Source organism: Candidatus Planktophila lacus, assembly GCF_002288325.1.
GTDB classification, from domain to species: domain Bacteria; phylum Actinomycetota; class Actinomycetes; order Nanopelagicales; family Nanopelagicaceae; genus Planktophila; species Planktophila lacus.
Map to the genome: position 1 here is coordinate 172077 of NZ_CP016780.1, position 113153 is coordinate 285229.

Here is a 113153-nt window from a genome sequence, read left to right on the forward strand (position 1 = left end):
TCCACGACTCATTCGTGATTGTTGACGAAGCCCAGTCGCTCGAACGCGGCGTCTTGCTCACCGTCCTGTCCCGAATCGGCCAATCCTCACGAGTTGTGCTGACCCACGACGTCGCCCAGCGCGACAACCTGCGCGTTGGTCGCCATGATGGCGTTGTCGCCGTCGTTGAAACCCTCAAAGGCCATCCGCTCTTCGCCCACGTGACCCTGACCCGAAGCGAGCGCTCGCCGATCGCAGCGCTTGTGACCGAGATGCTCGAAGGGCCTATCGCCTAACCCCCTTATTTAAATCTCACAGTCACAATTCGGACATTACGGACTTCGCCCTAACTGAGCAGGACTTTTACTCATCCACAGCCAGCGACTTTCCTGAGAATTTCCGCCACACGCATACTTTAATTTGCGACATCTCACCCACCTTGCCACCCTTAACTCATTCCCCGCAGGTCATCAACCTATTTTTAGGTCGATGCGCCACGGGCACAGGAAGCAAACTCGAGAGAGAAAGGCAGGGACAGAGATGGCAGCGTTAACGGCAAAACTTTTCGGCAACTTCAAATCCCGCGCCCTTTGGACTCTGGTCGCCACTTTCATTCTGACGACCGCCGCCCAACCAACGGCTAACGGTCTCGACTTCCCAACGACTACAAGTCTTGCTTTGCCGACTTCGGCGAAGTTGATGAAATCAGTCAGCCTTAGCTTTGAGGTAGATCTTTCAGAGGGCGCCGCTCTTTACACCCAACTCGATGAAAAGGCCGATCTCTTTGCTTCGCAGATGGCGCTCGCCGCCGCAGTGAGCCAGCAAGTTGAAGCAGCTCGCACAATCATCGGCGCCAAGAAGGTTGCCAAGGCGATCGCGCTAACTGAATATGCCTGGGGCGAAGATCAGTACCTCTGCCTAAACCGTCTTTGGACTAAAGAGAGCCACTGGAATTACAAGGCTCGCAACAGGGTCTCTGGCGCACATGGAATTCCGCAAGCTCTGCCGGCATCACGTATGGATGTTGTTTCAACCGATTGGCGCACCAACCCAGTAACGCAGATTCGTTGGGGACTTCGCTATATCGAGGCGCGCTATGACAACCCATGTAAGGCATGGGCAAAGTTCAAGCGCAGCAATTACTACTAAAAATTAAATCTCTGGTTTTTTCCCTATGGAGACCATTTTCAAAGACTCCGCAAAAAAGTCATTTCCCTTATCGTCGACAACGATAAATGCTGGGAAGTCCACGACATCGATCTTCCAAACCGCTTCCATCCCTAAATCTTCGAAATCCAAGACTTCAACTTTCTTGATGCAATCTTGAGCAAGGCGTGCTGCTGGTCCGCCGATTGATCCAAGATAAAAACCACCGTGTGATTTACATGCATCGGTTACAGCCTTTGAACGATTTCCTTTAGCGAGCATTACAAATGAACCGCCGGCTGCTTGGAATTGATCAACGTATGAATCCATACGACCTGCAGTTGTTGGACCAAATGAACCTGATGCAAAACCTGTTGGCGTCTTGGCCGGACCTGCGTAGTAAACGGCGTAATCCTTCATGTACTGAGGCAAACCCTTGCCTGCATCTAAGCCTTCTTTAATGCGTGCATGTGCCAAGTCGCGGGCGACAACGATTGTGCCGGTTAGCGAAACGCGTGTCTTAACCGGGTGCTTAGAAAGTTCGGCGCGCACCGCATCCATTGGTTGATTTAAATCAATCTTTACAACGTTATCGTCCAAGTGAGAATCGGTTGTTTCAGGTAAGAAATGCGCTGGATCGCGTTCTAACTCTTCAAGGAAGATGCCATCTTTGGTGATCTTCGCCTTTGCTTGGCGGTCAGCCGAACAAGAAACAGCGATAGCAATCGGCAGAGATGCCCCGTGACGAGGCAGGCGAACAACGCGAACATCGTGGCAGAAGTACTTGCCACCGAACTGCGCACCAATTCCTAGTGTGCGAGTTAGTTCTAGAACCTCTTTTTCAAGTTCAATATCGCGGAAACCATGGCCAGTTGCGGCATCTCCTGATGTTGGAAGTGAATCTAAATACTTAGTGCTGGCTAACTTTGCCGTCTTTACTGTGTGCTCTGCACTTGTTCCGCCGATGACAATTGCCAAGTGATACGGCGGACATGCTGCAGTACCGATAGAACGGAGCTTTTCATCGAGCCAGGTCATAAATGACTTGGGATTCAAAACCGCTTTAGTCTCTTGATACAAGAATGATTTATTAGCGCTGCCGCCGCCTTTGGCGATAAACATGAAGTTGTATTCGTCCTGGTGATCTGAGTCCGCAAAAATCTCAATCTGTGCAGGCAAGTTATTGCCAGTGTTCTTCTCATCCCATGTGGTGACAGGAGCCATCTGCGAATAACGCAGGTTTAGCTTTGTGTAGGCGTCATAAATTCCCTGCGAGATCGCAACTTCATCTTTAGCGGTGGTCAATACATATTGACCCTTCTTGCCCATGACAAGTGCGGTGCCAGTGTCTTGGCACATTGGCAGAATTCCACCGGCTGAAATGTTGGCGTTCTTCAATAGATCCAGCGCCACAAAGCGATCGTTAGGTGAAGCCTCTGGATCCTTCAAAATATTTGCCAACTGCTGCAAGTGTTCTGCGCGCAGGTAATGTGAAATATCGTGGATCGCGGTTTCGGTAAGCAAAGTCAAAGCCTCTGGCGCAACTTGCAAGAATTCGCGATCACCAAGCTTGACAACGCTTACGCCATCTTTACCTATGTTGCGGTACTTAGTTTTATCTTCGCCAATTGGCAGCAAATCAGAGTATGAAAATTGTGGAGCCATTATTGCGCCGGCTTCTTTGCGGCATCTAACTTCTTCTTAGCTCCGTCCAACCATTCTTGGCAGATCTTGGCTAACTCTTCGCCGCGCTCCCAGAGCTTTAACGATTCTTCTAAAGTGGCGCTGCCATCTTCAAGTGATTCAACGATTTCAGCGAGTTCATCGCGAGCTTCTTCATATGAAGGTTTTCCATCTTTAGCGGCCATGGGTTAAATCTACTCTTTCATTCTGGTTTAAGTTCAAGAACGCTTGCGCGTGCTTCGCCCTTAGCGGCCCGGATACGCAGCACAGCGCCAGCCTTTAACTTTGTGGCATCGCGCACAATCTTTCCATCATCGCTTTGGACCACTGAATATCCGCGGTCCATCGTTGATTGCGGCGAAAGCGAACGCAGATGGGCAATCACGCCCTTGATCTCTTTCTTCTCAATATCAAGCAGCGCTTTGAATCCGCGATGGGAACGATCGCGCAAAGCGTTCAACTCTTCCACGCGAACTTTGACCATAACGCTCGGGTCTTTCATCACCGGGCGATTGCGCAGTTGAGATATCTGGTTTAACTCGTAATCAATCGTTGAAACCAAGCGGCGATAAATGCGATCGCGAATCTTATTTATATCGGCTATCTCTTGCTCGATATCGGGCACCACGCGCTTTGCCGCATCGGTGGGCGTTGATGCGCGATAGTCGGCGACTAAATCAAGGAGCGGTGAATCTTTCTCGTGGCCAATTGCGCTAACGATCGGGGTTTCACAACTTGCCGCCAAGCGAACCAGACTCTCATCGTTAAAGGGCAATAAGTCTTCGAATGATCCGCCACCACGAGTAATGATGATGACATCGACATCTTCGATACTTTCTAATTCGCGCAGCGCTTCAGAGACTTCAACGACAGCTGCGGCGCCTTGCACCGCAACTTCGCGGATCTCAAATTCAACTGCCGGCCAACGACGTCGTGCGTTTTCAACAACATCTTTCTCGGCATCGGTATTGCGACCACAGATCAGACCAACTTTGCGTGGCAAGAGTGGAAGAGCGACTTTGCGATCTGCGCTAAACAAACCTTCAGCCGCCAGCACGCCCTTAAGCGCTTCAAGCCTTGCAAGTAGTTCACCAACGCCAACTTGGCGGATCTCTTTTGCGGACATGGTGAGTGAACCATTTTTGGTAAACCAAGATGCTTTGGCATGAATTACTACGCGCGCATTTGCCGGCAGAGGTTGAACAGCAGCTAAAACGTTTTTGTAACACATCACCGAAAGGCTCATATCAACTGATGTATCGCGCAGGCGCATAAAGGCCATTCCACCGCTGCGTTCGTTGAGTTCTGAGATCTCGCCTTCAATCCATATTGGCCCGAGGCGTTCTACATATTCTTTGATCGCCTCAGAAACCACCCGAACTGGCGCGGGGGATTCACTTGAAGTTTCGAACATGGGGCGAGCCTAATAGACTCACCCACATGGCTAAGAGAGTTCTCCTTGCAGCGCCACGCGGATATTGCGCCGGCGTAGACCGTGCGGTCATTACCGTGGAAAAGTCGCTTGAACTCTATGGCGCTCCAATTTATGTCCGTAAAGAGATCGTCCACAACAAGCACGTGGTCTCTACCCTCGAAGCCCGCGGCGTTATCTTCGTTAACGAAACTGATGAAGTTCCGGAAGGTTCAACGGTTGTCTTCTCAGCTCACGGCGTTTCACCGGCAGTTCACGAACAAGCTGCAGCTCGAAATCTAAAGACTATTGATGCAACTTGTCCTTTGGTAACGAAAGTCCACCACGAGGTAAAACGTTTTGCCGATGATGAGACTGAAATTCTCTTAATTGGCCACAACGGCCACGAAGAAGTTGAAGGTACCGCTGGAGAAGCTCCAGGAAAGGTACGCATCGTTGATGGTCTTGATGAAGCGCGCACAATCGTGCCAACACCTGGCAAGAAATTAGTTTGGCTAACTCAAACAACTTTGAGCGTTGATGAAACTATGCAATCAGTTGCAATCCTTAAAGAGCGTTTCCCAGAGATTGCTAATCCACCATCAGATGACATTTGTTATGCAACACAGAACCGTCAAGAAGCGATTAAGCAGATCGCACCTCAAGCAGATCTAGTAATCGTCGTTGGTTCAACTAACTCTTCAAACTCAGTTCGCTTAGTTGAAGTTGCCAAAGAATATGGCGCAAAGAACGCCTATCTAATTGATTATGCTGAAGAAGCAATTGATGACTGGCTAGTTGGCGTTGAAACTATCGGTGTAACTAGTGGTGCATCAGTTCCTGAGATTTTGGTTCGCGATTTGCTTGCTTGGCTTGCAGAACGCGGCTTTGGCAGCGTTGAAGAAGTTACTGCAACGCAAGAATCGCTGCTCTTTGCTCTGCCACCTGAACTACGTAAAGATTTAAAGACCGCCGGTAAGTAAGGATCTAAAGTGAAAAAGATCGGATTATTGTTTTCGATCTTGGCGTTAGTTCTATCCTCAACACAAGCGATAGCGGCTGAAAACGTCTCAGTAAGTATTGGTGTAGATAATCAGAACGATAACGTTTATGAATCTGAGATAAAAAAAGTTAACTGGATTGGGGTTAATAACGGCCTGCCCTACATGTATGGTCTCCAAAAGTGTGAAAGTTTCAACGATTTAGATTGCCTTAATTCCAATCCGGTCGGAATCGTGGCTACAACTATTCTGCCGCTCTGCAATGCGGAGAATAAATCCAATTGCCTTCTACTTCTACGAATAGGCATCGCTGGTGGCGATAAAGTTGAAGCCAGTTATTTGGGCTCCGCTGACGGGAACAAGTTTCCTAGCGATGCTGCCAATGGAATTTCGGCAGGATCTACTTCGAGCATTTTTTTAGTAAAGGATAAAGACGGCGTCCAGCGATACTTTGCATTGACAGCACAGATACAACAATTAAAGTCTCGTAAATTACCTGTTGGGTATCGCGACGTACAGGTTCCATACTTTAGCGTTGACATTAAAGAGATTAATTTAAATTCACTAGGGCAATGCCTATTCTTGTTTAAAGATAAATGTGTAACTCATAAAACCACTGGAACATTTTCTGCAGAAGTTAAATTACGCCTCAGTAATGATCCACCAAAGTGGCTCGCGGGAAGAATGGCAGATCCAACAATTAAGTTCACCAAGTTAGCTCAGGGCAAGGAAGTAGTTATCTCCGGCGCAAGTGTTGCTGTGCCACTAATCGAAGGTAGCGTCCCTACATCATTATTCGCTAAATACCCAAGAGGCATAACTAGCCAAATGGTAAACACTGCCGCGCAAAATGGAACAAATGTAGAAATCGATTCAGGACTTGCAATTATGTATGCCACAGATGTGTTTACTGCGCTAAAAGAGAAATCAACTAAAGTTGTGAATTTCTGGAATATAAATGGATCTTCTCCGTTTACCGCTTTTTGTGCCGAGGATCTACAAGTTGACTGTCTTCAAGGTGGTAGCGGACCCTGCGTTGAGCAATCTAAAGACTTTGTTGGATTGCTTGCCACGAATGCCCTTATATTTAATAGAAACCCACCTCGTTTAATTGGCGATGAAATACAGTTTTTACTCGCATCCCCACACTTGTTGCCGAACTCCCAAGCCACAGTTGGAAACTTCAATTTAGAAGCGTCATCGAGCATGCTCCGATGTATTTATGGGCTGCCCGATCTACCGCTCTTTGCTGAAATCTCAGTGGTAAATGATGCAGGTATAGAGAAAATTGCCACTAAGTCGTTCTTGGAGAAAAAAGGAGTCTCATATATTTCCGTGAATAACTTTTCGTTTTCAGTGCCGAAAATTAAGATCAAGCTGTATCAATCAAAGAAGCGAGTAACAATTAACTGCGTTAAGGGAAAAGTTAAGAAGTCAGTTAGCGGAGTAAAGCCAACCTGCCCAAAGGGCTATAAAAAAGTTGCTTAACCGCGTGGCTTTGGTTTACGCGCTTTTGCTTTCTTGTTAAGAAATACAAACCAGCCGTAAAGTGCGCTAACAAGTAAGTACGGCGCGATGCTGGCAAGAGATGCGATGAAATCAATTCCTAAACGAGATGGCTTAAATCCAACAGAGAGAATTAGATAGAGCAAGACTGTTGCTGCATATGCCAAAGGCGGCGTAACAACAGAGACGTATGTTGTGCCTTTGCGCCCAAAGCGAAGACCTCCGTAGAGAACAAAGCAGATGATTAGGCCTGAGACGATGCCGGCGCCGCTGCGGATTAGAAGTTCAAGACCGGCAAAGAGCGCGATAAATAAAGTTTGCAGAACGACTACGCCTTCTTTCTTTAGGCCAGGGCCTTTGATCAAAGGTTTTGTATCTACATTTGTGCTCATTCTTCATCCTTTACTTCTTCTGCATCAATGAAATCTTCTTCGCCGCCGAGTTCGGCGTTCTTTAACTCACGCACTTCAGCAGGCGCATCTGGGTAAGTAAGTGAGAGTTTATCTTTATCTCCCGATACTCCAAAGCTAATGATCTTGGCTGCTGCGCGCTTAACTGTAGATTCGGCGGTTGGAATTAACTCACCATAAGCCTTTGAGAGTGAGTTAAGCGCTGTTCCAACCTTGATTATCTTGGTGTGTAGCAGCGTTAAATCTTTCATAAAGAGCCCAGCAGATTTCGCGATGTTTTCAGCGTTTAGAGCCACAGAGTTGCGTGAGTAAACGTTGCCGATAGTGCGCAGTAGAGCCATCATCGATGTTGGCGTTGCAATAGTGACGTTTTGCTTAAAGGCGGTGTCTAGGAAGAGCGGATCAACGCGTAGCGCCTCTGTGAGCAGTGATTCAAATGGAACAAAGAGAATTACAAAATCTGGTGAATCTTGTGACTCGTGATAACCGCGCTTGGCAAGGGCGGTAACGTGGCTAGCGAGATCTTTCTTATGTTCATGGAATAAACGCTCGCGTTCGGCGCCATCTTCAACTTCGTGGGCTTCAATGAAGCGATCGAATGGAAACTTGGAGTCGATAAATAATTTTGTACCGCCAGGCATGCGCACGGTTATATCTGGAATGCCGGATGAATCATCATCAGTTGTTGAACGCTGTGCGGTGTATTCGATGCCTTTATGTAAGCCCGCATCTTCCAGCATCAATTCAAGTTGTGCTTCACCGAATTTTCCGCGCTTCTGTGAATGTGAAAGTGCGCCTGCAATTGCTTTGGTCTGCGCAACAAGTGATTCGTTGTGGTTAGACATCGCCTTTACCTGTGTGCGGATATCGGATTCGGCTTCGATGCGACGACGGTCGGCATCAGATGCTTCCTTCTGCAATTTCTCCATCGCACTTTTCATCGCTTCAATTTCGGTTGCAAGTTTTGAGCCGGCCATCGCGTTATCGCGTTCGGATTTATATAAATCGCGTTCGGCGCGCACTGATGCAAACTCTGCAGCAGAGACGCCATCTTTCGAGGTGCGCCTGCTGGCGATGAAATAACCGAGAACGAGCCCGATAACGAGTGTAAGAATGGCCACTGCTGCGCTTGACATGGGCCTATCGTGGCAGGAAGCACTGACAATGGCGCGTAGGCTCTACTCCTTATGAGCCTGTCAATTGGAATCGTCGGACTGCCAAACGTTGGAAAGTCGACCCTTTTTAATGCGCTCACCAAAAATAACGTCCTCGCCGCTAACTATCCCTTCGCCACAATCGAGCCAAATGTCGGCGTCGTAGGCGTACCGGATGAGCGCTTAGCCAAACTGGCCACAATCTTTAGCTCTGAGAAGTTGCTCCCAGCGGCCCTATCTTTCGTAGATATCGCAGGCATTGTTAAGGGCGCATCTGAAGGTGCTGGCCTTGGAAATAAATTCTTAGCCAATATCCGCGAAACCGATGCGATCTGTCAGGTTATCCGCGTCTTCAACGACGGCGATGTTGTGCACGTTGATGGGCGCATCGATCCAGGTAGCGATATGGAAACAATTAATACAGAACTGGCGCTCGCTGATTTACAGACAATTGAGAAAGCGCTGCCCCGTCTTGAAAAAGAAGCACGTACCAATAAAGAGATTGTGCCAGTTGTAGAAGCAGTTAAGAAAGCTGAAGCGCACTTGCAGAGCGGAAAGCCACTTTCATCATCAGGTCTTGATCTCGACCTTCTGCGCGATCTTCACTTGTTAACTGCGAAGCCATTCTTATATGTATTTAACGTTGATGCCGCAGAACTTAACGATGGCGACCTACGTAAGAAGTTGGCTGATCTTGTTGCACCAGCTGAAGCGATTTTCCTCGATGCTAAAACCGAAGCAGAGCTTGCTGAACTAAGCGATGAAGACGCGCTCGAACTTCTGCAATCAATCGGAATGAAAGAGCCGGGACTTGCTACGCTGGCCCGTGTTGGATTTAGCGTTCTTGGACTACAGACTTATTTAACTGCTGGTCCAAAAGAAGCGCGCGCTTGGACAATTCATAAAGGTGACACTGCGCCAATGGCTGCCGGAGTTATCCATACCGATTTCCAAAAAGGATTTATCAAAGCCGAAATCGTTAGCTTTGAAGATCTAATTGCCGCAGGATCAATGGCTGAAGCGAAAGCTAAAGGCAAGGTCCGTATGGAAGGCAAGGAATATGTGATGGCCGATGGAGACGTTGTGGAGTTTAGATTTAACGTCTAAATTTTTTGAAGAACTTAAGCGCCGGTGTAGTGCTTCGCAATCTCACCAAGTGATTTATCAATAATCTCTAAACCAAGTTTCGCATCTGCTTCACTGATATTGCATGGTGGGCATAAGTGAATACGGTTGAAGTTATTAAATGGCATTAGCCCGTTCTTCTTACAGGCCGCTACTAATTCATTCATCGCAGGACTTGATGCGCCATAAGGTGCAAGTGGTGCACGGGTTGCGCGATCAGTAACAAGATCTACGCCCCAGAAAACACCCATGCCGCGAATATCGCCGATTAACTTATGTTTCTTCGCCATTTCGTGAAGCCCAGGGCCAAGAATCTTTTCACCGATAGTCGCTGCATTCTCGACCATCTTCTCTTCCTTCATTACTTGAATCGTTGCAACGGCAGTTGCAGTGGCAAGTGGGTGGCCCATATATGTCAGTCCACCTGGGAAAACGGTTTCATCAAAGGTCTTTGCAACATCGCCACTGATTACAACGCCACCAAGTGGGATGTAACCGGATGTAACGCCCTTCGCGAAGGTAATTAGATCTGGCGTAGCTGCTGAGTGCTGGAATCCAAACCATTTACCAGTGCGACCAAAGCCAGCCATAACTTCATCTGCAATCCAAAGAATCTTGTACTTATCGCAGAGCGCACGAACGCCTTCGAGATAACCCTTAGGTGGAACCAATACACCAGCAGTTCCAGGAATTGATTCGATCAAAATTGCGGCAATTGTGTTTGGACCTTCAAAGATAATGGTCTGCTCAAGATGTTCTAAAGCGCGTGCACATTCTTGCGCTTCATCAGTTGCCCAGAATGAAGTGCGGTAAAGGTAAGGGCCCCAGAAGTGAACATGTCCGAAGGCAAATTCATTTGGGAAGCGGCGTGGATCGCCAGTTGCATTAATCGCAGCACCGGTGTTGCCGTGATAAGAACGGTAGGTAGAGAGAACCTTATGTTTGCGAGTATGTAAACGCGCCATGCGAATTGCGTTTTCAATCGCGTCGGCACCGGCTGTTGTGAAAAATACTTTTGCGAAGTTATCGCCGGCTAGCTCAACGATGTCGCGCGCTGCTTGGTTACGAACTTCGCTGGCATGTTGTGGCGCCATAGTTGTAATAACAGCGGCCTGTTCTTGAATCGCTTTTACAACTTTAGGATGTTGGTGACCAATGTTGGTAAAGACAAGTTGTGAAGAGAAATCTAAGTATGTGTTGCCTTCGTAATCCCAGAAACGTGATCCAGCGCTACCTGAAATTGGAAGTGGCTTAATTGCGCCCTGCGCAGACCATGAGTGAAAGACAAATTCATGATCATCAGCTGAAATCGCTGCGCTCTTTGCTGGATCATTAACTGCTTGTGACATCTTCCAACCTCTTCATTATTGGGTTCGTACTTGAATCTTATTTGGATCCAATAGGCATTTAGTATGTAGTAAATCACTCAAATAATGAAGAATTCTCATCGCCTCTACGCGGGTAATTAGTCCTTATGCAGAGCCTTTAGTACGATCGCCTCTTGCCTGAATGAGATCTCCTTATTCCTAGTGATGCCTAACGAAAGTTGCTCCTTTGTCTAAGAAACAAGCCCACCTAAAAGATCTGCCAGTTAAAAAGCGCGAAGATTTGCGTAACGTAGCGATCATCGCTCACGTTGACCATGGCAAGACCACACTGGTCGATGCCATGCTTTGGCAATCCGGTGCATTTGCAGCACACAAGGTTCAGGGCGAAGGCCAAGATCGCATGATGGATTCAATGGATCTAGAACGCGAAAAGGGAATTACGATCCTTGCCAAGAACACTGCGGTAAAGCGCGGCAACACAATCGTTAACATTATTGATACTCCAGGCCACGCTGACTTCGGTGGCGAAGTAGAACGCGGACTTGAAATGGTCGACGGCGTAATTTTGCTAGTTGATGCTTCTGAAGGCCCACTTCCACAGACACGTTTCGTATTGCGTAAAGCGTTAGAAAAGAATTTGCCAGTGATCTTGTTGATCAACAAGGTTGACCGTCCCGATTCACGTATCGCTGAAGTTGTCGATGAAGCCTACGAACTCTTCCTTGATCTTGGCGCAACTGAAGAACAAATCGAATTCCCAGTTGTGTACGCATCTGCCAAAGCAGGTCGTGCATCACTAAAGCGTCCTGCTGATGGCGGAATGCCAGAAGAAGAGAACCTCGATGTTTTATTTGACACTATCTTCTCTGCAATTCCAGCACCTGAATATCACGAAGGTGCACCACTACAAGCGCACGTTACAAACCTTGACTCATCACCATTCTTAGGGCGCCTTGCACTATGTCGCGTCCGCGAAGGTGTAATTAAAAAGGGCCAGACCGTTACTTGGATTAAGACAGATGGAACTCAAGAGCGCGTAAAGATTTCAGAACTACTAATTACTGAAGCGCTAGAACGCGTTCCAGCACTTGAGGCTCACCCAGGTGACATCATCGCTGTTGCAGGTATCGAAACAATTACCTTGGGCGAAACTTTGGCCGATAACGAGAGCCCGCATGCGCTTCCACTGATCATCGTGGATGAACCATCTATCTCAATGACAATTGGTATCAATACTTCTCCACTTGCTGGCAAGAGTGGAAAAATGCTTACTGCGCGCCAAGTTAAGGGCCGCCTTGATGCAGAGCTCGTCGGTAACGTTTCACTTCGCGTTCTAAACACTGAACGTCCAGATACTTGGGAAGTACAGGGCCGCGGAGAACTTCAGCTTGCTGTTCTTGTTGAAATCATGAAGCGCGAAGGTTTCGAACTAACTGTTGGTAAGCCACAGGTAGTTATCAAGAAGATCGATGGAAAAATTCACGAACCGATGGAGCGTTTAACAATTGATGCACCTGAAGAATATCTCGGTGTACTTACTCAGTTGATGGCGCTTCGCAAGGGCCGCATGGAACAAATGGTTAACCACGGAACCGGTTGGATCCGTCTGGATTACAAAGTCCCATCACGTGGCTTGATCGGTTTCCGTACTGAGTTCTTAACTGAAACTCGCGGTACAGGTTTGCTCCACCACGTCTTCGATGGTTACGAGCCTTGGTACGGCGATATCCGCACACGTGCAACTGGATCACTTGTTTCAGACCGTATGGGAACAGTTACTTCTTACGCACTTTACGGAACACAAGATCGCGGAACAATATTTGTTGAGCCAGGCGATGAAGTTTACGAAGGCATGGTTATCGGTGAGAACTCTCGCAGTGATGACATGGACGTTAACTGTGTTCGCGAAAAGAAACTTACAAATATGCGCGCATCAGGAACTGATGAATCAGAGCGTTTGATTCCGCCAAAGAAGTTAAATATGGAAGGCGCTCTCGAATTCTGTCGCGAAGATGAATGCGTAGAAGTAACTCCTGCTGTAGTACGTATCCGTAAGGTGACTTTAAATGGTGACGAGCGCGCACGTGCGACTTCTCGCCAGAAGAAAGCCAACCTGGCCGCAGATAGTTAAGCCTGCGCGCTATAAAAGCGTGTAATTGGAATAAAAGTCAGTGGTGTGGGGTTCAATACCTCATATGACCACGCCATCCATAAAGCTCACTCGCGCACCCGCTGCGCCTGCGCTTTTGGAGCTAGATGCCACACAGGCAAAGGCGGTGGCACACCGCGGATCACCGCTCTTAATTGCAGGTGGCCCGGGCACAGGCAAAACATCTGTATTAATCGAATCTGCGTTATCTCGAATTTCGGCAGGACAAGATCCTGATTCAATTCTGCTGATTACTTACGGCCGCGAACGCGCATCCGAACTCCGCGATGCAATTGCACTTCGCACAACTGTGACGATGCACGAACCACTAGCGCGTACTTTCCACTCACTTGCTTACTCAATTTTGAAAATGGACTCTGGCGATAACTACCACGAACCAATTCTGTTATCTGGCCCCGAACAAGAAAACTTTATCGGCCAACTTCTCGAAGGTGATGTACAAGATGGTTATCGCAAATGGCCAACGGATTTACATGATGGTGAAGATAAGAAAGGCAATCCGCTTTTAACCCAGGGCTTTATCCGCGAACTCCGCGATTTAATTATGCGCGCCAACGAACGCGGCATCACACCTGAAGAACTTGCTACCCGCGGCGAACTAGTAAATGAAAAATACTGGGCGCCAGCTGCAGATTTCTGGAAGCGCTACAAAGAAGTTATGGCGATCCGTGAAGACACTGCCGGTGATTCCAAGATGCGTATCGATCCTTCAGAATTGATTAATGTGGCAATTGCTTATCTGCAGAAAAATGAAAAGCTGCGTGCACAGTTGCAGGCGCGTTTTGCCACGATCATGGTCGATGAATTCCAAGAAAGCGATCCTGCACAACGCAAACTCCTTGATCTTCTCTCGGGTCCCGACTTAGTTATTGCCTATGATGCTGATTCTTCTGTTGGTCGCTTCCGCGGTGCAGATCCCGATGGGCTAAAACAGGTTGTTGATTCATACCTTGAAAAGGGTGCAACCCAAATACTTTTGCAGAACTCTTATCGCTGCCGCCCCGAGATTTTTGAGATCGGCCAGAAAGTTACAGCGGCCTTCCGCGCACCGTCTAGTACTCGTTCTCGCACCTGCACATATAGCGCCAAACCAGCGCTAGATAACCCTTTCACCACTGCACGACTTAATTCACAATCTGAAGAAGCGCAATACATCGCCTACCTTTTCAAGCGCGCCCATTTAATGCACGGCATTCCATATTCGCAGATGGCAGTTATCTTGCGTTCTGCGGGCACGCAAGCAAGTGCACTACGACGCGCCTTTGCCCAAGTTTCAATTCCTGTTGCCGGAGACCTTGAAGCGCTCTCCACTAACCCTGCAATCGCGCCATTTATTCTTATTGCACGAGTTGCAACTGGTGATCAAACGCTAAACCTCGACACTTGCGAACGTTTACTGCTCGCCGAATTCGGGGGATCAGATTCAATTTCTCTTCGCCGAATTCGCACAGCGCTTTTAGCTGCGCGCGATGATGCCACCGACACCCGTGGTGGAACACAGCTCTTAATCGATGCCATTGATAAGGGCGAGATCAACATTGAAGAAAGTGCTGCACTCACCCGTGTTCACGAACTATTGCTGGCTGCTCGTAAAGTATTAACATCGATCGATGCTCGCCCCGAGGATTTACTTTGGGCAATTTGGGATAACGCAAAAACCAGTGACAATGAAAAGTTAAGCACCGCTTGGCGTAACACCGCACTACGTGGCGGCAATCGTGGCGCAGCAGCCGATCGCGATCTCGATGCGATGATCCAACTCTTTGATTCGGCACAGCGCTTCTCTGAGCGTTTCCCGTATTCCAAACCTTCAGCATTCCTTGACGAACTTTCTCGCGAATCCATAGTTGGTGACATCATCACCGCGCAAGGCGTTCGCCCTGATGTAGTTGAAATCCTTACCGTGCACTCTGCCAAGGGGCGCCAATGGGAAGTCGTTGCAGTTGCCGGTTTGCAAGAAGGCGTTTGGCCAAACTTGCGCCAACGCAGTTCGTTGCTCGGCAGCGAAAGACTTGTAGAACGCGAACGCCATGGTGACTTAGCGCGTTTGGAACTAGATCTAATCGCAGCTGGTGCACTGGCCGAAGATGAGCGTCGTTTGCTGCATGTGGCTGTAACCCGCGCCCGCCAGGCTTTAATCGTCACTGCAGTTCAACGCGAAGATGACGAACCATCTGCTTACTTTGAAGAACTCGATAACACCGGAGATCTCGATGCTCCCGTGATTACTAAAGTGCCACGTCCTCTTACAACGTCTGCACTTGTCGCAATGCTGCGCCAGAACTTAAGTGGAGATTCAGCAGATACCGCCGCATCGATTTTAAAGACCCTTTCCCAATCACAAATCACTTCAGCAGATCCAGCACACTGGACCGGCTCACTTCCAATCTCTTCAACGGACACCGTGGTTGCTGCTGATGATCTAGTACCGGTTTCACCATCAGGTGCCGAAAACTTCACCGAGTGCGGCGTTAAGTGGTTCCTCGAACGCAGTGGTGGAACAAATGGAGATTCAACGGCGCAGATATTAGGTTCGGCAATTCACGAATTCGCACGGATCAAAGTAGAAGATCCATCTATCTCTGAAACCGATTTGATTTCAAAACTCGAATCCTCTTGGTCTTTAATTGATCCAACAGAAGGCTGGATCAGCAACTCATCCCTTAAGCGCGCGGTAAAGATGCTCGAGCGCTTTAGCCGTTATCACGAAGCAACAACCCGCGATGTTGTCGGTGCCGAACTTAACTTTAAGATCCAAGTTGGTCGCGCCGAAATCCGCGGAAGCGTCGATCGCATTGAAGTCGATTCAGACGGCAACCACTATGTAATTGATTTCAAGACTGGCAAGACCCAGATCACAGCCGAAAAAGCGAAAGAGAATTTGCAACTTGCTTGCTACCAGTTAGCTGTTGCCCTTGATGGCTTTGAAAAGAAGTTATCTTCAACCTCTTCATCCGGTGCCGAACTCGTCTACCTTGCAAAAGATTCCGTAAAGGTCACAACTCGTCAGCAGTACAAGATCGACGAGGTCGCAGTAAAGGCGAAGATTGAAGAAATCGCTGAAGGTATGGGCGCTGAAAGCTTCCAGGCGCGGATCAACACTATGTGCGAAAACTGCGTAGTTAAGGCTTGTTGCCCGATCCAGAGCCAGGGCCGGACGGTGATCGAATGATCGAGAAATACTCACCGCAAGATATCGCTGCCGCGCTGCAGAAAGTTGGCGCCAAGGTTTACAAACCAACTGATGAACAAAGCGCAATCATTTCTATTACATCTAATCCGCTCGAACCTGCCGTTGTTATCGCGGGTGCTGGTTCAGGTAAAACTGAAACGATGGCAGCGCGCGTTATCTACTTAGTTGCCAATGGCTTTGCCCGCCCTGATCAAATTCTTGGCCTAACATTTACCCGCAAAGCCGCTGGCGAACTTGCGATCCGTATCCGCACCAGACTTCGCCAACTTCGCGCCGCCAAGTTAATCCCAGAGGACACTCCTCTTGAAGTCGCAGTTACTACTTATCACTCTTATGCCGCGCGCTTACTTTCCGAACATTCGATCCGTTTTGGTATTGATGCCGATATTCAACCGATGGGCGATGCGGCTATGTGGCAGCTTGCCAATGACATCGTCCGCAATTGGGAAGATGCTTCATATTCAAATGAATCAGCCGTTGGAACCGTTGTGGAAGATCTACTTGGTTTAACTAAGTTGATGTTAGAACACCAAGTCTCACCCGAAGAAATTGCGGCAGCAGATAACGAAGTCCTTGAACAATTGGCTCAGATGTCAGGTGGCGGAAATCCAGAAGTGCGCAAAGTAAAGAAAGTTCTTGAACAACGTATTGCTCTACTGCCACTGGTCGAACGCTTTATCCAACGCCGCCAAGAATCCGGTCAACTTTCATTCGATGATCAGATGTCACTTGCAGCAGATATCTCGGTTAAGTTTTCCGATATCGGCGAGCTAGAACGCGCAAAGTATTCGGTTGTCTTACTTGATGAATATCAAGATACGTCGCAATCACAGGTGCGAATGCTGTCATCGCTCTTTGGCGGGGGACATCCCGTTATGGCAGTCGGCGACCCTTGCCAGGCTATTTACACATGGCGCGGAGCCTCGGCCGGCACTATAAATTCCTTCGGAAAGTACTTCCCTAAGTCTGCTGGCCACACAGGCGCTGAGCGCTATTCACTTCTTACAACTTTCCGAAACGATAAGACCATTCTTGAACTGGCAAACGTTGTTTCAGAGAAGATTCGCCGTGAAAGTGGTGCCGATGTTCCACCACTTACACCACGTCCAGGTGCTGGCGATGGCGAGATAGTTTGCGGAGTCTTCGAAAATCTAGATCTGGAAGCAACTGCGATTGCTGAATACTTCACATCGCTCTGGTTTGATAAAGCACGGCTAGCAAAACCTGCCGAAAAGCGTTCTACCTTTGCAGTTCTCGTTCGTAAACGCTCGCAAATTGCAACTATCGAAGGTGCACTTCGCGCCGCTGATATTCCAGTTGAAGTACTTGGACTTGGTGGACTTATCCATGTTCCAGAAGTCGCCGACATTGTTTCGATGCTCCGCGTAATCGCAGATCCAGATTCCGGTGCAGCGTTGATGCGCCACTTAGTTGGACCACGAATTAACTTAGGCGCTAAAGATTTGGCAGCGCTCGGTGCATACTCACGTAACCGCGCTAAAGGCTCGCGCGCCGAAAGCAAATCGCTAATAAAGAAGATCGCTGCCGGTAACCCAGAACAAGCCGAAGCTGATGATCAATTTTTAGGCTCACTCATCGATACCCTTGATGAGATCGGCGGCGCAGATAAATCAACATTTACCGAGATCGGTTACGTGCGACTAGTTAACTTTGCATCCGACCTGCGACGTCTGCGCTCTCGCGCTGGCGGCACCATCACAGATTTGATTAACGAGATCGAAAGTTACTTGAGTCTAGAAACCGAAGTAATGCTTCGCGATGGCACAGGTTCTGGCCGCCGCCACATTGACCGCTTCTTAGATGAAGCTGGAAAGTTTGCACGAAGCGGCGGAACTTTAAATTCATTCCTGCAGTGGCTTGATATCGCCGGAAAGGAAGAAGGAGGCCTGAAATCAGCGGCCCCAGAGGTTCGCAGCGATGTCGTGCAGATCCTCACTGTTCACATGTCTAAGGGCGCCGAATGGGATGTTGTTGCAGTTCCAGGTCTTGCTGAAGGAACTTTCCCGGGTCTAAATAAGAACGATCCCGATAACTGGATCACCAATGAACGTCATATCCCATTTCATCTTCGCGGAGATCATCTTGAACTTCCACGTTTCTCATTTAACGGTGCAACTAAAAACTCTGATGCTGGAAAAGAGATCACCAATTATGCCGACATCTGTAAGGCCACAAAGACCCGTGAAGAAATTCGTTTAGGTTACGTCGCATTTACTCGCGCAAGAACCCATTTAATTGCAACCACCTCTTGGTATCGCGATGGTAAAGATTGGGTAGAACCGTCTACGATCTTTGAGCAAGTCGCTTTAGTCGCTCAAGAACACGGCAAGATCATTAGCGAAGTTCCACGTCCAGATAAAGGCGCTAAGAACCCAGCGCTTGAGAATCCGCTGACAGGTGTTTGGCCACGCGATCCACTTGGCGACACTCGTTCTGCATTTACCGCCAAGGTTGAACTTGTTAAGAACGCAGCGCCACTTGATCTCGCTACCGCACAATCTGTTGATATCGAAACTGCGTCATGGATTGAAGATGCTCGTGCGCTAATTCAAGAGCGCGCACTTGGCGTTAACGGAGTTCTAGAAATTCCAATGCCGCCACGCCTTTCTACTTCAACGCTGGTTGCGCTGCATAAGGATCCCGAAGAGTTAGCGCTTACGATTCGCCGCCCGATGCCGCGTCCACAAGATCAATACTCACGTCGCGGTACTGCATTCCACTTATGGATAGAACACCACTTCAACGCAGCAACCTTGTTTGACGATGAAGATTTAGATTTCCTTGATCCACTTGAACCAGATCAAACTCTCGAATCACTTAAGCAAACTTGGTTGGCCTCTGAATGGGGCAACCGTTCACCGGTTGCAGTAGAAGTTCCATTTGAGGCTGTTTTAGGCGGGGTTTTGATCCGCGGTCGCATCGATGCGGTTTACGAAATCAACGGTCGGTTTGAAGTTATCGATTGGAAAACTGGTGCAACAACGCTCGGAGAATCAGCGGCGGTGCAGCTGGCGGTCTATCGCTTAGCTTGGGCGAAGCTAAAGGGAATTGATCCAGCGCTAGTTTCAGCGGCTTTCCATTATGTGCCGATTAGCAAAACCGATCGTCCAGCAGATCTCTTGAGCGAAGCGCAGTTGATCGCGCTAATTACCGGCGCTAATTAATTTCTGCACGCAGCGGCAAGTGATCGCTGATGCCAGTTGCGATTGTTCCCAAATCTTTAACGCCATCAATTGCGCCATGAGTTAACAAGTAATCGAATTGAATCTTGGCGCCCCATGACGGATAAGTATTCTGCTGGATCAACGACTTCCAATCAGATCCTGCAACTGGCAGATTCTTCGGCAGGTTTAAATCGCCAAGAATTAAAGGTTTGGTATTTGTCTCTTGCGCAACATTGAGCGCCCAACGCTTTAACTTCTTAAGCTGAAATAAGTTAACGCCCGGAACAAATGAGAGATGAGTGTTAAAGATCGTCCAGCCATTTGCAAGTGTTGCACCGAGTGCTAAACGGGGCTCATCGTGAACATAGATCGCCCGGATCTTCGGTTTGCTACTTGTCTCACTTTCAGTCGGAACAACTAGCGGCATACCAAAAACTGAATTTCCGAGATCCAAACGATGCCATTTCACGACAGGGATAGTTGAAGCAATTGCGATTCCGTAGCTTCCTGCTAAATCCGATTTTTCATCGGTAATCAATCGCGAATCTGAATGGTTTAACTTCCGCCATTTCTCACCAGGTGTTCCGATGATGCTTGGTGCAAAGGCCCAATCTTTAGCGCCGATTACATCTGCGATATCTGAAACCTGATTGCGCATTTTTGATCGCGGTAATTTGTAATCAACTTCTTGAACTGCAATGACCTCGCTCTCAAGCTGGCGCACTGCGGCAGCAAGGCTTTCCTGGCTGGGTCCGGCCGAAAGTGGCGGGATAGGCTGGCCGTGGAGCAGGTTCCACGAGGTGATGCGCATATGGCCAAGGCTAGTAGCGTTCACCCTTATGAGCGCGGTCAACGGACAGGTATCGAAGATGGACCGCGCCGGCCACCTGCGCACAAACCAGACCACTCTCGATCAGATGTGGCAGCGCGCCAAGATTATTCACGTCGCGGATTCTCGTTTAGCCGTTGAAGCAGGCGGAACCAAACTCCGTTACTTAACTGCCGACCAAGTGCAATCCCTGATTGAAAGTGGCGAGTACAAGTTAGGCGAAAAGTATTTCCTAGGTTTAGACGAGATAGATCAAGAGCCATTTTTTGCCTGGAGCTCATCACCAGTTGCACCACAAGGTGAGAAAGCGCCAGATGGATATTTAACCCTTCGCGAAATCGGCGGGCTAATTTCGGAATTCGAAATGGAAGTTTCCCTTCATACCGTGGCCTTGGCTAACTGGCATAGGTCGCACACCCATTGTGCGCGATGCGGTGCACCAACTTCAGTTGCCCAAGGCGGCGCAATTCGTACCTGCGATAAAGATCAGAGCGAGCATTATCCGCGCACAGATTCAGCAGTTATCGTTTTAGTTCGCGATCATGATGATCGTATTTTGTTGGGCCACCAACCAGTTTGGCCCGAAGGTCGCTTCTCTTGCTTTGCCGGCTTTTTAGAGCCTGGTGAAACTTTTGAACAATGTGTACATCGCGAAGTTCTTGAAGAATCAGGCGTTGCCGTGCGCGAAATTAATTACCTAGGTTCACAACCTTGGCCATTCCCAGCATCAATCATGATCTCATTTGATGCTGTTACAGATTTCCCAGAAGTAGCGCGCCCTGATGGGCAAGAGATCACCGAAGTTAAATGGTTCTCGCGCGCTGAAGTAAAAGCGCAATCAGATGCCGGAACTTTATTGTTGCCACCGAATATGTCAGTTGCGCGCAAGATGATCGATCGTTGGTTTGCAAGTGGCGCAGAGGGTCAAGATAAAGAAGGAAATGGTGGCGCCAAACTTATCGGTGGTGAAACGTGGCGCTAGATAACTCTTCTGGGGATATAAGCAGTGGAGATATTCGAGCTGAAGAAATTCTCGCTGCTCTCGATAACGATCAACGCGCTGTAGCCCTTGCTACTCGCGGACCCGTCTGTGTAATCGCAGGCGCTGGCACCGGTAAAACTCGCGCGATCACACATCGCATTGCATACGCTGCAGCGATCGGAACGATGGATCCGCAGAAAGTATTGGCGCTAACATTTACCTCGCGTGCCGCAGGCGAAATGCGCACCCGCCTTCGCTCGCTAGGCGTTCCAACCGTTGCCGCACGCACGATTCACGCAGCAGCGCTTAAACAATTGATCTACTTCTGGCCCACCGTATTCGGTGGCCGCGTACCTGAACTCATGACCGCTAAGGCAGGTTTTATTGGCGAGGCAATTAATCGCGCAGGTTTATCGGGCGAACTTCGTGCCACATCGCGCGAGCTGATGCGCGACATTGCCAGTGAAATTGAATGGGCGAAGGTTTCACAAGTTGCACCAGAAGATTTTGTTTCTGAAATCGATAAGCGAACTCAGAAGCCGCGCATTAGCGCCGAGAAATTAGCCAAGGTCTACACCGCTTATGAAAGCGTAAAGAAGCAAGAACTGGCAATCGATTTTGAAGATGTACTTCTCTTGACCGCTGCAATGTTGGAAGAAGAGCGCACCGTGCGCGAACGTGTGCAAGATCAATACCGTTACTTCACTATCGATGAATATCAGGATATTTCACCGGTACAACAACGATTGATTAACGCTTGGCTGGGTACTCGCCAAGATATCTGTGTTGTTGGAGATCCGGCGCAAACCATTTACTCATTCGCGGGCGCAACGCCTGTTTTCCTAAATAGCTTTACCAATCGTTTTCCCGATGCCGAAGTAATTCGCTTAAGCACTGGCTATCGCTCGACCCCCGAGATAACCTTTGCTGCAAACTCTTTACTGCGCCATGGTTTGATGGGACAAGAGCTAGTTGCTCTTAACGATCATGGCACCAAGCCTTCTGTAGATGGCTATGCCAATGAAGATGCCGAGATTGCTGGAGTACTAGCCGAAATCACTGCGCTGCTACAGAGCGGAACTCAAGCCCAAGAGATCGCGATCTTGGCTCGCACCAATAACCAACTTAAGGGCGTTGAGAGATCGATGAATAAGTTGGGTCTTCCTTATCAAGTACGCAGCACCGAAAGATTCTTTGATCGCCAAGATGTTCGCGACTTTCTAAAGGAAGTACGTCGCGCATCTGTCTTGCCAACAGAAGGCGTTTCTTGGATTGATGAACTTCGCACAATTGCACAACCTTTTTTAACTGGTGAAAGTATCGATGGCATTGCCGCGCTTCTGCATTTAGCGCGCGAACTCGATGCCGATGCTGGATTTAGCCCAAAGACGCTGCGCAGTTATTTACGCGAGATCGAAGATCGTGTTCAGCAGAATAATCCGCCAACGATGCCGGTCGTAACGCTGGCAACTCTGCATGCGGCGAAAGGTTTGGAATGGGAACGCGTATTTTTGATCGGCGCATCTGAAGGAATTCTGCCGCTGGAAACTGGGGTTACTGGCCAGTCCGATGCGGTGATAGATGAAGAACGCCGCTTGTTCTACGTTGGAATGACGCGTGCGAAGGTGGATCTACACATCAGCCATCGCCAGAATCCAAGCCGTTTCCTGCGTGAAGCCGGCCTGCTCAGCTGATCAATTCTTTAGCTAGATTTAATTAGGTTGCGCAGATCACTATCTGTGGTTTACCCTTGCCTTTCACCAAGTTGGTGAAAAGCTCATTAGGCGAAGGAGAATGCAAGATGTTTACATCTAAGTCATTCACTACAGCACGCGTTACACGCGGTGCTGCTAATTCGCCTGCCAATTTCCATGCGACTACAAAGAAGCATACGAATTGGCCCGCAGCATCAAAGCCAGCGTTTTACGCCGCTTTTTATGCCGTGGATGAGGCCACAGGAGGTTCGATCGGATAAAGCCGATATACGAGCCCAACCTAAGGCCTCAACTCCACAAAGGAGTTGAAGGCCTTTTTTTATTACCCAAATCAATAAAAGGGAAATAAAAGGAAGTATCCAAACCAATCCAGAGAAAGAAAACGAGAGAGAAGAAAGTGGGTGAGAACGATGAGCGTTCTCTACAGCGAACTACAGGTACCAGGCTGGGCAGAAACAGGCGAGAAGATCGGTCTCTATGAAGTAACCGGTACGTATGACTCGGCGATCGCCTTTACCTTGCCATGCCATAACGCTGATCCCGAGCTCTTCTTCTCGGAAAGCGATGAGGGCATCGCGCAAGCCAAAGCGCTCTGCGGTGGATGCCCCGTGCGCAATAAGTGTTTAGACGGTGCTCTGTCACGCGAAGAACCATGTGGTGTTTGGGGCGGACAGCTAATCGAAGATGGCGTAATTATCGAACGCAAGCGTCGCGCGGGACGTCCGCCACGTATTGCAGCGTTCGTTTAATTCGTTATATCGAGAAGGATCCGTCAGGTGCAATGGTCATGCGAGAATTAGCGCATGGCCATTGCACATCTCGCATACACCGCACTTGATTGCGATAACCCCGTTGAGTTAGCGCACTTTTACTCGAAGATCACGGGATATAAAGTGCAGCCCTTCGATGAAGGAGAAACTGCAGAAACGTGCGAATGGCTAGAGCTGATTGATGAAGCAGACTTTACGGCGATGGCTTTTCAGAAGATTGAAAAATACCAAAGACCAACTTGGCCAACAGGCGGTCTGCCACAGCAGGCACATATGGATTTCCACGCAAAAGATTTAGATATTGCAGAAAAAGCTCTTCTAGAAATAGGGGCGGTCAAAGCGGAGTTTCAACCAAAACCACATCGCTTCCGTATTTATCTAGATCCGGCAGGACATCCATTTTGTATGGTGCAGAACGCACACGATTAATTTTTGAGATCAGGAGTACTCTTCACTTATGGCAACTACAGCTAAGAAGACAGCAGCTAAGAAAACTTCTGCAAAAAAGTCCGTGGTTAAGAAGAGCGCGGTTAAGGAAGAAGTTGCGCACCAAGGCGTTGATTGGCGTTCGCTCTACCTATACGCGGTTAGCCTAATAACTCTTCTTGTCTGTCTATTCACTGTAATTAGCCTTATCAATCGTGGGCTCGATCTGATCGTTCCTGATGCTGGTTATGTGGACCCATATGCAGCGCAGAACGATCCTAAAATTGATCCCGAAGTTATCAAACAAGCCAATATCGATCAGAATCGTCGTAACGCAATTAGGGGGATAACTAGTTCGCTAGTAACGCTTCTAGTAACTGTGCCGGTTTATTTGTACCACTGGAAGATGGTTCGCAAGCTCGCTCGCTAATTAGTAATTAAGCGTTGGCTGGTGCGATCTCGGGGAACCAAGAGAGCGCTTCATCACGGAAATTTCCTTCAGCTTCTAACTGGCAGAAGATTCCGGTTGTTCCCAAGGTAACGCGGTGGATCAAAACGTATTCAGCAGGCAAGTTAAGTTGGAAACCGATCTTCGCAGTTGGATTGCGCGGATCGCCAACGCGGGCGCTCTGATCACGCAACCATTCGCGAGAGTATTTAAAGGTTTCGGTGCGCAGTGGTTCGACAAGTGGAACCAAGAAATCTAGAACTAGGTTCGGATCTACATCTACCTCAGGCAAGATAAATCCATCTTTCTTGAATCCATCGTATAAAGCCTGCGCATCATCATCGAGTGCATGCTTCAAGAGATTCTTAAATGGTTCTGGGAAGCCATTTGGAAGACGGTTGCAGGCACCAAAGTCGAGAACACCAATGCGGCCATCTGTGAGCAAACGGAAATTTCCAGGGTGTGGATCTGCATGCAATAAACCTGCGCGCTCAGGTGCGGTGAAGTGGAAGCGCGCCAAACGCATTCCGGCGTTATTGCGCTGCTCTTGTGTGCCTTCAGCGATGATCTTGGAAAGTGGAGTTCCCTCTAACCATTCGGAAACTAAAACTTTATCTGATGACATAACGACCTTTGGAATCGCAACATCAGGATCGTTCTCATATGCGCGCCAGCAAGCCTCTTGTGCTTCTGCTTCATATTTGTAATCAACTTCTTCAATGATGCGCGCACGAAGCTCTTCAAGCAGCGGCTTCATATCCAGGCCTGGTAGAACTAATTGGAAGATCTTGGCAAAGCGTTGAATCTGATTTAAGTCAGAGATCAAAGCTTCGGCTGCCCCTGGATATTGAATCTTTACTGCAACCGGGCGGCCATCTTTCCAAACACCTTTATGCACTTGGCCGATAGATGCTGAAGCAGTTGGTTTATCTTCAAATGATGTGAAGTTATCGCGCCAATCTTCACCGAGCTCTTTCGCCAATACCTTATGAACAACGCGGGTTGGAAGCGGAGGAGCGGACTCTTGCAACTTAGTAAGAGTCTCGCGATAAGGCTTGGCAATATTTTCGGGAAGCGCGGCTTCAAATACTGAAAGCGCCTGTCCGAACTTCATCGCTCCACCCTTGAGTTCGCCAAGAACTTTAAAGAGTTGTTCTGCAGTCTTCTCTTGAATATCTGTGATGACTACAGAAGATGATTGGCCAACGAGTTGTTTGCCAAGACCTAGAACACCGCGACCTGCCAAACCGACGGGGATCGAAACCATCTTCGCTGAACGAGCAGCGGTGGATTTCGGAATCTCCGTTTCGATCTGATCCTTCTTGGCCATGCCCGTATTGTTCAGAAAAAGCGGTTGTCGCGCTATTCGAAAATGATTGGAATCGGCCTACCAGCTACAGCCACACATGGGATGGCGGGTAATTGTGATGTGTTCTGTATTACAGAGATCGGTTAGGTCGATCGCAATCGCATCGCGCGTTAAAACGGCGCTACCTGTGTCAATAATCGAGAGCAGTTGCGCTGCAATAATCGCAGATAGGTAATGCGCGCCAACTACTGGAATTTCATCACGTAGTTTCGGATATTCGATAACCTCGCAATTTCCTTGATCGTTAATAGTTAGCCCTAAACAGCGTGTACAAGGTGTTAAACCTGGCTTAACTAACTGCGAAATCGTTAGCCGCGCGCCACTAATTTCGCTAACCAAGATATGTTCTTGTCCCGCAGCCATCCAGAGCGCAAGAATTACCGGATCGATTTCTCCGAAGTGCACCTTGATCACATTCTCGGCGAAGTTATTGGGAACTTCTTCGGCGCTCTCTTGAAGAGCAGGAAAGAGCGAGAGACTTTTGGCAATAGCAGTGCTGCTCTTTACAAATACCTGTCCGTTATCTGTGGCTGATAGATATCCGCCAGTTACATCAAGATCGCCAACTATTTCAGCGCCGCGGCGAAAGTTCGGTGCAAATTGCGTATCGGTGAGACCGCTTGCAATTAATTGTGCATATAGATGTTGAACGGCGCGAGAGTTTCCTGAGATTTCAATATGCGCACTTTGTCGTGCACTGACTTTGCTTACTCCTGAATCGGTAACACCTGGCAACCAACGTGTAAGTGTTAACTCGGCGCCGATGCGATTACTCATTTGCGAGAAGGCGGCATCTTTACTGCGATCACCAAACTTCTGCGCACGTTCAGCAATCTGCGAGATAAATCTCTGCGAAATTTGAATCGCACTTTCTTCGGTCTGCAAGAGTTCATGCGCAGCGAGTTCGGCCATTAACTCTTCAAAGCTTTCATGCGAGATCGATAAGTTGGCGCAGATTTCGTTGCGGCTAGCGCCAGCCTTTAGCGCCGAGTAAAGCGCGGGGGCATCGCTGGAATAGATCGCAACCTGCGAGCGCGAGTTTCCAATGAGAAAGCCGTTGGCCACATGGCTCTGGCGATATAGCGCAGCGCCATCTTTAAGTTTTGGGTTCCGATTAGTCAGGTTCTTGGTAATTGTCATCTGCGAAGGATTGGCGCTCGGACCAAGCGCGCGCGGTGAGCCTGTGTGTGAGCGCTACTTACGCACGCGAATCTTTACGCAGGGGATAAAAATAAATTCACCCCGTGCTCATCAACTTGCGATGAACAACGGGGTGAATCTTTACCAGTCTAAAAATAGACTTGCGGGTTGTTACTGAGCCTTGCCAAGAATTCTGTTGACCTTGGTGCCACAGACTGGGCAGATGCCCTGTGCCATGCGACGACCAGAGTCTGAGATCTTCACAGTGCCTTCGAAGTCACGCTTCTCTTTGCACTTAACGCAGTAAGCGTCACCCTTGTATGTCTCTGCTGTCATGATTTGCCTCCAATCGCCGCCTGAGCTCTGAGCGCCCACGCGTGCAAGCATGACGATACCCCTGTCCACGCTCAAATACGCTTATCTAACCCCTAGTTGTGCGGAGTTTTTTTAGCTCGACAGGCTCAGCCAGCGCGCGTTCTGCCGCTTCATACCCGTCCAGATAGGCGCTGGCCAGTTCAGAGTCCTCAAAACGGGCCAAGACCTCGGTGAAGGCTGGGCCGTGGTCAAAATGCTCAAGATGGATCGCCTCATGGAAGAGGACATAGTCTAGGGCGTAATCCGGGGCCAGCTTTAGTCGATCTGAGATCCGAATCGTGCGGTCAACGCTTGTGCAGGAGCCCCAGCGCTCGCGCATTGGGCGCCAGTTGATCGAGGCGGGGCGCGCAGTGATTTCGGGGGCTAGGGATGCCATTAGTTCGTGGGTGCGTTCTATGAGGCGTTCTTCGCTCGGAGTTCGTTCCGATTCTTGGCTTCGAATCTTGGCGATCATCTCGGGCACGATCGCATGTTCATCTGCCTTACTCATCCGTGCCGGAATTGAGACGATGATGCGACCGCCTTGGCGATATGCCGAGATATTTCGTTTACGACGGGCAGAGCGAATGACGAGAATCTCACCCTCTGAAATTCCTGGCAGGGTTAACTCTTCTTCGCCACCAATGTCATCAAAGGCCATTTTGAAACTCCATATGGGAAAAGTACTCCTTGGAATCGAAATTAACTTATCTATCCGCGAAATCTCAAGTACGTGTTGAGAGATTTACTATGAAATAAATTCTCACTACAAGACAAATTACAGGTGTGTCAAATCTCTATTTATTTGATTCTGGACACTTTTGGTCATAAGTTGCGCTTACGAAGTCCTCGGATAACCGTTCTATATCTGCAAGGGGAAGGCAGATATATGAATGTGCGCCCGGGGACTTCGCTTTTCTTTTCTTAACTAATTCTGAAGTACTAGAGCAAACCCGAGAGATCATCTGGAATAGATGTACTTGTCAGGAACTTCTCAGGATCTAATAAATCATCAGCGGTTGGAAGTAACCCGCTCCAAATTTGATCGCGCTCGCCAACGCTCTTTACTTCGCGGATCTTCTTCCAGAAAGCGCTTGCCTCGCGAGTTAGCTTTGGCGAAACTTGCAGACCAAGCATCGATGAAAATAATTGTTGCGCAGGTGATGACGAAGCGCGACGGCGACGATGTGATTCGCGAAGTTGTTCGATACTCGGAATTCGATCTCCAGCAGCGAGTGAAACTACTTCATCGCTCCAACCATCAATTAGCGCCAAAACAGTTTCCAGTTTTAAGAGCGCGCTCTTCTGTGCCGGTGATTCCTCGGGTGTGAAAATTCCATTATCTAAAGCAAAGGAAATCGCTTCTCCTTCACCAGCGCCTTCAGGCATATTTGCCTGCATACCTTCAAAAGCCTCTTGCGCCTGGCGTTGAATAGCATCGATATCGATGTGAATACCTTTTCCATATTCAACAACCGCGCTTTGAATATATGAAACCAGCCAAGGGTTATGTGCAAATAAACGAGCTACTGCGCCTTCGCGAAGCGCGTGGAAGATAAAGACTTCAGATTTAGCGATCTCTAAATCAACTGCCCAGTTTTCAATGTTTTCTGGAATAACAATGGCGCGAGCGGGATCTAGTAGCGGCAGGCCAACGTCGTGGGCGCCGGTAACGCTGGTGGCTAATGTGCCAATCGACTGTCCTAGTTGAGTTGCAATCATGGTGCCGATAAATGAGCGCAGCATCGCAGTGATCATCTCGATCGGTGGTTGGCCCTGCTCCGGGTCGGCAGCCTGTGCGTTCATCGCTTGATCCATCAGATCAGAAATTGCTGAAGATAAACCAGCGGCCAGTGGCTCGATGGTTTTATGCCAACCTGGCATAGTCTCAAGAACCCAATCCATTCGGCTTACTGCAACTGGTGCATGAGTAGATGCCGGAAATGCAGTCGCTTCATTTAGCCAGAGCTCAGAAATTTCAAAAGCGTTTTCAACTACCGAAACATCTTTCGTTCCAAGCGGTTTTAACCCTTGTACCTTTATAAATTTAGTAGCGGTATCCCTCGCTGTTGCAATCGAAAGGACTTCTGCTTTTCCATTAGCGCCGCTATTTGCTTTTCCAAATTGTGAAAAGAGAGTTGTAAATGGATTTACAAAACCAGCAGGATTAATCCCAAGTTGTTCAAATTGCGCCTTCATCTGTTCTTGCATCTGGCGCATCATCGCTTCGAAATCAGGATTGCCAGAATTATCGGGGTCGTTGGGATCATCGGGTGTAAATCCAAAACCGGCCACAATCCGACTCCATTCTCTGTTGTTTTAGTAGAACACCTTGGGTGCGAAATTTCTTCCCGCAGGCGCTAGGCTATCTAACATGTCCAACGCTTTCACGGCTCTCATCTGGTGGGTAATTCCGCTCGCAGGCCTGCTTGGCGCACTTGGCTATGTCGTATGGGTTACTCAATTTAAATCAAAGTTTGAATCTGAAACCACCCGTTCTGTGGGCCAATTTCAACGTTTTCAAGACTCCTTCCGTACCGCTGAGATAACTACAAACACTGCAGCGAACGCTGATGAATTAGATGAATTAACTGACCCATCTACCGATGGCGCACCTGCGGGCTCAAGTACCAGCGACTAAATCTCGTGACCGTTCGTCTTCCTCGCACCACATCCCTTGTTCTAGCCATTTTCTTCGGTACCGCCTTTCTTGCGCCCCTTCCATTTGTAGTTTTAATGCCTGGTAATGCGCAGAATGTCATCGACCAAAAAGGCGCAGCGAAGACGATTACTCTCTCTAAGTCGGCGCCGGCATCGCTGAAGATTTATCCCAGTGATGGAAACCTTTATCTACTCTCAATTCTGATCACCAACCCATCGGCATATGTAACTGGCGTTGAACTTCTTTACTCCTGGATGAAGAGCGAATATGCGGTAATGCCGAGATCGCTATTTTATAAAGATGGCCGAAGTGCAGAAGCAGAGAAGGCAATTGCAAAATCTGAAATGGTTGACTCGCAGGTCGTTGCTAAATCGGTGGCGCTGGAATATCTCAAAGCGAATTACCCGCAATCTTCAGCAGTTGTTATCAAACCAAGTGATCTGGAAATTTCACTTACTAAGACCGGTGGTCCCAGTGGCGGGCTCGCCTTTGCAATCGGAATAATTGAGCTACTTACGAGAGAGAACATTTTGCAGGGCAAGAGCGTTGCAGTGACGGGAACAATTGATAGCGCCGGAAAAGTGGGAAGTATCGGGGGAGTTGCTGAGAAAATTTTGGCGGCCAAGAAGGCTGGCGCAACTCTCATCCTTGTTCCAGAGGCCAATTGCAAAGATCTTGCACCAAATCTTGCGACTATTCCATCTGGGATTAAAATCGCGGCGGTTAGCAGCCTAAAAGAGGCTATAGCCGCGTTCAATTCGGAAGACCCGCGAGGGTGCGCTAACTTAGGAGCATGATGAAAAAGCCAAGCCCGCTAGCAATTACCTTAATTATTCTGGCAGTAATTGCCGGCGCACTTGTTGCGTTAAGTGGTTTCTATGTTGATTGGCTCTGGTTCAACTCAGTTGGCTTCACGGGTGTGTGGTCAACAGTCCTAACAACGAAGGTTGCGCTATTTGTTATCGCTGGTCTTTTAACCTCTTTCATTATTTCACTAAACGTTTATATCGCCTTTCGTCGCCGCCCCTTTTATGTTCCAACATCGATTGAAGCCGACAATTTAGAGCGCTACCGCGCAACTATTGATCCAATCCGCAAGTTAGCCTTTGCTGGAATTGTTTTAGTTCTCTTCTACTTCGGTGGAACAAGTGCAACAAATCTTTGGAGCTCATGGCTGCTCTTTAGAAACTCAACAGAGTTTGGTGTTCAAGATCCACAATTTGGCCTAGATATCTCCTTCTTCGCATTCCGTCTACCGTTCTGGCAGACACTTATCGGCTGGGGAATTTCAACTTTAATTTTGGCAACTTTGGCAAGTGCTGCAGTGCACTACCTCTACGGTGGAATTCGTCCACAGGTTCCACAGGAGCGCACAACAGTTGCTGCTCGCGTTCAGCTTTCAGTACTACTTGGCCTAATCGTTCTCTTGAAGGCGGTCGCTTACTACTTTGATCGCTTTGCACTCGCTCTTAAAGAGAGCAGATTGATCACAGGTCTTACCTATACAGATGTAAATGCAACTCTTCCGGCCAAATCAATCCTGGCGGCGATTGCAGTTATCTGTTCCCTTCTCTTCTTTGCAAATATTGTCCGCAAATCATGGCTACTTCCTGCAGCAGGTACCGCGCTTATGGTTGGCGCTTCAGTTCTTATCGCAGGCGTTTATCCAGGTGCAGTTCAGCAGTTCCAGGTAAAACCTTCTGAATCATCGAAGGAAGCCCCATATATTCAGCGCAATATCGATGCCACCCGTGATGCCTACGGCATTGCTGGCGTTGAGATGAAGGATTACCAAGCAACTGTTTCAACGAATTCAGGTCAGCTAGCGAATGATGCAGCGACGATCGCAAATATTCGTTTGATGGATCCAAATGTTCTTTCTGCAACTTTCCGTCAGCTACAGCAGATCAAGCCTTACTACTCATTCCCAGAATCACTCGATATCGATCGTTACACAGTTAACGGCGTACAGCGCGATGCGGTTGTTGCAGTTCGCGAGCTAAATATCGAAGGTAACCCAAGCCGTAACTGGATTAACGATCACTTGGTTTACACCCACGGTTTCGGATTTGTTTCTGCATTTGGAAATACCGTTGATGCCGACGGCAAGCCAAACTTCCTAGTTGGAGATCTTCCTCCAACAACCGGTCTTGGAAAATTCCAGCCTCGCGTTTACTTCGGTGAGAACGTTCCTGATTACTCAATCATCGGCGGACCAAAGACTGATACTCCTGTTGAATTCGACTATCCAGATGATGCTTCAGCAAATGGACAAAAGAACTACACATATACAGGTAAGGGCGGCGTCCCAATGGGCGGCCTCTTTAAGAAATTGCTCTTCGCAATTCAATACCAAGAACAGCGCATCGTTCTTTCAAGTTTGATCAACTCAGAATCAAAGATTCTCTACAACCGTGCACCGCGTGATCGCGTTGCCAAGGTTGCACCATGGCTAACTATTGATGGAGATCCATACCCAGCGATCGTAGATGGCAAGATTCAATGGATCATCGATGGATATACAACTAGCTCTGGGTACCCATATTCACAGACCACAGCACTCGGTACTGCAACAACAGATGCTCTAACGACAAATTCTGGAGCAGTTACTGCGCAGAGAAATCAAAACATCAACTACATCCGTAACTCAGTAAAGGCCACAGTTGACGCTTATGACGGCACAGTTGTTCTCTACCAATGGGATGAGAAGGACCCAGTACTAAAGACCTGGATGAAGGCTTTCCCAAATACAGTTACTCCAAAGAGCGAGATGTCTAAAGAACTTCTCGAGCACATCCGCTATCCGGAAGATATGTTCCGTGTGCAGCGAGATGTACTTAGCTCCTATCACGTACAAACTGCCGCTGCGTTCTATGGTGGACAAGATTTCTGGCGCGTGCCACGTGATCCCTCTACATTCGGAGCAAATGCTGGAGCACAACCTCCGTACTATATGACTCTAGAAATGCCAGGTTCAGATAAACCCACATTTACTTTAACTACACCATTCGTTCCACGTGGTGGACGTGAAAACCTTTCCGCATTCGCCGTTGTAGATTCAAATAACGGACCAAATTACGGCAAGATCACAGTTCTGCAATTACCACGAAGCACAAACGTGGCAGGTCCATCACAGGTTGCCTCTAACTTCGAAGCAAAACCTGAAGTTGCTAACTCGCTCTCCTTGCTCCGCCAAGGTGGATCAGATGTTGTACTTGGAAACTTGTTAACACTGCCAGTCGGCGGAGGTCTTCTCTATGTACAACCTGTCTATGTGCGAGCAACTTCAAACACTGCTGCATATCCATTGCTACAGAAAGTTCTCGTATCTTTCGGTGATGTAATTGGATTCGATAGTTCGCTTAAGGGCGCACTCGATCAAGTATTTGGTGGTAACTCAGGAACTTCTTCATCAGGAGCACCGGTTACATCAACAACCAATAACGCATCTGATGATCTAAAGTCGGCGTTGCAAAACGCAAGACAAGCACTTGCCGACGGTAATGCTGCACTTGCAAAGGGCGATTTCGCTGCTTACGGTCGCGCACAAGATCGCTTAAAGGCTGCACTTGCCGCTGCTATCGCTGCTGAAGGACGTAAGTAATTTCCGCTTCGCTTTAATTAACCATTAATTAAGCGGATTTGGCTATTACTTGCCCACCCTTTAGACTGACACTTCCGACGCGGGGTGGAGCAGCTCGGTAGCTCGCTGGGCTCATAACCCAGAGGTCGTAGGTTCAAATCCTGCCCCCGCTACTAGATTGAGGTCTAAATATGTCGAACCAAGTAAAAACGCTCGTCAAGATCAAACATAAAGATCGCAACCGCAAGACAGTTTTCTTTCGCGGCATCATCGCCTTCCCGGCGATCATCTTCGTAGCCACCTTTGCGCAGTCATCTTTTAGCGAGAGCGAGAGTTGGGCTGCAGGAACTGCAGGAGTAGTCGCACTACCAACTTTGCTCGCCCTGGTATTTCGCGGAAAGTATCCAAGTTACGTTCTCACCTTTAACCACGCGGTAGTTGAGCTATCAACTCGCCTGGCTGCCTACGTATTGATTTTGAATGACAAGTACCCATCAATTGAAGCTAATTCAAAGGTTGCCGTTCTCTTCCCTGATGTTGAAGGTGGCAAGAAGTTAAACCGTTGGTTGCCACTAGTGAAATGGTTCTTGGCTATCCCGCATTACATCGTTGGCGCGATCTACTTAGTGATTTCACTAGTTGTTACAGTGATTGCTTGGGTTCAAACTTCGATTACTGGAAGATATCCTGAATGGGCCGGTGAAATCGTGCTCGGCACAATCGCATACTGGAACCGTGTTCAGGGTTATATGTTGTTACTTGTTACAGACAAGTACCCAACCTTCCGCCTTAAGTAATCTAACTATCTAATAGTTAAAGAGTTAGTTACTACAAATAGCGAGCTAATCGCCATAGCACCTGCGGCATACATAGGAGTTAACGCTCCTGCTACAGCAATTGGAATACCAATTACGTTGTAGGCAAAGGCCCATCCCAAGTTAACTTTGATGGTTTTTAGTGTGCGCTTGGATAAATTGAGCGCATCGACAACGCTAATTAACTCAGGGCGCATCAAAGTTATATCCGCAGATGAGATCGCAGAATCTGTACCAGTACCCATAGCCATACTTAGATCTGCAGCCGCAAGTGATGCCGCATCGTTGATTCCATCACCAATCATCAAAACAGTGTGGCCCGCTGACTTTAGAGTGTTTACGCGATCAAGTTTTTCCTCAGGTAGCGCGCGGGCAATTATATGTTCTCCCTTGATGCCAACAGCGCGCGCAATTGCGCCAGCGCTCTCTTCGTTATCTCCAGTTATTAACCAAGGAGTAATTCCCTTATCAATAAGTGCGCTGATGGTTGCAGCGGCATCTGCTTTAACCTGATCACCAGTTGCAAAGACTGCGATTGCAACGCCATCCCAGGCAAGTACTGAAACGCTGTGGCCAGATTCTTCACCGCGGGCGATTGCAGCTTCAATTCCAGGATCAAAAGTTGTTGCGCTATGAGCGATTGCCTTTGGAGTTCCAATCAAAACCACTGGTGAAATTGAACCAATCAAAACTCTTCCGGCAACGCCTGCGCCAGGAGTTTGGGTAAATTCGATGACATCTTTACGCACTGCGCCATTGGCAAGTGCGTGAGATGCGATTGCTTGTGCGATCGGATGGTCATTGGCTAGTTCAAGCGATAACGCAGTCGAAAGAATTGTCTTCTCATTTAGAAATTCAGCATAGGTAGCGCCCAGAACTTTGTGAGCGCTAGTTGGAATCGTTGTCTCATGCACCTTCATCACACCAGTTGTGAGCGTTCCAGTCTTATCAAGTACAACTACATCGACCTTGCGTGCGAGTTCCAATGCACGTGGCTGACGCAACACGATTCCGCGAGCAGCGCCGCGACCCGATGCAACAAGTAAAGCAACTGGAGTTGCTAAGCCAAGAGCGCATGGGCAAGCGATAACTAGGACGGTAATTGCGATTTGAATTGATTCCGCGAGTGAACTTCCCTCGCCACCGTTACCTAAGTAATACCAAGCGAAGAAGGTTCCAATCGCCAGCGTTGTAACCACTGGGACAAAGATTGCGGAAATTCGATCGGCTAAACGCTGAATTGGCGCCTTATTTCCTTGGGCTTGAACGACCATTGCAGTGATGCGCGCTAGTTCGGTATCGCTTCCGATGCGGGTAGCGCGCACAATGATGCGACCGTTGTTATTAAGTGACGCCCCGATCACGCGAGATCCAGGACCGACTTCAACAGGAGTTGATTCACCGGTCATCATCGCGTTATTTACCGTTGAGATTCCTGAGATAACTAATCCATCAGTTGGAATTCGCGCACCAGGTTTTACAACAAAATCATCACCGATCTGAAGCTCGGAAATTGGGACGATTACTTCAAGCCCTTTACGGAGAACAATTACCTCTTTTGAGCCGAGTGCGAGAAGCGCAGCAAGGGCGCTACTAGCACGACGCTTGGCGCGTGATTCAAGATGGCGACCGAGAATCACAAATAACAAAACTCCGGCAGCGACTTCGGTGTAGACATCACCTTGTCCAGTTGCATTTGAATATATCGACCAACCGAATGCGCTGAAAGAACCGAGCGAGATAAGTGAATCCATTGTTGGGTGGAAGAAGTTACGAATCGCTGCGCGATGAATTGGAAAGGCAACGAGCAAAATTAGCGGCGCAGTTAACCCGATTGCCAGCCAAGCAGTTGGTGAATAAAGCGGCGGCAGGATATTGAAGTAATCAAGAGTTAAGAGAATCTCGGTATCAATTGTCTCGCGCCATTGTTCGACCATGGAAACCAAGATCGCAGGCACTGCGAAGATAATTGCGAAGAAGAGCGCGACTCCAGATTTTTTGCTGTGTAGCGCAGGGCCGGCGCCATCTTCAACCAAAACTGCACCGTATCCAGAACCCTTAATCTTCTTAATCAAATCTGCAGTCTTTACTTCAGCAGGTGCCAAGATATGAACAGTTTCAGTTGCAAAGTTAACGCTGGCGCTGACCCCGCTCATCGCGTTAAGTGATTTCTCAACAGTGTTCACACATGAAGAGCAGGTCATTCCGGAGACCGAAAACGTTCGAGTTGTGAGCGAACTCTTGCTTAAATCAATTGTTTTACCTGGCTTTTCTGGCGCCGCACTGGCTGGGCGAGAAAGTTCGATCTTAATGTCCTCAGTTCCCATTTAGCGCATCCACAATCTTCTGATGAATCGCAGAGTTTGTAGAAAGCCCACTTCCGCCGAGGCTGCCATCAACACCGGCTACATTGCTAAATCTTCCACCTGCTTCGCGCACAATAATGTCGAGCGCGGCCATATCCCACAACGCCAGCGATGGTTCTATTGCAACATCTACCGCACCTTCGGCAACCAACATATGTGACCAGAAATCTCCAATACCGCGGGTGCGCCAAGCCGCTGCCATTAACTCTTGGAAAGGCGCAAGTCTTTCGCCCCAACCAATAAAGTCAGAGTAAGAAATTGAGGCATCTTTAATTTCGCTTACCTGCGAAACGCTGATGCGTTGTGGGGCTGCCTTATTTACCGAAACAAATGCCCCGTGGCCTTCGCTGGCATGCCAACGACGAAATAGCGCAGGTGCGCTAACTACGCCAACAACTACAACTTCACGGCCATCGCTCTGCTTTTCAATTAAACCGATCAGCGTTGCCCACGTTGGAACGCCACGTAGAAAATTCTTGGTGCCATCAATTGGATCAATCACCCAGTAACGCTCTGCGCCACCTGCATCATTTCCAAATTCCTCACCAACGATTCCATCATCTGGTCGGTGGTTTTTTATCAAAGCGCGCAAGGCTTCTTCAGTTGCCTTATCGGCATCTGTGACAGGAGTGTTATCTGGCTTAGTTGTGACAACTAAATCAATAGATTGGTAGCGCGCTAAGGTAATTGAATCTGCTGCATCTGCCAGGCGTATAGCCAGCGCCAAATCATTGCCGCGCGAAAAGGACATGTTGTCAGTCTATCGCGGGCGGGTTTGAATCTTTAAGCTCTAAAAGTGATCTCAGACTTGCAACCCGCGCGCTTCGCTCTGCGTTTACAACGCCATCTGGCTTAGCCCATTCATTTAAGCGACAGCCGATTTCATGGTGTGAACAATTTGGCATGCAGGTTTGTGTGACCTCATAGAGATCGTTAAATGCAGCGACGATCCGATTGGAATCAAGGTGAGCCAGCCCAAAGGCGCGGATTCCTGGAGTATCGATAATCCAGCCTTGTGAAGGAGATAGATCGGGGGATAACGGCAGCGCAATTGCACTTGATGAGGTGTGGCGACCGCGCCCAGTTACATCGTTTACATCTCCTGTAACGCGATCAGCGTGCGGCACAAGTGCGTTAATTAAAGTTGATTTACCAACGCCAGAGTGGCCAACTAAGACCGAAGTCTTGCCATTTAGTAGTGAAAATAAATTAGCCAAATCTCTTTCGCGGGTTTCCGATTTAATCGCGGCAGTAGCAATCTCTACCCCAAGAGTTTCATATTCATGCAAGAAATCTGGGACAGCTGCAACATCAGTCTTGGTAACAAGCAAAATGGGTTTAATGTTTTCGTGGAAGGCGCAGACCAAGAAGCGATCAATTAGTCCACGGCGAGGTTCTGGATTTGCCGCGGCAACGACAATTACCAACTGATCAATATTGGAAACGATAGTGCGCTCCATCTTGGCGGCATCATCAACGGTTCTGCTCAAACTATTGCGCCGTGGTGCGATTGAAACTATTCGTGCCAGAGTTCCTTCGGTTCCCGAAACATCTCCAACAAGATTTACCAAATCACCAACGACAACTGATTTGGGACCCATTTCGCGCGCCTTCATCGCGGTAACAATGACGCCACCATCTGTAATACAAGTTGTGCGACCGCGATCTACCGTTGTAACTAAGGCTTGAATTGCATCAGCGTGAGCGGGGCGATCTTTACTTCTTGGACGGGTGCGCCGCGCAGGGCGAACTCGCGCATCTGATTCATCAAATTCGCGCGGCGTCATGAGACCAAACTCTGCCAAAGCCCAGGAAAATCGGGCAAGGTCTTACGGGTTGTTGCAACGTTTTCGATTTCAACGCCAGGAATTACCAATCCAATAACTGCGCCAGCTGTTGCTAGTCGGTGATCTTCGTAAGTGTGGAATGTGCCGCCATGTAAACCTTTACCCATTGCGCCGTGCGGAGTTATATGGAGTGAAGTTTCATCTTCAACGATGTTGCCACCAAGTGAGTTAATTTCGCGGGTAAGAGCGGCTAAACGATCAGTTTCATGTAGACGTAAATGTCCGATACCGCGTAGATGAGATGGTGAATCTGCAAGGGCGGCTAACGCAGCAATTGCTGGTGTTAACTCACCAACATCATGTAAATCGATATCGATTCCGTGAATACTTTCGCCACCGGTAATCGTTAAGCCATCTTTACCGCGCGAAATCGTTGCACCCATCGCAGTTAAAATTTCACGCAGCTGATCGCCAGGTTGGGTTGTTACTTCTGGCCAATCTGCAATCGTGATTGATCCACCGCAAACCATTGCGATAGAAAGAAATGGCGCAGCATTTGAAAGATCTGGTTCGATTACTAAATCTTGGCCTTGCAGCGCACCTGCAGAAACGCTCCAACTATTGGCCGATTTATCAACGATAACTTCTGCACCGAAATCGCGGAGCATCTGAACAGTCATATCGATATGTGGCATTGATGGAAGCGGTCCACCTTTATGTGTTGCAACAATTCCATCACGCGTACTTGGCGCAATTAACAGAAGAGCGGATAAGAATTGACTTGATGCACTGGCATCAATCGTTAACGCACCGCCGGGAATTTCGCCTTTGCTCTTAACAACCATCGGCAAGCTATAACGACCACCGTGTTCGATTTCGATTCCGAGATCTTCTAGCGCTGCAATAACTGGGCCAAGCGGGCGCTCGTAAGAACGGGGATCTCCATCAAATGAGATATCGCCATGTGCCAGCGCAGAAAGTGGCGGCAAGAAGCGCATAACGGTTCCGGCATTTCCAACATCTACCTTGGCGGGACCGCGAAGTGGCGCAGGAGTTATCTCCCAAGCGAGATCACCATCTACCTGTACATCTTTAATCCCGATGCCCATCGCACGAAGCCCGGCAACCATTAACTCGGTATCGCGTGAGATCAGTGGACGCTTTAAAAGTGAGGGGCTGTTGGCCTGCGCAGCGAGAATTAGCGCGCGGTTAGTCACCGATTTTGATCCCGGGATTACTACTCGCGCGCTGACTTTCTTATCTCCACGAAATGGAGCGGGCCAGAGCATAAGCAACAGTCTACTCTCTACCTATGTGCGGTCGTTATGCCAGAGCGCAGGAGATGGACGAGATCATCGGGGAATTTAACCTCGATGGATCAACCCTTGATGCATCTCTGCCGTTAAATTGGAATATCGCACCGACCAATGAGATTTACATAATTCGCGATACGCCAGGAAACACCAATTCTTTAGAGAGAATATTGGATAGTGCATCATGGGGAATTATCGCGCCGTGGCAGAAGAACTTTGCCGAAGCGCGCGCCTCGCAATCACATGCAATTAATGCGCGCAGTGAATCCATTCATGAGAAGCCAACATTTCGCCAAGCCTTTCGCACAACGCGTTGTTTAATTCCGGCAACTGGTTATTACGAATGGGCGACATCACTCGGTAAGTACCCACCAAAACAACCTTTCTATATAACTTCTGCAGAACCCAACAAATCACTTTCCATCGCTGGAATCTGGAGCACTTGGAAGAATGAGAAAGGCGAAGAGATTCAATCTGCTGCAATTATTACTCGCGAAGCAGTTGGCGAGCTAGCAACTATCCATAGCCGGATGCCGGTATTTATGGAACGCGCTAAATGGAGCGATTGGTTAGATCCAAAAAATCGCGAGATCGAAGATTTAATTGCGTTGATGCAGAACCCAGATCCAGCCGCTGGTTTGGTAACCAGACCTGTTTCATCGCAGGTAAATCTGGTGGCAAATAACGGCCCCGAATTGATTGCTGAGATCGAACTGGGTGAGGCGCAGACGCTCTTTTAAGGTTCGGCGTTAAGCGGGCATAAAGAGCGATTTCTACGACTTTGGGATAGTGTGTAAGAGATGGCATCTAAAGATCTAGTCCTAGAGAGCGCTTCCGATCGCAATACTCGGTTCGAGCGCGATGCCATTGTGTTTATGGACCAGTTATATGCAGCAGCGCTTCGTTATACAAAGAACCCCGAAGATGCGCGCGATTTAGTTCAAGATACTTATCTAAAAGCCTTTAACTCATTCCACCAATTTGAAGAAGGCACTAACTTGCGTGCCTGGCTCTATCGCGTTTTAACAACCACATTTATTAACTCTTATCGTAAAGATCAACGCCGCCCACAGCTTGCTGCTGGCGAACTCGAAGATTGGCAGTTAGCTGAGGCGCAATCACACACCAGTGATCTCGGAAAATCTGCAGAAGCAGAAGCGCTAGAGAATTTGCCAGATAGCGATATCAAACGCGCGCTGCAAGAGATCCCCGAAGAATTTCGTATCGCCGTTTACTTAGCCGATGTCGAGGGCTTTTCCTATAAAGAGATCGCAGATATCGTCGATGTTCCTGCCGGCACAGTGATGTCACGTCTGCACCGCGGACGTAAATTACTTCGCGAAAAGTTGGCCGACTATGCCAAAGAACTTGGTTACTCCACTGACTCTAAAGATAAGAGCGGAAAGGGGGAGAAGGCATGAGCCATATCGAAGAGATTCCATGTATTGAGGTTCTCTCCTCCGTTGTCTTTATCATCGAAGGCGTTGTTGAAGAGACCCATAACCCACAAGCGATTGAGTCTCACCTAAATACTTGCGCAGCTTGTCGCGCAGAAGTTGAGCACGAGCAAGCAATGCATACCCTCTTGCAGGATGTGCTGCGTCGTTCTTGCGATGAGAAGGCCCCGGAAGATTTGCATCGCAGCATCCACGAAGAGCTTCTCCGCCAAGCAAGTGGTACTGGCGTTACTGAAGTCGTAACGCAATACAGCATGACTGAAATTTCAATTGAAATCGATGAGTTCGGTAACGTAGAACATCGCGAAATTCAGATTGAACAAACGCACGTGCAGCACTTCATCGAAGACGAGAAGTAATTAACGATTTATGCGCCCGGCAGATGAAGTAATTGGAGCAGTTGGTTTCTCGGTAATGACCGTTCGTCCCGGTGATACCTGTCTAGCTATGGGAATCTCTGATCTACCAATTCTTGCGCCCGGCCATTTAATGAGCGTGATGGAGAGCGCATGCGTTGCAGCGCTGAGCGAGTATTTAGAGACTGGCGAGACAACGATCGTCGATAAATTCGATATCTCGGTTATTGATTCAGTTGGAATTGGCTCTGAAATTCGCGGAGCCGCTCGCTGTACGGAAATGGATGGGCGCTCGATGATCTTTGAATGCGATATCTATGAAGGTGAACGACATATCGCTTTTGCCATAATAGAAAGAACGGCGGTGGAGCGAGTATCTTTCCTCGCCCGCACCGCCGCGCAATCTTTAATTAAATCTTCAGACAATTAAGCCATTCTTATTAGGCTTTTTTAGTGGCCCAGAAGATCTCAGCAATTTCATCGATCTTTGCGATCAACTTATCTGCAACTGCAATGTCCTGAGTTCCCTTTGTACCGGCAGCTCCAGCCAACTTTGTCGCTTCGTTAAAGAGTGAGTGAAGTTGTGGGTATGCCTCAAAGTGTGGCGCCTTAAAGTAATCAGTCCAGAGAACCCAGAGGTGCTCTTTAACTTGATGTGAACGCTCTTCTTTGATTGCAACTGAACGTGAACGGAAATCTGCATCTGGGTTAGCTGCATACTTTTCCATGCATGCCTTAACTGAGAGCGCTTCAATCTTTGCCTGTGCTGGATCGTAAACTCCGCATGGCAGATCGCAGTGTGCGTGGACAGTTACCTTTGGTGTGAAGAACTTCTTCATTTTCTCTCCCTTTATCTTTATATTTCTTATCTTTATTTCAAAACCTGTATGTGTGAGACTACCGCCCATGGGCTTCTTTGGCATCTTCGGCCGTGTAATCGTGGAAGGCACTTCGATGCAGCCGACCTATAACCCGCTTGATTGGCTACTTGTTCACTACGGCTTCTTCGGTAAAAAGTACCTATTTCTGCGCCTCGGCGATGTGGTTGTCATTGAGCGCGAAACCCAGCCAGGCATCTTCTATGTAAAGCGGATCGCAGAAATTTCTATTGATAACTCAGGAGAGAGAAAGGGTAAGAAGAGTTACTACGTATTGTCCGATAACGAAGCTGGAAGTGATTCTCGCAAATGGGGTTTCTTAAGCGAGGCCGAAATTATTGGAAATGTAATTACGCGAATAAAGAAGAATTAACGCGTAAATGCTTCATACATCAACGCTTTAGCCTCTTCCTCATGCAAGTGGTGGTTACCAGTTGCAGGAGATGCTGATGCGCGACGAGAAATTCTGCGAAGTACGCGACCATCAACTGCGGTGCCACCGATTACTTCGGTGGTGCTGAGTGCAACGTGTGGCCATGGACCTTGGTTAGCGGGTTCATCTTGTACCCAGAGCAAGTTCGCATTTGGATGCTTCTTCGCTTCAACTTCCATTTGTGCAACTGGAAGTGGATATAAACGTTCTACGCGAACAATTGCAGTGCTGGTGTCGTTTAATTTGGTTCGCTCTGCAACTAGATCGTGATAAATCTTTCCTGAGCAGTAGATCAAACGTGATGCATTATTAACTGTTGCATCCCCTATAACTGGCAAGAATGTTCCAGATGTGAAATCACTGATCGATGAAGCAGCTGCGCGCAGACGGAGCATCGACTTCGGTGTGAAGACAACCATCGGGCGGCGCTTTGGATTTGCAGCGTGGAAGCGCAACAAGTGGAAGTAAGAAGCCGGAGTTGATGGCTGTGCGATCGTCATATTCTTTTCTGCAGCAAGTGATAAGAAGCGTTCAATGCGCGCAGATGAGTGATCTGGGCCTTGTCCTTCATAACCATGAGGAAGAAGTAAGACAACAGATGAACGCTCGCCCCACTTTTGAAGAGCAGATGAGATGAATTCATCGATAATCGTCTGCGCACCATTGGCGAAGTCACCGAACTGGCCTTCCCAAAGCACAAGCGCTTCTGGCCGAGCTACCGAATAGCCATATTCAAAGCCCATTGCTGCATATTCAGATAAGAGCGAATCGACTACGAAGAACTGACTTTCATCGGCAATTAGTGAACGAAGCGGGAACCAATCAGAACCATTCTCTTTATCGACAACAACTGCATGGCGATTGCTAAACGTTCCGCGACGTGAATCTTGTCCTGCTAAACGAACTGGGCGACCTTCTTTGAGAAGTGAACCGAAGGCGAGCATTTCACCAGTTGACCAGTCGATGGTGCCATCGTTAATTGATTCCGCTCGCTTTTGCAGCTGTGGAAGCATCTTGGGATGGATATGGAAACCTTCTGGAATCGCTAGCTGTGTTGCCGCAATCTCACGAACCAATTGTTCTGAGATAAATGTTGGGACATCTTCTGCATTAGGAACAATTGGTGGCTGGAAGTTTGGATCATGCTCTTCTTCGTAATTAGCAACAGATGCATAAACCTCTTCAAGTTGTGCCTGGTAGTCGCGCGCTAACTGCTCGGCTTCTTCCGGAGTGATATCTCCGCGGCCAATCAGTGATTCGGTATACAAGGTACGAGTTGAGCGCTTGGCATCAATTAACTTGTACATCATTGGTTGCGTAAAGCTTGGCTCGTCGCCTTCATTGTGGCCACGACGACGGTAGCAAACCATGTCGATGACAACATCTTTATTAAATGCTTGGCGGTATTCAAAGGCTAAACGAGCCACGCGAACACACGCTTCTGGATCATCGCCATTTACATGGAAGACCGGCGCTTCAATCGCTTTGGCAACATCTGTTGAATAACGAGATGTGCGTGATGCATGAGGTGAAGTAGTAAATCCAACTTGGTTATTTACAACGATATGAACAGTTCCACCAGTGCGGTAGCCCTTTAGCTGAGATAACTGCAGTGTTTCAAAGTTAATACCTTGGCCTGCGAATGAAGCATCTCCATGGAGCAAGATAGGCAGAACTGAGTACAGATCCTTAACATTTAACTTATCTTGCTTGGCGCGAACAATGCCTTCTAGTACTGGGTTTACCGCTTCAAGGTGTGAAGGGTTGGCAGCGAGATAAATCTTGGTCTGCGCACCAGATTCGGCGGTGAAGACTCCTTCAGTACCTAAGTGGTACTTAACATCGCCCGAACCGTGTACTTCATTCTCTTTGTAATGTCCTTGGAACTCTTGGAAAATTTGTCCGTATGACTTGCCAGCGATATTTGCCAGAACATTTAGGCGACCGCGGTGTGGCATACCGATACAGACTTCATCTAAATTCTTTTCGGCAGCAGATGAGATAACTGCATCAAGAATTGGAATTACCGATTCGCCACCTTCAAGTGAGAAGCGCTTCTGGCCAACGAACTTGGTCTGCAAGAAGGTTTCAAATGCTTCTGCGCTATTTAGCTTGCGCAAGATGCGGATCTGTTCTTCACGATCTGGCTTAGTGAAGCCGATTTCAACGTGTTGCTGGATCCACTTACGCTCTTCAGGGTTTGAAATATACATATATTCAACTGCAACAGAGCGGCAATATGAATCGCGCAGAATTCCGAGGATCTTGCGTAGCTTCATAAACTTCTCGCCACCAAAGCCACCAGTTGCAAATTCGCGATCGAGATCCCACAAAGTAAGTCCGTGAGTTACGACATCAAGATCTGGGTGTGAGCGCTGTACATATTTCAGCGGATCGGTATCTGCCATCAAGTGGCCGTAGGTGCGGTAAGCCTGAATTAACTGCTGAACGCGCGCAGTTTTGTTGATCTCTTCATCTTTAGAGAATTCAAAGTCAGATGCCCAACGAATTGGCTCGTATGGAATACGAAGTGCTGCAAAGATTTCATCGTAGAAGTTTTCGGCACCGAGCAAGATTTCATGAATGCGGCGAAGGAAATCACCAGATTGCGCGCCTTGAATAACGCGGTGATCATAAGTACTTGTAAGAGTTATTACCTTGCTGATCGCCATGCGGGCCAAGGTCTCTTCACTTGCACCTTGGAATTCGGCTGGATAATCCATCGCGCCAACGCCAACGATTAAACCTTGTCCTTGCACCAAACGTGGCACTGAGTGAACGGTACCGATGGTGCCTGGGTTTGTTAGCGAAACAGTTGTTCCTGCGTAATCTTCAACGGTAAGTGCGCCAGCGCGGGCCTTCTTCACTATCTCTTCGTAGGCAACCCAGAACTGACCGAAATCTAACTCTTCGCAACCCTTAATAGATGGAACAAGAAGTTGACGGGTTCCATCTGGCTTTGCCAAGTCGATCGCAATACCTAGGTTGATATGTTCTGGCGTTCCAAGTGCGGGCTTTCCATCTACTTCACCGTAGAAAGCATTCATCTCTGGCATCGCGCGGAGCGCCTTGATCATTGCGTAAGCGATGATGTGAGTAAATGAAACTTTTCCGCCGCGGGTGCGCTTTAAATGATTTGTAATAACGGTGCGGTTATCGATCATCAACTTGGCAGGAATTGCGCGCACACTTGTTGCAGTCGGAACTGTTAGCGATGCTTCCATCGATGCAACAACGCGACCGGCAACTCCGCGAAGTGGTTCCATAGTTGCCGCACTCGGTGTAATCAAAACTGGTACTGGCTTTACAGGTGCCTGTGCTGGAGCTGGTGTTGAAACGACAGGGGCGGAAGCAACAGGTGCTGGCGCAGAAACTGGAGTAGATGTAACGGGCGCTGCCAAGGTTGATGGTGCAGGTGTTAAAACTTGTTGTGTCGCTTTTGGAACTGGTGGAACTGGTGGAGTTCCAACTTTTGGCGCGCTTGTTGTTGCAGCTGCACCTGGGTTATAAGTCTTAAAGAATTCAATCCATGAAGGTTCGACGGAAGTTGGATCGGCTTGGTAACGCTCGTACATCTCTTCGACGAGCCAATCATTGGCTCCGAAATCTGCCGACACTGGCAACTCCTTCTTCGCGATTAACCTTGAGCATTACAGTGGTAATTAACGCTTAATACGTGGCTAAGACTATCGGCTGAGCCGAGCATGAATAAATCCCGTAGCGCCGACCTCGAGCGCGATATTGACCACAATCGCGCCCCCAAACTCAGCGCGACAAGGGGCCAGAGGATTGGCAGAGTTGGCGCATGAACTCAGGAGCTCCGATGCGACCACTGGCCATTGTCAGCGGTGGAAGCCGTGGGCTGGGCTACGAAACTGCGCGGGGACTGGCGGCAAGCGGGTATGACTTAGCGCTGATCGCGAAAGACCCGGCACGGTTGAATTCAGCGAGAGAAGAACTGATCGCTGAGTATTCGCCAACCCAATCTGGTTTAAGCATTACAACGCATGCGGCAGATTTAGAGAACCAAGAGATTACTCGCAAAGTTGCTGAAGAAATCACCGCTTCACTGCCAACGCCACAAGTAATGGTGTTAGCACATGGCGTGATGAGTGAGAAGATGTCAAAGACTTTGCGCACAACCGATGCCGAATGGAATCGCGTGATGGCCATCAACTTAGATTCTGTTTTCACATTAGTAAATGTGATTGCACCAGCGATGGCGGATGCGCGAGATGGCCGATTAGTTATTTACTCAGCATGTTTAGGTCGTATGTCAGGACCAGGAAATGCCGGGGGACTTGCACCGTATCGAATTAGCAAAGCTGGCGTTAACGCACTCGTTAGAAACCTGGCACATGAAACAGGGTTAGGCGCTCGCGGATTTTATGTTGATGCAATCTGCCCTAATCATTCGCGCACAGATATGGGCGGGCCCGATGCACCACGTAGCGCCGAAGAAGGTGCCAAGACCGCAATCTGGTTGGCAACTGCAGATATTTCAGAACGTGGAACCGAACAAGTAACGGGACTGCTTTGGGAAGATAGAAAGATCGTACCTTTTTAAACTAACCCGTCTTTAGATTATTTACGCTCTTCGGGAATTATCGTCACTGCAAAATAGAGCACTGGGATTGCAAGCAATAACAATGGAATGGCGCCGATTAAGAAGCCACCTTCGAATTGATATTTAACAACGCCCAACACAATTAAGTTCGCCAACACCGCCGGCCCGCGGCCCCAATTCTTTCTCTGCGCAAATGCGCGACCACATGCCAAGAGCCCGAGGCCACCGGCCAATGAGAAGAGCAGCACCCCTGCAAGCGGCGGAATCTCGCGATCTTCATGGGTAATTCCCATTACGCCGACCCAGACACCTAGGGCTAACACAACTGCACCTTCTATATAGAGAAGGGCTGACGCGATGGAGCGCTTACGCGCTTGCTTGGCAGGATCGGTGCTCATAAGTCGGAAGGGTAGCGCATGGTTTTTTCACACGATGGATTGAGAGATTCGCTAACTCGCGTAGCTGCACCACCATTCTTCTATGAGAGTTTAAAAAGAGAGATCTCACTTTCCGAGCGGAGTGAAAGCACGATTACCGCTTTGACGCTCAGATTGATTTCAGAGCAACCGATTTATGACTATCCGCTAGTTGCCTTCTCTGAAATTGCTGCAAGGGCTCTCCGCTTAGAAGATCACATAGCACGTATGGGTATCAACAATTTTGTCATTTTAATTACTGGGGATAACGATGTAGCAGAACAAATCTGCGCTCGAATTTCTTCACAGTGGACCTTGGAAGGCGTTCCTGGAATCTCCCTACATTACGCATGGATTTCTCATCATGCCGGCGAGAGCATCCTCGATTTTCTAAATCGTCTCGACGGGCAAGAATTGAAAACCACATCTTTCTAATTCATCCACAGGTTTCTGCCGGCTCATATTTAGTAATTTGGATAGTTCTATCTTCGCGCCATGGAAATGGATGTCGCCTTTGGGCCTATTGCAGAGTTCATTTCTGATAAAACCATTGAAGAAATCTGGATTAATTCACCGCAAAGAATATTTGTCGCCCGAGCAGGAAAGAGCGAATTAACAAATTTAATTCTCTCTGCTGAAGAAGTCTCTCAGCTAGTAGATCGCCTACTTATCTGGAGCGGTAGACGTCTTGATCTATCGCACCCATTCGTTGATGCACGACTTCCAGATGGGAGTCGCCTGCATGTGGTGATCCCTGAAATCACTGCCGAACACTGGACTGTAAATATCAGAAAGCATTTAATGCGCCACTTAACTCTGCAAGATTTAGCAGAACGCGGTGCGCTAAATGATGCCATGGCTGCGGCTCTAACCAACTCTGTCCGCGCTGGGTTAAATATTTTGGTAAGTGGCGGAACCCAATCCGGTAAAACAACAATGCTTAACGCACTCATTTCGGCAACTCCTATAGGCCAGCGCGTCATAACGATTGAGGAAGTCTTTGAGCTAAAGCCAAATTTGCCCGACCTGGTGGCGATGCAGACACGTGGAGAAAATCTGCAAGGTGAAGGCGCGATTCCACTTAGAAAACTAATTAAGGAAGCGCTAAGAATGCGACCTTCGCGCATAGTTATTGGAGAAGTTCGCGAGGCTGAAGCGCTCGATCTTTTGATCGCCCTTAACTCCGGGCTCGCCGGAATGGGAACCTTGCATGCAAATTCCGCTAGAGACGCAATTATAAAATTACAAACTCTGCCGCTATTGGCCGGTGAGAACATTTCACACAAATTTATTGCACCGACAGTGGCATCGGCTATTGATCTAGTCGTACAAGTCGGACTTGCTAGCGACGGTACGCGAAGAATTCAAGAGATCGCCGCAGTCACGGGTCGCTTTGAAAATGATCGCGCTGAAATCGAAACCCTCTGGAAGTGGGATGGTACTGAATACATCCGCGGTATCGGCTCGATCGGTAATGATGAGAAATTCTCTGCCGCTGGAATTCCGCTTGTCGATTGGTGGAGTAAATTTGAGTAAAACAAAAATAGGACAGCAAAGAAACTTCTCGCTACCTGTTCGCAAAACTCTGTATCTCAAAGTAGCAATCTCCTTTGTAGCTTCGTTTAGCATGGTTTATCTAGTTTCCTCATCCCTTGTGATTTCCCTGATATTTGGTTTTTTGCTCTCCACGACTGCATTCTTAATTTCGAGACAGAAATCCCATAAAGATACTTCTGCAATGAACGCTGCGTGGCCAGAAGTTATTGATCATCTTGTAAGTGGAATCCAGTCAGGTCTTTCGATAACAGAATCTCTAATTGGTTTAACGACGAGAGGTCCTTTAATTCTCCGGCCATATTTTGCAGAGTTTGAGCTCAAGATGCGCATGCACGGTGATTTCAATCTAGCAATTTCGGAGTTAAAGCAGCGATGTGCACGACACAGCAGCGATCAAATCTTTGAAGCAATTGCAATTTCCAAGACCTTAGGCGGATCCGAACTGCTTAACATTTTGCGCACCGTGGGAACGTTCCTGCGTCAAGATTTAGCGCTACGTCGTGAGATTGAAGTTAAACACGGTTGGATAAAGAACTCTGCCCATCTTTCTGCCGCAGCACCTTGGCTACTTCTACTCTTACTATCGACTCAGCCAGCAACATCTCGAGCATTTTCGACACCTACAGGCGTGCTAATTCTTCTAATCGGTTTATCCATGACAGCGATCGCATATGTATGGATGAACCGTTTGGGTCGCCTCCCCGAGCTACCGCGTGTTTTTGGTAGCGCATGAAGTATTCCGTTGGAATTCCAGTTCTCTTTGCTGCGCTGGGATCGTTAACACTGATTCTAAATTCAGGCCCGAGAGGTGCACTGAAAAATCAAATTGATAATTCAAAGGATAGAGGTTCTGTTCAAAATCGCCTGCGTGAAATTGGGAAAACTTCCCCAGAGAGTTTCTTCGAATTTCGAAGTAAGCAACTTGCAAATTCACTTCTAGTTGGTGCAGCTATTACTTTGCTTTTGATCTTTGCGGGTAAGTCACCCTTTTCAATATTTCTCCTCGGTTCTCTTGCTGCGATATCAACTTATGTTTACGTGGATCGCAGTCTGAGCAAAAAAGTAAACCTTCATAAGTTGCGAGTTGAATCAGAGTTTCCCGCAGTTATTGAGATGTATTCGTTAGCCATGTCAGCAGGCGAAACGCCTTTGGCAGCGATGGAGCGGATAGGAAAAGCGGCCACTGGTTCAATGGCCATTGAATTCAAAAAGGTAGTAGCACTCGTTAAATCTGGAAAACCATTCCATGTTGCTCTAGATGAGATGGGAAGAGATTTAGATTCCATTGCAATCAGGCGTTTTGTTGACTCACTAATTATCGCAACCCTACGTGGTGCACCACTAATCGATGTGCTTCAACGCCATGCGCAAGAGGCTCGCGAACTCCAAAGGAACCGAGTATTGGGAGCAGCCGCTAAGGCTGAGATATCGATGATGGTTCCGGTGGTCTTTCTCATTCTTCCAATCTCTATTCTCTTCGCGCTTTGGCCTTCATTAGCCAATCTCAATCTTTTTAGCAGCGCGTAGTAAAGAGCGCGCCTTGGATACAAATACAAATGAAGAAATCACCCGATTCATACCGCATGAATGGGCAAGAGAGAATGGATAAAGAAATGGTGAAAGTTATATCTAAGTCCCTAGCGCCACTAGAAGACGCTGGCCCTGTAAAGAATACAGAGCCGACGGATCTATTTGAAAAAGGTGCAGGATCGCTAAATAGAGTGATAGCTAAAGGATTTTTAGAAGCTCACCAATTTTTCACGCGCAACGAAAAGTTGCAACAGTTTCAAAGTAGATACAAATCTGCGCTTACATCCGAGAGAGGTGATGTTCCTGGTTGGGTATTAGTAGTTCTAATGACTACTGGTTTAGTCACAGCGATATGGACGATTGCCGCACCTCGCTTGACCAGCATCCTTAAGAATTCACTAGATGCGATGAACGGTATTCGTTGATGTATTCGCTGAGGCGATTGATCACATCCGAAAGGGGAAGCGCGGAGAGCGCAATGGTCTTGATTCCCATGCTCTTTCTCTTTCTCTGCGGTGCGCAGTTAACTTCAACGGTCTTCATTAGAAATTTTGAACTTGCGAAGGTACAGAGCGAGGCATCAACAAGGTCAATATCTAACGAGTTGCAGAGCAGTGACTCAGTAATTGAAATAGCTACGCCTGATCGCTTTCAAAAATTGCGTCTACTAGTTGTGAGAAAGCAAAGAGATCTTCCAATTATTGTTCCAGGTTTGGCCAGTTTCTTGGGCGGTTCACTAAAAAGCGAGGTCACAGGTATCTCTGTCATGGAGGTTGTCCCGTGAAAAGTATTATCAGATGCGAAAGAGGTAGCGCTACAGTCGAATTTGTTGCGCTTGCCCTTCCGCTATTTGTGCCAATTATCTTCTTTCTACATCAATTCGCGTCAGTAAGTGGCCAGGAAGAAATTGCGCGCACTTTAGCGCGTGAAGGTGCGCGGGCCTTTGTGACTAGTTCAAATCAATCAAGTGCGGCTGCGGCTATGAACGCTGTAATTTCGAGAGCAGGGCGAGAACTTGGTTTAACAGATGATGAATTTGAACGAATGGCAATAAATCTCGAGTGCAGCAGTTCGCCTTGTTATTCGCCAAATGCAAAAATTATCGTCACTGTTCACTTTGGTGCGTCCAAAGAATTTCGAGCGGTCACCGCTTCAGCACAGGAATACATATCGCCATGGAGTTAAGGCGCAGTCCCATAAAACTTCTTCGCAGTGAATCGGGCTCCATATCGCTCGTGGTGATGTCTCTATTTATAGTTTCACTTTCATCAATCTTCGTAGTAACGGATGTAGCAGCTGTCGCAATTGCAAAGCGTTCCTTAACCCAAGCAAGTGAAGCAGCAGCGCAACGTGGAGTTCGTAATCTTGATAAAACCTCCTACTACCGTGATGAATTTGATCTGACTACACAGGCTCAAAATCTAATTGGGGTTGGACCATCGGATCCAGGTGTTCCGATTGATTGCTCTAAAGCTTTAGGGGATGCGGAAGGCGCACTGGCCGATTGGAGTAGTGGTCCAAATAGCTTGCGAAGAGTTGAGATTACTAATTTAAAGATAAGTCGAATTGAGTGTGACGGTTTTGGAATTCAACTTGTCACCCAAGCAACTGTACAACTTCCTTTAGTTCTTCCATTCATTAATATTGACTCTGTTGAAATATCATCAAGAGTCTCAGCGACTAACACAAGAGCTAAAGGCTTTTCGCCCTTCGGTATAAGGATTTTCTAACACTCGCTATCCTTACCCCATGGCCCGCGAATACGATCTAGAGATAGCCGCAATTGGTGCAACGCTTCTCTCCATCGAAAAGGTCTTGGATCTTCCTAAGTTAGAGGCAGAAGCCGTTGAACTTGAAGCAGCTGCCGGTGTTCCAAATCTTTGGGATGACCCAGAAGCGGCGCAGAAGGTAACAAGTAAGTTATCTCGCGTTCAGAGCACTATCGCTCGATTGAAAACACTTCGTCGCAGAGTTGAAGATCTACCGATCTTGTTTGAACTCGCAGGCTCTGAACCAGACGGTTCTGGATTAACGGATGCGGAACTCGAATTGGATTCTGCAGTTAAGGCGATTAGCGAACTTGAAGTTACAACTCTTCTCAATGGTGAATATGACGACCGTGATGCTTTGATAACTATTCGCTCTGAAGCCGGTGGTGTTGAAGCTGCTGACTGGGCGGAAATGCTTATGCGCATGTACTTGCGTTACTGCGAACGCCACGAATTCAAAGTGGATGTGCTTGAAACTTCCTACGCCGAAGAAGCGGGAATTAAATCAACTACTTTCCGTGTGGGCGCTCCTTATGCATATGGAACTTTATCTGTAGAGCAAGGCACTCACCGTTTAGTACGTATTTCACCTTTTGATTCACAATCTCGCCGCCATACGTCATTTGCTGGAGTTGAAGTTGTTCCAGTTGTTGAACAGAGCGATCATATTGAAATTGATGAGAAAGAAATCCGTGTAGATGTTTATCGCTCATCTGGACCTGGTGGACAAGGCGTAAATACAACAGACTCCGCAGTTCGTTTAACTCATATTCCAACTGGAATCGTTGTTTCATGTCAGAACGAGCGTTCACAGATTCAGAACAAAGCAACCGCAATGGCTGTTTTGCAATCTAAGCTATTAGAGCGTCGTCGCCAAGAAGAACAAGCCAAGATCAATGCTTTGAAGGGCGATAATTCAGGCTCTTGGGGTAACCAGATGCGCTCTTATGTATTGGCGCCGTATCAAATGGTTAAAGATCTTCGTAATAATCATGAAACTGGAAATACATCAGCTGTATTAAATGGTGAAATCGATGATTTCATCGAAGCGGGAATTCGCTGGCGTAGATCCAGCGCTTCTTAAATCTTAATTTGATCTTCATGGGTCAACGACTTAAGCGCTTAATGACATCGCAAAGATAAAGACTCGTTTTCTATTTCGTAGATCTAGTAATTTTTTTCACATTCAGCCTAGGTTAGGCGCAATTCACGCATATATATCTGGTGATATTTCCTGAGAATCTGCGCAATTTGCACCGATATCAGGCGCTTTTTGCAGATCTATACCTAAACTAGGTCTCAGTACGGCAGCCAAATTCCCCCATATCCATGGCGCCCAATGAGAACGAAGGAGTTCGTGTGATTCGTTTTGAGAATGTGACGAAGCTTTACGCCGGTAACGATAAGCCTGCGCTGGATACAGTGAGCCTAGAAATTGTTAAGGGTGAGTTTGTCTTCCTTGTTGGTCTTTCAGGTTCTGGTAAATCAACTTTCCTTCGTTTGATCCTGCGTGAAGAGCGACCATCTCAGGGCGTTATCCATGTTGCTGGAAAAGATTTAGGTCAGCTTCCAAACCATAAGATTCCAGATCTGCGTCGCCAAGTTGGAACAGTCTTCCAGGATTTCCGTTTGCTTCAGAATAAAACTATCTCTGAAAACGTAGCTTTTACTTTGCACGTACTTGGTTATTCCAAGAAAGAGATTGCCCGCGAAGTTCCAGAAGTTCTTGAACTCGTTGGTTTGGAAGATAAGGCAGATCGCATGCCGACTGAGATTTCAGGTGGAGAACAACAGCGCGTGGCAATTGCCCGTGCTTATGTGAGCCGCCCGGCGATCATCATCGCCGATGAACCAACCGGAAACCTTGACCCGGCAACATCTGTTGGAATCATGAAGTTGCTAGATCGTATTAACCGCGAAGGCACCACTGTTTTGATGGCTACCCACGATGCTGGCATCGTGGATCAGATGCGCAAGCGCGTTATTGAATTAGATGCAGGCCACGTTATTCGTGACCAGGTTCGCGGCGTCTACGGATACACGGGCTAGTTAGATTCAAGGGATAAGGTAAAGACATGCGCGCAGGATTCTTATTAAGCGAAGTCCGTATTGGGCTACGCCGTAACTTAACAATGACCTTTGCGGTCATTGTTACTACTGCGATCTCACTTTCCCTGCTTGGTATTGGTCTTCTTTCAAACGCTCAAGTTAATGCGATGAAAGATTATTGGTATGACAAGATCGAAGTCTCTGTTTACTTGTGCGGATCTTTATCCGAATCACCAAGCTGTGCTGGAGGAGTTGTAACTCCCGAGCAACGCCTCGCGATTAAATCAGATCTAGATGCACTTCCTGTTGTTCAGAGTACTTTCTACGAATCACAATCTGAGGCATATACACGTTTCCAAGAACGCTTCAAAGATTCAGCGATTGCTCAAAACGTAACTGCAGATCAGCTGCCAGAGTCTTTCCGCGTTAAGTTGAAGGATCCAACTCAATTTGCAGTTGTAGTTAGCGCTTTCTCAGGGAGACCTGGCGTAGATGTTGTTCAGGATCAGCGCACCATTTTGGAGAAGTTCTTCAAACTTCTAAATGTATTGCGAAACGGCGCACTACTTGTTGGCCTCTTCTCAGTACTAACAGCAGGTCTCTTGATCTCAAATACCTTACGTATCGCGGCATTTAACCGCCGCCGCGAAACCGGTGTTATGAAACTCGTTGGTGCATCTTCTTGGTCTATCCAACTTCCATTCTTACTTGAAGGTATTTTCTCAGCCCTTATCGGTTGGGGATTTGCAACTGGCTTATTGGCAGGGCTTAAAGCCGTAGTCGATTCCAAAGTTGCGCCACTACTTACCTTCACCAACTTCTTTGGTTGGAATGAAGTCTGGATCGCATCTGCTTGGTTACTACTAGCAGGATTTACCGTTTCTACTCTTGCCTCTGCAATCACGCTCCGCCGTTACCTTAAGGTCTAATCGGTACCTGCCGTGGTGAAAGAAGTTGGCCGCAAACTCATCGCGCAGAATAAGAAAGCGCGTCATGACTATTCAATTGAAGATGTCTTTGAATGCGGCATTGTCCTAACTGGCACTGAAGTTAAATCACTTCGTGCAGGGCGCGCTTCCCTTATCGATGGATATGCAACCGTTGAAAATGGAGAACTTTGGTTAGCCGGAGTACATATTCCGGAATACACCCAAGGAACTTGGACAAATCACGATGTTCGTCGCAAACGTAAATTACTTGTGCACTTACAAGAGATCAAGAAACTTCACATAAAGATTAAAGAGGGCGGCGTAACTCTAATTCCTTTGCAGCTTTACTTTAACAATGGCAAAGCCAAGATAGAAATAGCAGTTGCCCGTGGAAAGAAAGCGCACGACAAGCGTGATTCACTTATGGAGCGCCAAGCAAGCCGTGAAGTTGAACGCGAGATTTCTCGTCGTCGTTCTGGAAAAGACCAGTAAGTAATTGTCTCTTCGTATTGAAACAGATCGGTTGATCCTTCGGCCGATGCAAATGGAAGATATTGATGATCTACTTCAATATCAATCTAATCCCGAGATTGTTCGCTACATCCCTTGGCCACCAAGAACGATGGAGCAAGTTAAAGAGGCCGCTGAGAAAACTATCGCAACTGGGAAATTTGATTTGGTCGAAGAAAATGATTACATCGTTTTAGTTTGGGCACTCAAAAGTACAGGTCAAGTAATCGGGCAATCAAATATGGGACTTGTCTCTAAAGAGAATAAATCTTCAAATATTGGATGGGTAACTCATCAAAACTTTCAACGCCAGGGTTATGCGCTAGAAGCGACTAAAGCGCTTCTTGGCTATGCATTTAAGAACTTTGATCTACATCGCGTTATTGCAGATATCGATACTCGAGTTCCTAAATCAGCAGCGCTTGCTGAAAAGTTAGGTATGCGTCGCGAAGCAACTTATCTTGATGGAGAGTTCTTTAAAGGCGAATGGTGCGATATGTGGCTATATGCGATTTTAAAGAGAGAATTTCAGGCTTAGTTCTCACGCTTAAAAGCCATTAATAACAGGGGAATTTCTCACTTGTCGTTGGCGTTCCGTACAATAAGAACACAACTAAATAGTGGAAATAGCTTTCCACACCCATGGGGGTGAACGGTCTCGACTTTGGTTGTTGAGGCAGGGGAAGCGGGCCGAGGAAGCCAGGATGATCTCGTTAACCAAAAACCTGTGCAAAAAATAATCGTCAGTACAACTGCCGATGATCTCACTCTTGCTGCCTAAGCAAGCTCTGTGATCCGTTAGCCCAGACTCGCCTTCGATCTGGAATCTAGCGCCGATAGAGGGCTCTTCACGGTTGTGGCGTTGCGAACGCGACCGGAGAACAGTTTCGCAAATGAGTTTGTCGAATACTTGTGTGCAAGAGATTCGGAACTGAGAAAACGATAGCCACACTACGCCCGTAGAAGCCCTGTTTTAATTCCGAAGGACCCGGGTTCGATTCCCGGCACCTCCACTTATCTTTATTTAACGCTGCCCTGCCGGTCCATTGGCATCGCCAGATTGCATCTTAAAGAGCGAACGCCAAGGAATGTTTCTTACAAATTCGCGCTTTAGTGCAATTGTGTTTAGACCAAATCCAATAAAGGAGAGCGCTTTAACTCCCGATGGAATTTGATTAAAGATAAAAACCATCTGCACCGGCATGCCAATTAAAGCAATTGCAGCAACGGATAATCTGCGAATCCACCAGATTGCCTTATTTTTCTTAGTGAATTCCCAGAAGAGTTTGCTCGTAAGTAGCAGCGCAATTGGGCCAGTAAAGAGAACTAGAGCAACTAGCGCTGCAACTACAAGTGCTAAAGATTCCATATTTACTTTAACTCATCCCATTCGCTAGCAAGAACTGCGAGTTCAACCATATCGATCTGACTTCCGTCAGAGCGTGTAACGCGCTGACGGAGAATTCCCTCTTTGTTATAGCCGGAGCTCATTAACAACTTCTGCGAAGCATGGTTATCTAAATCAACAGCTGCTTCAATGCGGCGAAAGCCCATCGTTAGAAATCCATAGTTGGTAATCATCTTGGCAGCGATTGTGCCGATACCTTTTCCGCGCATCGGAGCGTGCATCCAGTAACCGATTTCTGCGCGGTGGTTATCTAGGCTGATTGTGTGGAGTGAGACAACGCCTGCAAATTCCTTGTCGTCTCCGACGCCAAATTCGATTATGAACGGGAACTCACGATGTAGTTCAAGCGAAGCCGGAACACGTTGAACGTAATCCAGGGCGTGAGCCATGGTGTATTCGGCCGGGACCGTGGTGAATCGGGGAATTAGCGGATCTTGGCAGGCTTCAAATATTTGCTCAACATCAGATTCCGCTGGCGGACGCAGGGTGACGCGACCATATTGGAGAGTAGGAATCTCACTTGGCCACCAAATCATGGAAGTAAGTATCGCTCATCAAGAAGGAGCCACGCAGGGTTATTCGCAAGGTGGCTTTTGAATCAAACGGCGTCATGTATAGAACGTGCTGGTGTGAAGAATTTCTTTCCAAGTGGAGATACCCAAGTGCAGGAACCATCGCCATGGCTAGTTACGCTCCAACCGTCATGAGTTTTTAATCGATGGTGTCGCCTACACAGCGCTCCTAAATTTTCCGCCGAAGTAGACCCCCCTTCTTCCCAACTTTGTGCATGATCCAAATCTGAGAGCGCTGCCGATCTTCGACATCCCGGAAATCGGCAAGTGCGGTCTCGAGCAATTAAGAAATCTTTCAGCGCTTGCGGAGGTTCATAACTTTCCCGACCGTAATCCAATAGATTTCCTGTTTGTGGATCGGTTATAAAACGAATCCATTTTCCGTCGGAAGCCAATTCGCGAGCCACCGATGCAGGAATTGCCCCGTAACCATTCAACTGTCCTGGGTTTTCAGCAAGACCGAGCAGCGTTGGAAGATCGATTGTGACGTTTATTGATATCGGACGGCGATGAGGTGTAACAGGAGAAGCAGAAAGTGAGGCTGCAGCGATTGCTGTTAGTGCATCCGCGCGCTTCATATCTGTGTTTCTTGCATCTTTAGCGCTAACAGATCCATCTTTGTTTTCAATATCGGCGCTGGCTAAACGGATAAAGCTCTCGATCGCGTTCATTACTACTTGCGCATCCGCGGCAGGCAAGATTGCTACGACTGTAGACATTCCATCGCTATCGTTATAACAAGAAACTCGACGAGTATCACGTGCCCGTGCGACCGTATCTTCAAAAGTTTCTGGAGCGATCCGCGCCAAAGAAGTGCGTACTTGGCTGGCAACTTGGGCTGGAGTGTGAAATTCTGCATGGGCAATAGCGCGCTGCTCTACCTCAAAAATCTGAAACTCAGTTAGTCCATCACGAATTGCAGCTGCGGTCTCTTTGGCAATTACATTTGCATGTGCGAGAGAAATATCGCCGGTTGCTAAAGCTGAGCAAGTATTGGGTAAGTGATTTACCAAAGTTCGCGCAACATCTATACGAGATTGGGCAGTTCCTGCGGAAAGGCGCAAGGCAGTAGAAACATCTTCACGTTCTGCTTCATCAACGCCAAAGAATGGTTCTTGACCATTTGCGACGCTTGGATCATTTCCAGCCACAGCAATGATTGCCCGTTGCATCAGAGCCTGAAGCCAAGCGGTTTGGCGTTCTAGCGCTGTTAAGTAATCAATACGCGAACTGGGCGAAAGTTTGCCAGGATCGATTGAAACTAATTCGGAGAGAGTCTTGATCCCTGGCATGGAATTTAAAAGTTCAGTAACTTTGCTTGTTATATCTAGGTCTGAAGCCAGAGCCTGAGCTTGGAAGTCTTTCTGAAATGTATTTTCATCCAGCGGCCCGATAGAAGTTGCGATCTCGGCGGCGGTAGACATGGGCAGATAATCGTTTGCAGGGCTGACAAAATTAGGCTCATTGAGCGCTTTATCCACATAAATGTGAATATAACTTTAAGTTGCAGGTAGTTGAAAGTTCAACTAAAATCAGGCTCAGACATAAGGAGCAAAAATGCCAGCAGTTACCGTAAGTGACATCACCGTTCTACCTCGCGTCACCGATGCGCCAAATTCACGTGCACGTCGCGTAAAGAGCATCACGACCGCGCCACAAGGTTTTGAAGGTGAAGGCTTTCCGGTTCGTCGCGCATTCGCAGGCGTTGACTTGGCAGAACTCGATCCATTTATTCACTTAGATCAAATGGGCGAAGTTGAATACGCGCCAGGTGAACCTAAGGGAACCCCATGGCACCCACACCGCGGATTCGAAACAGTTACATACATTATTGATGGAATCTTTGATCATAAAGATAGCAACGGCGGCGGCGGAACAATTTCAAACGGTGACACACAATGGATGACAGCCGGCGGCGGAATTCTTCACATTGAAACTCCACCAGAGCATTTGGTAATGAGCGGTGGTTTATTTCACGGTTTCCAACTCTGGGTAAATCTTCCTGCAGAAAAGAAATGGTTACCACCTGCCTATCAAGATGTGCGTGCAAATGATGTCGCACTTTTATCTAGCGCAGATGGTGGATCACTTATTCGCGTTATCGCAGGTGAACTCGATGGACATGTTGGTCCTGGAACAACACAGACACCAATTACTTTAATTCACGCAACTGTTGCACCAGGTGCAGAACTTCGCTTGCCATGGCGCAAGGATTACAACGCACTTGTTTACACAATCTCTGGACATGGTTTTGTCGGCGATGAAAGTCGTCCAGTGCAGATGGGACAGCTAACTGTCTTCGGCGATGGCGATTCAATCGTTGTTCGCGCTGCAAATAACCAGGAAACTCGTTCACCAAACCTTGAACTATTTATTCTCGGTGGCCAACCAATCAAGGAACCTGTTGCTTGGATGGGCCCATTTGTAATGAATACCAAGCGCGAAGTTCTGCAAGCATTTGAAGATTTCCAGAAGGGTTTACTTGGCTCAATCCCTGCGATTTATAAGGAAGATGCCAAGCGCCCCCAGTCAGGACAAACACTGAACCGCACCGACAAACTCAGCGGCGAAGTTCTGGACGTGCATAACGCTCCAACTGACCTTCAAGAGAGCTAATTTTCCGCGTTAGAATAACGCTATGAATCCGCAGAAAGTCCTTTTGTACTATGGCTTCACACCCATAGCTGACCCTGTCGCGATTCAACTCTGGCAGAAAAATCTCTGCGAAGCGTTAAACCTAAAGGGCCGCATTTTGATTTCTCCAACAGGAATCAACGGCACAGTCGGTGGCGACATTGATGATCTTCGCAAATATGTGAAGTACACCAAGAAGTATCCGGGCTTTAAGAAGATCGGATTTAAATGGTCGCAAGGCACCGGCAATGAATTCCCAAAACTCTACGTTGCAGTGAAGAAAGAACTCGTCGCATTCGATAACCCTGATGAAATTAAAGTTGATGAAAAGGGCGTTGTCGGCGGAGGTCAGCATCTTCGCCCAGAACAAGTTCACGAGCTAGTTAAAGAACGCGGCGATGACGTTGTCTTCTTCGATGGTCGCAATCAATTTGAGGCCAAGATCGGCAAGTTTAAAAACGCAATTGTTCCTGATGTTGATACCTCACGTGATTTCGTGCGCGAGATTGAAAGTGGAAAGTACGACCACTTGAAGGAAAAGCCAGTCGTTACTTACTGCACCGGCGGAATCCGCTGCGAAATCTTGTCAGTTGTTATGAAGAACCGTGGCTTTAAAGAGGTTTACCAAATCGATGGCGGAATCGTTAAATATGGTGAGAAGTTTGCTGACGATGGCCTCTGGGAAGGCTCGCTCTACACCTTTGATTCACGTATGGCGATCGATTTCTCAACTAAGACCAAGGTCATCGGTGAGTGCGAGATCTGCCAGGCGCCTAGCAAGATCTTCCGCAATTGCCGCACTAAGACCTGCCACGAACTGATTCTGCTCTGCGATTCTTGCAACGACCTGCCTGCAAGCACCAAGTGCACGCACGATCAATCTAAAGTGCGCGACTCCGAGATGGTTGGCTAACTCTTTTAATTAAAGAGTTTTGTTTAAAGCGCCTTGAGCGCGCTAACAACTTTGGTTAGCGAAGCCTTCGCATCACCAAAGAGCAACATCGTCTTTGGATCATAGAGAAGTTCGTTCTCAATTCCCGCAAAGCCTGGACGCATTGAACGCTTCAAGAAAATAACATTTGCAGCGTTAGAAACTTCCAAGATAGGCATTCCGTAAATTGGGCAACCAGGTGTTGTCTGCGCTGCTGGGTTAACGACGTCGTTTGCGCCGATAACGATCGCAACATCTGTCTGACCGAAGGTTGGGTTTACTTCATCCATTTCAGCCAATTGATCGTAAGGAACATTTGCTTCAGCGAGAAGTACGTTCATATGTCCTGGCATACGACCTGCAACTGGGTGGATTCCGTAGGCAACATCGATGCCCTTAGAGATCATCAAATCAGCGAGTTCGCGCACGGTGTGCTGTGCTTGTGCAACAGCTAATCCGAAACCAGGAACGATAACCACGCGACGTGCGTAGTTAAGAAGAATGGCTACGTCATCCGGTGAACCAGAACGCACTGGACGTTCTTCGCCTGCAGCAGAGACATCTTGTGGCTTGGCAGTAAAAGCACCGAAGAGAGTTCCAAAGAGCGAACGACCCATCGCATCTGCCATCAAGCGCGTCAAGATTGTTCCGGATGCACCAACGAGCGTTCCAGCAATAATCAGAAGTGTTGAATCAAGAACATATCCGCTGGCCGCAACTGTTAGACCAGTAAAGGCGTTAAGTAGCGAGATAACGATCGGCACATCTGCGCCACCAACTGGAAGCACGAAGAGAACACCGAATAGCAGTGAAAGTGCAGCTAAAACCAAGAGCGGGGTAGTGCCGAGTTCAACTACAACCCAACCTGAAACCCCGAATACTGCGGCCAGTGTTGCGGCGATAACAAATCTTCCACCAGGGAAAACAACTGGACGAGTTGTCATCAACTCTTGCAGCTTCAAGAAGGTAATGATCGAACCGCTGAAAGAGACGCAACCAACTACTACGGTGAAGACGGTAAAGATAACGACTGCTGTTGAAGCTCCATCGCCAAGGGCGAGATATTCCACAATTGCAACGAGCGCTGCGGCACCGCCGCCAACACCATTAAATAGCGCAACAAGTTGTGGCATCTGCGTCATCTGTACTTTGCGCGCTGCCGGTACACCAATTAGCGAACCAACTGCGATTGCACCGATGATCCAACCAAGGTTATTAAGTGGTGCGTTGTAGGCAAAGACAACCAAGGTTGCAATCGTTGCGCCGAGTGCACCAATTAGATTTCCGCGACGGGCGGTCTTTGGGTGAGATAAACCTTTGAGAGCAAGGATGAAGCAGACACCGGCTGCGAGACCGATTAAGTCATACATAGTGCGGTTCATTTATCTGCTCCCTTCTTATTTCCCTTAAACATTTCGAGCATACGATCTGTGACGACAAAGCCACCAATCATGTTGATCGTTGCAAGGATTATTGCGACTACAGATAGAGATAGTTCGAGCGTTGTTTTGCTGTGATCGGCGACGATGATCGCACCGACCAAGATAACGCCGTGAATCGCGTTGGCACCTGACATAAGAGGTGTGTGAAGTGTTGAGGAAACCTTTGAAACAACTTCAAATCCCACAAATACTGCGAGTACGAAGATTGAGACGATCGCCATTGCATCCATTACTTGGCTCCTCCTGCACTTGGGTCGCGTCGCTGGCCACCATGAGTAACCGCCGATGCGTTAATGATTTCGTCTGCAAAGTCGAGATTTAGCGCAACTGGTGCGTCATCTTTTGTTCCAGTCGTCATCAAAGTTAACAAGTTAACGACATTTCGTGAGTACAAACTTGATGCGTGGAATGGCAGTTGGCTCGGTACATCTTTACCGCCCCAGATACGAACGCCGCCGCTAGTAACAACTACTTCGCCAGGCTTTGAACCTTCAACGTTTCCACCAGTCTCGGCAGCTAGATCAACAATTACTGTGCCAGGTTCCATGGCATCGATCATCGCTTGCGTCATCAAACGCGGCGCAGTGCGACCAGGAACTGCAGCAGTTGTAATAACTACATGTGACTTTGCGATGTAAGGAGTTAGAAGTTCGCGTTGCTTTGCAGCGCGTTCTTCAGTCATCTCGCGCGCATAACCGCCGGCGCCTTCGAGTGATTCAAGTTCGAGTTGGATAAAAGTTGCACCCATTGATTTAACTTCATCAGCTGAAGATGGTCGAACATCGTATGCAGAAACAACTGCGCCTAAACGACGAGCAGTGGCAATCGCTTGCAGACCAGCAACGCCAGCACCAAGTACTAAGACCTGTGCTGGTGTAACGGTTCCGGCTGCAGTCATCAAGAGTGGGAAGAATCGTGGTGACATCTCTGCGCCAACAAGAACTGCGCGATATCCAGCGCACAAAGCTTGTGAAGTAAGCGCATCCATTGACTGGGCACGTGAGATACGCGGAACCAACTCAAGAGAAAATGCTGTGACGCCGGCTTTGATTGCCGCGTCAATTGAATCTACAGCGGTGACAGTAGATAGGAATGAAATTGTGATTGCACCGCTCTTTAGCGTTGCCATCTGCGCTGGTGTTAGCGGCTGAACAGAGAGAACTACATCTGCTCCGGCAAGGACATCGTCTTTAACGACAGAGGCACCTGCTGCGGCATATGCAGCATCGGTTCCCTGCGAGTTATCTCCTGCGCCTGATTGGATAACTACTTCATATCCAAGGCGAGTTAACTTGTTGATGATGTCAGGAACTAGCGCAACGCGCTTTTCTCCTGCTTTAACTTCTAATGGGACGGCTACGCGCATGGACAAACCATACTTGCTGATCTAATTCCCTGCGAGTTCTCCACGGGTGAGGTGATAGAGCAGGGCTTGGATAGTTGTGCGGCGGTGATAGGCCTCGCGCCAAATGACCGACTTCGGGCCATCGATCACGGAAGCTGCTACTTCTTCACCACGATGCGCAGGCAGGCAGTGCATAAATATGGAATCTTTTTCAGTCAACGCCATCAAATTATCTGTAACTGCAAATGGTGCCAGCACTTTAATCTTCTCTGCGCGCTCTGCCTCGGGATCTCCCATAGACATCCAAACATCGGTATATAAAACGCTTGCGCCCTTAGATGCTGCTTCGGGATCGTTAGTCACTTCAATCTTTGCGCCAGTTTTTTCGGCGATCTTTTTCGCTTGCGCGACTACATCAGCACTTGGCGCCCATTTTCCATCAGGCGTTGCAGCGACTACATGTGCGCCCATTATTGCGCCCATGGTTAACCAAGCATGAGACATATTGTTTCCATCGCCAAGATAAACAAACTTTCTGCCCTTTACATCGCTTCCAAATGTTTCGCGGATCGTTAACCAATCTGCAAGCAACTGAGTTGGATGATCGTCATCAGTTAGCGCATTGATTACAGGAATTGAAGCGTTTGCTCCGAGTTCATCGACATCAGATTGCGCAAAAGTTCTGATAATCAAAGCATCGCAATATCCGCTAATTATCTTTGCGGTATCCGCAATAGTTTCACCGCGTCCTAATTGCAGCTCATCTCCGCGAATAAATATTGGAGTACCGCCAAGGTGGGCAACTGCTGTTTCAGATGAGAGGCGAGTACGAGTTGAAGGCTTTGTCATATAAATCGCAACGGATTTGTTCTTTAGACAATCCTGAGAACGAAGTGGGTTCTTGGCGAATTCGGCTGCAGTGTTTAGCAGCAAATCAACATCGGCTCGCGATAAATCAGCCGTGCGCAGCAAGTCCTTCATCTTCAAATTCTACCTGCTGCCACTATCCTTTCGGACATGGGTATTTTCCGTAAGAACTCTCCTGATTTAGAGGGAGATACTGATCTTCTTACCCGTCCCCAAAATCAACAAGATGAACGGCTGCAAGAAGATGATGGGGGCCACGATCGCTTTGCGCACTATGTAAAGAAGGAAAAGATCGTCGAATCAGCGGTTACCGGTAAAGCGGTACGAGCGCTCTGCGGCAAGAAGTGGATTCCATCGCGCGATCCTGAGAAATATCCAGTCTGTCCAGTCTGTAAAGAAATCTATGACGGCCTCCCGCGTAAAACGCCTGACAAGTAAATCTTTAGTCGTTGTATTCGCTCTAAGCGTTGTTTTTTCACCGCAAGCACATAGCGCTAATCAGCCTCGCAAAATCCTAACTGGGTGGATTCCTTACTACTCAATGAAGACCTCGCTACCGGCTGCGCTAAATAACGCAGATTTAATTAAAGAGGTAATGCCATTTTGGTACACCTTGAAATACAACGGAAAGACTAAATCAGCGTATGTCAGCGATCTATATGTCAGTGGTAATCCAAGTATTCCAATGGCAACTCCGCTTGCTGCAATGCGTGCCGCCGGTTTTCAGATTATTCCAACAATCACCGACGGGACAGATAAGTTAGTTCTATCCAATTTGCTTGCCAATCCAACGAGCAGAACCCAAATTGCCAAAACGTTAAATGACTATGTGATGGCTAATAACTTCGATGGTATTGATCTAGATTTTGAAGGTTTCGCATTTGTTGATGGAAATACCACTTGGGCAAAGACCGCGCCACCTTGGGTTGCTTTAGTTAAGGAGTTGTCAGGGTTATTGCGCGCAAATAATAAATTGCTCTCAGTTTCAACCCCTTACAACTTTAACCCTGCCGAAAAACAGAAGGGCTACACGGTTTACGCCTGGGCGCAGATCGCTCCATTTATTGATCGTTTAAGAATCATGACTTATGACTATTCTGTTTCTAAAGTTGGTCCAATCGGGCCGCTTGCTTGGACTGAGAAAACAGTTGCCTATGCCGCTTCAATTATGCCGGCGTCAAAGGTATATCTCGGTCTTGCAGGTTACGGCCGTGACTGGGTAACCAAGGTCGAAGGCGTGTGTCCTGCACCTTTTGCAAATGCGATAAAAGTTGGCGCAAAGGCTGCAACTTTTGTGATGCGTGATGCTGCAGCGCTTGCGGCGAATTACCAAGTAACACCAGTATTTGATGCAAAATTTGGCGAAGCAACATTTACTTATACAAAGTCTTATGAAGGAACCACTGCAGACGGGCGCTCCACAATTTGTACTGCAACGCGCACGGCTTGGTATCAGAATGCACAGAGCTATAAGTTAAGAAGCGAGCTAGTTGCTAAATATAAATTAGGTGGCGTTACCGCTTGGACTTTGGGCATGGAAGAGCCACTTGCCATGGAAGCGATTCGCCAGACTGCACTCGGCATCTCACCAGTAAAAGTTGTTAGCGCCTTGACGGTGGATAAGACTGCGGCGCTCTATGGAAATTCAGTTTCGATATCTGCGCAATTGAACTTAGAAGATAAATCACCGGCCGCTAACCTTCCACTTCGCATTGAAGGCAAGAGCGCAAACGATGCGACTTGGCGCGTACTTGGCACAGCAGTAACTGGCGTAGATGGAAGATTTACAACACCAATTCTCTTAGGCAAGGCAACCTCCATCCGTATTGCAACTGATGGCACATGGGAGCGCGCAGAATCCTTGAGCAATGAGATCTCAATATTGATTGATCGCACAATTTCTATTTCGGCTCCCGGCTCGGTAAAAGCCAATTCTTCATTTGCAATCGATGGGGTAGTTCGCCCAAGAAGTGCTGGTGCTCAAGTCTCGCTAATGAAATTTAGCGCGGGTGCATGGAAGAAGGTTGCGATCGCAACCACCAACGAACAAGGCGTCTTTGCCTTTGCCTTAGAGAAAGAACCGCGACAGGTAGCGCGCTATCAAATAATTGTCGAAGGCGATCAACTTTGGCGTCAGGTAGCTGCTCCAGAGTTCTCTATCATTATCCGGTGATGGTTAAGACTGATACTCATATCGAAGAGCAGATTCGTGCAATCTTCTCTGGCGATACTCCATGGGTAACCATCGTTTGGGATGACCCAGTAAATCTCATGACCTATGTAACTTACGTTTTGATGGAGCTCTTTGGTTTCTCTAAAGAGAAAGCCCACGAGTTAATGATGAAAGTGCACACTGAAGGCAAAGCGATTGTTTCAACAGGAAGTCGTGAAGAGATGGAGCACGATGTGGCTCGGCTTCATGAATATGGGCTCTGGGCAACGTTGCAACGCGGAGACCAGGCGCTATGACTTCAGAAGGATTCAAACGCCACGGCAGCAATTCTTACGTCGCTGAATTTGCTGAGAATGAACGCGAGATTTTAATTAATTTAGCCGAACAAATCATTGAACTACTTGCCGAACGCGTAGACCATGGACATGAAGATCCACTTGCCGCGATGGTCGGCATAACATCGCACGATGCGCCACCTGAAGATGAAGTTCTGCATCGCCTCTTGCCTAATGCTTATCAAGATCAAGTGGATTCGGCAGAGTTTCGTAGATATACCGAATCAACTCTTCGCAATAAGAAGCAGGCCCATGCCATGGCGATGCGGATGTATTTAAAGAGCGCTAAAGATGGAACGGTAGATCTCGATCACGATAGCGCTAACGCATGGTTAGGCGCAGTTAACGATATTCGCTTAGCGCTTGGCGTTCGCTTAAATGTTCAAGAACGCACTAGCGATGAGTTAGAACTTCTAGCACCTGATGATCCACTTCGTGGCGTCTATATTGTTTATGGATGGCTCGGATGGTTGCAAGAAGGTTTGTTAGCAGCCCTTATGGATGAGAGTTAGGATACGACTCTTATGTCACTAACTATTTCTAGAGCTTTCGTTGATGCAATTATTGAGCAATCTCGTGCTGAATATCCAGATGAATGCTGTGGCGTAATTCTTGGGCCAATTGGTAAGGGCTCGCCAGAACGGCTAAAGCCGATGATTAATGCGGCGCACTCACCAACTTTCTACGAATTTGATCCAAAGGATTTATTGGCGCTCTATCGTGAAGTAGACGATAACGATGAGGAAATTGTCGTCATTTATCACTCACACACTGAGACCGAAGCCTTTCCATCCCGCACGGATATCGCATATGCCGGCGAACCTGGTGCGCACTATGTTTTGGTCTCTAGTCGCAAAGAGATTGCACCTGCAATTGAATTCCGTTCTTTCCGAATAATCGATGGAGTTGTAACCGAGGAAGAAGTTTCAATTACCGATTAACGCAAATCTTGGCCATAATAAGGGCATGAGCATCGATGTACGTATCCCAACAATTCTTCGTCCATTTACCAAGGATCAAAAAGCAGTAACTGCAACCGGTACAACGCTTAGCGCGGTTATCTCAGATCTCGATGCGCAATATCCAGGAATTGGCGATCGACTCCTTGAAAATGGTGCGCTTCGCCGCTTTATTAATATCTATGTAAATGATGAAGATGTGCGCTTTCTCGGAAGTTTAGAAGCGCCAGTTAAAGATGGTGATTCAGTAACGATTCTTCCTGCTGTCGCTGGCGGTTAAATTGTCGCGTTACGAATCACTTGAGGCATCGGTAGGAAATACTCCGCTAATCGGTCTACCTCGACTTTCTCCTGCGCCAAATGTTCGCCTCTGGGCAAAGATGGAAGATCGCAACCCAACGGGATCGATTAAAGATCGAACAGCGATTTCTATGATTAACGAAGCTGAAAAGAGCGGCCAGTTAAAACCTGGTGCCACAATCTTGGAACCAACAAGCGGTAACACCGGAATCTCACTTGCGATGGCGGCAAAGGTGCGTGGTTATAAATTAATTTGTGTAATGCCAGAGAACACAAGTCCAGAGCGTCGCCAACTCCTTGAAATGTGGGGCGCAAAGATAATTTCATCTCCTGCTGCCGGAGGTTCTAACGAAGCGGTGCGCGTTGCCAAAGAGTTAGCGGCGCAAAATCCTGAATGGGTTTTTCTCTATCAATATGGAAACCCAGCAAATACCAAGGCGCATTACGAAGGCACTGGTCCGGAAATATTTAAAGATCTACCAACTGTTACGCACTTTGTGGCAGGACTTGGAACAACCGGAACTTTGATGGGCGCAGGTCGCTATCTACGCGAGCAGAACCCTGATGTTCAAATCATCGCGGCAGAACCACGTTACGGAGAAGTTGTTTACGGGCTAAGAAATATTGATGAAGGCTTTGTTCCAGAGCTATATGACTCATCTGTTCTGACTCGTCGCTTTTCAGTAGGTGCAGAAGATTCAGTTCGTCGCGTGCGCGAGCTGTTGGAAGTCGAAGGAATTTTCGCCGGTATATCAACGGGTGCAATTTTGCATGCAGCGATCGCGATGGCTAATGAAGCCCTTGCTGCAGGACGCGATGCAGATATTGCATTTATCGTCTGTGATGCGGGCTGGAAATATCTTTCAACTGGTATTTATGGTTCAAAGATAGAAGAAGCAACCGAAGGGCTCGACGGCACGCTCTGGGCTTAAGGTGCGAGGCGGTAGTCTTGCCCTGTGAGCGATGCACCAATCGGAATATTCGATTCAGGAGTCGGCGGTTTAACCGTCGCACGTGCAATTCTCGACCAACTTCCAAATGAATCTACGCTCTATGTTGGTGATACCGCGCGCGGTCCATACGGCCCAAGACCGTTAGCTGAAGTTCGTACCTTTGCATTGGAAACCCTCGACTATCTAGTTGAGCAAGGCGTAAAAGCTTTGGTAATTGCCTGCAATACCGCAAGTGCTGCGATGTTACGTGATGCGCGTGAGCGTTACTCCGTTCCAGTAATTGAAGTGATTCAACCTGCGGTACGCCGCGCAGTTGCAGCAAGTCGAACTGGTCGCATCGGTGTAATTGGTACACGTGCAACTATTGATTCAAAGGCTTACCTAGATGCGTTCGCAGCTGCTCCACAGTTAGAGATAACTTCTATCGCCTGCCCACTATTTGTGGAGTTTGTAGAGCGCGGTGAAACTTCTGGCGAAGCAATTACCAAGGTCGCTCGCGAATATTTGAAGCCAGTAATGGATGCCGATGTCGACACCTTGGTTTTAGGTTGCACTCACTATCCGCTATTAACCGGCGTTATCTCCTATGTAATGGGCAATAACGTCTCACTTGTATCTAGCGCCGAAGAGACTGCAAAAGATCTCTATAGAACTCTGGTTGAAAACTCATTACTTCGCGCACCTTCTTCTACGCCGGCAACACATCGTTTTTTAGCTACAGGGGACTCGGCCGCCTTTGAAGTTCTAGCCCGTCGATTCTTAGGACCTGAAGTGGGTTCTGTTCAACATATAAATAGCCTCAAATAAATCCAAATAAATAGAATGGAAGTACATGGCACGCAACGACGGAAGAAGTAATGACCAACTTCGCGAAATTAAAATCACTCGCAAGTGGTTAGATCATGCCGAAGGTTCAGTGCTCGTTGAATTTGGAAAGACTCGCGTTCTCTGCGTCGCCTCATTTACTCCAGGTGTTCCACGTTGGTTGAAGGATTCCGGTAAGGGTTGGGTAACTTCGGAATATGCGATGTTGCCACGTGCAACTCATACCCGTTCTGATCGCGAAAGCGTTAAGGGCAAGCTCGGCGGACGTACTCAAGAAATTTCGCGCCTTGTCGGTCGTTCACTTCGTGCGATTGTAGATATGAAGGAACTTGGCGAAAATACAATTGTTATCGACTGCGATGTTCTGCAAGCAGATGGTGGAACACGCACCGCTGCAATTACCGGTGCTTATGTAGCACTGGCCGATGCAATTTCTTGGGCTAAGTCACAAGGCCATATCAAGGCAGATTCAAAACCACTTAGCGATTCTGTTGCTGCAGTCTCGGTCGGAATTATTGATGGCGTTCCAATGCTCGATCTTTGCTACGAAGAAGATGTTCGTGCAGATACCGATATGAATGTGGTCTGCAGTGGAGATGGACGCTTCATTGAAGTTCAGGGAACTGCAGAAGGTGTGCCATTTGATCGCAACTTACTTGATTCACTTCTTGATCTCGCAGTCGCTGGCTGTGTTGAACTCGGTGAAATACAGAAGGCTGCCTTAGCAAAGTGAATTTATTCAAGTGAGTTCTAACCAAACTCCCCATAAATTACTTCTGGCTACGCGCAATAAAGGCAAGATCGAAGAGTTTCGTCGCATCCTGGAAGATATTGCTGCAGGACAGATTGAATTAGTTGGCCTCGATCAATTTCCTAACCTTCATGATGTTGATGAAACCGGTTCAACCTTTGAAGAGAATGCTCTGTTAAAAGCGCGCGAGATGTGTGAAGCATCGGGAATTCCGGCGATCGCAGATGACAGCGGGCTTTGTGTTGATTACTTAAACGGTGATCCCGGAATTTTCTCGGCTCGCTGGGCGGGAAGCCACGGTGATGACAAAGCAAACACTGCAAAGGTATTGGCCTCACTTGCAGATGTTCCAGATGAGAAGCGCAGCGCGCACTTCACTTGCGTTGCTGCCCTTGCCTTGCCAGATGGCCGAACCCATGTAGAAGAAGGAAAGTTCGAAGGTTGGATTCTGCGTGAGCCGATTGGGGATCAGGGATTTGGCTACGATCCAATTTTCCGCCCCGATGGTTATTCAATATCTAGCGCACAAATGAGCGCGGAGGAGAAGGATGCGATAAGCCATCGCGGAAAATCACTCCGCGCTATCGCACCTCATGTCATCAATTTGCTCAACTCCCTAGGCTAAACTTGGCCTATACGAGTTAGTTCAAACCCTGATCGTTTCCAATTTTCAAAGGAGTCACATCGTGGCAGTTAAGAAGAAAGCACCGGCTAAGAAGAAGGCCGCAGCTAAAAAAGTTGTTAAGAAGGTAGCGAAGAAGGCTCCAGCGAAGAAGAAGGCTGCCGCCAAAAAAGTTGTAAAGAAGGCCGCGAAGAAAGCGCCTGCGAAGAAGAAGGCCGCTGCTAAAAAGGTTGTAAAGAAGGCAGCGAAAAAGGCCCCTGCACGTAAGAAGAGCGCGGTTAAGAAATCTGCTGCGAAGAAGTCATCTTCTGCAAATAGTTTAGTAATTCCTCCAGTTCCGGTTGGTGGCGTAAGACGTCCATCTGCTGTAAATGTTTCTACAACACCAGTTGCTAAGCCAGCACCAGCGGCTAAGCCAAGTGCAGCGCCAAAGCAATCCACTTCACCACGTGTTTTGATCGCAGCAATTATCGGTATCGCACTTCTTGCAATCGTTGTTATCTCACGTCCTGCATCAGACGGTGATGACGTTGCACCAGTTCCATCAGCAACAGCAACAGCTTCTGAGTCAGCAGCGCCAGAGATGTCTGAAGAGGCAACACCTGAAGCGAGCGAACCAGCAACAAATGGTGAAGCAGTCGCAGCAGTTGAAGCGCCAGGTCGCTTTATTGGAAACTGGAAAGATTCATCTAAATCAGTAATGGTTATTACTTGGAAGGCGCCAGCAGCAACTGCTGGTCTAACTGGTTATAAGTTTGAAGTTCGTTCAGGAATGGGCGAATGGAGAGAATCAGGTGTGCTTCCAGCAGATCAACTCTCAATTGAATTCACAAAGGGTTCAACTGATGGTTCAACATCATTCCGAGTTTCATCAATGTACTCAGATGGTCAGATCGCAACTGCCAAGGCATTTGGATTTGCAGGTCAGTTCGAATAATTCCAATCAAATAATTACTGGAGAAAATAACCCTCACCAATTCGGTGGGGGTTATTTTTTATCCCTATTACTAAAGTATTACTAGAGTTGAGTTTCGATAGCTGCTACATAGGCGCGAACACCGGCTGGCACTAGGTGCACGCCATCAGGAGCGAAGTACTCGGTGCGGCCTTGAGATATCTGATCCCAAGGAATTACTGAGATATTTGGATAGTTAGTTGCGACTTCGCTAATCAAAGCGTTATTACCCTCTTTCCAAGGCCGTGGAACTGCTGTATTTACAACAATCGCTTTTGGTGCAGATTTAACAGTTTCAAAGATCTCGACTACTTGATCACGGGTTAGCGCATTGTTATTACCAAGATTGAAGATAACAGTGGAGTTTAAAACCTTTGGACCATCAACCTTCATCACATCAAGTAGCTCGGCGGCTTGGCGACCAACCCGCGCATTAATAAGCGCAATTGGGTACTTATCTTCGATCTCAGATCTAATTCCTAGAATTACCGAATCTCCTGTTACCCATAGGCCAGGTTCAGAGCTATCTACGACCGCCGTGATTGGTTTACTGGCATCTTTAAGTAGCTGCGCTAAATCTTTATTCTTATTGTCAATTTCGACTAAAGCGTTAACAGAGACAGTTGCAGAGAGAAGCAGGATCAATGATGAGATCAACCAAACACCAATTTTCTGCCTTTTGCGCACATATGGAGTGCGGTACTTCATTCCCTTAAACCAATAGGCAACTGCGCCGCTTCTAATGGGTAGTTCGACTAGGCGTAAAGAGATATCGGCTAAGGCGAGTACAACCAAGATGCGCAGGGTAAAGAGCGCCCAATCTTCTCCATCTAGATCAACTTGTGGGCGTGAGATTTGAAAGATTACCCAGTGCCACAAATAGATTGCATATGAGCGCTCACCAATCCAAAGGAGAACGCGATTACGTAAAAGTGGCGCAAAGCGAGATGCCGGGTGCACAATCGAAATCAGAATTGCAGTGCCAAAGATTCCGGCTAATGGAAAAGCGATTCGGTAAAGAGCGGGATTTGATTCATCGATAAGTAAGAAAGTGGCCAAGATTCCTACAAAACCAAAGACACCTATACCGTCGATGAAATCTTGCGCTCTGCGGCTAACTTCAGGACGGAAATTCTGGGGGATCCAACTAACAGCAAGCGCTGCACCTAAGAAGAGGCCGATGCTGTGGGTATCGGTACCAAAGTAGATATGGCTTACCTTTGAAGTATTTGAGGCATCTACTTGGAAAGAAACTAACATCAAAACAATTCCGGAAGTCATCGCAATAACTAGCGCTGCAATGGAAATCAATTTCTTACCGAAGAAGCGCAGTACCAAGAGCAGAATTAACGGCCAGATTAAGTAGAACTGGGCCTCAACTGCCAGCGACCACGTGTGTTGAAGAAGTGGTGGACGTCCACTGCTTTCAAAGTAATCCTGCTCGTTAAAGACGAGCCACCAGTTCATGCCGCCGAAGATCGAGAACGGGGCATCGGTTAAGAATTTCTTCGTTGTATCTGGCGCCCACAATCCAACGACAACTGAGGTCACAATCAACATAAATAGAAGTGGTGGAAGCAATCGGCGAATTCGCGCCATATAAAAATCGCGCAGATCTAAACCACCGCGTTGCTGAATTGAATCAAGAAGTAGGCGAGTAATTACATAACCTGAGATAACAAAGAAGAGATCTACTCCAAGAAATCCACCAGGTATCCATTCGATACCGAGGTGATAGAGCATTACCGCAATTACTGCGACAGCGCGCAGACCATCAATTGCAGGGATGTACTGGATACCGCGTTTGGTAGCCATATTAATTACCGACGCTTGGCAGGTTTTTTCTTGGCAGCGCTCTTTTTAGGTGCAGACTTCTTAGCCGGTGCAGCAAGAGCCGGTTTAGTTCGCTGGCTGATTACCTTCTTTGGACCAGTATCAATCACCGAGTTATCTGCATTTAAATTTTCATTTACGCTCTTATGAAGATTGGCAAGTCTTTCAAATGCTGAATCTAAGCGAGTACGGCTCTGTGCGATCGCTTGTTCGGCCGCATCTAAGGACTGGGTCTGAATTTTGTAGAGGCGCTCTGCTTCAGCGATAACGCCACTTAACCATTGGCGATATTCAGCGACTTCGCCAGTTGCTTCTGTAATGATCCGCTCACCTTCGCGACGCGCTGCTTGAGCAAGCGCTGCTGCTTCGCGACGCTTCTCGTCAAAGATTCCTTGCGCTTCACGTTCGACTGAAGAAAGTCTTTCTGCCGCTTCTGCTTCTGCCGCAGTGATGTACTTACGTCCACGAGCTTCAGCGCCAGATAAAATTGTGCGCGCTTTAGTTTCGGCGCCTTCGATGGCATCTTTTGCCTGGCGAGTTGCTTCAAGAACAACGCGCTCTGAAGATGCATAAGCTTTTGATTCGCGAGCTTGCGCTGACTTGATCATCGACATCGCAGTTTCAGTCGCTAGAATTTCAAACTCTTCCTTACTTAAGGAAGTGATATCGCGACGTGAGCGAAGGTCGTTGAGTTGTGATTCGAGTTCGCGGATGCGCTCTACCGAACTTGGAGCAGCGCTTTCACTCTCTTTAAATCCAACCCAATTAAGGAACGAGTTTTTCTCAGCCATGTGCCTAGATTAGGGCAAAGGGTGGAAAGTTTAAAAGTGGGGTGATTTAGTCGCGGTATATCGCGAAGGAGACGGCGAGGTACTGCGAGACCCAAGCGGCGAGCACGAATATATGGAAAAGCTCATGGAAACCAAAGTACTTTGCCGCTCTGCCCGGACGTTTTAGCGCATAGAAGATCGCTCCAATTGAATAGAGCAATCCACCGATGATTATCGGAAGCAGAACCCAGAGGCCACCTTCTTTATAGAGCTGCGGCGTATAGATGACTGCAACCCAGCCCAACAGCAGATAGTTGGCAACATATAACCAACGTGGCGCACCAACCCAGAAGATGCGTAGTGCAACGCCCAATAGCGCGCCGATCCATACAACGCTGAGCAAGATTATTTGATCGTTTCCTTCAAGTAGCGTTACCGCGAAGGGAGTGTAAGAACCGGCGATCAACAAGTTGATATTGGCATGATCCCAACGACGCCAAATCTTTTTCTTGGCAGGTGACCAAGGAACGCGGTGATAAATCGCGGAAACGCTAAAGAGCATAATCGCGGTGATTGAATAGAGAGCAACCGCAAATTTTAGTGAGTTCTTACTTAATATAAATAAAACTAGCGAAGCGATAATTACTACAGGGGTGGCGGCTAAGTGGAACCAGCCACGTAACTTCGGTGGCGCTACTGCCGCTAACTTCTCGCGCTCGCTAGCTTCTTTACTCATGTATCAACACTACGCTTTGCGAACGAGTTTTAGGTCTCGCACCGATTTAACGGAAAGCGCGGCCAGGGCTGCGGTCAAAGTTAACGCTCCAGTTATGTAGAGCATTGTGCTAACACCAAAAAGTTCTGCTAAAGGGCCTGCCGCTGCAATTCCTAGAGGAGATAAACCAAAAGAGCCAAATGCGTCATAAGCCACAACGCGTGAGTATGACTCTTCGGGGATATGAGATTGCAGTGAAGTATTCCAAACAACCATAAAGATATCGATTGCGATTCCGGCAAGAAATGCGCAAATTAGCGAGATCCAAAGGGGAGTGCTCAGAGCGAGAGAGAAATCCCAAATTGCCGTTGCTGAAATAATCAACATCGCAAAGAGCAGCGGACGGCCAAAGTGAACTTTTAGCGAAATTACGCTCCCAATTAGCATTCCTGCAGTTAAGGCAGCAAGGTTAAATGACCAGAATTGCGGACCGCTATCGAACTTGGAGAAATTGAGCGGTCCTAATATCTGTAATAGAGATTCATATGCAACATTAATAATGGCAAAAGCAACGACAACAGTAACTACCCATGAGCGGGAGATAAATTCACGCCAGCCTGACTTTAAATCTTGGAAAACAGTATTCGTATTTTCGCGAACGATAGTTGGTAGATCTAGATTCCAAACAATAATTCCGGCAATCAAGAAGGAGATGGCATCTACCAAGAGCGCCCAACCAGATCCAAATGCGGTAACTAAAACTCCACCTAAAAGTGCACCCGCCACATAACCAATATTTGTGGTTAGCGCGATTACTGCGTTGCCGTGCTGCAACTTCTCTTTCGGTAAAACCTCTGGAAGTACTCCTGACATTGCTGGCCACCAGAGCGCATTTAAAATTCCGAAGAGCGCGCCCATTAACGCCAAAAGCAGAACACTTGAGCTATTAACAATTAATGAGATTGCGCTAATTGCCGCGAAGGCGCTTCCAATAACATCGGCGCCACCGACAATCCGGTTGCGTTTGAATCGGTCGCCAACTACTCCGCCAAATAACATCAAGGCGATCATCGGAAACATGCGAGCGGCCATGACAATGCTTAGATCTTTTGCCGTGGCACCCGGCAGTGCCAAAACACCGAAGGCCAGTGCGACTGGCGAGATACCATTTCCCACATTCGATATAAAGCGCGAGGCGGCCAAGGCGGTAAAGCCCGGATGGGAGTGGAGGTCTTGTAGCTCGCGGCGCATCTGGCAAGCCTAACTGTGAGGGGGCTGGGGAGTAGTTGTTCGGGTGATTGCCCCAGTTGGGGTCCAAATTGAGCGTGATTTTCCGAATTTTCTAGAAAAAACCCGAAAAATACCGCCGAGTATTGATGCAAATCGCTCGCAGTAGGTTCAGACTATTACCACCAGAGTGAGTGGATGTGGTTCCTCGAGGACTTCATCGATTTAGCACTGGCTTCTAGGGCCGAATGGTTCTTGAAGTATTAAGCACCCCACGGAGGCTTATTTACATGTTAACCCTAACCGCAAATCAGTGGAACCTGGTCTACAACGTATTCTCGTTCGGACTAGTTTCAATGCTTGCTTGCACAATTTATACCCTTGTTTCACAGGCTCGCGTACTGCCTAAGTACCGCAATGCTCTCGTTATGTCATCAATGGTTACATTCATTGCTGGCTACCACTACTGGAGAATCTTTAACTCATTCTCAGAATCATCTGAAGGAATGGCAGTTAAGGTTTCTGGAGACCAGGGTGCATTCAATGAGGCATACCGTTATGTTGACTGGCTACTAACTGTTCCTCTACTTCTTGTTGAAGTAATTGCAGTGCTTGCACTTGCAAAGGAAGTTTCAAAGTCACTCATCATGCGTTTGGTTCCAGCATCAGCTGCGATGATCGCACTTGGCTACCCAGGTGAAATCTCAAACGACCAGAACACACAGATCCTTTACGGTGTTCTTTCAACACTTCCATTCCTCTACATCCTCTATGTCTTGTTCGTAGAGCTTGGTAAGTCACTTGATCGCCAGCCAGAAGGCGTTGCAGCAACCGTTGGTCGCTTGCGTCTCCTTCTTATCGCGACATGGGGCGTATACCCAGTTTCATACATTCTTGGTATGGGCGAAGGTATGGCATCAGCAGATCAGTTCGTTGGCGTACAGGTTGGTTACACAATCGCTGACGTTCTAGCTAAGTGCGTATTCGGTCTAACAATCTTGAAGATCGCTCGCATGAAGTCAATGGCTGAAGGCATGAAGGACGATCACTAATCGTTCAGTAAATAGTTAAAATTAGAGGGGCGTCGGGAAACCGGCGCCCCTTTAATATTTGTAGGATAGATACATGACAATTTCACCCATCTCAAAGTACGCGCTAAATAATTACCGAATGGCGAGTTATCTACTCTTCGCTATCGGGCTAATTAATTTGCGTTATCAAACAGGTAAAGATGGAGTTTTGGTAAATAGCGCAGCGGTTTTCATTCCGGGATTTATCGCGCTCTCACTAACCTTTATTAAGGGCGCACATGGGTTCTTGGCTAAGCGCGAAGTAATGGTGGCGCTCGGCGTAATTGGTGGAGTCCTAGTTGCTTGGGCAATTACCAACTAGTTATTTCCAGTTAACTATTTCCTGAAAGAAATATCGCTCTTCTTCATCGCTGTAATCAATATGCGAATGGCATTTGGTCCCATGCCATGCAAATCCTTTATGGCATCTAACGAGTATTTTCTTAGATCACTTACCTTGTAAAGACCCTCATCAATTAACGCTCTGCGGGCTGGGGCGGCTAACCCAAGTTCGCGCCAAGCGCCATCAACTGCGGCGTATGCATCTAAATCAACTTCACCGCCGGTCACGCCACAACGGTTCTGCGCTTTCTCAGCTTTTCGTTTGGCGGCTGCGCGCATAGCTTCGCCCCGCAACTTCTTTATCTTTGCTGGAGATTGCTTAGCCATATAGACGATTACCTTTATTAAAACTTACAGAAAAACTCTGGTGCGGGAGGCGGGACTTGAACCCGCACGCCGAAGCACAAGTTCCTAAGACTTGCGTGTCTGCCATTTCACCACTCCCGCTGGAGCGTCATGAGAATGTTACAAAAAACTCATGTACTGGAACATAGGTTAGAGGTAAGTTCGCCTTATACAAAATTTCGGGTTTTCGCCCGCACAGCGCGCTCATGCAGCGAAGAAGTGAGGAAGTTACATGTCATTGACTCCAACCCCAGCAGATAAGTTCACCTTCGGACTTTGGACCGTCGGCTGGCAAGCGCGGGATCCATTCGGTGATGCCACTCGTGGCGCGCTCGACCCGGTTCGCACAGTTAATGAACTCGCAGCACGTGGCGCATACGGCGTTACATTCCATGATGATGATTTGATTCCATTCGGTAGCGATGATGCATCTCGTCGTGGACATATCGATCGCTTTAAGAAGGCGCTTGCTGAAACTGGAATGCAAGTTCCAATGGCGACAACTAATCTCTTTTCACATCCAGTATTTAAAGATGGCGCATTTACCAGCAATGATCGCGATATTCGTCGTTACGCACTTCGTAAAGCAATGCGCAATATCGAGCTCGCCGTCGAACTTGGTGCGCATACTTATGTTTGCTGGGGCGGACGTGAAGGCGCTGAATCAGATGCAGCAAAGGATGCCTACGTTGCCCACGAGCGTATGCGCGAAGCATTTAACGTGCTTAGCCAATATGTTTTAGATAATGGTTACAAGATTAAATTTGCGATCGAACCAAAGCCAAATGAACCGCGTGGCGATATCTTCTTGCCAACAATTGGCCACGCACTTGCATTTATCTACACTCTTGATCACCCAGAACTCGTTGGACTTAACCCAGAAGTTGGCCACGAACAAATGGCGGGACTTAACTTTGTTCACGGAATCGCTCAGGCGCTCTGGCAGAAGAAGTTATTCCATATTGATCTAAATGGTCAGCACGGTCCAAAGTTCGATCAAGATTTGGTATTTGGCCATGGCGATCTAAAGTCAGCGTTCTTCCTTGTTGAACTGCTTGAGCGCTACAAGTACGACGGTCCAAAGCACTTTGATTACAAGCCAGGTCGCACCGAAGATGACAAGGGCGTTTGGGATTCTGCGACAGCAAATATGCGCACATATTTAGCGCTAAAAGATCGCGCAACTGCCTATCGCAACGATCCACGCGTTATCGCTGCACAGAAAGATTCCAACATTCCAGGGCTTACTGAAAACACTATGGGCGCTGGTGAAAGTTGGAAGGATCTTTCTAAAGATTCATTCGATGTTGAAGCAGCCGGCGCACGTGGTTATCAGTACGAAGCCCTTAATCAGCTCGCTCTTGAGCACCTAATGGGGTTCGGAAAGTAATTCGCTGCGCAGGGTAACCTTGCCCTGTGAGTTCACATTCGGATCTACTAGCTGCCCAAATTCAGGCAGCGATCTCGCACGCCATTGAGCGTGGAGATTTGATCGGAACCGTTCCTGCCAATATCCCTTTGGAGCGACCAAAGAATCGCGACCACGGTGATTACGCATCTTCTATCGCGCTGCAACTGGCAAAACCTGCCGGAAAGAACCCGCGCGAAGTCGCAGAGTTACTTAAGAAAGATTTAGAAAAGCTACCTGAAGTTTCCTCCGTTGATATTGCAGGTCCTGGCTTTATCAACATCAAATTAAATCGCGCCAGCCAGGCCGATTTAGTGCGCACAATTTTGAGCGCTAAAGAAAGTTATGGAAAAGGCAGCGCGCTTGCGGGCGTAAAGATCAACCTGGAATTTATCTCTGCCAATCCAACTGGCCCTCTTCACTTAGGGCACACTCGCTGGGCAGCAGTTGGAGATGCACTTGGTCGCGTTCTAAGCGCTGCTGGTGCAGAAGTAATTCGTGAATTTTACATAAATGACCGCGGAAATCAGATGGATCTCTTCGGACAATCTGTGCAAGCTGCAGCTCTTGGCCAACCAATTCCCGAAGATGGTTACCAAGGTGAATACATCGCAGATTTAGCGAAGGAAGTTCTGGCTGAGAACCCAGAGATAATTAAATTAGAGGGCGAACCACGCTTTGTTGCATTCCGGGAAGCTGCCTACAAGTTGCAACTTAAAGATCAGCAACGAGTTCTAGATACCTTTAACACTCATTTTGATGTCTGGTTCTCAGAACGCAGCTTGCACGATGGTGGAAGCGTCGAACATGGTCTAGATAAATTACGCGCCCAAGGACATGTCTTTGAATTAGATGGTGCAACCTGGCTGCGAACAACTGACTTTGGCGACGATAAAGATCGGGTACTAGTTAAAGCCAATGGCGATTTAACTTACTTCTCATCAGATACCGCCTATTACATTAATAAGCGCGAACGCGGTTTCGATATCTGCATCTACATGCTGGGCGCAGATCACCACGGCTATATCCATCGTTTAAAGGCAACTGCAGCCTGTGCTGGCGATAACCCTGAATACAACATCGATGTCTTAATTGGTCAGTTGGTAAAGATCATGGAAGGCGGCGAAGAAGTAAAACTCTCTAAGCGCGCTGGAACAATTATTACTCTGGAAGAGCTTGTAGAAAAAGTTGGCGTTGATGCAGCCCGTTACACGCTAATTCGCTACCCAGTTGATACTCCGATGGTTATGGATCTCGATATTTTAAAGCGAAGTACAAACGAGAACCCGGTTTATTACGTGCAGTACGCCCACGCGCGTATTGCTGCTGTTCTGCGCAACGCTGCCGAACTAAATATTGCCAGCGGTTTAGATAACTTTGATCCCGCACAACTTTCGCATGATCGCGAGAACGAACTTCTTGGATCGCTCGCCGAATTCCCAAGAATCGTGGCAGGTGCCGCCGAACTCCGCGAACCACATCGCATCGCACGTTACTTAGAAGAATTAGCCGGGGTTTATCACGGCTTCTACGCAGATTGCCGGGTATTGCCAATGGGGGATGAGCCAGCAACTGCGCTGCATAGCGCCCGACTTAATCTATGTGCAGCAACTCTGCAAGTACTGAAGAATGGACTTCTCTTACTTGGCGTGAGCGCGCCGGAGCGGATGTAGCTATGTGGTCGAAGAACGTTTCTTTCACAAATGGAGAACTTCACTTATCAGGCATCCCTGCAACAAAGTTGGCGCAAGATTTCGGTACACCAGCATTCTTTATTGATGAAGATGATTTCCGCACTCGCGCAAGCGCTTGGAATAACGCGCTACGCGATGAGTTTGGTTCGCACGCAGGCACTGTTTACTACGCAGCAAAGGCCTTTATCTCTACAGCAGTAGCGACTTGGGTTAAGGAGTGCGGAATCGGAATCGATGTCTGCACTGGTGGCGAATTAGCGGTTGCACTCGCTGGTGGTATTGATCCACAGAAGATTGAAGTACATGGAAACAATAAATCGGTTTCAGAGATAGATCGCGCAGTAAGCGTGGGCGTTAAGACAATTGTTATGGATTCAATCCATGAAATTGATCGCGTGGCCACCGTTGCCCGCAGCCATAAGAAAGTACAAGGCGTCATGTTGCGCCTTACTCCAGGTATTCAGGCACATACCCACGAATCAATTTCTACCGCCCATGAAGATGTGAAGTTTGGTTTCTCTATCGCCAGCGGCGCTGCTTGGGCGGCGGTCGAAAAAGTCTTAAGCCACCCAGAACTTGAACTCCGTGGCTTCCATTCTCATATTGGTTCTCAGATATTTGGCACTGATTCATTCCAGTTGGCTGCAGATCGTTTGATCTCGCTGCTGGCTAAGTACCGCGATGTTTATGGCAAAGAACTTCCTGAACTAGATCTCGGTGGCGGTTACGGAATCGCTTATCTGCCTGGCGATGAAACTCTAGAACCCGGTGAGGTAATGCCAGCGCTACGTAGCGCAGTTACTGCATCATGTGAAAAACATAAGTTGAATATTCCAATTATCTCAATAGAACCTGGGCGCGCCATTGTTGGCCCAACAACCTTTACTCTTTATGAAGTTGGCACGACTAAAGATGTGGTTCTCGAAGATGGAAAGACACGTCGTTACATTTCCGTAGATGGGGGAATGAGTGACAATATTCGTCCATCACTTTATGACGCTGAATATCATGCAGTAATTGCCCATCGCGCATCGTCTGCATCGACAGTTAATTCACGCGTTGTCGGCAAGCATTGCGAAACCGGCGACATCGTTATCCGCGAGATTAATTTGCCAAGCGATATCGCACCTGGTGATTTGATTGCGATTCCGGCTACTGGCGCATATGGCCGCAGCATGGCCAGCAATTACAACCATGTGCCGCGCCCACCTGTAGTTGCAGTAAAAGATGGAAAAGCCCGCGTAATTGTCCGCCGTGAAAATGAGGAAGATCTGCTCGCACTTGATGTGAAAGAATAGGCAGATGAGCCCAGCAGATAAACCAGTACGTATCGGCATGCTCGGATGTGGCGTGGTCGGCAGTTCTGTCGCGCGTTTGCTCCTTGCCGATACCGCCGAGTTGTCTACTCGCGCCGGTGTAAAGATGGAGCTCTCACGCATCGCAGTTCGCACAATTAAGCCTTACGAGGGTATTAACCCAAGCCTCTTCACAACAGATCCATTCTCGATCGTTAACGATCCTGAGATTGATCTAATCATTGAAGTAATGGGCGGTATCGAGCCTGCGCGCGAATTAATTATGACTGCGATCGAAAATCGTAAATCTGTTGTTACCGCGAACAAAGCGCTACTTGCTAGCCATGGCGCTGAAATGTTTACCGCTGCCTATGCCAAAGGTGAAGATATTTACTACGAAGCATCTGTCGCTGGTGCGATCCCAATTATTCGTCCGATGCGTGACTCACTTGCTGGCGATTTCGTAACTCGTTTAATGGGAATCGTAAATGGAACAACAAATTACATCTTGACCAAGATGCATGAAGATGACCGTGAATTCGCTGATGTTTTGAAAGAAGCGCAAGCACTTGGTTATGCCGAAGCGGATCCAACTGCAGATGTTGAAGGCTTTGATGCGGCAGCAAAGGCAGCGATCTTGTCTGGTCTGGCATTCCACACTCGCGTGACTGTTGACGATGTCTACCGCGAAGGTATCTCTAAGATCACTTTGGAAGATGTAAAGATCGCAAAATCAATGGATCACGTAATTAAGTTACTTGCGATCGCGGAGTTAACTCCTGCCGATGAGATTTCTGTGCGCGTTCACCCGGTTATGTTGCATAAGAGCCATCCTTTGGCTTCAGTGCGCGATGCTTACAACGCAGTATTTGTCGAAGCAGAATCTGCTGGATCTTTGATGTTCTACGGTCGTGGCGCAGGTGGCGCCCCAACAGCATCAGCAATCTTGGGAGATGTCGTTGCAGTTGCTCGCCACATCGCACTTAACTCAGTTGGCCAGCGCGAAACAGATTATGCAGACCGCGATATCGCACCTATCGAATCAACTAAAACTAAGTTCTTAATCCGCCTAGAAGTCGCTGATAAAGCAGGTGTTTTAGCATCTATCGCCACAACATTTGCAAACCACGGGGTTTCTATTCAGACCGTTAATCAAGCAGGACGTAATGACGATGCTGAAGTCACAATCGTTACCCACTTAGCTACTGAAGGCGAACTTAAGGCAACAGTTGAGTCTTTGAAGAAGATGGACGCTGTTCAAAATATTTCAAGTGTTATCCGCGTAGAAGGAGCAACAAGCGCATGAGCCTTTTCAAATCGAAGAAATCTGGCGCACATCAATGGCGTGGAGTAATCGAGGAATATCGCGATCGCTTGCCGGTATCTGCCAAGACTCCGGTTGTCTCACTGCGCGAAGGTGGTACACCACTTATCTACGCGTGCTATTTATCTGAACTTCTCGGCAACGATGTCTGGTTAAAGTACGAAGGCATCAACCCAACTGGTTCATTTAAAGATCGCGGAATGACCATGGCTATCTCAAAGGCTGCCGAAGATGGCGCAAAGGCAGTTATCTGCGCATCAACTGGAAATACTTCAGCTAGCGCTGCCGCATATGCAACAAAGGCCGGAATGATCTCTGCAGTACTTATTCCAGCCGGAAAGATTGCAACAGGAAAACTTGCCCAAGCAGTTATCCATGGCGCACAAATTTTGCAGGTAGATGGCAACTTCGATGATTGCTTAACTCTGGCGCGCGATCTCTCGGATAACTATCCCGTTGCACTTGTTAACTCAGTAAATCCATATCGCATCGAAGGTCAAAAGACTGCCGCCTTTGAAGTAATCGATATGTTGGGTTACGCCCCAGATATTCACGCACTTCCCGTCGGTAACGCAGGAAATATCACTGCTTACTGGAAGGGCTATAACGAATACCGTAAAGATGGAATCTCAAATTCCTTGCCACAGATGTATGGGTTCCAAGCTGCTGGTTCTGCACCTCTTGTTAAGGGAAAGCCAGTTCTTAAGCCTGAAACAATCGCTACTGCGATCCGTATCGGCAATCCAGCATCTTGGGATCAAGCAATTGAAGCGCGCGATAAATCAGGCGGCGTAATTGATTCAGTTACAGATAAAGAGATCTTGGCTGCATACGCTCTTGTTGCTGGAAAAGAAGGTGTATTTGTTGAGCCGTCATCGGCTGCAGGTATCGCAGGCTTAATTAAATATAAGAAGGCCGGCAAATTACCTAAGGGCAAGAAAATCGTAATCACTGTTACAGGCCACGGACTAAAAGATATTTCTTGGGCGCTGGAAAAGTTTGCAAAGCCAAAGATCGTAAAGGTAAACGCTGTTGCTGCCGCAAAGGCTTTAGGACTTAAGTAAAGCCATGGCTAAACCAACTTTTAAAGCCAATCCAATTCAGGTGCAGGTTCCTGCAACTAGCGCCAACCTGGGTCCGGGATTTGATTCATTTGGTTTAGCGCTCGGCATGCACGATCGCTACGTTGCACAAATTCTTGATGATGCTGGTCTGGATATCGATGTAACCGGTGAAGGCGCCGATGATGTTCCACGCACAGATAAGAACTTACTTGTTAAGGCGATGTATAAAGGTTTTGATTTCCTTGGCGGAAAGCCAAAGGGCGTTGCCGTTCGCGCACTTAATGTAATTCCACATGGTCGCGGCCTTGGTTCTTCTGCAAGTGCAATCGTTGGCGGACTTTCTCTTGCCCGCGCGCTAGTTCTAACTGGCTCTGACAAGATGAGCGATGAGAAGTTGTTACAGATCGCAACAGAGATGGAAGGCCATCCCGATAACGTCGCGGCTGCGCTTTATGGAAACGCAGTTGTGGCTTGGAAGGAAGAGCAACACGGGAAAGAAGTTGCGCAAGCGATTTCTTTAAGCGTTGATACCCGCATTCGTGCGATTGCATTTATTCCGGCAACTGCCGTTGCGACTTCTAAGGCGCGCAAGATGTTGCCAGAAACAATTCCTCATCGCGATGCAACGAGAAATTCTGCAAATTCAGCGCTTTTGGTGCACGCACTTACTTTGCGCCCAGATCTGCTCTACCGCGCAACTGAAGATTTTCTGCATCAGTCATATCGTGCAGAAGCGATGCCAGCATCGTTTGCCTTATTAACTAAGTTACGTGCTGCAGGAGTTGCGGCATTTATCTCTGGCGCAGGCCCAACAGTCCTTGCCTTGCACACTGGCACCGAGGCAGATGTTGCTGAATTAAGTAGAGCTGCAGGTTCGAAATTTGAGGCGAAATCCCTAGAGATTTCGCGTACTGGAGCAACGATCCTCTAAGCCAAGTGAGTTTTGCCGCTCGTAGCCGTATGGTGCTATGGTTATCCCACTTGCTAGTGCCGGAAGTTACGGTGAAAGTCGGCAGGTAATAAATCCAAATCAACAGGCTTTTTGCTGTTACGAACTCAAACTCGTAATCGAAGCCCCAAATGAAAAGATAGAGATGACAGATCAAGATCAGGAAGTAACGCCAGTACGCTCAAATTCACCAGAGCTTGCCGCGATGAGTCTTCCAAAGTTAAAAGAAGTTGCTGCACAGCTCGGTATTGATGGCGCTGCAAAGTTAAAGAAGGATGCGCTCGTAACCGCAATCGCTGATCTACAGGCAGCAAACCGCGAAGCCGCAAAGGCCGAACGCGAAGCCCGCCGTGAAGCGCGCAATGCAAAGAAGAATTCCAATCGTGAAAACGCGAACAACTCATCGAACTCAGCTAACGAGTCAGATGACGATGGCGACGGCGAAGAAAACGTGAACGATAACGGACCACGCGATAACGACCGTGGCTTTGGTGGACGCGACCGCGGTCGTGGCCGTGATCGCAACCGTGGCCGTGATCGCAATCGCGATCGTGGACAACGCGAAGAGCGCGAGCCTGTAATTGGCGAAGATGATGTTCTAGTTCCAGTTGGCGGCCTCGTCGACATCATGGATAACTATTCATTTATCCGCACCGGTGGCTACCTACCTGGTCCAAACGATGTCTATGTTTCACAGCAGCAAGTACGCAAGTACGGACTTCGCAAGGGCGATGTTGTTACAGGCCAAGTACGTCAGGCGCGCGAAGGCGAACAACGCCAGAAGTACAACCCACTTATTACCCTCGAAACAATAAACGGCGTAACTCCTGAGGAAGCGCGCGGTCGCGTTGAATTCGGCAAGTTAGTTCCGCTTTACCCACAAGAGCGTCTGCGTCTTGAGACCGAACCAAACATTCTTACTACTCGCGTTATCGATCTGATTGCGCCGATCGGTAAAGGCCAGCGCGGACTTATCGTTTCGCCTCCAAAGGCCGGTAAGACCATGGTCTTGCAATCAATTGCAAATGCGATCACTACAAATAATCCAGAGTGTCACTTAATGGTTGTTCTAGTTGATGAGCGCCCAGAAGAAGTTACCGATATGCAGCGCTCTGTTAAGGGTGAAGTAATCGCATCAACATTCGATCGTCCAGCCGATGATCACACCACAATTGCAGAGCTCGCTATTGAGCGCGCCAAGCGTTTGGTTGAACTCGGCCACGATGTAGTCGTTCTCCTTGACTCTATTACTCGTCTAGGTCGCGCATACAACATCGCAGCACCTGCATCAGGCCGCATCCTTTCGGGTGGTGTTGATTCAGCTGCTCTATATCCACCAAAGAAGTTCTTCGGTGCCGCACGTAATATCGAAGATGGCGGATCGCTAACAATTCTTGCAACAGCACTTGTCGATACCGGTTCACGTATGGATGAAGTTATCTTCGAAGAGTTCAAGGGCACCGGAAATATGGAGCTCATCCTCGATCGCAAGATGGCCGATAAGCGCATCTTCCCTGCTGTTAACGTTGTTGCATCAGGTACTCGTAAAGAAGAAATTCTTATGGGAACTGAAGAACTCAACATTGTTTGGAAATTGCGTCGCGTGCTGCATGCACTTGAACCACAGGCAGCGCTTGAGCTGTTGCTTGAGAAGATGAAGGGCACTAAGTCCAACGTCGAGTTCTTGATGCAGATCCAGAAGACCACTTCTGGTCCAAACGAGGGCTAATTTCTTAACTTTCACCGCCTGACCGCAAGCCCTTCGCAAGGTCTTCACAAAGTCGGCGCGCACTATCTCCATATCAGCCAAAGCCAAACGGGCCGGCGAATACGGAGGCAGTAAATGTTGAATTCAAAGAAGATCCTCGCAGGCGCACTAGTCGCGGCTTCACTTTTTGGTGGAGTTTCATCAGCAACAGCAGCAGATACAAAAGATGCTGCAGTTGCGCGTGCGCAAGCACAAGCAACGTTTAGAGCGCAGATGGATACCTATGTAACTGCTCATCGCGCAATCATTGATGCCCGTCGTGCAGCTGGCGCAAAAGCCCTTGCAGATTTCCAAGCAGCGCTTGCAAATGTAACTACTGATGCACAACTACAAGCGGCAAAAGATGCGCGCAAGAGTGCAAACGCTGCTGCAGATGCAACAGCCAAGGCTGCAATTGCAGCTCTCGCAAAGCCAGTTAAACCTGCTAAGCCAGTGAAGGCTTCACCAACAGCGGCTCCAAAGGCCTAACTCTTTCCCCCGAAAGGGTGGAAGCCGCAAAATCCGTGCTGCGTGCGCACGGATTTTGCGGTTTTCTCTTTTCGCGAGAGTATTAGCGCCTAGCCATACCGAATGGCATAAGTGGCCCTGGTTCACCGTTTATCGCGGACCCAGACATAGATGAAGGAATATAAAAATGAAGAAAGATATTCACCCAGAATATAAAGAGACCCAAGTAACTTGTGGTTGCGGCGAAAAGTTTGTTACTCGCTCAACAGTTGCCAGCGGATCTATCTACGTTGAAGTTTGTTCAGTCTGCCACCCGTTCTACACAGGCAAGCAGCGCATCCTCGATACTGGTGGACGCGTCGCTAAGTTCGAAGAGCGTTTCGGTAATAACTCTAAATCAAAGAACGCCGCGCCTTCCAAGTAGCTTTCTTAAAAGACCGCATCGCAACCCAATGAGGTTGCGGCGCGGTCTTTTTATTTCTTAAAGTTATTTACTACTAGCAAAACTATAAATACAACGAAGACAACGAAGAAAGGAGAAGCCAAATGGCAAAAGATAAAGATCGCTTTGCATCAGCACATGAAATGGTGCGCGAGTATCAAGAGCTAGAAAAGCAGATGGCTGATCCTTCTATCCACGAAGATCAGGGCAAAGCGCGCCAACTTGGTCGCCGCTATGCGCAGCTTGGTCCCGTTGTTGCCGGCTTTAACGCTTGGAAGTCTGCCGCCGATGATTTAGAAGCGGCGCGCGATATGGCGCAAGAAGATGAATCATTTGCTTCCGAACTTCCAGCAATGGAGACCGCTGTTGAAGCAGCAGCGGATAAATTAGAAGAGCTCTTGCTGCCCCGTGATCCCAACGATGATCGCGATGTGATTATTGAAGTTAAGGCAGGAGCAGGCGGAGATGAATCAGCGCTCTTTGCAGGTGACTTGGTCCGTATGTATCAACGCTATGCCGAAAAGCGCAATTGGAAAGTTGAGATCATCGATATGACCGAGTCCGATCTCGGCGGCTATAAAGATATTTCGATGGCGATTAAATCCAAGGGAACACCAGAACCTGGAACAACTCCTTATGCGCGTTTAAAGTTTGAAGGTGGCGTTCACCGCGTGCAACGCGTTCCAGAGACTGAAAGCCAGGGACGTATTCATACATCTGCAGCAGGCGTACTTGTCTTGCCAGAAGCAGAAGAAGTAGATGTTGAGCTAAATATGAACGATGTGCGCGTAGATGTTTATCGTTCATCAGGCCCTGGAGGACAGTCGGTTAACACCACTGACTCTGCTGTGCGCCTGACCCACGTACCAACCGGCATTGTTGTTTCATGCCAGAACGAGAAGTCACAGTTGCAGAATAAAGAATCAGCGCTACGTATCTTGCGTGCGCGCTTGCTCGCAGATGCGCAGGAAAAGGCAGAAGCGGCTGCAATGGCAGAGCGTAAGAGCCAGGTTCGCACTGTTGATCGTTCTGAGCGAATTCGTACCTATAACTACCCAGAAAATCGCCTCAGTGATCACCGCGTAAATTACAAATCAAATAACTTAGATTCAGTATTAAATGGCGAGTTAGATGATGTAGTTCAAGCCTTACTGGATGCCGATAAGGCAGCAAAGCTTTCTTCAACGAACTAATCTCAATTAATTAGATAATCAAAAAATAATGAGCGAGATCAAGAGCCTGCTTCGTTCGGCGAAAGAGAAGTTAGCGGCGGCCGATATCGCCGAAATCGATGCTGAACATTTATTTGCATACGTTCTCGGCATCTCCCGAATGGATCTCCATAATTCGGTTAAGTTGGATGCCACCCTTAAATCACTTGGCGACTTTGGCGTAATTGAAGATACCTTCGCAAAGTTGATTTCTCGCCGCGCAGGACATGAACCTCTGCAATATCTAACTGGCACCGCTTACTTCCGACATCTAGAAATTGAAGTTGGTCCGGGGGTATTGGTGCCACGTCCGGAAAGTGAACTACTGGTTGAAGCCGTACTCACACATGTTAAAAACTTAGAAGAAAAAGTCACTGGAGAGATTTCAGTAATAGATCTCGGATCAGGCTCTGGCGCGCTAGCACTTGCAATTGCTACTGAAGCGCCAAGAACCAGAGTCATCGCAGTAGAAAAAAGTCCTGAAGCTACTGAGTGGCTGAAGAAGAATGTGGCGAAGATTTCCGAGAACGTACGCGTTGTTGAAGGCGATGTGGCTGATGTATTGCCGGGCGTTAAATGCGACATCGTTATAGCTAATCCACCATATATTCCTAACACTCAATCGCTTCCTCGCGATGTTGCCGAGCATGAGCCACATATCGCGCTCTTTGGCGGTGAAACTGGGATGGAACTCCCAAAACGTTTTATCGATGCCGCCGCTCGATTGTTAAAGAGCGGGGGAGTCTTAGCGATCGAACATACTGAAGAACAAGGCGCCGCGATTGATGCGGTCTTGTCTCGCGATTTCACCGAGATAGTTCTACATAAAGATTTAAATGATCGTCCCCGTTGGACTTCTGCGGTGAGAAAATAATGGCTATGGCAACCATTGACATCAATTCGGGTGCGATAAGTGAGCACTTAGCCAGCGCGGCAGCGGCCCTTAAAGATGGTTATGTAATCGTGGCGCCACTTGAGAATTCATATGCACTTGTCGCTGATGCCTTCTTTCACGATGCGGTGCGCGCGCTGCATGTACTTCGTGGAGATGAACTTGGTGTATCTGCGCAAGTAATGATCGGTTCAAGCGCAGCGGTAGATGGCATTGCCCGTGAAATTAGCGAACCAGTAAGAAAATTGATTGATAATTTCTGGCCAGGACAGTTATCAATAAATTTAAAACCACAGCGCGGACTCAATTGGGATTTAGGTGATGGCCAACAATTAGATTCATTTAGTGTGCGAGTGCCAAGTGCGGATTTCATTTTGCAATTAGCCAAAGCGCACGGACCACTCGCGGTCGCCTCTGCAGCGCCTGCAGGTAATTCTCCAATTACCGATCCATTTGATTTAACATTTACCGAACTTGAAGTGGCAGCAATCTTTTCAGTTGGGTCAATCACCCAAGGACCGGCCACCACAGTTGTCGCGGGCGATAGCAAGCCAGCCCGTATCGTGCGCGTTGGGGCGATCTCGGCTGAGCAAATCACAGCGATCGCACCCGACATTTCTGCGCCATAAGGCTTAGGCTTGCCCGCATGAGCGCAGAGACTTTCTATGGCCCGGATTTTGCACTGCTTAGCAAGCAGGATCCAGATATTGCAGCAGTTCTACTTTCCGAGCTAAAGCGTCAGCAGACCAATCTGCAGTTAATCGCATCTGAAAACTTCACATCTCGCGCAGTATTAGCGGCCCTTGGTTCAACCCTCTCCAATAAATATGCAGAAGGTTATCCAGGCAAGCGTTACTACGGCGGCTGCGAAGAAGTCGATAAAGCCGAAGTAATTGCGATCGATCGCGCTAAATCTTTATTCGGTGCAGAACATGCCAACGTACAACCACACTCAGGAGCCAGCGCAAACGTCGCGGTCTATCAAGCATTTACCAAGCCAGGCGATACCGTCCTTGCGATGTCACTTGCTCATGGTGGCCACTTAACACATGGTTCACCTGTTAACTTCTCTGGAAAGTGGTTTAACGTCGAGTCATACGGTGTGCGCCAAGATAACGAGTTAATTGATTACGACGAGCTGCGCGATATCGCGATCCGCACTAAGCCAAAGATGATCTGTTCTGGCGCAACCGCTTACCCATCACTAGTCGACTTTGAAAAGATTCGCGCAATCTGCGATGAAGTCGGAGCGATCATGTGGGTCGATGCGGCGCACTTCATCGGACTAGTTGCCGGTAAGGCAATTCCATCACCAGTTCCTTATGCAGATGTTGTCTCATTTACAACTCATAAAGTTCTGCGCGGACCTCGCGGCGGAATGATCTTGACTAAGGCCGAGCATGCGGCAGCGATTGATAAAGCGGTATTTCCAGGTATGCAGGGTGGACCAATCATGTCGGCGGTTGCTGGCAAAGCGATTGCGCTCGCCGAATGTGCCACACCTGCCTATCAAAAGTATGCCAAGGATGTAATTGTTAACGCCCAGGCACTTGCAGCAGCTCTTGAAAAAGAGGGAATGCGCGCTGTCTCTGGCGGAACCCAAACCCACTTAGCGCTGATGGATATTCGCAGCACTGGCGTAACAGGAAAAGTTGCAGATGAGCGTTGCGGTTTAGCTGGAATTGTTATGAATAAGAATTCAATTCCTTTCGATCCAGAAAAGCCAGGTATCACAAGCGGTATTCGCGTTGGAACTCCTGCGACAACAACTCAAGGAATGGGCGTTGCAGAGATGCAGCAGATCGCAGCCTTTATCGCGCGCGCCATTAAGACTGATGATGAGAAGGCACATGCGGCAATCAAATCTGAAGTACACGCACTTACTGCGCGTTTTCCGATCTACACCGCATAAAGGCAGCGATTAGCGCATGCGTGAATATCTCGTAACGCTCTTACTTGCAGCAGCGCTCTGTTACATCATCACTCCCTTTGTAAGAAAATGGGCTTTGCACTTTGGCGCAGTGGCACAGATTCGAAAGCGCGATATTCACGTCATTCCGACTCCACGTTGGGGAGGGCTTGCGATGTGGCTTTCGATGTCAGCTACCTTCTTAATTGTCGGAAATTTAGAACTCGTTGGAAAATCTTTCGGTAATGATGCGCAAGGAATTTTCTTAGCCGGAACCTTCTTGGTTCTACTGGGAATGGCAGATGATCGATTTGAACTAGATGCGATTACCAAGTTGGCAGGCCAAGCACTTGCTGCCGGAATCTTGTTGTTATACGGAATTCAAATCTTATGGTTGCCGATAAATGGCGTAACCATGTTGCCACCGAGCGTTGGCCAATTGCTTACCGTGCTTATAGTTCTCGTAACAATCAACGCCGTTAACTTTATCGATGGCCTAGATGGCTTAGCCGCTGGAATAGTTGCAATTGCGGGCTCTGCCTTCTTCGCCTTCGCATATTTATTGGCAGTTGTTTACGGCTTTAACCGCGCAGGTGCACCATCGCTTATTACCGCGATCGCAATCGGTGTTTGCTTAGGTTTCCTGCCACACAACTCGCATCCCGCCCGCATCTTTATGGGGGATTCGGGGTCAATGTTCCTTGGCTTAATGCTGGCAGCCTCTGCAATCACTTTAACTGGCCAGGTAGATCCAAATGCAATTAGCGAAGAGAAACTTGGGCCTGCCCTATTGCCGCTACTTCTTCCTTTTGCAGTTCTTGCAATTCCACTTGCTGATTTAACTCTGGCGATCTTTCGCCGTATTCGCGCCGGCAAATCTCCGTTTTCATCCGATAAAGAACATCTACATCACCGCATTATGCGCGCTGGCAATACGCAAATCCGCACGGCTGCGATTATGTATTTGTGGACCGCAACGATTGCCTTTCCTGTCACCGTTTCAGCATTTGCTCCACTTTGGGTGGCGGCGATATTTGCAGGGGCTATGTTGGCGTTCACGATCTTCTTTAGCCGCGGTAAATCTAAGTCGTTACGAATTACAGAAAGTGTGAGCCATGTCTGATACGCAATCAAATGAATCACAACTTCTGCGAGGTGCGGTAAAGCCAACTCTGATTGTTGGCGCAATCGCGATAGTGCTATTTACTTTAACTCGCGGTCTTGCTGGTTTCTATGGCGCCTTGCTTGCGCAATTTATAGTCGCTATTTACTTCATCGTGCATATCTTGGTATCGCGCCTAACTAGAAATCTTGATCCGATAAGCACCATGGCTATGGCGCTATTTTCTTACTTTGCAAAACTTTTCTTCCTCGGCCTCTTCTTATGGGCGCTAGCCAAATACACCGATCGCGATGTAATCGATCGTTTGAGCTTCGGAGTCGCAGCCTGTGCGCTTACGGTCGCCTGGCTCGGGGGAGAGATCGCTAGTTACCTCAAGCTCAAAACTCATCTACCATTACCCCCTCAAGCAAAACAGTAATTACGGCCACGGAGGTCCCAGTGAGTAACAGCAGTCAGAACAAGCGCGATGAAAACGCAATGTGGACCATCTTCGGTTACCTCCTTTCTGGACTACTTTTCTGGGGCGGGGTTGGCTATGCCGCAGATAAGTGGTTCGACACCAGTTACCTAACCTTGGCCGGTCTGCTCGTGGGTATGGGCGGGGCCATTTATTTGGTCTGGCTACGATTCGGCCGCGAATAACGCCTAGATAAGTGACCAGCCCCACCCCTGGAGATCGGTTTTTGGATTTCACAGGTAGAGCCTTTTACCCATAAGGTTGCCCCGTTACAGGCAATTCCCTTATCTCGTCTAAGTAAATTGGAGTTCGTGTGCTCGCGTTAGTTCGTTCAAGCGCTGAAGGCGAAGGCTTTGTCCCGCCAAGTACCAAAGACTTCGAACTTCCTCCCATTTTTGGCGATAACCCTTATACGACTAAACCGATTTTCTTAGTTCTACTCTCTGTAGTTTTGATCTCAGTCTTCTTTATCGCCGCATCACGTAAAGCGGCAGTCGTGCCTTCCAAGCTCCAGTTCGCCGGCGAAAGTGTTTACGCCTTTGTGCGAAATGACCTTGCAAAAGATGTAATCGGCCACGAATTCCTTCGCTTTGTTCCGTACCTATTTACACTCTTTACCTTTATCTTGGTCAATAACTGGTTCGGAATTATTCCGCTTCTCCAGTTCCCAACGATGTCGCACGTTGGCTTCGCATATGTCTTAGCTGCATTTACATTCTTCGTCTTCCACTACATCGGAATTAAAAAGCACGGCGTTTTCAAATACCTCAAGGACATCATGTTCATGCCTGGCGTTCCAAAGGCTGCATACATCTTGATTACCCCGCTTGAAATTCTTACCTTCTTCTTAGTTCGTCCATTGACGCTCTCACTGCGTCTCTTTGCAAATATGTTTGCGGGCCACTTACTGTTGCTCGTATTTATCTTGGGCGGAGAACACCTTGCCCAGGGTGCACTTGCTTTGAAGTTGGTTAGCCCGTTTGCCTTCGGTATCGGCATCGTGTTGACCTTCTTCGAGTTCATGGTTCAATGTCTTCAGGCGTACATCTTTACCCTGTTGACCGCTCTCTACATCGCCGGCGCCCTTGCCGACGAGCACTAACACCTAACGAAAGGCAGTAAAAAATGGAAGGCACACTCAACCTGGTCGGTTTTGGCCTCGCAGCAATCGGTCCTGGTATTGCAACCGGACTTATCTTCGCCGCATATATCAACGGCGTTGCACGTCAGCCTGAAGCACGTAGCGTTCTACAGCCAATCGCGTTCCTTGGATTCGCGCTCGCTGAAGCTCTCGCACTCTTCGGTCTCGTTCTAGCTTTCGTTCTCTAATTAGCCCAGAAAATAATCTGAACTAATTATGAATAAATTCTATTTTGCCGCCGAGGGAGAGACGCTAAACCCTTTGATTCCGCATACATCGGAAATCATCGTTGGTGCGGTTGCGTTCACACTTCTCTTCCTTGTTCTGCGCAGCAAAGTGGTGCCAATGTTCGAAAAGGCATTCACTGCACGCACTGAGGCGATTCAAGGTGGAATGGAGCGCGCCGAAAAGGCGCAGCTCGAAGCGCAACGCGCGCTTTCCCAATACAACGAGCAGCTTTCAAAGGCGCGCGAAGAAGCACAAACTCTTCGTGAAGAAGCTCGCGTACAGGGCGTATCTATCGTTGAAGAACTTCGTGCGAAAGCACAAGAAGAAGCAGCACGAATTACTTCTGCTGCACACGCATCCATTGAGGCAGAGCGCCAACAAGCAATCACATCACTTCGCAACGAAGTCGGTGCGCTTGCAGTTGAACTCGCTTCAAAGATTGTCGGGGAATCTTTAGATGACCAGGCTCGTCAATCACGGATCGTTGACCGTTTCTTGGATGATCTAGAGAAGAGCAAGTAAGGAAAATGAGAATTCACCTCGGAGGCAGTAGCCGTCAGTCACTCGTGGCTGCACGTGCTGCACTCGATGTTGCAGTCAAGGGCGCAAGCGCGGCATCGGCTTCAGAGTTGTCTTCTCACCTCTTCGCAGCAGCAGATCTCTTTGCCGATAACACTTCTGTGCGTCGCGCAATTACAGATCCAGCACGCGATAAGGCAGCAAAGGCTGCACTTGTTAAAGATCTATTTACAAAATCAACCGGAACGCTCGCTGTATCACTTCTCAGCGAACTCTCTGGTCTTCGTTGGTCAGCAACTAAGGATCTGGTCTATGCAACAGAGCAGTTAGCAATTGAGGCAGAAGCATCTGCAGCAAATATTGCTGGCGAACTCGATCGCGTAGAAGATGAGTTCTTCGAAACTTCACGCCTGGTTGCCGATAATTTCGAGCTCCGCAAGGCGCTCGTAAGTGTTGGTTCAACTGAGGCCAAGTCAGCGTTAATCGCTGAAGTACTTGGCAAGAAGGCATCTGCCTCAACAATCAAGATCGCTAGCGCACTTGTTGCCTCCCTTCGCGGACGCAGCATCGAAGCAGCCTTCGCTGATTACCTCTTTGGTTTGGCAAATCGTCGCAACCGCTTAATCGCAGTTGTGCGTACAGCAACTGCTCTAACTGATGCACAGTCAAAGCGACTTGCAACAGTTCTTGAGAAGAACGTCGGTCAGCCAATCCGCATTAACGTACAAATCGACCCAACAATTCTGGGTGGAGTTTCAATCAAGTTCGCAGATGAGTTAGTCGATGGAAGCGTTGTAAACCGCCTGGCAAATGCTGGGCGTGCACTAGTTGGTCAGTCAGCGTAAGAAAAAAAGTAACAAATCAGTAATAGAGAAGATTTAAGAAGAAACGAAAAAGGGAGAACGACATGGCAGAGCTCAAGATCCAACCGAATGAAATTCGGGATGCCTTAGCGAATTTCGTTAAGTCATACGATCCAGGCGCCGCAGCTCGCGACGAAGTAGGAACAGTTAGCCAGGCAGGCGATGGAATCGCTCGCGTTGAGGGACTTCCTTCAACAATGGCAAACGAACTTCTACAGTTCGAGAACGGAACACTAGGTCTTGCACTTAACCTCGATGTGCGCGAGATCGGTGTTGTTATTCTCGGAAGTTACGCAGGAATTGAAGAAGGAACATCAGTACGCGGTACTGGTGAAATTCTTTCTGTACCAGTTGGTGATGGCTTCTTGGGTCGCGTTGTTGATCCACTTGGTCGCCCAATTGATGGCAAGGGTGAAATCAAACCTGACGCACGCCGTGCACTTGAACTACAGGCTCCCTCTGTAGTTGAGCGCCAGCCAGTTAAGGAACCACTTGCAACAGGTATTAAGGCGATCGATGCGATGACAGCGATTGGTCGCGGACAGCGCCAGTTGATCATCGGTGATCGTCAGACCGGAAAGACTGCAGTTGCGGTAGATACGATCATTAACCAGCGCGAAAACTGGCTAACTGGCGATAAGAAGAAGCAAGTTAAATGTATCTACGTTGCAATTGGTCAAAAGGGTTCAACGATCGCATCTGTTAAGGGCGCACTCGAAGAAGCTGGCGCAATGGAGTACACAACAATCGTCGCGTCCCCTGCATCAGACCCAGCGGGCTTCAAGTACCTCGCTCCTTACACCGGTTCTGCAATTGGTCAGCACTGGATGTACAAGGGCGAGCACGTTCTAATTGTTTTCGATGATTTATCAAAGCAAGCTGAGGCTTATCGTTCAGTCTCACTTCTACTTCGTCGTCCACCAGGCCGCGAAGCGTACCCAGGAGATGTTTTCTACTTACACTCACGTTTGCTAGAACGTTGCGCAAAGCTTTCTGATGAACTCGGTGGCGGTTCAATGACTGGCCTTCCAATCATTGAAACAAAGGGAAATGACGTTTCTGCGTTCATTCCTACCAACGTTATTTCTATTACAGATGGTCAGTGCTTCCTTGAAACAGATCTCTTCAACGCAGGCGTTCGCCCAGCGATCAACGTAGGTGTATCTGTTTCTCGCGTTGGTGGTTCTGCACAGACAAAGGCGATGAAGAAGATCGCTGGTCGTCTGCGTCTTGATCTCGCACAGTTCCGTGAACTCGAAGCCTTCGCTGCTTTCGGTTCTGACCTAGATGCGGCATCAAAGGCTCAACTCGAGCGCGGTGCACGTATGGTTGAACTTCTAAAGCAAGGTCAGTACTCACCTTATTCACTAGAGCGTCAGATTGTTTCAATCTGGGCCGGAACTTCAGGAGAACTTGATTCTGTTGCAGTTGCTGATATCCGTCGCTTTGAATCTGAACTTCTCGACTTCATCGGTCGCGAACGTAAAGATATCTTCACCGTAATTTCAGAGACCAAGATGCTCGAAGATGACACCGTTGCCAAGATGAAGACAGCAGTTGCTGACTTCAAGAAGCAATTCAAATCTTCTGCTGCAGGAATCGTTAACGATGCACCTGCTGAAGCACTTGATTCAGAAGGCGCTGAAGCGATCACAAAGTTTGTGCCACCGGCGGTGAAGAAGTAACCCATGGGCGCTCAACTACGCATATATCGCCGACGGATGAGATCCGTTAAGGCGACTAAGAAAATTACGAAGGCTATGGAGTTAATCTCTGCCTCTCGTATTGTCAAAGCACAGCAACGCGTTGCTGCTTCGACTCCATATGCAAATGAGTTGACCCGTGCCGTATCCGCTGTTGCTAGCTTCTCTTCAACAAACCACCCATTGACTACACCTTCTGAAAACCCAAAGCGCGCAGCGATTTTAATTATCTCTGCCGACCGCGGTATGGCTGGTGCTTATTCAAATAACGCGATCAAGGAAGGCGAACAACTCGCCGCCATGATCCGTGAACGTGGTCTTGAAGTTTCTAACTATCTTGTAGGTCGCAAGGCGGTTAACTATTACAAGTTCCGCAACCGCGATATCGCAGGTTCTTGGTCAGGTTTTTCAGATAACCCAACATATGAGAACGCTAAAGAAGTTGCCGAAGCTTTGATTGCTGCATTCATTGCAGATGCTCAAACCGATAACGCTGGCGTGGATGAAATCCATATCATCTTTACCGAGTTCAAATCAATGTTGACTCAAAATGCAATGGCCAAGCGCATGTTGCCACTGGAAGTTATTGAGAGCGATACACCAGCACCATCTGGCTTGCTTCCAATGTACGAGTTCGAACCAAATGCAGGTGAAGTACTTAACGCACTTCTTCCTCGCTATATCGAAGCCCGAATCTTCAACGCGATGTTGCAATCAGCTGCTTCCGAGCATGCTGCTCGCCGTCGCGCTATGAAGTCAGCGACTGACAACGCTGATGATTTAATCAAGTCGCTAACCCGACTTGCGAACGCGGCTCGTCAGGCCGAAATTACCCAAGAAATCAGTGAAATTGTGGGCGGCGCAGACGCGTTAGCCTCAGCTAGTGCAGGGAGTGAATGATGTCATCAACAGGTAAAGGCCGCGTTGCCCGAGTTATTGGACCGGTCGTGGATATTGAATTCCCAGCGGATTCAATGCCATCGATCTTTAACGCGCTCCACGTAGAGACCACCATGAGTGGCACTACTCGTACCTTGACCCTTGAAGTTGCACAACACATTGGTGACAACCTTGTGCGCGCAATTTCTATGCAGCCAACAGACGGAATGGTCCGTGGCGCAGAGGTAACAGATACCGGAGCAGCTATCTCAGTGCCAGTCGGTGACGTTACAAAGGGCCACGTCTTTAACACACTTGGCGAATCACTCGATGTTCCAACATCATCACTTGATATTAAAGAGCGTTGGCCAATCCACCGCGATGCACCAGCATTCGATCAACTCGAGTCAAAAACCGAAATGTTCGAGACTGGTATCAAAGTTATCGACCTTCTAACACCTTATGTAAAGGGTGGAAAGATCGGTCTCTTCGGTGGTGCAGGTGTTGGTAAGACTGTTCTTATCCAGGAAATGATCTACCGCGTAGCGGAAAACTTCGGTGGTGTATCTGTATTCGCCGGCGTTGGAGAACGTACTCGCGAAGGTAACGACTTGTTCCTGGAAATGACCGAAACCGGCGTTATCAATAAGACAGCCTTGGTCTTTGGTCAGATGGATGAGCCACCTGGCACGCGTCTTCGCGTTGCTCTTTCAGCGCTAACCATGGCTGAGTACTTCCGCGATGTTCAGAAGCAGGATGTATTGCTCTTCATCGACAATATCTTCCGCTTTACTCAGGCAGGTTCTGAAGTATCAACACTTCTCGGCCGTATGCCATCTGCTGTGGGTTACCAGCCAACACTTGCAGATGAAATGGGTCAGTTGCAGGAGCGCATTACTTCAACTCGTGGTCACTCAATTACATCTATGCAGGCAATTTACGTTCCTGCAGATGACATTACCGACCCAGCCCCACACACAACTTTCGCGCACTTAGATGCAACAACAGTGTTGTCTCGTCCGATCTCAGAGCTTGGTATCTACCCAGCTGTGGATCCACTTGACTCAACATCACGCATCTTGGATCCACGCTATATCGGTGAGCACCACTTCCGTGTTGCAAACCGCATTAAGCAGATCTTGCAGCGTTATAAGGATCTACAGGACATCATCGCAATTCTCGGTATCGATGAATTGTCAGAAGATGACCGCGTACTAGTTGGTCGCGCACGTCGCATCCAGCGCTTCTTGTCACAGAACACATTCGTTGCGAAGGTCTTTACTGGTATCGACGGTTCATTCGTTCCGCTATCAGAGACAATCTCAGCCTTTGAAGCACTAGCTGATGGCAAGTACGACCACCTTCCAGAACAAGCATTCTTCATGTGCGGTGGCCTCGACGATGTCGAGCGCAGAGCTGCAGAGTTAGCGAAGAGCTAATCACATGGCACTTAACGTCGAACTAGTATCGCCAACACAACAGGTGTGGTCCGGGCAGGCAACTTTCGTTTCTGCTCGCACAACTGAAGGAGACCTCGGTGTCCTTCCAGATCACGCACCTTTGTTTGGCGTACTAGTCGACGGTGCCGTGAGCATCAAAGCAGTCGATGGAACGACGAAGGAATTCAACGTACAGGGCGGCTTCTTATCTGTCGCTAACAATCGCGTTTCGATACTTACAGAAACGGTCGGTTAGTTTCAAAAATTTCAGCTTCAGAAACATGAAAAGCAAAGGCACAGTTTCTTACACTGAAATTTTTTACTAAGTCCTCGGTTATTCGCGGGTGACGTTGGCGCCAAGTGCGCGAAGATCTTCAGCGAAATTTGGATAGCCGCGATCGATGTGGAATGCGCCATCGACGGTGGTTTCACCTTCGGAGACAAGAGCCGCAAGAACTAGTCCGGCGCCGGCGCGGATATCAGTCGCTTCAACGGGTGCACCAGATAGCTGTGGAATACCAGTTATGGAGGCGTGTTTTCCGTCAACGGTTACGTGTGCGCCAAGGCGTGCGAGTTCGTTTACAAACATAAAGCGTGATTCAAAGACATTTTCGGTGACCATGGAATGGCCGTCGGCGATTGCGTTCATTGCGATGATAAATGGCAAGAGATCGGTGGCAAATCCTGGATAGGGAAGTGTTGCAACATCTGTTGCACGTGGACGTTGGTTCATCTGCACACGAATGCCGTCGGCAGTTGAGGTAATGATTGCGCCAGCATGCGCTAACTTTTCGAGCATAACTTCCATATGGTCAGCGCGACCACCATGAATTGTGATGTCGCCTTGGGTCATCGCAGCGGCAAATGCCCATGTGCCGGCGATGATGCGATCAGTAATTGTGGTGTGATCAGTTGGGTTTAACTTAGAAACACCAGTGATCTTAATTAGCGGTGAACCAAGTCCTTCAATCTTTGCGCCCATTGAGATTAAGAATTCACCCAGATCAACTAAATCAGGTTCGCGCGCTGCGTTATCGATCGTTGTTATGCCCTTTGCCAGAACGGCAGCGGTCATTAAGTTTTCAGTAGCGCCAACGCTTGGGAAATCTAATTCGATAGTGGCGCCAGTTAAACCGTTAGGTGCTTCGGCGATTACATAACCATGTTCGACGTGAGCGGTTGCACCGAGTGATTCGAGGCCTTTAATGTGAAAATCTAAACCGCGTGAACCAATCGCATCACCGCCAGGAAGTGCGACTTCGGCTTTGCCGACGCGAGCAACCAGTGGGCCAAGTACATTGATAGATGCGCGCATCTTGCGCACGAGATCGTAATCGGCGCGATGTGCTGGCGCTTCGGGAACGGTAATTGAGAGATTAGAACCATCGCGTGAAACTTCACATCCCAGGCGCTTTAGTAAATCGGCCATGATGTCTACGTCGGCGATATCCGGAACGTTGCGGATCGTTGATGTGCCAACGGCCAATAGCGAGGCCGCCATCAGCTTTAGGACAGAATTCTTAGCGCCAGTGACCGTTACTTCGCCCTTTAGGCTGCATCCGCCGACGATGCGAAAGCGATCGTTGGTCGAACCTTGCGAAGATGCCATATCCGAAGTCTACTTATAGGCTAGGGCCATGGTTAATTTAACGCGTATTTACACCAAGACAGGCGATGACGGATCTACCTCCCTCGGAGATATGAGCCGAACTTCCAAGAACGATTCACGCCTTGAGGCATATGCCACCGTTGATGAAGCAAATTCAACAATCGGAGTTGTTATTGCAACCGACGAACTCAGCGATGATATTCGCGCGCTTTTAGTTCGTATCCAAAACGATCTCTTCGATGTCGGAGCTGACCTCTGTACGCCAGTTGTAGATTCACCAGCATTTGAACCGTTGCGTGTTCTGGAATCTCAGATTACATTTCTGGAAGAGCAGATCGATAAGTACAACGCAGATCTGCAACCACTTCGTTCTTTCGTATTGCCATCAGGAACTCCTGCAGCCGCACATTTGCATGTAGCGCGCACTGTTGTTCGCCGTGCAGAGCGTCGCACCTGGGCAGCAATCCATGGTTTCGGTACAGGTGTGAATCCACTGACTGCTAAATATTTAAATCGTTGCTCTGATCTTCTCTTCGTTTTGGCGCGCGTTGCCAATAAGGAAATCGGCGATCAACTTTGGGTACCCGGAGCAAACCGCTAACTTTTTAGAACTGCGCGCGCTATCTTTTCATCGCGTTCAAAGACATATAAACGAGGTCCATCTTTAGTTTGGGCCAAGTTTGCCTTTATCTCTGCGGTGGCAAGCTTTAAGCGCAGCAGCTCGCCTTCGATGTAGTTATTTGGTGATGCGATAACAACTAGCGCGCCGTAATCATCTTCACCGCCAACTTTTGGTGTGCGCTCGACAACAGATTTTCCACGCTTAAATGCCCAACGCAGAATTAGCGAGAGAATTGCTACGGCAAAGAAACCGCCGAAACTAGATAGAAAGAGCCCGTTATTGATTCCGCCGAGCATCGCTAATTTGCGCTTACTTGGTAATCAGTATTTGGAAGCGGTCCTGATGGATCGCCTTGGTTGCAATCCACATTGATATTGGAAACTATCTGGCCGGCACCAATTGGTTCAGTTGTAACCAAGAGAACGGTCACCACTTGCTGAGGGGCGCTACGTCCCACATCTGCAATGATTTTTCCGAAGGTTTTAGTAGTGCGATTCTCAGGTGAAGTTGCACCAACCACATCGGCGGTAACTCTCCACCAACGACAACCTGTTTCGGCTGCTACTAAGACAGCTCCACAAGTGAATTGTGTACAGGATTTAACCTGCGAAGCCAGCGCTGATTTGGCCGAGAGAAGCCCCACCAACTCTTTTGCATTTGGAACCTTTAGATACAACTTAGTTTCACCCAATGGATCGGTCTTAAAGCCAACTGGCGGCCACTTCGGTGATGGAGAAGGTAACTTCTTAGCAACTTTCTTTTTCTTCTTTACCGGGGCTTTCTTTACTGGAGCCTTCTTTACCGGCGCTTTCTGAGTGGCACTCGCCTTCGGTGTTGGCGTAGGGCTTTTAGTTGCCGCAATAGTGGAAGTCAGCGAGAGCGATAGAAAGAGCACTGAGAAGATTGCAACTAACTTAATTCTCATCGCTCTTGCTCCCATTTAAAGGTTTTGATCGAAATCACTAAACCGGCGATTAACCACGCCAGAATAATCCAGAAAGTACGGCCGGTCTCCCAAGTACCGGCAACTTCTTGCGCAGCAAATGAATCTGGCAGGAATACCGAACGCATACCTTGGGTCATCCACTTAAGTGGGAAGATCGCAGCGACTTGCTGCATCCAGCCTGGCAAATCTGTGAAGACAAAGAAGACTCCGCTAAAGAATTGCAGAATGATTACTACAGGTGAGACAACTGCAGATGCGCCGCGACCGCTCTTAGGAATGACAGAGAAGGCAATGCCGAGCGCAGTTGATGCGGCGCTTCCCAAGATGATCAACCAAGTAAAGGTCAACCACTTTGCCGGATCAGTTGGAAGATTTACCCCGAAGAATAAGACACCTGCAATAAGAAGCAGTGCTACTTGAATAACCATAGTTACAAATACAACGATTGATTTACCTATGAAATAACTTGATGCTGGCATCGGAGTGCCACGCAAGCGTTTTAGCGTTCCAAAATCACGTTCTACGGGAATCATGATTGCAAGCTGTTGGAAGCCAGTGTTAACAAGGCCCGATGCGATCATTCCGGCAACAAAGTACTGACTAAAAGTTACGCCATCAGTAAGTTCGTTGGTAAAGACTGAACCAAAGATAGCGAGCAACATAATTGGAAATGCCAGGGTAAAGACCACGGATTCGCGCTGGCGCATAAATTGTTTAACTTCCAGGCCACCGCGCGCAATACCAATTGCTAAGGCGCTGGGTACTTTATTGGTCTGCACTTTATTCGCTGACATCGGCGCCTCCAATCATTTCTAGGTATATATCTTCAAGTGAAGCGCGCTTGACGGTGAGTTCAGGGATCTCATCTTTATAAGTCTCGGTGAGTTTACGAATGAGTGCGGTTGGATTATCGGTGCGCTCAGTTTGAATACCGTTGGCACCCTTCCAAGAAACTGTGGCAAGTGATGTAGCACGGCCACCCAACAGAGCAGGGGTTGCAACTTCGATGATCTTGCCTTGATTAATCACGGCAACTCGATCAGCTAGCGCTTCAGCCTCATCTAGATAATGGGTAGTAAGCAAGATTGTTGCGCCAGACTTTCGCAGATCTTGAATCAGCGCCCAGAATGCGCGACGCGCTTCAGGATCAAAGCCGGTTGTCGGTTCATCTAGAAAGAGAAGTTCGGGGGATCCGATAAATCCGAGCGCTACATCAAGGCGGCGGCGTTGTCCGCCAGAGAGCGTTCTGATTAGCTCGCTAGATTTATCAGTTAATCCAACTGCGTTGATTACCTCATCAACACCGCGTGGATTTGAGTAGTACTTTGCAAAGTGTGCGACAGTTTCATAAACAGATAGGTCACCAGCATCGTTAGTTGATTGCAGAACTATGCCGATGCGGTTACGCCATTTACGGGCCTGCTCGCCTTTAACTCCGGGATCGGTGCCGAGCACTGAAACTTCACCACGGTCGCGATCGCGGAAGCCTTCTAGGATTTCCACGGTGGTCGTCTTACCTGCGCCATTTGGACCAAGAAGGGCAAATATCTCGCCGGGTTCGATAGTTAGATCGATACCGGCTACCGCCTTATTGGCGCCATAACTTTTTTCCAGGCCACGGACGGTAATCACGCTGCTCATATGGCAACCATGCCACATTCAGGGCAAAAGTGCGAGAAAATGAATCCATGAGCCCACGACGCAACTATCCAAAGGGGCGTCGCCCAAAGGATGAAGAGCGCGATATCGCGACCTCTAATCAAACTATCGAAGAACATACAGATGGCGATTTTATTGTTCGAAAGATCACCGGATCCAGTTCAAATAAACCTTATCGCTGTCCTGGTTGTGATCAAGTAATTCCAATGGCAACTCCGCACACTGTTGCATGGATGATCGGTGATGAAGATGGTCGTCGCCATTGGCACAATGCATGTTGGGCAAAGCGCAATAATCGCAAGCCAAATACAGAGCGCACACGTAATGCGCCGCGCTTCTAATTGACTTTAGAAATTAGCCCAAGCGGCCGTTAAGTAAGCGCGTCAAGGTAACAATCAACTTATCGTTTCCTTTAGTGCGTTTAAAGCTAGTGAATGCAATTGGTAATTGGAATCGCGCGCGAACAACGGTGCGCGGGTAGGTAAATTCAAGAATTCCTTCTGGGCCATGGATACGTCCGTAACCACTATCTTTCACGCCACCAAATGGCACTGAAGCAATTGCTGCAAATGAAATAGTTGAGTTAATGGCAACCATTCCGCAATGCAATTGGCGGGCAATCTTCTTGCCTTGACGTTTAGACCAGATAGATGAGCCAAGCCCGTATCTAGAGGCGTTAGATAACGCGATCGCTTCAGCCATTGATTTCACGCGATTGATCGCGATAGTTGGCCCAAAGGTTTCTTCCAACATCGCTGTGGAATTTTCAGGAACATCGAGCAAGATAACTGGTTCAACGAACGGCGCTTTAACTGAATCTGAGCCACCGAGTGCAACCTTGGCACCCTTAGCGATCGCATCATCGATATGTCCTTGAATAACGTTTATCTGCGAAGGCATTGTTGCAGGCCCGTAGTTGCCAACTCCGGGAGCGCCCGGGTGAATTGATTTAGCAACCTTGATCGCTTCTTCAATAAATTTATCGGCCACCTTTTCATGAACATATACGCGCTCTGCACCGATACATGTTTGCCCAGCGTTAGACATGGAAGACCAGATAGTGGCATCAGCTGCGCGCTTGATATCGGCATCTTCAGCAACGATTACTGGATCTTTGCCACCACATTCGAGAACAACTGGTGTCATATTTGCAGCACATGCTGCAGCAACTAACTTGGCGGTGCGAGTAGAACCAGTGAACGCCAATTTATCGACGCCACTTTCGCATAAATCTTTTCCGGTAGCGCCAAGACCTGTAACGCAGGTGAAGATGTCGGCAAATGGTGCAACTTCTGCAAAAGTCTTAGCCAGTATCGCGCCAACACCTGGTGTGTATTCACTTGGCTTAAAGACAACGGTATTTCCAGCAGCGAGTGCGTAGGAAATAGATCCCATTGGCGTAAAGATTGGATAGTTCCAAGGGCCAATCACACCGACTACTCCAACTGGAGAACGTTCCACAGTTGCTGACATATTTGCCATAAGTGCGCCAGGAGAACGATGTGATGTGCGCATTGCATCTTCAGCATGACGCGCTGCCCAACCTAAGTGGCCAACTGCAAGGGATGCCTCAAGTTTGGCATCGCTAACTGGCTTTCCAGTCTCTCTCGATACAAGTTCGGCAATTTCATCAAGTTGTGAAATAAGTAAGTTGCTCCACTTAAGCAATACTTTACGGCGACCCTTGAATCCCAAATCCTGCCAAGCGCTCGATGCGCTGCGAGCTGCAGCAACCGCGCTAAAGACAGTCTCGCGATCTGCGATTGGATAATTGGCGATTACCTCACCAGTAACTGGATAGTGCGAGGCAAATGTATTGGCAGATGCGTTTGTAGAAGTGGACATAGGGAAAGACTAGACTCTCCTGCATGTTGCAGCCAGTACGTCCAAGCACAGTTCTACCGGCGCTGCGCACTCCATTTATCGTTACAACAAGCGATGGCCAAACGCTGATTGGCGAAAGCGCTGCGCCGCTTGATCGTTACGCCGGCGCAATCCTTTGCTTACATCCCTTGCCGACAGCAGGCGGCATGATGGACAGCCATGTTTATAAGAAGGCTGCTAATCGCTTGCCAGATATGGCTGGCATAGCAGTTGTTCGTTTCAATACTCGCGGAACAATAAGTGAAGCAGGTAGCAGCACCGGAACATTTGATAACGGTGGCTTAGAAAAATTCGATGTCGAAGCGATGATGACCTACTGCTTAGATACTTTGAAGTTAGAGAATGTCTGGGTAGTCGGATGGTCGTTTGGAACTGATTTAGCGCTTCGACATGCAAAAGACCCACGAATCACGGGTTTAATTCTTTTATCACCGCCACTTCGCACATCTGAAGTTAGCGATCTTGAGTATTGGGCAAAAGATGGACGTCGCGTTATTGCACTGGTTCCCGAATTTGATGATTACCTGCAACCACCAGAAGCGATTGAAAGATTCAAACCGTTGACTCAAATAGAAATAATTCCTGTTGCTGGTGCGAAACATCTCTGGGTAGGAGAGCCTGCTGTCCACACCGTTTTGAGTGAGATAACTAAAGTGATTGCGCCAGAGCGCTTGCCGCTGCCTACTGAGATTTAAGAGTTATCTGCGCGCGGGAAGACGACTTCATCAAGGATCAAGATCACTGATGCAGCAATTGGCACAGCAAGTAATCCGCCGATTAGGCCAAGAAGTGATGAACCAATTAGCGCGGAGATGATGGTTACTGCGCCAGGAAGAGCAAGAGTGCGCTTCATGATTCGTGGTGTCACTACGTAATTTTCAACTTGTACATAAACAACGTATGCCAGAAATGCTATTAAGCCAATTGATACCGATTGGGTTAGGGCAATGATTGTCACGACGGAGCAACCTATGAAATGGCCAATGAGTGGAATCAAACCACAGACCAAAACAATCATCGCAATTGCAATTGGTGATGGAAGTGCCAAAACAAGCGAAAGGGCAAAGACAAATGTTGCAGCCATAAATGCAATTGCAATTTGGCTTCCAACGAATGATCCCACTCTAGAAATAACTGCATTAACAAGAAGCGTTAATCGTTCTCTGCGGCTAGCAGGTGCGAAGCGCACTCCGAGTTCAACCATTTGTGGAAGGGAGGTAATGAAGTAGAGGGTCAGAATTAGAATTGTTAGAGCAGAGAAAGCACCTGAGAGGACAGACTTTCCAACACCAATCACGCCACCGAATGCAGAGATAATCAACGATCCATCCGCGGTGACTTCTTTTAATTGAGCCTGCAAAGTATCAATAATTCCGAATTGGTCATTTAAGTCTGCGATCGTCGCATTGTTTTCTAGATCAGCCAGTAAGGTCGGCGCCGAATTAATTAAGTTTGTGCCTTGTGAAAGTACGGGCGGAACGACCACGGCGATAAAGAAACCCGTGAAAAGAATTACTGAAACGAAAATAATGGCTACAGAATTAGTTCTAGAAAGACCACGCCGTTGAATCGCTACAACTGCCGGATTTAACCCTGTTGCTAAAAAGAGGGCTACGACAATCAAGACAAATATCTGGCTGGTACTGGCAAGTGCGCGCATCAAGACGATTGCGACTAAGGCTCCGAGCGTTGCGACAAATCCAAAATAGAACGGATGTGATCTATCTATCGGATTTCCTTGAGTACCAAAATCTGTTGGTGCAGTGTTTGCCTTAGGTTTACGTTTGATGCGATCTGCTATTGCCATGTGACCTATTCTAAAGCGATATCCTTCATACATGGCGTTACGCATTACGGGATTAGGCGAAGAAATCGCCGCCGTTACTGGCTTGCCTTGGCATATTAATTTGGAGGAGTGGCCGGAAGATCCAGCGCTGACCGAAAAGCGCGGTATTTCCAGACATATCGTTCGCTTGGTTCGATCCACCGATGATCCGGATGCGGAAGTCTATGCAGTTAAAGAGACGGTCTCTGAATTCGCAAACCGCGAATATAAAGCGCTGCGCGAACTGGCACACCTCGGAGCACCAAGCGTTCAGCCGATCGCTGTTATTGAAGGCCGTACTGACGAAGCAAGCGAAGAACTTCCTTGTGCGCTGGTAACTCGCTTCTTGCCATACTCATTGCCATATCGCGTTCTGCTTAGCGGTAAAGATGTGACTGCAAATGACATCACGATGATGGCCAACGCTTTAGCTCTATTGCTGGTGCAGTTGCACTTACTTGGCTTCTGGTGGGGCGATTGCTCGCTTTCCAATACTTTATTCCGCCGCGATGCGGAAGCCTTTGCCGCTTACTTAGTTGATGCTGAAACTGGCGAATTTCAAAAGACATTAAGCGATGGACAGCGCGAACATGATTTAGAGATCGCGCACTTTAACGTTGCCGCTGAACTTGAAGATTTAGCTCTCTCTGGCGTTCTATATCCTGGCATGGATCCGATCCGCGCTAGCGAGGCGGTAATCAAGCGTTATCACCGAATCTGGAAAGCGCTTAAGGAGCGTCAGGTTCTAGATCCAAAAGATCGTCACGCCGTCGAACGCGCGATGCGTCAGCTACATGATCTCGGGTTTGCGGTAGATGAAGTCTCGGTTTCTCTAGATGGTGAGTCACAAAAACTTTACTTCCAGCCAAAACTTGTGGCACCTGGATATCACCGCAATCGTTTGCGCGAGTTAACTGGACTCGAAACTGAAGCGCTGCAAGCAAAGCGCTTGTTGGCATCTCTTGATCGCTTCCGGGGCCGTGAAGAAAGTCCGAAACCACCTATGCAAGATTCCGCACGTCGTTGGCTAAATGAAACTTATATGCCGATCGTTGTGATGATTCCTGATAATTTAAAGGGCCGAATCGAAGAAGCACAGTTCTTCCATGAAGTTTTAGAGCATCGCTGGTATTTAAGTGAGCGTGAAGGCCATGATGTTGGGCTAACCTTTGCAGCACAGTCATATATTGAAGATGTACTGCCATTTCGTCGTGATTCTGGAGTAGAAGCGGAGGCGCAAGCATGACGCTTCCTCCTAACTTTGGACGCGCAGTTGATCTGAGTTCACTCGGAAAACCAAAGCCTGAGGCTGCAGGGCCTATGCCCGGCATTGAGATAACCCCTGAGAATTTAACTAATGAATTCCTCTCACTATCAAAAGCCAAACCCGTTGTACTAATTTGTTGGTCACCTCGTTCACCTGAATCACAAGAGGTCGTAGCAATCCTTGGAAAGTTAGCGTTAGCAGATCAGGGCAGTTGGGTACTTGGTCGCGTTGATGTCGATGCTCAACCACAAGTTGCACAAGCTTTGCAGACGCGTGCGGTGCCCTTTGCTGTTGCAATCATCAATGAGCAAATGGTTCCGCTCTTTGAGCAGCCTTATCCAGAAGAACAGATCCGGATGGTTATCGATAAAGTCTTGGCGTTAGCTACTGAGCAAGGCGTGGGTGGCGCACCTGCTGAAAAGATTGAACCCGAAGAGGAAGAAGCAATTGCTGCTCTAGATGCCGGTGATTACGCCAAGGCAGAAGCGGCATATAAGAAGTTATTAGCGCGCAAACCAAATGATAACTTTGCCATTCTGGGCCTTGCGCAGACGCAGTTGATGGCGCGTACTGATGGAATTGATGGCGCCAAAGTAATGAAGGATGCTTCGGCTCAGCCAGACGATATCGCCATTCAATTGCAATGTGCCGATATTGAAATAGTTAGCGGATATCTGGAGCCAGCCTTTGCGCGGTTGCTACGTTTGATTCCACTCTTTGATGGCGCTGAGAAGAAGTTAGTTAAGGATCGCCTCATCGAGTTATTCGCTCTAGTAGATCCAGCTGATCCACGAGTCATCAAGGCGCGCGCTGCGTTAGCGAATGCGCTTTTCTGATGCGCACTATTTCTCCTAAATCTGAAACTTTTCAACTTCAACTTCTCTTCTTCGTCTTTGCCATCTTCATCATGG

120 protein-coding genes, 2 tRNA genes and 1 other RNA gene (2 of these 123 cut by a window edge) are annotated in these 113153 nt (G+C 48.1%); 84 read left to right on the top strand and 39 right to left on the bottom strand.

Annotated features, from left to right (window positions below; all coding sequences use genetic code 11):
* Together A1sIIB106_RS00825 and A1sIIB106_RS00830 are read left to right on the top strand one after the other, a co-directional pair.
* A protein-coding gene (locus A1sIIB106_RS00825; protein ID WP_095677018.1) for a PhoH family protein crosses the window boundary here: on the top strand, positions 1 to 275 show its end. The gene continues 1054 nt to the left of window position 1, outside the view; 275 of the gene's 1329 nt are visible here — the last part of the coding sequence; the start codon falls outside the window, past its left edge; it ends in the stop codon at positions 273 to 275.
* A gap of 244 nt (positions 276 to 519) precedes the next feature.
* The gene (locus A1sIIB106_RS00830; RefSeq protein WP_095677019.1) at positions 520 to 1128 is read left to right on the top strand and encodes an aggregation-promoting factor C-terminal-like domain-containing protein; all 609 of its coding nucleotides are present in this window, start codon (positions 520 to 522) and stop codon (positions 1126 to 1128) included.
* Positions 1129 to 1131: 3 nt separating this feature from the next.
* On the opposite strand, the gene A1sIIB106_RS00835 is transcribed toward A1sIIB106_RS00830, so the two are convergent.
* From A1sIIB106_RS00835 to xseA, 3 genes are read right to left on the bottom strand one after another with little or no spacing between them, the layout of a single operon-like run.
* Positions 1132 to 2790: a fumarate hydratase gene (locus tag A1sIIB106_RS00835; RefSeq protein WP_095677020.1), complete on the bottom strand. Its 1659-nt coding sequence runs from the start codon at positions 2788 to 2790 to the stop codon at positions 1132 to 1134.
* A complete protein-coding gene (locus tag A1sIIB106_RS00840; protein WP_095670633.1) occupies positions 2790 to 2993 on the bottom strand; it encodes an exodeoxyribonuclease VII small subunit in 204 nt (67 codons plus the stop codon). The genes A1sIIB106_RS00835 and A1sIIB106_RS00840 overlap by 1 nt, the downstream gene beginning before the upstream one ends.
* A gap of 17 nt (positions 2994 to 3010) precedes the next feature.
* Positions 3011 to 4222, bottom strand: a complete 1212-nt coding sequence (xseA, locus tag A1sIIB106_RS00845) for an exodeoxyribonuclease VII large subunit (protein WP_095677021.1) — start codon at positions 4220 to 4222, stop codon at positions 3011 to 3013.
* 26 nt (positions 4223 to 4248) lie between these two features.
* Between xseA and A1sIIB106_RS00850 the strand changes: the two genes are divergently transcribed.
* Together A1sIIB106_RS00850 and A1sIIB106_RS00855 are read left to right on the top strand one after the other, a co-directional pair.
* Positions 4249 to 5202 (top strand): 4-hydroxy-3-methylbut-2-enyl diphosphate reductase, encoded by a 954-nt coding sequence (locus A1sIIB106_RS00850; protein ID WP_095677022.1) that lies wholly within the window; start codon positions 4249 to 4251, stop codon positions 5200 to 5202.
* 9 nt (positions 5203 to 5211) lie between these two features.
* Positions 5212 to 6708, top strand: coding sequence for a hypothetical protein (locus A1sIIB106_RS00855; protein ID WP_095677023.1), 1497 nt, complete (start codon positions 5212 to 5214; stop codon positions 6706 to 6708).
* On the opposite strand, the gene A1sIIB106_RS00860 is transcribed toward A1sIIB106_RS00855, so the two are convergent.
* The gene (locus A1sIIB106_RS00860) at positions 6705 to 7118 is read right to left on the bottom strand and encodes a hypothetical protein (RefSeq protein WP_095677024.1); all 414 of its coding nucleotides are present in this window, start codon (positions 7116 to 7118) and stop codon (positions 6705 to 6707) included. The genes A1sIIB106_RS00855 and A1sIIB106_RS00860 overlap by 4 nt on opposite strands.
* On the bottom strand, positions 7115 to 8272 hold the full coding sequence (locus tag A1sIIB106_RS00865; RefSeq protein WP_095677025.1) for a DNA recombination protein RmuC: 1158 nt from the start codon (positions 8270 to 8272) through the stop codon (positions 7115 to 7117). The genes A1sIIB106_RS00860 and A1sIIB106_RS00865 overlap by 4 nt, the downstream gene beginning before the upstream one ends.
* 51 nt (positions 8273 to 8323) lie before the next feature.
* Between A1sIIB106_RS00865 and ychF the strand changes: the two genes are divergently transcribed.
* Positions 8324 to 9397, top strand: a complete 1074-nt coding sequence (gene ychF, locus A1sIIB106_RS00870; protein WP_095677026.1) for a redox-regulated ATPase YchF — start codon at positions 8324 to 8326, stop codon at positions 9395 to 9397.
* A gap of 14 nt (positions 9398 to 9411) precedes the next feature.
* On the opposite strand, the gene A1sIIB106_RS00875 is transcribed toward ychF, so the two are convergent.
* Complete coding sequence (locus tag A1sIIB106_RS00875) at positions 9412 to 10764, bottom strand: aspartate aminotransferase family protein (protein ID WP_095677027.1); 1353 nt, start codon at positions 10762 to 10764, stop codon at positions 9412 to 9414.
* Between the two features lie 205 nt (positions 10765 to 10969).
* On the opposite strand from A1sIIB106_RS00875, the gene typA reads away from it, so the two are divergent.
* The 3 genes from typA to A1sIIB106_RS00890 all read left to right on the top strand — a co-directional run bounded on the left by typA (position 10970) and on the right by A1sIIB106_RS00890 (position 19291).
* Positions 10970 to 12874, top strand: coding sequence for a translational GTPase TypA (typA, locus tag A1sIIB106_RS00880; RefSeq protein WP_095677028.1), 1905 nt, complete (start codon positions 10970 to 10972; stop codon positions 12872 to 12874).
* Between the two features lie 64 nt (positions 12875 to 12938).
* Complete coding sequence (locus A1sIIB106_RS00885; RefSeq protein WP_095677029.1) at positions 12939 to 16085, top strand: ATP-dependent helicase; 3147 nt, start codon at positions 12939 to 12941, stop codon at positions 16083 to 16085.
* Positions 16082 to 19291 (top strand): ATP-dependent DNA helicase, encoded by a 3210-nt coding sequence (locus A1sIIB106_RS00890; protein WP_095677030.1) that lies wholly within the window; start codon positions 16082 to 16084, stop codon positions 19289 to 19291. The genes A1sIIB106_RS00885 and A1sIIB106_RS00890 overlap by 4 nt, the downstream gene beginning before the upstream one ends.
* On the opposite strand, the gene A1sIIB106_RS00895 is transcribed toward A1sIIB106_RS00890, so the two are convergent.
* Positions 19284 to 20102, bottom strand: coding sequence for an endonuclease/exonuclease/phosphatase family protein (locus tag A1sIIB106_RS00895; RefSeq protein WP_095677031.1), 819 nt, complete (start codon positions 20100 to 20102; stop codon positions 19284 to 19286). The genes A1sIIB106_RS00890 and A1sIIB106_RS00895 overlap by 8 nt on opposite strands.
* Before the next feature lie 28 nt (positions 20103 to 20130).
* On the opposite strand from A1sIIB106_RS00895, the gene nudC reads away from it, so the two are divergent.
* The 6 genes from nudC (at position 20131) to A1sIIB106_RS00920 (ending at position 24443) form a co-directional block, all read left to right on the top strand.
* Positions 20131 to 21102 carry an NAD(+) diphosphatase gene (gene nudC / locus A1sIIB106_RS00900; RefSeq protein ID WP_095677032.1) on the top strand — a complete coding sequence of 324 codons (972 nt, stop codon included), beginning with the start codon at positions 20131 to 20133 and terminating at the stop codon, positions 21100 to 21102.
* Positions 21093 to 22796, top strand: coding sequence for an ATP-dependent helicase (locus A1sIIB106_RS00905; RefSeq protein ID WP_223299498.1), 1704 nt, complete (start codon positions 21093 to 21095; stop codon positions 22794 to 22796). Before nudC ends, A1sIIB106_RS00905 begins: the two co-directional genes overlap by 10 nt.
* 107 nt (positions 22797 to 22903) lie before the next feature.
* The gene (locus A1sIIB106_RS07110; protein ID WP_190276898.1) at positions 22904 to 23077 is read left to right on the top strand and encodes a hypothetical protein; all 174 of its coding nucleotides are present in this window, start codon (positions 22904 to 22906) and stop codon (positions 23075 to 23077) included.
* A gap of 150 nt (positions 23078 to 23227) precedes the next feature.
* A complete protein-coding gene (locus A1sIIB106_RS00910; RefSeq protein ID WP_095670646.1) occupies positions 23228 to 23566 on the top strand; it encodes a WhiB family transcriptional regulator in 339 nt (112 codons plus the stop codon).
* Positions 23567 to 23620: 54 nt separating this feature from the next.
* Positions 23621 to 24016 (top strand): VOC family protein, encoded by a 396-nt coding sequence (locus A1sIIB106_RS00915; RefSeq protein ID WP_095677033.1) that lies wholly within the window; start codon positions 23621 to 23623, stop codon positions 24014 to 24016.
* Positions 24017 to 24044: 28 nt separating this feature from the next.
* Positions 24045 to 24443 (top strand): hypothetical protein, encoded by a 399-nt coding sequence (locus A1sIIB106_RS00920; protein ID WP_095677034.1) that lies wholly within the window; start codon positions 24045 to 24047, stop codon positions 24441 to 24443.
* Positions 24444 to 24450: 7 nt separating this feature from the next.
* Here the strand turns inward: A1sIIB106_RS00920 and A1sIIB106_RS00925 are convergent, their stop codons facing one another.
* The 5 genes from A1sIIB106_RS00925 to A1sIIB106_RS00945 form a co-directional block, all read right to left on the bottom strand.
* Positions 24451 to 25791, bottom strand: a complete 1341-nt coding sequence (locus tag A1sIIB106_RS00925) for an ABC1 kinase family protein (protein WP_095677035.1) — start codon at positions 25789 to 25791, stop codon at positions 24451 to 24453.
* A 57-nt stretch (positions 25792 to 25848) separates the two neighbouring features.
* Positions 25849 to 26970, bottom strand: coding sequence for a hypothetical protein (locus A1sIIB106_RS00930; protein WP_095677036.1), 1122 nt, complete (start codon positions 26968 to 26970; stop codon positions 25849 to 25851).
* Between the two features lie 171 nt (positions 26971 to 27141).
* Positions 27142 to 27306 (bottom strand): DUF5679 domain-containing protein, encoded by a 165-nt coding sequence (locus A1sIIB106_RS07115; protein WP_095671782.1) that lies wholly within the window; start codon positions 27304 to 27306, stop codon positions 27142 to 27144.
* An 85-nt stretch (positions 27307 to 27391) separates the two neighbouring features.
* On the bottom strand, positions 27392 to 27985 hold the full coding sequence (locus A1sIIB106_RS00940; RefSeq protein WP_095677037.1) for a M48 metallopeptidase family protein: 594 nt from the start codon (positions 27983 to 27985) through the stop codon (positions 27392 to 27394).
* A gap of 281 nt (positions 27986 to 28266) precedes the next feature.
* Positions 28267 to 29619: a zinc-dependent metalloprotease gene (locus A1sIIB106_RS00945; RefSeq protein ID WP_095677038.1), complete on the bottom strand. Its 1353-nt coding sequence runs from the start codon at positions 29617 to 29619 to the stop codon at positions 28267 to 28269.
* A 79-nt stretch (positions 29620 to 29698) separates the two neighbouring features.
* Between A1sIIB106_RS00945 and A1sIIB106_RS00950 the strand changes: the two genes are divergently transcribed.
* The 5 genes from A1sIIB106_RS00950 to A1sIIB106_RS00970 all read left to right on the top strand — a co-directional run bounded on the left by A1sIIB106_RS00950 (position 29699) and on the right by A1sIIB106_RS00970 (position 34366).
* Positions 29699 to 29965: a hypothetical protein gene (locus tag A1sIIB106_RS00950; RefSeq protein WP_095677039.1), complete on the top strand. Its 267-nt coding sequence runs from the start codon at positions 29699 to 29701 to the stop codon at positions 29963 to 29965.
* A 5-nt stretch (positions 29966 to 29970) separates the two neighbouring features.
* On the top strand, positions 29971 to 30783 hold the full coding sequence (locus A1sIIB106_RS00955; RefSeq protein ID WP_095677040.1) for a S16 family serine protease: 813 nt from the start codon (positions 29971 to 29973) through the stop codon (positions 30781 to 30783).
* A complete protein-coding gene (locus tag A1sIIB106_RS00960) occupies positions 30780 to 33590 on the top strand; it encodes a UPF0182 family membrane protein (RefSeq protein ID WP_095677041.1) in 2811 nt (936 codons plus the stop codon). The genes A1sIIB106_RS00955 and A1sIIB106_RS00960 overlap by 4 nt, the downstream gene beginning before the upstream one ends.
* 78 nt (positions 33591 to 33668) lie before the next feature.
* A tRNA-Met gene (locus tag A1sIIB106_RS00965) sits at positions 33669 to 33742 on the top strand.
* A gap of 18 nt (positions 33743 to 33760) precedes the next feature.
* Positions 33761 to 34366 (top strand): DUF4389 domain-containing protein, encoded by a 606-nt coding sequence (locus A1sIIB106_RS00970; RefSeq protein ID WP_095677042.1) that lies wholly within the window; start codon positions 33761 to 33763, stop codon positions 34364 to 34366.
* Positions 34367 to 34371: 5 nt separating this feature from the next.
* On the opposite strand, the gene A1sIIB106_RS00975 is transcribed toward A1sIIB106_RS00970, so the two are convergent.
* The 4 genes from A1sIIB106_RS00975 to aroA are packed head-to-tail and all read right to left on the bottom strand — an operon-like array spanning position 34372 to position 39826.
* Positions 34372 to 36711: a heavy metal translocating P-type ATPase gene (locus tag A1sIIB106_RS00975; protein ID WP_095677043.1), complete on the bottom strand. Its 2340-nt coding sequence runs from the start codon at positions 36709 to 36711 to the stop codon at positions 34372 to 34374.
* Positions 36701 to 37501: an inositol monophosphatase family protein gene (locus A1sIIB106_RS00980; protein WP_095677044.1), complete on the bottom strand. Its 801-nt coding sequence runs from the start codon at positions 37499 to 37501 to the stop codon at positions 36701 to 36703. Before A1sIIB106_RS00980 ends, A1sIIB106_RS00975 begins: the two co-directional genes overlap by 11 nt.
* A gap of 4 nt (positions 37502 to 37505) precedes the next feature.
* A complete protein-coding gene (gene rsgA / locus A1sIIB106_RS00985) occupies positions 37506 to 38537 on the bottom strand; it encodes a ribosome small subunit-dependent GTPase A (protein WP_095677045.1) in 1032 nt (343 codons plus the stop codon).
* The gene (gene aroA, locus A1sIIB106_RS00990; RefSeq protein WP_095677046.1) at positions 38534 to 39826 is read right to left on the bottom strand and encodes a 3-phosphoshikimate 1-carboxyvinyltransferase; all 1293 of its coding nucleotides are present in this window, start codon (positions 39824 to 39826) and stop codon (positions 38534 to 38536) included. The genes rsgA and aroA overlap by 4 nt, the downstream gene beginning before the upstream one ends.
* Positions 39827 to 39849: 23 nt before the next feature.
* On the opposite strand from aroA, the gene A1sIIB106_RS00995 reads away from it, so the two are divergent.
* The 4 genes from A1sIIB106_RS00995 to A1sIIB106_RS01010 are packed head-to-tail and all read left to right on the top strand — an operon-like array spanning position 39850 to position 42093.
* Complete coding sequence (locus A1sIIB106_RS00995) at positions 39850 to 40590, top strand: SOS response-associated peptidase (protein ID WP_095677047.1); 741 nt, start codon at positions 39850 to 39852, stop codon at positions 40588 to 40590.
* Between the two features lie 60 nt (positions 40591 to 40650).
* On the top strand, positions 40651 to 41271 hold the full coding sequence (locus tag A1sIIB106_RS01000; RefSeq protein WP_095677048.1) for a sigma-70 family RNA polymerase sigma factor: 621 nt from the start codon (positions 40651 to 40653) through the stop codon (positions 41269 to 41271).
* Entirely contained in the window at positions 41268 to 41666 is a 399-nt protein-coding gene (locus tag A1sIIB106_RS01005; protein WP_095677049.1) for an anti-sigma factor family protein, read from the top strand. Before A1sIIB106_RS01000 ends, A1sIIB106_RS01005 begins: the two co-directional genes overlap by 4 nt.
* 10 nt (positions 41667 to 41676) lie before the next feature.
* Positions 41677 to 42093, top strand: coding sequence for a thioesterase family protein (locus tag A1sIIB106_RS01010; protein WP_095677050.1), 417 nt, complete (start codon positions 41677 to 41679; stop codon positions 42091 to 42093).
* Positions 42094 to 42103: 10 nt separating this feature from the next.
* Here the strand turns inward: A1sIIB106_RS01010 and sodN are convergent, their stop codons facing one another.
* Positions 42104 to 42502, bottom strand: coding sequence for a superoxide dismutase, Ni (gene sodN, locus A1sIIB106_RS01015; RefSeq protein ID WP_095670666.1), 399 nt, complete (start codon positions 42500 to 42502; stop codon positions 42104 to 42106).
* Positions 42503 to 42569: 67 nt separating this feature from the next.
* On the opposite strand from sodN, the gene A1sIIB106_RS01020 reads away from it, so the two are divergent.
* Positions 42570 to 42914, top strand: coding sequence for a S26 family signal peptidase (locus A1sIIB106_RS01020; RefSeq protein WP_095677051.1), 345 nt, complete (start codon positions 42570 to 42572; stop codon positions 42912 to 42914).
* Here the strand turns inward: A1sIIB106_RS01020 and A1sIIB106_RS01025 are convergent.
* Entirely contained in the window at positions 42911 to 46549 is a 3639-nt protein-coding gene (locus A1sIIB106_RS01025) for a multifunctional oxoglutarate decarboxylase/oxoglutarate dehydrogenase thiamine pyrophosphate-binding subunit/dihydrolipoyllysine-residue succinyltransferase subunit (RefSeq protein WP_420021964.1), read from the bottom strand. The two genes, A1sIIB106_RS01020 and A1sIIB106_RS01025, sit on opposite strands and share 4 nt — an antisense overlap.
* Positions 46550 to 46779: 230 nt before the next feature.
* Here A1sIIB106_RS01025 and A1sIIB106_RS01030 point away from each other — a divergent pair, with 230 nt between their 5' ends.
* Positions 46780 to 47541: an SDR family NAD(P)-dependent oxidoreductase gene (locus A1sIIB106_RS01030; protein ID WP_095677053.1), complete on the top strand. Its 762-nt coding sequence runs from the start codon at positions 46780 to 46782 to the stop codon at positions 47539 to 47541.
* A gap of 17 nt (positions 47542 to 47558) precedes the next feature.
* Here the strand turns inward: A1sIIB106_RS01030 and A1sIIB106_RS01035 are convergent, their stop codons facing one another.
* Entirely contained in the window at positions 47559 to 47939 is a 381-nt protein-coding gene (locus tag A1sIIB106_RS01035; protein WP_095677054.1) for a hypothetical protein, read from the bottom strand.
* Positions 47940 to 47957: 18 nt separating this feature from the next.
* Here A1sIIB106_RS01035 and A1sIIB106_RS01040 point away from each other — a divergent pair, with 18 nt between their 5' ends.
* The 14 genes from A1sIIB106_RS01040 (at position 47958) to ssrA (ending at position 57317) form a co-directional block, all read left to right on the top strand.
* Positions 47958 to 48392 carry a GGDEF domain-containing protein gene (locus A1sIIB106_RS01040; RefSeq protein WP_095677055.1) on the top strand — a complete coding sequence of 145 codons (435 nt, stop codon included), beginning with the start codon at positions 47958 to 47960 and terminating at the stop codon, positions 48390 to 48392.
* Positions 48393 to 48452: 60 nt separating this feature from the next.
* Complete coding sequence (locus tag A1sIIB106_RS01045) at positions 48453 to 49493, top strand: TadA family conjugal transfer-associated ATPase (protein ID WP_095677056.1); 1041 nt, start codon at positions 48453 to 48455, stop codon at positions 49491 to 49493.
* Positions 49486 to 50247, top strand: a complete 762-nt coding sequence (locus A1sIIB106_RS01050; protein ID WP_125932736.1) for a type II secretion system F family protein — start codon at positions 49486 to 49488, stop codon at positions 50245 to 50247. The genes A1sIIB106_RS01045 and A1sIIB106_RS01050 overlap by 8 nt, the downstream gene beginning before the upstream one ends.
* Positions 50244 to 51041 carry a type II secretion system F family protein gene (locus A1sIIB106_RS01055; protein ID WP_095677058.1) on the top strand — a complete coding sequence of 266 codons (798 nt, stop codon included), beginning with the start codon at positions 50244 to 50246 and terminating at the stop codon, positions 51039 to 51041. The genes A1sIIB106_RS01050 and A1sIIB106_RS01055 overlap by 4 nt, the downstream gene beginning before the upstream one ends.
* Positions 51042 to 51289: 248 nt before the next feature.
* Entirely contained in the window at positions 51290 to 51469 is a 180-nt protein-coding gene (locus A1sIIB106_RS07230; protein WP_095677828.1) for a hypothetical protein, read from the top strand.
* Positions 51470 to 51522: 53 nt separating this feature from the next.
* Positions 51523 to 51828, top strand: coding sequence for a hypothetical protein (locus A1sIIB106_RS07120; protein ID WP_190277181.1), 306 nt, complete (start codon positions 51523 to 51525; stop codon positions 51826 to 51828).
* Positions 51825 to 52229, top strand: coding sequence for a TadE family protein (locus tag A1sIIB106_RS01065; protein WP_190277182.1), 405 nt, complete (start codon positions 51825 to 51827; stop codon positions 52227 to 52229). The genes A1sIIB106_RS07120 and A1sIIB106_RS01065 overlap by 4 nt, the downstream gene beginning before the upstream one ends.
* A 56-nt stretch (positions 52230 to 52285) precedes the next feature.
* Positions 52286 to 52774 carry a hypothetical protein gene (locus tag A1sIIB106_RS01070; RefSeq protein ID WP_095677060.1) on the top strand — a complete coding sequence of 163 codons (489 nt, stop codon included), beginning with the start codon at positions 52286 to 52288 and terminating at the stop codon, positions 52772 to 52774.
* 19 nt (positions 52775 to 52793) lie between these two features.
* On the top strand, positions 52794 to 53897 hold the full coding sequence (gene prfB, locus A1sIIB106_RS01075) for a peptide chain release factor 2 (RefSeq protein ID WP_095677061.1): 1104 nt from the start codon (positions 52794 to 52796) through the stop codon (positions 53895 to 53897).
* 275 nt (positions 53898 to 54172) lie between these two features.
* Entirely contained in the window at positions 54173 to 54862 is a 690-nt protein-coding gene (gene ftsE / locus A1sIIB106_RS01080; RefSeq protein WP_095677062.1) for a cell division ATP-binding protein FtsE, read from the top strand.
* Positions 54863 to 54888: 26 nt separating this feature from the next.
* A complete protein-coding gene (ftsX, locus tag A1sIIB106_RS01085; protein ID WP_095677063.1) occupies positions 54889 to 55791 on the top strand; it encodes a permease-like cell division protein FtsX in 903 nt (300 codons plus the stop codon).
* Positions 55792 to 55803: 12 nt separating this feature from the next.
* Positions 55804 to 56283 carry an SsrA-binding protein SmpB gene (gene smpB / locus A1sIIB106_RS01090; protein WP_095677064.1) on the top strand — a complete coding sequence of 160 codons (480 nt, stop codon included), beginning with the start codon at positions 55804 to 55806 and terminating at the stop codon, positions 56281 to 56283.
* Positions 56284 to 56314: 31 nt separating this feature from the next.
* Positions 56315 to 56839, top strand: a complete 525-nt coding sequence (locus A1sIIB106_RS01095) for a GNAT family N-acetyltransferase (protein WP_223299529.1) — start codon at positions 56315 to 56317, stop codon at positions 56837 to 56839.
* Positions 56840 to 56945: 106 nt separating this feature from the next.
* Positions 56946 to 57317: a transfer-messenger RNA gene (ssrA, locus tag A1sIIB106_RS01100) on the top strand.
* Positions 57318 to 57325: 8 nt separating this feature from the next.
* On the opposite strand, the gene A1sIIB106_RS01105 is transcribed toward ssrA, so the two are convergent.
* The 3 genes from A1sIIB106_RS01105 to A1sIIB106_RS01115 form a co-directional block, all read right to left on the bottom strand.
* Entirely contained in the window at positions 57326 to 57670 is a 345-nt protein-coding gene (locus tag A1sIIB106_RS01105; RefSeq protein ID WP_095677066.1) for a hypothetical protein, read from the bottom strand.
* A gap of 2 nt (positions 57671 to 57672) precedes the next feature.
* Positions 57673 to 58245: a GNAT family N-acetyltransferase gene (locus tag A1sIIB106_RS01110; RefSeq protein WP_095677067.1), complete on the bottom strand. Its 573-nt coding sequence runs from the start codon at positions 58243 to 58245 to the stop codon at positions 57673 to 57675.
* A gap of 62 nt (positions 58246 to 58307) precedes the next feature.
* Positions 58308 to 59705 (bottom strand): HNH endonuclease signature motif containing protein, encoded by a 1398-nt coding sequence (locus A1sIIB106_RS01115; RefSeq protein ID WP_095677068.1) that lies wholly within the window; start codon positions 59703 to 59705, stop codon positions 58308 to 58310.
* Positions 59706 to 59838: 133 nt separating this feature from the next.
* Here A1sIIB106_RS01115 and A1sIIB106_RS01120 point away from each other — a divergent pair, with 133 nt between their 5' ends.
* On the top strand, positions 59839 to 60897 hold the full coding sequence (locus A1sIIB106_RS01120) for a pirin family protein (RefSeq protein ID WP_095677069.1): 1059 nt from the start codon (positions 59839 to 59841) through the stop codon (positions 60895 to 60897).
* Between the two features lie 22 nt (positions 60898 to 60919).
* Complete coding sequence (trhO, locus tag A1sIIB106_RS01125) at positions 60920 to 61828, top strand: oxygen-dependent tRNA uridine(34) hydroxylase TrhO (protein ID WP_095677070.1); 909 nt, start codon at positions 60920 to 60922, stop codon at positions 61826 to 61828.
* A 23-nt stretch (positions 61829 to 61851) separates the two neighbouring features.
* On the opposite strand, the gene A1sIIB106_RS01130 is transcribed toward trhO, so the two are convergent.
* From A1sIIB106_RS01130 to argF, 4 genes are read right to left on the bottom strand one after another with little or no spacing between them, the layout of a single operon-like run.
* Positions 61852 to 63228 carry an NAD(P)(+) transhydrogenase (Re/Si-specific) subunit beta gene (locus A1sIIB106_RS01130; RefSeq protein WP_095677071.1) on the bottom strand — a complete coding sequence of 459 codons (1377 nt, stop codon included), beginning with the start codon at positions 63226 to 63228 and terminating at the stop codon, positions 61852 to 61854.
* Positions 63225 to 63518 carry an NAD(P) transhydrogenase subunit alpha part 2 gene (locus A1sIIB106_RS01135; protein WP_095670689.1) on the bottom strand — a complete coding sequence of 98 codons (294 nt, stop codon included), beginning with the start codon at positions 63516 to 63518 and terminating at the stop codon, positions 63225 to 63227. Before A1sIIB106_RS01135 ends, A1sIIB106_RS01130 begins: the two co-directional genes overlap by 4 nt.
* Positions 63518 to 64654, bottom strand: a complete 1137-nt coding sequence (locus A1sIIB106_RS01140; protein WP_095677072.1) for a Re/Si-specific NAD(P)(+) transhydrogenase subunit alpha — start codon at positions 64652 to 64654, stop codon at positions 63518 to 63520. Before A1sIIB106_RS01140 ends, A1sIIB106_RS01135 begins: the two co-directional genes overlap by 1 nt.
* Before the next feature lie 21 nt (positions 64655 to 64675).
* Positions 64676 to 65614: an ornithine carbamoyltransferase gene (argF, locus tag A1sIIB106_RS01145; protein WP_095677073.1), complete on the bottom strand. Its 939-nt coding sequence runs from the start codon at positions 65612 to 65614 to the stop codon at positions 64676 to 64678.
* 36 nt (positions 65615 to 65650) lie between these two features.
* Between argF and A1sIIB106_RS01150 the strand changes: the two genes are divergently transcribed.
* The 11 genes from A1sIIB106_RS01150 to A1sIIB106_RS07125 all read left to right on the top strand — a co-directional run bounded on the left by A1sIIB106_RS01150 (position 65651) and on the right by A1sIIB106_RS07125 (position 73355).
* On the top strand, positions 65651 to 65938 hold the full coding sequence (locus A1sIIB106_RS01150) for a DUF3039 domain-containing protein (protein ID WP_095677074.1): 288 nt from the start codon (positions 65651 to 65653) through the stop codon (positions 65936 to 65938).
* Positions 65904 to 67673, top strand: coding sequence for a glycosyl hydrolase family 18 protein (locus tag A1sIIB106_RS01155; RefSeq protein ID WP_095677075.1), 1770 nt, complete (start codon positions 65904 to 65906; stop codon positions 67671 to 67673). Before A1sIIB106_RS01150 ends, A1sIIB106_RS01155 begins: the two co-directional genes overlap by 35 nt.
* Complete coding sequence (gene clpS / locus A1sIIB106_RS01160) at positions 67673 to 67969, top strand: ATP-dependent Clp protease adapter ClpS (RefSeq protein ID WP_095677076.1); 297 nt, start codon at positions 67673 to 67675, stop codon at positions 67967 to 67969. The genes A1sIIB106_RS01155 and clpS overlap by 1 nt, the downstream gene beginning before the upstream one ends.
* Positions 67966 to 68520 carry a DUF2017 domain-containing protein gene (locus tag A1sIIB106_RS01165; protein WP_095677077.1) on the top strand — a complete coding sequence of 185 codons (555 nt, stop codon included), beginning with the start codon at positions 67966 to 67968 and terminating at the stop codon, positions 68518 to 68520. The genes clpS and A1sIIB106_RS01165 overlap by 4 nt, the downstream gene beginning before the upstream one ends.
* Before the next feature lie 12 nt (positions 68521 to 68532).
* Positions 68533 to 68949: a M67 family metallopeptidase gene (locus tag A1sIIB106_RS01170; protein WP_095670696.1), complete on the top strand. Its 417-nt coding sequence runs from the start codon at positions 68533 to 68535 to the stop codon at positions 68947 to 68949.
* A 25-nt stretch (positions 68950 to 68974) separates the two neighbouring features.
* Positions 68975 to 69247 (top strand): MoaD/ThiS family protein, encoded by a 273-nt coding sequence (locus tag A1sIIB106_RS01175; protein ID WP_095670697.1) that lies wholly within the window; start codon positions 68975 to 68977, stop codon positions 69245 to 69247.
* 1 nt (position 69248) lies between these two features.
* Complete coding sequence (locus tag A1sIIB106_RS01180; protein ID WP_095677078.1) at positions 69249 to 70199, top strand: PLP-dependent cysteine synthase family protein; 951 nt, start codon at positions 69249 to 69251, stop codon at positions 70197 to 70199.
* Between the two features lie 24 nt (positions 70200 to 70223).
* Positions 70224 to 71027, top strand: a complete 804-nt coding sequence (murI, locus tag A1sIIB106_RS01185; RefSeq protein ID WP_095670699.1) for a glutamate racemase — start codon at positions 70224 to 70226, stop codon at positions 71025 to 71027.
* A gap of 25 nt (positions 71028 to 71052) precedes the next feature.
* The gene (rph, locus tag A1sIIB106_RS01190) at positions 71053 to 71778 is read left to right on the top strand and encodes a ribonuclease PH (RefSeq protein WP_095677079.1); all 726 of its coding nucleotides are present in this window, start codon (positions 71053 to 71055) and stop codon (positions 71776 to 71778) included.
* Between the two features lie 10 nt (positions 71779 to 71788).
* Positions 71789 to 72421 (top strand): XTP/dITP diphosphatase, encoded by a 633-nt coding sequence (locus A1sIIB106_RS01195; RefSeq protein ID WP_095670701.1) that lies wholly within the window; start codon positions 71789 to 71791, stop codon positions 72419 to 72421.
* 61 nt (positions 72422 to 72482) lie between these two features.
* The gene (locus A1sIIB106_RS07125) at positions 72483 to 73355 is read left to right on the top strand and encodes a hypothetical protein (protein ID WP_190277183.1); all 873 of its coding nucleotides are present in this window, start codon (positions 72483 to 72485) and stop codon (positions 73353 to 73355) included.
* A gap of 81 nt (positions 73356 to 73436) precedes the next feature.
* Here the strand turns inward: A1sIIB106_RS07125 and A1sIIB106_RS01210 are convergent, their stop codons facing one another.
* The 4 genes from A1sIIB106_RS01210 to A1sIIB106_RS01225 are packed head-to-tail and all read right to left on the bottom strand — an operon-like array spanning position 73437 to position 77942.
* Positions 73437 to 75188 carry an acyltransferase family protein gene (locus tag A1sIIB106_RS01210; RefSeq protein ID WP_095677081.1) on the bottom strand — a complete coding sequence of 584 codons (1752 nt, stop codon included), beginning with the start codon at positions 75186 to 75188 and terminating at the stop codon, positions 73437 to 73439.
* Between the two features lie 5 nt (positions 75189 to 75193).
* Entirely contained in the window at positions 75194 to 75997 is an 804-nt protein-coding gene (locus A1sIIB106_RS01215) for a hypothetical protein (RefSeq protein ID WP_095677082.1), read from the bottom strand.
* A 46-nt stretch (positions 75998 to 76043) separates the two neighbouring features.
* Entirely contained in the window at positions 76044 to 76712 is a 669-nt protein-coding gene (gene trhA, locus A1sIIB106_RS01220) for a PAQR family membrane homeostasis protein TrhA (RefSeq protein ID WP_095677083.1), read from the bottom strand.
* A gap of 9 nt (positions 76713 to 76721) precedes the next feature.
* Entirely contained in the window at positions 76722 to 77942 is a 1221-nt protein-coding gene (locus A1sIIB106_RS01225; RefSeq protein WP_095677084.1) for an MFS transporter, read from the bottom strand.
* 266 nt (positions 77943 to 78208) lie between these two features.
* On the opposite strand from A1sIIB106_RS01225, the gene A1sIIB106_RS01230 reads away from it, so the two are divergent.
* Entirely contained in the window at positions 78209 to 78970 is a 762-nt protein-coding gene (locus A1sIIB106_RS01230) for a bacteriorhodopsin-like (RefSeq protein WP_095670707.1), read from the top strand.
* Between the two features lie 73 nt (positions 78971 to 79043).
* Entirely contained in the window at positions 79044 to 79310 is a 267-nt protein-coding gene (locus A1sIIB106_RS01235) for a hypothetical protein (protein ID WP_095677085.1), read from the top strand.
* Between the two features lie 14 nt (positions 79311 to 79324).
* Here the strand turns inward: A1sIIB106_RS01235 and A1sIIB106_RS01240 are convergent, their stop codons facing one another.
* Together A1sIIB106_RS01240 and A1sIIB106_RS01245 are read right to left on the bottom strand one after the other, a co-directional pair.
* The gene (locus A1sIIB106_RS01240; protein ID WP_095677086.1) at positions 79325 to 79657 is read right to left on the bottom strand and encodes a helix-hairpin-helix domain-containing protein; all 333 of its coding nucleotides are present in this window, start codon (positions 79655 to 79657) and stop codon (positions 79325 to 79327) included.
* 38 nt (positions 79658 to 79695) lie between these two features.
* Positions 79696 to 79777: transfer RNA gene (locus tag A1sIIB106_RS01245), tRNA-Leu, on the bottom strand.
* 130 nt (positions 79778 to 79907) lie between these two features.
* On the opposite strand from A1sIIB106_RS01245, the gene xylA reads away from it, so the two are divergent.
* The 24 genes from xylA to A1sIIB106_RS01360 all read left to right on the top strand — a co-directional run bounded on the left by xylA (position 79908) and on the right by A1sIIB106_RS01360 (position 102686).
* On the top strand, positions 79908 to 81065 hold the full coding sequence (gene xylA, locus A1sIIB106_RS01250; protein WP_095670710.1) for a xylose isomerase: 1158 nt from the start codon (positions 79908 to 79910) through the stop codon (positions 81063 to 81065).
* Between the two features lie 26 nt (positions 81066 to 81091).
* On the top strand, positions 81092 to 82756 hold the full coding sequence (gene argS / locus A1sIIB106_RS01255; protein WP_095677087.1) for an arginine--tRNA ligase: 1665 nt from the start codon (positions 81092 to 81094) through the stop codon (positions 82754 to 82756).
* Between the two features lie 2 nt (positions 82757 to 82758).
* Positions 82759 to 84075 carry a diaminopimelate decarboxylase gene (gene lysA / locus A1sIIB106_RS01260; protein WP_095677088.1) on the top strand — a complete coding sequence of 439 codons (1317 nt, stop codon included), beginning with the start codon at positions 82759 to 82761 and terminating at the stop codon, positions 84073 to 84075.
* A 4-nt stretch (positions 84076 to 84079) separates the two neighbouring features.
* Complete coding sequence (locus tag A1sIIB106_RS01265) at positions 84080 to 85378, top strand: homoserine dehydrogenase (RefSeq protein ID WP_095670713.1); 1299 nt, start codon at positions 84080 to 84082, stop codon at positions 85376 to 85378.
* Positions 85375 to 86460: a threonine synthase gene (gene thrC / locus A1sIIB106_RS01270; protein ID WP_095670714.1), complete on the top strand. Its 1086-nt coding sequence runs from the start codon at positions 85375 to 85377 to the stop codon at positions 86458 to 86460. The genes A1sIIB106_RS01265 and thrC overlap by 4 nt, the downstream gene beginning before the upstream one ends.
* 4 nt (positions 86461 to 86464) lie before the next feature.
* Positions 86465 to 87391, top strand: coding sequence for a homoserine kinase (thrB, locus tag A1sIIB106_RS01275; RefSeq protein ID WP_095677089.1), 927 nt, complete (start codon positions 86465 to 86467; stop codon positions 87389 to 87391).
* Positions 87392 to 87554: 163 nt separating this feature from the next.
* Complete coding sequence (gene rho, locus A1sIIB106_RS01280; protein ID WP_095677829.1) at positions 87555 to 89138, top strand: transcription termination factor Rho; 1584 nt, start codon at positions 87555 to 87557, stop codon at positions 89136 to 89138.
* 114 nt (positions 89139 to 89252) lie between these two features.
* Positions 89253 to 89645, top strand: a complete 393-nt coding sequence (locus A1sIIB106_RS01285; protein WP_095677090.1) for a hypothetical protein — start codon at positions 89253 to 89255, stop codon at positions 89643 to 89645.
* 166 nt (positions 89646 to 89811) lie between these two features.
* Positions 89812 to 90048, top strand: coding sequence for a 50S ribosomal protein L31 (gene rpmE / locus A1sIIB106_RS01290; RefSeq protein ID WP_095670717.1), 237 nt, complete (start codon positions 89812 to 89814; stop codon positions 90046 to 90048).
* Positions 90049 to 90170: 122 nt separating this feature from the next.
* On the top strand, positions 90171 to 91259 hold the full coding sequence (prfA, locus tag A1sIIB106_RS01295) for a peptide chain release factor 1 (RefSeq protein ID WP_095677091.1): 1089 nt from the start codon (positions 90171 to 90173) through the stop codon (positions 91257 to 91259).
* A 28-nt stretch (positions 91260 to 91287) separates the two neighbouring features.
* Positions 91288 to 92151, top strand: a complete 864-nt coding sequence (gene prmC / locus A1sIIB106_RS01300) for a peptide chain release factor N(5)-glutamine methyltransferase (RefSeq protein WP_095677092.1) — start codon at positions 91288 to 91290, stop codon at positions 92149 to 92151.
* 5 nt (positions 92152 to 92156) lie between these two features.
* A complete protein-coding gene (locus A1sIIB106_RS01305; RefSeq protein ID WP_190277184.1) occupies positions 92157 to 92798 on the top strand; it encodes an L-threonylcarbamoyladenylate synthase in 642 nt (213 codons plus the stop codon).
* A gap of 17 nt (positions 92799 to 92815) precedes the next feature.
* The gene (locus tag A1sIIB106_RS01310) at positions 92816 to 94081 is read left to right on the top strand and encodes a serine hydroxymethyltransferase (protein ID WP_095677094.1); all 1266 of its coding nucleotides are present in this window, start codon (positions 92816 to 92818) and stop codon (positions 94079 to 94081) included.
* 16 nt (positions 94082 to 94097) lie between these two features.
* Positions 94098 to 95201 carry a glycosyltransferase family 4 protein gene (locus tag A1sIIB106_RS01315; RefSeq protein WP_095670723.1) on the top strand — a complete coding sequence of 368 codons (1104 nt, stop codon included), beginning with the start codon at positions 94098 to 94100 and terminating at the stop codon, positions 95199 to 95201.
* Entirely contained in the window at positions 95194 to 95619 is a 426-nt protein-coding gene (locus tag A1sIIB106_RS01320; protein ID WP_095677095.1) for a Cg1360 family ATP-synthase-associated protein, read from the top strand. Before A1sIIB106_RS01315 ends, A1sIIB106_RS01320 begins: the two co-directional genes overlap by 8 nt.
* A gap of 20 nt (positions 95620 to 95639) precedes the next feature.
* The gene (locus A1sIIB106_RS07095) at positions 95640 to 95843 is read left to right on the top strand and encodes an AtpZ/AtpI family protein (protein WP_125932378.1); all 204 of its coding nucleotides are present in this window, start codon (positions 95640 to 95642) and stop codon (positions 95841 to 95843) included.
* Between the two features lie 128 nt (positions 95844 to 95971).
* Positions 95972 to 96760, top strand: a complete 789-nt coding sequence (atpB, locus tag A1sIIB106_RS01325) for a F0F1 ATP synthase subunit A (RefSeq protein WP_095670725.1) — start codon at positions 95972 to 95974, stop codon at positions 96758 to 96760.
* Between the two features lie 23 nt (positions 96761 to 96783).
* Complete coding sequence (gene atpE / locus A1sIIB106_RS01330) at positions 96784 to 96987, top strand: ATP synthase F0 subunit C (RefSeq protein WP_018206788.1); 204 nt, start codon at positions 96784 to 96786, stop codon at positions 96985 to 96987.
* A 28-nt stretch (positions 96988 to 97015) separates the two neighbouring features.
* Positions 97016 to 97549, top strand: a complete 534-nt coding sequence (locus A1sIIB106_RS01335) for a F0F1 ATP synthase subunit B (RefSeq protein WP_095670726.1) — start codon at positions 97016 to 97018, stop codon at positions 97547 to 97549.
* Between the two features lie 5 nt (positions 97550 to 97554).
* Positions 97555 to 98391 (top strand): F0F1 ATP synthase subunit delta, encoded by an 837-nt coding sequence (locus A1sIIB106_RS01340; RefSeq protein WP_095670727.1) that lies wholly within the window; start codon positions 97555 to 97557, stop codon positions 98389 to 98391.
* A 62-nt stretch (positions 98392 to 98453) separates the two neighbouring features.
* Complete coding sequence (gene atpA, locus A1sIIB106_RS01345) at positions 98454 to 100094, top strand: F0F1 ATP synthase subunit alpha (protein ID WP_095677096.1); 1641 nt, start codon at positions 98454 to 98456, stop codon at positions 100092 to 100094.
* Between the two features lie 3 nt (positions 100095 to 100097).
* A complete protein-coding gene (locus A1sIIB106_RS01350) occupies positions 100098 to 101012 on the top strand; it encodes a F0F1 ATP synthase subunit gamma (RefSeq protein WP_095677097.1) in 915 nt (304 codons plus the stop codon).
* Positions 101012 to 102430: a F0F1 ATP synthase subunit beta gene (gene atpD, locus A1sIIB106_RS01355; RefSeq protein ID WP_095677098.1), complete on the top strand. Its 1419-nt coding sequence runs from the start codon at positions 101012 to 101014 to the stop codon at positions 102428 to 102430. The genes A1sIIB106_RS01350 and atpD overlap by 1 nt, the downstream gene beginning before the upstream one ends.
* 4 nt (positions 102431 to 102434) lie before the next feature.
* A complete protein-coding gene (locus A1sIIB106_RS01360) occupies positions 102435 to 102686 on the top strand; it encodes a F0F1 ATP synthase subunit epsilon (protein ID WP_095677099.1) in 252 nt (83 codons plus the stop codon).
* Positions 102687 to 102764: 78 nt separating this feature from the next.
* Here A1sIIB106_RS01360 and murA read toward each other — a convergent pair whose 3' ends face one another.
* The gene (gene murA, locus A1sIIB106_RS01365; protein WP_095677100.1) at positions 102765 to 104039 is read right to left on the bottom strand and encodes a UDP-N-acetylglucosamine 1-carboxyvinyltransferase; all 1275 of its coding nucleotides are present in this window, start codon (positions 104037 to 104039) and stop codon (positions 102765 to 102767) included.
* Between the two features lie 28 nt (positions 104040 to 104067).
* On the opposite strand from murA, the gene A1sIIB106_RS01370 reads away from it, so the two are divergent.
* Positions 104068 to 104640, top strand: coding sequence for a cob(I)yrinic acid a,c-diamide adenosyltransferase (locus tag A1sIIB106_RS01370; RefSeq protein ID WP_095677101.1), 573 nt, complete (start codon positions 104068 to 104070; stop codon positions 104638 to 104640).
* Here A1sIIB106_RS01370 and A1sIIB106_RS01375 read toward each other — a convergent pair.
* From A1sIIB106_RS01375 to A1sIIB106_RS01390, 4 genes are read right to left on the bottom strand one after another with little or no spacing between them, the layout of a single operon-like run.
* Positions 104637 to 104957 (bottom strand): hypothetical protein, encoded by a 321-nt coding sequence (locus A1sIIB106_RS01375; protein WP_095670734.1) that lies wholly within the window; start codon positions 104955 to 104957, stop codon positions 104637 to 104639. The two genes, A1sIIB106_RS01370 and A1sIIB106_RS01375, sit on opposite strands and share 4 nt — an antisense overlap.
* Positions 104958 to 104959: 2 nt before the next feature.
* On the bottom strand, positions 104960 to 105586 hold the full coding sequence (locus A1sIIB106_RS01380) for a hypothetical protein (RefSeq protein ID WP_095677102.1): 627 nt from the start codon (positions 105584 to 105586) through the stop codon (positions 104960 to 104962).
* Complete coding sequence (locus tag A1sIIB106_RS01385) at positions 105583 to 106401, bottom strand: ABC transporter permease (RefSeq protein ID WP_095677103.1); 819 nt, start codon at positions 106399 to 106401, stop codon at positions 105583 to 105585. The genes A1sIIB106_RS01380 and A1sIIB106_RS01385 overlap by 4 nt, the downstream gene beginning before the upstream one ends.
* Complete coding sequence (locus tag A1sIIB106_RS01390) at positions 106388 to 107248, bottom strand: ABC transporter ATP-binding protein (RefSeq protein ID WP_095677830.1); 861 nt, start codon at positions 107246 to 107248, stop codon at positions 106388 to 106390. The genes A1sIIB106_RS01385 and A1sIIB106_RS01390 overlap by 14 nt, the downstream gene beginning before the upstream one ends.
* Before the next feature lie 47 nt (positions 107249 to 107295).
* Here A1sIIB106_RS01390 and A1sIIB106_RS01395 point away from each other — a divergent pair, with 47 nt between their 5' ends.
* Complete coding sequence (locus tag A1sIIB106_RS01395; protein ID WP_095670738.1) at positions 107296 to 107607, top strand: hypothetical protein; 312 nt, start codon at positions 107296 to 107298, stop codon at positions 107605 to 107607.
* Positions 107608 to 107620: 13 nt separating this feature from the next.
* On the opposite strand, the gene A1sIIB106_RS01400 is transcribed toward A1sIIB106_RS01395, so the two are convergent.
* Entirely contained in the window at positions 107621 to 109111 is a 1491-nt protein-coding gene (locus A1sIIB106_RS01400) for an aldehyde dehydrogenase family protein (protein ID WP_095677104.1), read from the bottom strand.
* 23 nt (positions 109112 to 109134) lie between these two features.
* Between A1sIIB106_RS01400 and A1sIIB106_RS01405 the strand changes: the two genes are divergently transcribed.
* Positions 109135 to 109845 carry an alpha/beta hydrolase gene (locus A1sIIB106_RS01405; protein ID WP_095677105.1) on the top strand — a complete coding sequence of 237 codons (711 nt, stop codon included), beginning with the start codon at positions 109135 to 109137 and terminating at the stop codon, positions 109843 to 109845.
* Here the strand turns inward: A1sIIB106_RS01405 and A1sIIB106_RS01410 are convergent.
* A complete protein-coding gene (locus A1sIIB106_RS01410) occupies positions 109842 to 110957 on the bottom strand; it encodes an AI-2E family transporter (RefSeq protein ID WP_095677831.1) in 1116 nt (371 codons plus the stop codon). The two genes, A1sIIB106_RS01405 and A1sIIB106_RS01410, sit on opposite strands and share 4 nt — an antisense overlap.
* Positions 110958 to 110988: 31 nt before the next feature.
* Here A1sIIB106_RS01410 and A1sIIB106_RS01415 point away from each other — a divergent pair, with 31 nt between their 5' ends.
* The 3 genes in view from A1sIIB106_RS01415 to A1sIIB106_RS01425 are tightly spaced (each overlapping or abutting the next) and all read left to right on the top strand, a layout consistent with a single transcriptional unit that may run on beyond the window.
* On the top strand, positions 110989 to 112221 hold the full coding sequence (locus tag A1sIIB106_RS01415) for a DUF4032 domain-containing protein (protein WP_095677106.1): 1233 nt from the start codon (positions 110989 to 110991) through the stop codon (positions 112219 to 112221).
* Positions 112218 to 113078 carry a tetratricopeptide repeat protein gene (locus A1sIIB106_RS01420; protein ID WP_095677107.1) on the top strand — a complete coding sequence of 287 codons (861 nt, stop codon included), beginning with the start codon at positions 112218 to 112220 and terminating at the stop codon, positions 113076 to 113078. Before A1sIIB106_RS01415 ends, A1sIIB106_RS01420 begins: the two co-directional genes overlap by 4 nt.
* On the top strand, positions 113078 to 113153 hold the start of the coding sequence (locus A1sIIB106_RS01425; protein WP_095677108.1) for an MFS transporter. 1112 nt of this gene lie beyond the right edge of the window; the window shows 76 of its 1188 coding nt (coding positions 1-76); the start codon lies at positions 113078 to 113080; its stop codon lies off the right edge, out of view. Before A1sIIB106_RS01420 ends, A1sIIB106_RS01425 begins: the two co-directional genes overlap by 1 nt.

Bases quoted from the DNA above. Each gene is read 5' to 3' on its own strand.
- A1sIIB106_RS00910 (WP_095670646.1), top strand. From the start codon at position 23,228: ATGAGCGTTCTCTACAGCGAACTACAGGTACCAGGCTGGGCAGAAACA.
- trhO (WP_095677070.1), top strand. From the start codon at position 60,920: ATGAATCCGCAGAAAGTCCTTTTGTACTATGGCTTCACACCCATAGCT.
- A1sIIB106_RS01025 (WP_420021964.1), bottom strand. From the start codon at position 46,549: ATGTACGAGCGTTACCAAGCCGATCCAACTTCCGTCGAACCTTCATGG.
- A1sIIB106_RS00885 (WP_095677029.1), top strand. From the start codon at position 12,939: ATGACCACGCCATCCATAAAGCTCACTCGCGCACCCGCTGCGCCTGCG.
- A1sIIB106_RS00860 (WP_095677024.1), bottom strand. From the start codon at position 7,118: ATGAGCACAAATGTAGATACAAAACCTTTGATCAAAGGCCCTGGCCTA.
- A1sIIB106_RS01370 (WP_095677101.1), top strand. From the start codon at position 104,068: ATGGTTAATTTAACGCGTATTTACACCAAGACAGGCGATGACGGATCT.
- clpS (WP_095677076.1), top strand. From the start codon at position 67,673: ATGGTTAAGACTGATACTCATATCGAAGAGCAGATTCGTGCAATCTTC.
- argF (WP_095677073.1), bottom strand. From the start codon at position 65,614: ATGAAGGACTTGCTGCGCACGGCTGATTTATCGCGAGCCGATGTTGAT.
- prfA (WP_095677091.1), top strand. From the start codon at position 90,171: ATGGCAAAAGATAAAGATCGCTTTGCATCAGCACATGAAATGGTGCGC.
- A1sIIB106_RS01120 (WP_095677069.1), top strand. From the start codon at position 59,839: ATGCCAGCAGTTACCGTAAGTGACATCACCGTTCTACCTCGCGTCACC.
- atpA (WP_095677096.1), top strand. From the start codon at position 98,454: ATGGCAGAGCTCAAGATCCAACCGAATGAAATTCGGGATGCCTTAGCG.
- A1sIIB106_RS01240 (WP_095677086.1), bottom strand. From the start codon at position 79,657: ATGGCTAAGCAATCTCCAGCAAAGATAAAGAAGTTGCGGGGCGAAGCT.
- A1sIIB106_RS01030 (WP_095677053.1), top strand. From the start codon at position 46,780: ATGAACTCAGGAGCTCCGATGCGACCACTGGCCATTGTCAGCGGTGGA.
- A1sIIB106_RS07110 (WP_190276898.1), top strand. From the start codon at position 22,904: ATGTTTACATCTAAGTCATTCACTACAGCACGCGTTACACGCGGTGCT.
- A1sIIB106_RS00850 (WP_095677022.1), top strand. From the start codon at position 4,249: ATGGCTAAGAGAGTTCTCCTTGCAGCGCCACGCGGATATTGCGCCGGC.
- A1sIIB106_RS01130 (WP_095677071.1), bottom strand. From the start codon at position 63,228: ATGAACCGCACTATGTATGACTTAATCGGTCTCGCAGCCGGTGTCTGC.
- A1sIIB106_RS00975 (WP_095677043.1), bottom strand. From the start codon at position 36,711: ATGGGAACTGAGGACATTAAGATCGAACTTTCTCGCCCAGCCAGTGCG.
- A1sIIB106_RS00980 (WP_095677044.1), bottom strand. From the start codon at position 37,501: ATGTCCTTTTCGCGCGGCAATGATTTGGCGCTGGCTATACGCCTGGCA.
- A1sIIB106_RS00915 (WP_095677033.1), top strand. From the start codon at position 23,621: ATGGCCATTGCACATCTCGCATACACCGCACTTGATTGCGATAACCCC.
- A1sIIB106_RS00930 (WP_095677036.1), bottom strand. From the start codon at position 26,970: ATGACAATTACCAAGAACCTGACTAATCGGAACCCAAAACTTAAAGAT.
- A1sIIB106_RS01410 (WP_095677831.1), bottom strand. From the start codon at position 110,957: ATGGCAATAGCAGATCGCATCAAACGTAAACCTAAGGCAAACACTGCA.
- lysA (WP_095677088.1), top strand. From the start codon at position 82,759: ATGTGGTCGAAGAACGTTTCTTTCACAAATGGAGAACTTCACTTATCA.
- A1sIIB106_RS01405 (WP_095677105.1), top strand. From the start codon at position 109,135: ATGTTGCAGCCAGTACGTCCAAGCACAGTTCTACCGGCGCTGCGCACT.
- A1sIIB106_RS01140 (WP_095677072.1), bottom strand. From the start codon at position 64,654: ATGCGCGTAGCCGTCCCATTAGAAGTTAAAGCAGGAGAAAAGCGCGTT.
- A1sIIB106_RS01070 (WP_095677060.1), top strand. From the start codon at position 52,286: ATGTCTCTATTTATAGTTTCACTTTCATCAATCTTCGTAGTAACGGAT.
- A1sIIB106_RS01340 (WP_095670727.1), top strand. From the start codon at position 97,555: ATGAGAATTCACCTCGGAGGCAGTAGCCGTCAGTCACTCGTGGCTGCA.
- ftsX (WP_095677063.1), top strand. From the start codon at position 54,889: ATGCGCGCAGGATTCTTATTAAGCGAAGTCCGTATTGGGCTACGCCGT.
- A1sIIB106_RS01305 (WP_190277184.1), top strand. From the start codon at position 92,157: ATGGCAACCATTGACATCAATTCGGGTGCGATAAGTGAGCACTTAGCC.
- A1sIIB106_RS01020 (WP_095677051.1), top strand. From the start codon at position 42,570: ATGGGCTTCTTTGGCATCTTCGGCCGTGTAATCGTGGAAGGCACTTCG.
- A1sIIB106_RS01285 (WP_095677090.1), top strand. From the start codon at position 89,253: ATGTTGAATTCAAAGAAGATCCTCGCAGGCGCACTAGTCGCGGCTTCA.
- sodN (WP_095670666.1), bottom strand. From the start codon at position 42,502: ATGAAGAAGTTCTTCACACCAAAGGTAACTGTCCACGCACACTGCGAT.
- A1sIIB106_RS01215 (WP_095677082.1), bottom strand. From the start codon at position 75,997: ATGGCTGAGAAAAACTCGTTCCTTAATTGGGTTGGATTTAAAGAGAGT.
- A1sIIB106_RS01390 (WP_095677830.1), bottom strand. From the start codon at position 107,248: ATGAGCAGCGTGATTACCGTCCGTGGCCTGGAAAAAAGTTATGGCGCC.
- ychF (WP_095677026.1), top strand. From the start codon at position 8,324: ATGAGCCTGTCAATTGGAATCGTCGGACTGCCAAACGTTGGAAAGTCG.
- A1sIIB106_RS01315 (WP_095670723.1), top strand. From the start codon at position 94,098: ATGCGTGAATATCTCGTAACGCTCTTACTTGCAGCAGCGCTCTGTTAC.
- A1sIIB106_RS01135 (WP_095670689.1), bottom strand. From the start codon at position 63,518: ATGGATGCAATGGCGATCGTCTCAATCTTCGTACTCGCAGTATTTGTG.
- A1sIIB106_RS01400 (WP_095677104.1), bottom strand. From the start codon at position 109,111: ATGTCCACTTCTACAAACGCATCTGCCAATACATTTGCCTCGCACTAT.
- trhA (WP_095677083.1), bottom strand. From the start codon at position 76,712: ATGAGTAAAGAAGCTAGCGAGCGCGAGAAGTTAGCGGCAGTAGCGCCA.
- A1sIIB106_RS01235 (WP_095677085.1), top strand. From the start codon at position 79,044: ATGACAATTTCACCCATCTCAAAGTACGCGCTAAATAATTACCGAATG.
- A1sIIB106_RS00995 (WP_095677047.1), top strand. From the start codon at position 39,850: ATGTGCGGTCGTTATGCCAGAGCGCAGGAGATGGACGAGATCATCGGG.
- A1sIIB106_RS00950 (WP_095677039.1), top strand. From the start codon at position 29,699: ATGTCCAACGCTTTCACGGCTCTCATCTGGTGGGTAATTCCGCTCGCA.
- rph (WP_095677079.1), top strand. From the start codon at position 71,053: ATGGCACGCAACGACGGAAGAAGTAATGACCAACTTCGCGAAATTAAA.
- A1sIIB106_RS01375 (WP_095670734.1), bottom strand. From the start codon at position 104,957: ATGCTCGGCGGAATCAATAACGGGCTCTTTCTATCTAGTTTCGGCGGT.
- A1sIIB106_RS00940 (WP_095677037.1), bottom strand. From the start codon at position 27,985: ATGGCCTTTGATGACATTGGTGGCGAAGAAGAGTTAACCCTGCCAGGA.
- A1sIIB106_RS01175 (WP_095670697.1), top strand. From the start codon at position 68,975: ATGAGCATCGATGTACGTATCCCAACAATTCTTCGTCCATTTACCAAG.
- thrB (WP_095677089.1), top strand. From the start codon at position 86,465: ATGGCTAAACCAACTTTTAAAGCCAATCCAATTCAGGTGCAGGTTCCT.
- rsgA (WP_095677045.1), bottom strand. From the start codon at position 38,537: ATGACGCCGCGCGAATTTGATGAATCAGATGCGCGAGTTCGCCCTGCG.
- A1sIIB106_RS01040 (WP_095677055.1), top strand. From the start codon at position 47,958: ATGGTTTTTTCACACGATGGATTGAGAGATTCGCTAACTCGCGTAGCT.
- atpE (WP_018206788.1), top strand. From the start codon at position 96,784: ATGGAAGGCACACTCAACCTGGTCGGTTTTGGCCTCGCAGCAATCGGT.
- A1sIIB106_RS00925 (WP_095677035.1), bottom strand. From the start codon at position 25,791: ATGGCCAAGAAGGATCAGATCGAAACGGAGATTCCGAAATCCACCGCT.
- A1sIIB106_RS01170 (WP_095670696.1), top strand. From the start codon at position 68,533: ATGTCACTAACTATTTCTAGAGCTTTCGTTGATGCAATTATTGAGCAA.
- murA (WP_095677100.1), bottom strand. From the start codon at position 104,039: ATGGCATCTTCGCAAGGTTCGACCAACGATCGCTTTCGCATCGTCGGC.
- A1sIIB106_RS00830 (WP_095677019.1), top strand. From the start codon at position 520: ATGGCAGCGTTAACGGCAAAACTTTTCGGCAACTTCAAATCCCGCGCC.
- A1sIIB106_RS01010 (WP_095677050.1), top strand. From the start codon at position 41,677: ATGCGCCCGGCAGATGAAGTAATTGGAGCAGTTGGTTTCTCGGTAATG.
- A1sIIB106_RS01310 (WP_095677094.1), top strand. From the start codon at position 92,816: ATGAGCGCAGAGACTTTCTATGGCCCGGATTTTGCACTGCTTAGCAAG.
- A1sIIB106_RS01335 (WP_095670726.1), top strand. From the start codon at position 97,016: ATGAATAAATTCTATTTTGCCGCCGAGGGAGAGACGCTAAACCCTTTG.
- A1sIIB106_RS00895 (WP_095677031.1), bottom strand. From the start codon at position 20,102: ATGCGCATCACCTCGTGGAACCTGCTCCACGGCCAGCCTATCCCGCCA.
- A1sIIB106_RS00890 (WP_095677030.1), top strand. From the start codon at position 16,082: ATGATCGAGAAATACTCACCGCAAGATATCGCTGCCGCGCTGCAGAAA.
- A1sIIB106_RS00960 (WP_095677041.1), top strand. From the start codon at position 30,780: ATGATGAAAAAGCCAAGCCCGCTAGCAATTACCTTAATTATTCTGGCA.
- A1sIIB106_RS01225 (WP_095677084.1), bottom strand. From the start codon at position 77,942: ATGCGCCGCGAGCTACAAGACCTCCACTCCCATCCGGGCTTTACCGCC.
- A1sIIB106_RS01265 (WP_095670713.1), top strand. From the start codon at position 84,080: ATGAGCCCAGCAGATAAACCAGTACGTATCGGCATGCTCGGATGTGGC.
- nudC (WP_095677032.1), top strand. From the start codon at position 20,131: ATGAGCGCGGTCAACGGACAGGTATCGAAGATGGACCGCGCCGGCCAC.
- A1sIIB106_RS01005 (WP_095677049.1), top strand. From the start codon at position 41,268: ATGAGCCATATCGAAGAGATTCCATGTATTGAGGTTCTCTCCTCCGTT.
- A1sIIB106_RS01420 (WP_095677107.1), top strand. From the start codon at position 112,218: ATGACGCTTCCTCCTAACTTTGGACGCGCAGTTGATCTGAGTTCACTC.
- A1sIIB106_RS01115 (WP_095677068.1), bottom strand. From the start codon at position 59,705: ATGTCTACCGCCGCCGAGATCGCAACTTCTATCGGGCCGCTGGATGAA.
- A1sIIB106_RS00970 (WP_095677042.1), top strand. From the start codon at position 33,761: ATGTCGAACCAAGTAAAAACGCTCGTCAAGATCAAACATAAAGATCGC.
- thrC (WP_095670714.1), top strand. From the start codon at position 85,375: ATGAGCCTTTTCAAATCGAAGAAATCTGGCGCACATCAATGGCGTGGA.
- rpmE (WP_095670717.1), top strand. From the start codon at position 89,812: ATGAAGAAAGATATTCACCCAGAATATAAAGAGACCCAAGTAACTTGT.
- A1sIIB106_RS01110 (WP_095677067.1), bottom strand. From the start codon at position 58,245: ATGATTTGGTGGCCAAGTGAGATTCCTACTCTCCAATATGGTCGCGTC.
- A1sIIB106_RS01395 (WP_095670738.1), top strand. From the start codon at position 107,296: ATGAGCCCACGACGCAACTATCCAAAGGGGCGTCGCCCAAAGGATGAA.
- A1sIIB106_RS01350 (WP_095677097.1), top strand. From the start codon at position 100,098: ATGGGCGCTCAACTACGCATATATCGCCGACGGATGAGATCCGTTAAG.
- A1sIIB106_RS01230 (WP_095670707.1), top strand. From the start codon at position 78,209: ATGTTAACCCTAACCGCAAATCAGTGGAACCTGGTCTACAACGTATTC.
- xylA (WP_095670710.1), top strand. From the start codon at position 79,908: ATGTCATTGACTCCAACCCCAGCAGATAAGTTCACCTTCGGACTTTGG.
- A1sIIB106_RS01165 (WP_095677077.1), top strand. From the start codon at position 67,966: ATGACTTCAGAAGGATTCAAACGCCACGGCAGCAATTCTTACGTCGCT.
- A1sIIB106_RS01415 (WP_095677106.1), top strand. From the start codon at position 110,989: ATGGCGTTACGCATTACGGGATTAGGCGAAGAAATCGCCGCCGTTACT.
- A1sIIB106_RS01360 (WP_095677099.1), top strand. From the start codon at position 102,435: ATGGCACTTAACGTCGAACTAGTATCGCCAACACAACAGGTGTGGTCC.
- A1sIIB106_RS01320 (WP_095677095.1), top strand. From the start codon at position 95,194: ATGTCTGATACGCAATCAAATGAATCACAACTTCTGCGAGGTGCGGTA.
- A1sIIB106_RS01155 (WP_095677075.1), top strand. From the start codon at position 65,904: ATGACGGCCTCCCGCGTAAAACGCCTGACAAGTAAATCTTTAGTCGTT.
- A1sIIB106_RS07115 (WP_095671782.1), bottom strand. From the start codon at position 27,306: ATGACAGCAGAGACATACAAGGGTGACGCTTACTGCGTTAAGTGCAAA.
- prmC (WP_095677092.1), top strand. From the start codon at position 91,288: ATGAGCGAGATCAAGAGCCTGCTTCGTTCGGCGAAAGAGAAGTTAGCG.
- A1sIIB106_RS00840 (WP_095670633.1), bottom strand. From the start codon at position 2,993: ATGGCCGCTAAAGATGGAAAACCTTCATATGAAGAAGCTCGCGATGAA.
- A1sIIB106_RS01385 (WP_095677103.1), bottom strand. From the start codon at position 106,401: ATGTCAGCGAATAAAGTGCAGACCAATAAAGTACCCAGCGCCTTAGCA.
- A1sIIB106_RS00875 (WP_095677027.1), bottom strand. From the start codon at position 10,764: ATGTCACAAGCAGTTAATGATCCAGCAAAGAGCGCAGCGATTTCAGCT.
- A1sIIB106_RS00835 (WP_095677020.1), bottom strand. From the start codon at position 2,790: ATGGCTCCACAATTTTCATACTCTGATTTGCTGCCAATTGGCGAAGAT.
- rho (WP_095677829.1), top strand. From the start codon at position 87,555: ATGACAGATCAAGATCAGGAAGTAACGCCAGTACGCTCAAATTCACCA.
- A1sIIB106_RS01105 (WP_095677066.1), bottom strand. From the start codon at position 57,670: ATGGAATCTTTAGCACTTGTAGTTGCAGCGCTAGTTGCTCTAGTTCTC.
- A1sIIB106_RS00865 (WP_095677025.1), bottom strand. From the start codon at position 8,272: ATGTCAAGCGCAGCAGTGGCCATTCTTACACTCGTTATCGGGCTCGTT.
- atpD (WP_095677098.1), top strand. From the start codon at position 101,012: ATGTCATCAACAGGTAAAGGCCGCGTTGCCCGAGTTATTGGACCGGTC.
- A1sIIB106_RS01045 (WP_095677056.1), top strand. From the start codon at position 48,453: ATGGAAATGGATGTCGCCTTTGGGCCTATTGCAGAGTTCATTTCTGAT.
- A1sIIB106_RS01150 (WP_095677074.1), top strand. From the start codon at position 65,651: ATGGGTATTTTCCGTAAGAACTCTCCTGATTTAGAGGGAGATACTGAT.
- prfB (WP_095677061.1), top strand. From the start codon at position 52,794: ATGGCCCGCGAATACGATCTAGAGATAGCCGCAATTGGTGCAACGCTT.
- A1sIIB106_RS07120 (WP_190277181.1), top strand. From the start codon at position 51,523: ATGGTCTTGATTCCCATGCTCTTTCTCTTTCTCTGCGGTGCGCAGTTA.
- A1sIIB106_RS01035 (WP_095677054.1), bottom strand. From the start codon at position 47,939: ATGAGCACCGATCCTGCCAAGCAAGCGCGTAAGCGCTCCATCGCGTCA.
- A1sIIB106_RS01380 (WP_095677102.1), bottom strand. From the start codon at position 105,586: ATGAGAATTAAGTTAGTTGCAATCTTCTCAGTGCTCTTTCTATCGCTC.
- A1sIIB106_RS01000 (WP_095677048.1), top strand. From the start codon at position 40,651: ATGGCATCTAAAGATCTAGTCCTAGAGAGCGCTTCCGATCGCAATACT.
- A1sIIB106_RS01055 (WP_095677058.1), top strand. From the start codon at position 50,244: ATGAAGTATTCCGTTGGAATTCCAGTTCTCTTTGCTGCGCTGGGATCG.
- xseA (WP_095677021.1), bottom strand. From the start codon at position 4,222: ATGTTCGAAACTTCAAGTGAATCCCCCGCGCCAGTTCGGGTGGTTTCT.
- aroA (WP_095677046.1), bottom strand. From the start codon at position 39,826: ATGCTCTGGCCCGCTCCATTTCGTGGAGATAAGAAAGTCAGCGCGCGA.
- A1sIIB106_RS01210 (WP_095677081.1), bottom strand. From the start codon at position 75,188: ATGGCTACCAAACGCGGTATCCAGTACATCCCTGCAATTGATGGTCTG.
- A1sIIB106_RS00920 (WP_095677034.1), top strand. From the start codon at position 24,045: ATGGCAACTACAGCTAAGAAGACAGCAGCTAAGAAAACTTCTGCAAAA.